Annotated in this window: 92 protein-coding genes, 1 tRNA gene and 1 pseudogene (2 of these 94 running past the window's edge); 46 read left to right on the top strand and 48 right to left on the bottom strand. The window is 67.7% G+C overall.

Annotation, left to right across the window (positions count from 1 at the left end; all coding sequences use genetic code 11):
• The 3 genes from TSB10P1A_RS10130 to TSB10P1A_RS10120 form a co-directional block, all read right to left on the bottom strand.
• A protein-coding gene (locus tag TSB10P1A_RS10130) for a non-ribosomal peptide synthetase (RefSeq protein WP_186387787.1) crosses the window boundary here: on the bottom strand, window positions 1-5,064 show its 5' portion. It extends 1,509 nt beyond the left edge of the window; the window shows 5,064 of its 6,573 coding nt (coding positions 1-5,064); its start codon is at window positions 5,062-5,064; the stop codon falls past the left edge of the window.
• An 11-nt stretch (window positions 5,065-5,075) separates the two neighbouring features.
• Complete coding sequence (locus tag TSB10P1A_RS10125; RefSeq protein ID WP_186387786.1) at window positions 5,076-9,050, bottom strand: non-ribosomal peptide synthetase; 3,975 nt, start codon at window positions 9,048-9,050, stop codon at window positions 5,076-5,078.
• A 62-nt stretch (window positions 9,051-9,112) separates the two neighbouring features.
• Window positions 9,113-14,158: a non-ribosomal peptide synthetase gene (locus TSB10P1A_RS10120; RefSeq protein ID WP_256376667.1), complete on the bottom strand. Its 5,046-nt coding sequence runs from the start codon at window positions 14,156-14,158 to the stop codon at window positions 9,113-9,115.
• Between the two features lie 441 nt (window positions 14,159-14,599).
• Here TSB10P1A_RS10120 and TSB10P1A_RS10115 point away from each other — a divergent pair, with 441 nt between their 5' ends.
• From TSB10P1A_RS10115 to TSB10P1A_RS10100, 4 genes are read left to right on the top strand one after another with little or no spacing between them, the layout of a single operon-like run.
• Window positions 14,600-16,564 carry a SidA/IucD/PvdA family monooxygenase gene (locus tag TSB10P1A_RS10115; protein ID WP_244293072.1) on the top strand — a complete coding sequence of 655 codons (1,965 nt, stop codon included), beginning with the start codon at window positions 14,600-14,602 and terminating at the stop codon, window positions 16,562-16,564.
• Entirely contained in the window at window positions 16,561-16,779 is a 219-nt protein-coding gene (locus TSB10P1A_RS10110) for an MbtH family NRPS accessory protein (RefSeq protein ID WP_186387783.1), read from the top strand. The genes TSB10P1A_RS10115 and TSB10P1A_RS10110 overlap by 4 nt, the downstream gene beginning before the upstream one ends.
• Window positions 16,780-16,821: 42 nt before the next feature.
• Window positions 16,822-17,793 carry a phytanoyl-CoA dioxygenase family protein gene (locus tag TSB10P1A_RS10105; RefSeq protein ID WP_186387782.1) on the top strand — a complete coding sequence of 324 codons (972 nt, stop codon included), beginning with the start codon at window positions 16,822-16,824 and terminating at the stop codon, window positions 17,791-17,793.
• A 25-nt stretch (window positions 17,794-17,818) separates the two neighbouring features.
• Window positions 17,819-18,679: an aspartyl/asparaginyl beta-hydroxylase domain-containing protein gene (locus TSB10P1A_RS10100; protein WP_186387781.1), complete on the top strand. Its 861-nt coding sequence runs from the start codon at window positions 17,819-17,821 to the stop codon at window positions 18,677-18,679.
• Between the two features lie 18 nt (window positions 18,680-18,697).
• Here TSB10P1A_RS10100 and TSB10P1A_RS10095 read toward each other — a convergent pair whose 3' ends face one another.
• Window positions 18,698-19,834 (bottom strand): hypothetical protein, encoded by a 1,137-nt coding sequence (locus TSB10P1A_RS10095; protein ID WP_186387780.1) that lies wholly within the window; start codon window positions 19,832-19,834, stop codon window positions 18,698-18,700.
• A 53-nt stretch (window positions 19,835-19,887) separates the two neighbouring features.
• On the bottom strand, window positions 19,888-20,421 hold the full coding sequence (locus tag TSB10P1A_RS10090) for a cupin domain-containing protein (protein ID WP_186387779.1): 534 nt from the start codon (window positions 20,419-20,421) through the stop codon (window positions 19,888-19,890).
• A gap of 378 nt (window positions 20,422-20,799) precedes the next feature.
• On the opposite strand from TSB10P1A_RS10090, the gene TSB10P1A_RS10085 reads away from it, so the two are divergent.
• Genes TSB10P1A_RS10085 through TSB10P1A_RS10060 form a run of 6 tightly spaced genes read left to right on the top strand, consistent with a single transcriptional unit; the run spans window position 20,800 to window position 30,985 of the window.
• Window positions 20,800-21,480 (top strand): HAD family phosphatase, encoded by a 681-nt coding sequence (locus TSB10P1A_RS10085; protein WP_186387778.1) that lies wholly within the window; start codon window positions 20,800-20,802, stop codon window positions 21,478-21,480.
• Entirely contained in the window at window positions 21,480-22,247 is a 768-nt protein-coding gene (locus TSB10P1A_RS10080; RefSeq protein ID WP_186387777.1) for a tryptophan synthase subunit alpha, read from the top strand. Before TSB10P1A_RS10085 ends, TSB10P1A_RS10080 begins: the two co-directional genes overlap by 1 nt.
• A complete protein-coding gene (locus TSB10P1A_RS10075) occupies window positions 22,244-24,094 on the top strand; it encodes a non-ribosomal peptide synthetase (RefSeq protein ID WP_186387776.1) in 1,851 nt (616 codons plus the stop codon). Before TSB10P1A_RS10080 ends, TSB10P1A_RS10075 begins: the two co-directional genes overlap by 4 nt.
• Entirely contained in the window at window positions 24,094-28,734 is a 4,641-nt protein-coding gene (locus TSB10P1A_RS10070) for a non-ribosomal peptide synthetase (protein ID WP_186387775.1), read from the top strand. The genes TSB10P1A_RS10075 and TSB10P1A_RS10070 overlap by 1 nt, the downstream gene beginning before the upstream one ends.
• 14 nt (window positions 28,735-28,748) lie before the next feature.
• Window positions 28,749-29,855, top strand: a complete 1,107-nt coding sequence (locus TSB10P1A_RS10065; RefSeq protein ID WP_186387774.1) for a hypothetical protein — start codon at window positions 28,749-28,751, stop codon at window positions 29,853-29,855.
• A complete protein-coding gene (locus tag TSB10P1A_RS10060; RefSeq protein ID WP_186387773.1) occupies window positions 29,852-30,985 on the top strand; it encodes a hypothetical protein in 1,134 nt (377 codons plus the stop codon). Before TSB10P1A_RS10065 ends, TSB10P1A_RS10060 begins: the two co-directional genes overlap by 4 nt.
• A 103-nt stretch (window positions 30,986-31,088) precedes the next feature.
• Here TSB10P1A_RS10060 and TSB10P1A_RS10055 read toward each other — a convergent pair whose 3' ends face one another.
• Window positions 31,089-31,853 (bottom strand): hypothetical protein, encoded by a 765-nt coding sequence (locus TSB10P1A_RS10055; RefSeq protein ID WP_186387772.1) that lies wholly within the window; start codon window positions 31,851-31,853, stop codon window positions 31,089-31,091.
• A gap of 254 nt (window positions 31,854-32,107) precedes the next feature.
• Here TSB10P1A_RS10055 and TSB10P1A_RS10050 point away from each other — a divergent pair, with 254 nt between their 5' ends.
• Together TSB10P1A_RS10050 and TSB10P1A_RS10045 are read left to right on the top strand one after the other, a co-directional pair.
• Complete coding sequence (locus TSB10P1A_RS10050; protein ID WP_186387771.1) at window positions 32,108-32,641, top strand: 2,4'-dihydroxyacetophenone dioxygenase family protein; 534 nt, start codon at window positions 32,108-32,110, stop codon at window positions 32,639-32,641.
• A gap of 51 nt (window positions 32,642-32,692) precedes the next feature.
• Window positions 32,693-33,517: an SDR family NAD(P)-dependent oxidoreductase gene (locus TSB10P1A_RS10045; protein WP_186387770.1), complete on the top strand. Its 825-nt coding sequence runs from the start codon at window positions 32,693-32,695 to the stop codon at window positions 33,515-33,517.
• Here the strand turns inward: TSB10P1A_RS10045 and TSB10P1A_RS23880 are convergent.
• A pseudogene (locus TSB10P1A_RS23880) lies at window positions 33,514-33,702 on the bottom strand (transposase); the annotation flags it as partial. The gene TSB10P1A_RS10045 and the pseudogene TSB10P1A_RS23880 overlap by 4 nt on opposite strands.
• A 666-nt stretch (window positions 33,703-34,368) precedes the next feature.
• Window positions 34,369-34,977: a TetR/AcrR family transcriptional regulator gene (locus TSB10P1A_RS10035; RefSeq protein WP_186387769.1), complete on the bottom strand. Its 609-nt coding sequence runs from the start codon at window positions 34,975-34,977 to the stop codon at window positions 34,369-34,371.
• A 116-nt stretch (window positions 34,978-35,093) separates the two neighbouring features.
• Here TSB10P1A_RS10035 and TSB10P1A_RS10030 point away from each other — a divergent pair, with 116 nt between their 5' ends.
• Together TSB10P1A_RS10030 and TSB10P1A_RS23725 are read left to right on the top strand one after the other, a co-directional pair.
• Window positions 35,094-36,107, top strand: coding sequence for an NAD(P)-dependent oxidoreductase (locus TSB10P1A_RS10030; protein ID WP_186387768.1), 1,014 nt, complete (start codon window positions 35,094-35,096; stop codon window positions 36,105-36,107).
• 169 nt (window positions 36,108-36,276) lie between these two features.
• Window positions 36,277-36,663, top strand: a complete 387-nt coding sequence (locus tag TSB10P1A_RS23725; protein WP_244293063.1) for a hypothetical protein — start codon at window positions 36,277-36,279, stop codon at window positions 36,661-36,663.
• On the opposite strand, the gene TSB10P1A_RS10020 is transcribed toward TSB10P1A_RS23725, so the two are convergent.
• The 4 genes from TSB10P1A_RS10020 to TSB10P1A_RS10005 all read right to left on the bottom strand — a co-directional run bounded on the left by TSB10P1A_RS10020 (window position 36,634) and on the right by TSB10P1A_RS10005 (window position 41,110).
• Window positions 36,634-36,710, bottom strand: a tRNA-Arg gene (locus TSB10P1A_RS10020). The genes TSB10P1A_RS23725 and TSB10P1A_RS10020 overlap by 30 nt on opposite strands.
• 199 nt (window positions 36,711-36,909) lie before the next feature.
• A complete protein-coding gene (gene trpB / locus TSB10P1A_RS10015) occupies window positions 36,910-38,124 on the bottom strand; it encodes a tryptophan synthase subunit beta (RefSeq protein ID WP_186387767.1) in 1,215 nt (404 codons plus the stop codon).
• The gene (locus TSB10P1A_RS10010; protein WP_186387766.1) at window positions 38,121-38,813 is read right to left on the bottom strand and encodes a phosphoribosylanthranilate isomerase; all 693 of its coding nucleotides are present in this window, start codon (window positions 38,811-38,813) and stop codon (window positions 38,121-38,123) included. The genes trpB and TSB10P1A_RS10010 overlap by 4 nt, the downstream gene beginning before the upstream one ends.
• A gap of 14 nt (window positions 38,814-38,827) precedes the next feature.
• Window positions 38,828-41,110, bottom strand: a complete 2,283-nt coding sequence (locus TSB10P1A_RS10005; RefSeq protein ID WP_186387765.1) for an NADP-dependent malic enzyme — start codon at window positions 41,108-41,110, stop codon at window positions 38,828-38,830.
• Window positions 41,111-41,294: 184 nt separating this feature from the next.
• Between TSB10P1A_RS10005 and mutS the strand changes: the two genes are divergently transcribed.
• Window positions 41,295-44,057: a DNA mismatch repair protein MutS gene (gene mutS, locus TSB10P1A_RS10000; protein WP_371515085.1), complete on the top strand. Its 2,763-nt coding sequence runs from the start codon at window positions 41,295-41,297 to the stop codon at window positions 44,055-44,057.
• A 7-nt stretch (window positions 44,058-44,064) separates the two neighbouring features.
• On the opposite strand, the gene TSB10P1A_RS09995 is transcribed toward mutS, so the two are convergent.
• Entirely contained in the window at window positions 44,065-44,961 is an 897-nt protein-coding gene (locus tag TSB10P1A_RS09995; RefSeq protein ID WP_186387915.1) for a methylated-DNA--[protein]-cysteine S-methyltransferase, read from the bottom strand.
• 248 nt (window positions 44,962-45,209) lie between these two features.
• Between TSB10P1A_RS09995 and TSB10P1A_RS09990 the strand changes: the two genes are divergently transcribed.
• A complete protein-coding gene (locus TSB10P1A_RS09990) occupies window positions 45,210-47,021 on the top strand; it encodes a hypothetical protein (RefSeq protein WP_186387763.1) in 1,812 nt (603 codons plus the stop codon).
• A gap of 41 nt (window positions 47,022-47,062) precedes the next feature.
• On the opposite strand, the gene TSB10P1A_RS09985 is transcribed toward TSB10P1A_RS09990, so the two are convergent.
• Window positions 47,063-47,605, bottom strand: coding sequence for a DUF2244 domain-containing protein (locus tag TSB10P1A_RS09985; protein WP_186387762.1), 543 nt, complete (start codon window positions 47,603-47,605; stop codon window positions 47,063-47,065).
• A 22-nt stretch (window positions 47,606-47,627) separates the two neighbouring features.
• Here TSB10P1A_RS09985 and nth point away from each other — a divergent pair, with 22 nt between their 5' ends.
• Window positions 47,628-48,395 (top strand): endonuclease III, encoded by a 768-nt coding sequence (gene nth, locus TSB10P1A_RS09980; RefSeq protein ID WP_186387761.1) that lies wholly within the window; start codon window positions 47,628-47,630, stop codon window positions 48,393-48,395.
• 111 nt (window positions 48,396-48,506) lie between these two features.
• Here nth and irrA read toward each other — a convergent pair whose 3' ends face one another.
• Complete coding sequence (irrA, locus tag TSB10P1A_RS09975; protein WP_371515084.1) at window positions 48,507-48,917, bottom strand: iron response transcriptional regulator IrrA; 411 nt, start codon at window positions 48,915-48,917, stop codon at window positions 48,507-48,509.
• Window positions 48,918-49,313: 396 nt separating this feature from the next.
• On the opposite strand from irrA, the gene fabA reads away from it, so the two are divergent.
• The 3 genes from fabA (at window position 49,314) to fabI (ending at window position 52,153) form a co-directional block, all read left to right on the top strand.
• Complete coding sequence (gene fabA / locus TSB10P1A_RS09970; protein WP_186387759.1) at window positions 49,314-49,817, top strand: 3-hydroxyacyl-[acyl-carrier-protein] dehydratase FabA; 504 nt, start codon at window positions 49,314-49,316, stop codon at window positions 49,815-49,817.
• Between the two features lie 190 nt (window positions 49,818-50,007).
• On the top strand, window positions 50,008-51,225 hold the full coding sequence (gene fabB / locus TSB10P1A_RS09965; protein ID WP_186387758.1) for a beta-ketoacyl-ACP synthase I: 1,218 nt from the start codon (window positions 50,008-50,010) through the stop codon (window positions 51,223-51,225).
• Between the two features lie 88 nt (window positions 51,226-51,313).
• Window positions 51,314-52,153, top strand: a complete 840-nt coding sequence (gene fabI, locus TSB10P1A_RS09960; RefSeq protein ID WP_186387757.1) for an enoyl-ACP reductase FabI — start codon at window positions 51,314-51,316, stop codon at window positions 52,151-52,153.
• A gap of 101 nt (window positions 52,154-52,254) precedes the next feature.
• Here fabI and TSB10P1A_RS09955 read toward each other — a convergent pair whose 3' ends face one another.
• Complete coding sequence (locus tag TSB10P1A_RS09955; protein ID WP_371515083.1) at window positions 52,255-52,782, bottom strand: SH3 domain-containing protein; 528 nt, start codon at window positions 52,780-52,782, stop codon at window positions 52,255-52,257.
• A gap of 402 nt (window positions 52,783-53,184) precedes the next feature.
• Here TSB10P1A_RS09955 and TSB10P1A_RS09950 point away from each other — a divergent pair, with 402 nt between their 5' ends.
• A complete protein-coding gene (locus tag TSB10P1A_RS09950; RefSeq protein ID WP_186387755.1) occupies window positions 53,185-54,171 on the top strand; it encodes a D-glycerate dehydrogenase in 987 nt (328 codons plus the stop codon).
• A gap of 37 nt (window positions 54,172-54,208) precedes the next feature.
• On the opposite strand, the gene dnaQ is transcribed toward TSB10P1A_RS09950, so the two are convergent.
• The 5 genes from dnaQ to TSB10P1A_RS09925 all read right to left on the bottom strand — a co-directional run bounded on the left by dnaQ (window position 54,209) and on the right by TSB10P1A_RS09925 (window position 58,015).
• Window positions 54,209-54,919 (bottom strand): DNA polymerase III subunit epsilon, encoded by a 711-nt coding sequence (gene dnaQ / locus TSB10P1A_RS09945; protein WP_186387754.1) that lies wholly within the window; start codon window positions 54,917-54,919, stop codon window positions 54,209-54,211.
• 187 nt (window positions 54,920-55,106) lie between these two features.
• Window positions 55,107-55,694 (bottom strand): dephospho-CoA kinase, encoded by a 588-nt coding sequence (gene coaE / locus TSB10P1A_RS09940; protein WP_186387753.1) that lies wholly within the window; start codon window positions 55,692-55,694, stop codon window positions 55,107-55,109.
• Complete coding sequence (locus TSB10P1A_RS09935; protein WP_186387752.1) at window positions 55,691-56,530, bottom strand: shikimate dehydrogenase; 840 nt, start codon at window positions 56,528-56,530, stop codon at window positions 55,691-55,693. The genes coaE and TSB10P1A_RS09935 overlap by 4 nt, the downstream gene beginning before the upstream one ends.
• The gene (locus tag TSB10P1A_RS09930) at window positions 56,527-57,123 is read right to left on the bottom strand and encodes a Maf family protein (protein WP_186387751.1); all 597 of its coding nucleotides are present in this window, start codon (window positions 57,121-57,123) and stop codon (window positions 56,527-56,529) included. The genes TSB10P1A_RS09935 and TSB10P1A_RS09930 overlap by 4 nt, the downstream gene beginning before the upstream one ends.
• 40 nt (window positions 57,124-57,163) lie before the next feature.
• Window positions 57,164-58,015, bottom strand: coding sequence for a pyruvate, water dikinase regulatory protein (locus TSB10P1A_RS09925; protein WP_186387750.1), 852 nt, complete (start codon window positions 58,013-58,015; stop codon window positions 57,164-57,166).
• Window positions 58,016-58,470: 455 nt separating this feature from the next.
• Between TSB10P1A_RS09925 and hemE the strand changes: the two genes are divergently transcribed.
• The 4 genes from hemE (at window position 58,471) to TSB10P1A_RS09905 (ending at window position 62,280) form a co-directional block, all read left to right on the top strand.
• Window positions 58,471-59,508: a uroporphyrinogen decarboxylase gene (hemE, locus tag TSB10P1A_RS09920; protein ID WP_186387749.1), complete on the top strand. Its 1,038-nt coding sequence runs from the start codon at window positions 58,471-58,473 to the stop codon at window positions 59,506-59,508.
• A gap of 3 nt (window positions 59,509-59,511) precedes the next feature.
• Window positions 59,512-59,937 (top strand): protoporphyrinogen oxidase HemJ, encoded by a 426-nt coding sequence (gene hemJ, locus TSB10P1A_RS09915; protein WP_186387748.1) that lies wholly within the window; start codon window positions 59,512-59,514, stop codon window positions 59,935-59,937.
• Between the two features lie 327 nt (window positions 59,938-60,264).
• The gene (rho, locus tag TSB10P1A_RS09910; protein ID WP_186387747.1) at window positions 60,265-61,533 is read left to right on the top strand and encodes a transcription termination factor Rho; all 1,269 of its coding nucleotides are present in this window, start codon (window positions 60,265-60,267) and stop codon (window positions 61,531-61,533) included.
• 135 nt (window positions 61,534-61,668) lie between these two features.
• Entirely contained in the window at window positions 61,669-62,280 is a 612-nt protein-coding gene (locus tag TSB10P1A_RS09905; protein WP_186387746.1) for a GNAT family N-acetyltransferase, read from the top strand.
• A 9-nt stretch (window positions 62,281-62,289) separates the two neighbouring features.
• On the opposite strand, the gene TSB10P1A_RS09900 is transcribed toward TSB10P1A_RS09905, so the two are convergent.
• Complete coding sequence (locus tag TSB10P1A_RS09900) at window positions 62,290-64,368, bottom strand: thioredoxin domain-containing protein (protein ID WP_186387745.1); 2,079 nt, start codon at window positions 64,366-64,368, stop codon at window positions 62,290-62,292.
• Between the two features lie 134 nt (window positions 64,369-64,502).
• Between TSB10P1A_RS09900 and mnmE the strand changes: the two genes are divergently transcribed.
• The 5 genes from mnmE to TSB10P1A_RS09875 all read left to right on the top strand — a co-directional run bounded on the left by mnmE (window position 64,503) and on the right by TSB10P1A_RS09875 (window position 70,455).
• On the top strand, window positions 64,503-65,843 hold the full coding sequence (gene mnmE / locus TSB10P1A_RS09895) for a tRNA uridine-5-carboxymethylaminomethyl(34) synthesis GTPase MnmE (RefSeq protein ID WP_186387914.1): 1,341 nt from the start codon (window positions 64,503-64,505) through the stop codon (window positions 65,841-65,843).
• Window positions 65,844-66,081: 238 nt separating this feature from the next.
• Window positions 66,082-68,001 carry a tRNA uridine-5-carboxymethylaminomethyl(34) synthesis enzyme MnmG gene (gene mnmG, locus TSB10P1A_RS09890; RefSeq protein ID WP_186387744.1) on the top strand — a complete coding sequence of 640 codons (1,920 nt, stop codon included), beginning with the start codon at window positions 66,082-66,084 and terminating at the stop codon, window positions 67,999-68,001.
• A complete protein-coding gene (rsmG, locus tag TSB10P1A_RS09885; RefSeq protein WP_186387743.1) occupies window positions 67,998-68,681 on the top strand; it encodes a 16S rRNA (guanine(527)-N(7))-methyltransferase RsmG in 684 nt (227 codons plus the stop codon). Before mnmG ends, rsmG begins: the two co-directional genes overlap by 4 nt.
• Window positions 68,678-69,505, top strand: coding sequence for a ParA family protein (locus TSB10P1A_RS09880; protein ID WP_186387742.1), 828 nt, complete (start codon window positions 68,678-68,680; stop codon window positions 69,503-69,505). The genes rsmG and TSB10P1A_RS09880 overlap by 4 nt, the downstream gene beginning before the upstream one ends.
• A gap of 53 nt (window positions 69,506-69,558) precedes the next feature.
• Complete coding sequence (locus TSB10P1A_RS09875) at window positions 69,559-70,455, top strand: ParB/RepB/Spo0J family partition protein (RefSeq protein WP_186387741.1); 897 nt, start codon at window positions 69,559-69,561, stop codon at window positions 70,453-70,455.
• A gap of 142 nt (window positions 70,456-70,597) precedes the next feature.
• On the opposite strand, the gene TSB10P1A_RS09870 is transcribed toward TSB10P1A_RS09875, so the two are convergent.
• On the bottom strand, window positions 70,598-71,164 hold the full coding sequence (locus tag TSB10P1A_RS09870) for a sigma-70 family RNA polymerase sigma factor (RefSeq protein ID WP_305849846.1): 567 nt from the start codon (window positions 71,162-71,164) through the stop codon (window positions 70,598-70,600).
• A gap of 449 nt (window positions 71,165-71,613) precedes the next feature.
• Here TSB10P1A_RS09870 and TSB10P1A_RS09865 point away from each other — a divergent pair, with 449 nt between their 5' ends.
• The 3 genes from TSB10P1A_RS09865 to TSB10P1A_RS09855 all read left to right on the top strand — a co-directional run bounded on the left by TSB10P1A_RS09865 (window position 71,614) and on the right by TSB10P1A_RS09855 (window position 74,145).
• Window positions 71,614-72,123 (top strand): invasion associated locus B family protein, encoded by a 510-nt coding sequence (locus tag TSB10P1A_RS09865; protein WP_186387739.1) that lies wholly within the window; start codon window positions 71,614-71,616, stop codon window positions 72,121-72,123.
• Window positions 72,124-72,492: 369 nt separating this feature from the next.
• The gene (gene rlmN / locus TSB10P1A_RS09860) at window positions 72,493-73,686 is read left to right on the top strand and encodes a 23S rRNA (adenine(2503)-C(2))-methyltransferase RlmN (protein ID WP_244293068.1); all 1,194 of its coding nucleotides are present in this window, start codon (window positions 72,493-72,495) and stop codon (window positions 73,684-73,686) included.
• Window positions 73,687-73,689: 3 nt separating this feature from the next.
• Window positions 73,690-74,145, top strand: coding sequence for a translation initiation factor IF-3 (locus tag TSB10P1A_RS09855; protein WP_186387737.1), 456 nt, complete (start codon window positions 73,690-73,692; stop codon window positions 74,143-74,145).
• Between the two features lie 64 nt (window positions 74,146-74,209).
• Here the strand turns inward: TSB10P1A_RS09855 and TSB10P1A_RS09850 are convergent, their stop codons facing one another.
• The 3 genes from TSB10P1A_RS09850 to TSB10P1A_RS09840 all read right to left on the bottom strand — a co-directional run bounded on the left by TSB10P1A_RS09850 (window position 74,210) and on the right by TSB10P1A_RS09840 (window position 76,934).
• The gene (locus tag TSB10P1A_RS09850; protein ID WP_186387736.1) at window positions 74,210-74,992 is read right to left on the bottom strand and encodes a 1-acyl-sn-glycerol-3-phosphate acyltransferase; all 783 of its coding nucleotides are present in this window, start codon (window positions 74,990-74,992) and stop codon (window positions 74,210-74,212) included.
• 104 nt (window positions 74,993-75,096) lie between these two features.
• Window positions 75,097-75,792 carry a YdcF family protein gene (locus TSB10P1A_RS09845; RefSeq protein WP_186387735.1) on the bottom strand — a complete coding sequence of 232 codons (696 nt, stop codon included), beginning with the start codon at window positions 75,790-75,792 and terminating at the stop codon, window positions 75,097-75,099.
• A 287-nt stretch (window positions 75,793-76,079) separates the two neighbouring features.
• Window positions 76,080-76,934 (bottom strand): phosphatase PAP2 family protein, encoded by an 855-nt coding sequence (locus TSB10P1A_RS09840; protein ID WP_186387734.1) that lies wholly within the window; start codon window positions 76,932-76,934, stop codon window positions 76,080-76,082.
• Between the two features lie 129 nt (window positions 76,935-77,063).
• On the opposite strand from TSB10P1A_RS09840, the gene TSB10P1A_RS09835 reads away from it, so the two are divergent.
• The 4 genes from TSB10P1A_RS09835 to TSB10P1A_RS09820 all read left to right on the top strand — a co-directional run bounded on the left by TSB10P1A_RS09835 (window position 77,064) and on the right by TSB10P1A_RS09820 (window position 80,589).
• On the top strand, window positions 77,064-77,675 hold the full coding sequence (locus TSB10P1A_RS09835; protein WP_186387733.1) for a 2-hydroxychromene-2-carboxylate isomerase: 612 nt from the start codon (window positions 77,064-77,066) through the stop codon (window positions 77,673-77,675).
• Between the two features lie 157 nt (window positions 77,676-77,832).
• Window positions 77,833-78,672, top strand: coding sequence for a thermonuclease family protein (locus TSB10P1A_RS09830; RefSeq protein WP_186387732.1), 840 nt, complete (start codon window positions 77,833-77,835; stop codon window positions 78,670-78,672).
• Complete coding sequence (locus TSB10P1A_RS09825; protein WP_208987059.1) at window positions 78,669-80,162, top strand: M48 family metalloprotease; 1,494 nt, start codon at window positions 78,669-78,671, stop codon at window positions 80,160-80,162. The genes TSB10P1A_RS09830 and TSB10P1A_RS09825 overlap by 4 nt, the downstream gene beginning before the upstream one ends.
• A gap of 31 nt (window positions 80,163-80,193) precedes the next feature.
• On the top strand, window positions 80,194-80,589 hold the full coding sequence (locus TSB10P1A_RS09820; RefSeq protein WP_186387731.1) for a GFA family protein: 396 nt from the start codon (window positions 80,194-80,196) through the stop codon (window positions 80,587-80,589).
• 27 nt (window positions 80,590-80,616) lie between these two features.
• On the opposite strand, the gene TSB10P1A_RS09815 is transcribed toward TSB10P1A_RS09820, so the two are convergent.
• The 3 genes from TSB10P1A_RS09815 to TSB10P1A_RS09805 form a co-directional block, all read right to left on the bottom strand.
• Window positions 80,617-81,567, bottom strand: coding sequence for a glycosyltransferase family 2 protein (locus TSB10P1A_RS09815; RefSeq protein WP_186387730.1), 951 nt, complete (start codon window positions 81,565-81,567; stop codon window positions 80,617-80,619).
• 65 nt (window positions 81,568-81,632) lie between these two features.
• Complete coding sequence (locus tag TSB10P1A_RS09810; RefSeq protein ID WP_186387729.1) at window positions 81,633-82,514, bottom strand: alpha-1,2-fucosyltransferase; 882 nt, start codon at window positions 82,512-82,514, stop codon at window positions 81,633-81,635.
• Window positions 82,515-82,615: 101 nt separating this feature from the next.
• Window positions 82,616-83,323, bottom strand: a complete 708-nt coding sequence (locus TSB10P1A_RS09805) for an SDR family oxidoreductase (protein ID WP_186387728.1) — start codon at window positions 83,321-83,323, stop codon at window positions 82,616-82,618.
• Between the two features lie 135 nt (window positions 83,324-83,458).
• Here TSB10P1A_RS09805 and TSB10P1A_RS09800 point away from each other — a divergent pair, with 135 nt between their 5' ends.
• Window positions 83,459-83,878 (top strand): hypothetical protein, encoded by a 420-nt coding sequence (locus TSB10P1A_RS09800; protein ID WP_186387727.1) that lies wholly within the window; start codon window positions 83,459-83,461, stop codon window positions 83,876-83,878.
• Between the two features lie 20 nt (window positions 83,879-83,898).
• Here the strand turns inward: TSB10P1A_RS09800 and TSB10P1A_RS09795 are convergent, their stop codons facing one another.
• Window positions 83,899-84,387 (bottom strand): hypothetical protein, encoded by a 489-nt coding sequence (locus TSB10P1A_RS09795; RefSeq protein ID WP_186387726.1) that lies wholly within the window; start codon window positions 84,385-84,387, stop codon window positions 83,899-83,901.
• Between the two features lie 186 nt (window positions 84,388-84,573).
• Here TSB10P1A_RS09795 and TSB10P1A_RS09790 point away from each other — a divergent pair, with 186 nt between their 5' ends.
• On the top strand, window positions 84,574-85,170 hold the full coding sequence (locus TSB10P1A_RS09790; protein ID WP_186387725.1) for a GNAT family N-acetyltransferase: 597 nt from the start codon (window positions 84,574-84,576) through the stop codon (window positions 85,168-85,170).
• Complete coding sequence (locus tag TSB10P1A_RS09785; RefSeq protein WP_186387724.1) at window positions 85,167-86,399, top strand: MFS transporter; 1,233 nt, start codon at window positions 85,167-85,169, stop codon at window positions 86,397-86,399. The genes TSB10P1A_RS09790 and TSB10P1A_RS09785 overlap by 4 nt, the downstream gene beginning before the upstream one ends.
• A gap of 9 nt (window positions 86,400-86,408) precedes the next feature.
• On the opposite strand, the gene ggt is transcribed toward TSB10P1A_RS09785, so the two are convergent.
• Window positions 86,409-88,172, bottom strand: coding sequence for a gamma-glutamyltransferase (gene ggt / locus TSB10P1A_RS09780; RefSeq protein ID WP_186387723.1), 1,764 nt, complete (start codon window positions 88,170-88,172; stop codon window positions 86,409-86,411).
• A 169-nt stretch (window positions 88,173-88,341) separates the two neighbouring features.
• On the opposite strand from ggt, the gene TSB10P1A_RS09775 reads away from it, so the two are divergent.
• Window positions 88,342-88,665 (top strand): c-type cytochrome, encoded by a 324-nt coding sequence (locus TSB10P1A_RS09775; protein WP_186387722.1) that lies wholly within the window; start codon window positions 88,342-88,344, stop codon window positions 88,663-88,665.
• A 74-nt stretch (window positions 88,666-88,739) separates the two neighbouring features.
• On the opposite strand, the gene TSB10P1A_RS09770 is transcribed toward TSB10P1A_RS09775, so the two are convergent.
• The 5 genes from TSB10P1A_RS09770 to TSB10P1A_RS09750 form a co-directional block, all read right to left on the bottom strand.
• Window positions 88,740-89,774, bottom strand: a complete 1,035-nt coding sequence (locus TSB10P1A_RS09770; RefSeq protein WP_186387721.1) for an aspartate-semialdehyde dehydrogenase — start codon at window positions 89,772-89,774, stop codon at window positions 88,740-88,742.
• Window positions 89,775-90,108: 334 nt separating this feature from the next.
• Window positions 90,109-91,170: an esterase-like activity of phytase family protein gene (locus TSB10P1A_RS09765; RefSeq protein WP_186387720.1), complete on the bottom strand. Its 1,062-nt coding sequence runs from the start codon at window positions 91,168-91,170 to the stop codon at window positions 90,109-90,111.
• A 4-nt stretch (window positions 91,171-91,174) separates the two neighbouring features.
• Entirely contained in the window at window positions 91,175-93,067 is a 1,893-nt protein-coding gene (gene cobT, locus TSB10P1A_RS09760; RefSeq protein WP_186387719.1) for a cobaltochelatase subunit CobT, read from the bottom strand.
• A gap of 11 nt (window positions 93,068-93,078) precedes the next feature.
• Window positions 93,079-94,065 carry a cobaltochelatase subunit CobS gene (cobS, locus tag TSB10P1A_RS09755; protein ID WP_186387718.1) on the bottom strand — a complete coding sequence of 329 codons (987 nt, stop codon included), beginning with the start codon at window positions 94,063-94,065 and terminating at the stop codon, window positions 93,079-93,081.
• Window positions 94,066-94,362: 297 nt separating this feature from the next.
• Window positions 94,363-94,983 carry a J domain-containing protein gene (locus TSB10P1A_RS09750; protein WP_186387717.1) on the bottom strand — a complete coding sequence of 207 codons (621 nt, stop codon included), beginning with the start codon at window positions 94,981-94,983 and terminating at the stop codon, window positions 94,363-94,365.
• A 134-nt stretch (window positions 94,984-95,117) separates the two neighbouring features.
• Between TSB10P1A_RS09750 and TSB10P1A_RS09745 the strand changes: the two genes are divergently transcribed.
• Window positions 95,118-95,420: a BolA family transcriptional regulator gene (locus tag TSB10P1A_RS09745; RefSeq protein ID WP_186387716.1), complete on the top strand. Its 303-nt coding sequence runs from the start codon at window positions 95,118-95,120 to the stop codon at window positions 95,418-95,420.
• 68 nt (window positions 95,421-95,488) lie between these two features.
• Here TSB10P1A_RS09745 and TSB10P1A_RS09740 read toward each other — a convergent pair whose 3' ends face one another.
• From TSB10P1A_RS09740 to TSB10P1A_RS09730, 3 genes are read right to left on the bottom strand one after another with little or no spacing between them, the layout of a single operon-like run.
• Window positions 95,489-96,844, bottom strand: a complete 1,356-nt coding sequence (locus TSB10P1A_RS09740) for an HlyC/CorC family transporter (RefSeq protein WP_186387715.1) — start codon at window positions 96,842-96,844, stop codon at window positions 95,489-95,491.
• A gap of 52 nt (window positions 96,845-96,896) precedes the next feature.
• Window positions 96,897-98,051, bottom strand: a complete 1,155-nt coding sequence (gene aroB, locus TSB10P1A_RS09735; protein ID WP_186387714.1) for a 3-dehydroquinate synthase — start codon at window positions 98,049-98,051, stop codon at window positions 96,897-96,899.
• Window positions 98,048-98,668 (bottom strand): shikimate kinase, encoded by a 621-nt coding sequence (locus tag TSB10P1A_RS09730; RefSeq protein ID WP_186387713.1) that lies wholly within the window; start codon window positions 98,666-98,668, stop codon window positions 98,048-98,050. The genes aroB and TSB10P1A_RS09730 overlap by 4 nt, the downstream gene beginning before the upstream one ends.
• A gap of 148 nt (window positions 98,669-98,816) precedes the next feature.
• On the opposite strand from TSB10P1A_RS09730, the gene TSB10P1A_RS09725 reads away from it, so the two are divergent.
• Entirely contained in the window at window positions 98,817-98,960 is a 144-nt protein-coding gene (locus TSB10P1A_RS09725; protein WP_186387712.1) for a hypothetical protein, read from the top strand.
• Between the two features lie 22 nt (window positions 98,961-98,982).
• Window positions 98,983-99,918 (top strand): site-specific tyrosine recombinase XerD, encoded by a 936-nt coding sequence (xerD, locus tag TSB10P1A_RS09720; protein ID WP_186387711.1) that lies wholly within the window; start codon window positions 98,983-98,985, stop codon window positions 99,916-99,918.
• A gap of 22 nt (window positions 99,919-99,940) precedes the next feature.
• Here xerD and TSB10P1A_RS09715 read toward each other — a convergent pair whose 3' ends face one another.
• Window positions 99,941-100,993, bottom strand: a complete 1,053-nt coding sequence (locus tag TSB10P1A_RS09715) for a MaoC family dehydratase (protein WP_186387710.1) — start codon at window positions 100,991-100,993, stop codon at window positions 99,941-99,943.
• Between the two features lie 176 nt (window positions 100,994-101,169).
• On the opposite strand from TSB10P1A_RS09715, the gene TSB10P1A_RS09710 reads away from it, so the two are divergent.
• Window positions 101,170-101,883, top strand: coding sequence for a carbonic anhydrase (locus tag TSB10P1A_RS09710; RefSeq protein ID WP_186387709.1), 714 nt, complete (start codon window positions 101,170-101,172; stop codon window positions 101,881-101,883).
• A 3-nt stretch (window positions 101,884-101,886) separates the two neighbouring features.
• Here the strand turns inward: TSB10P1A_RS09710 and TSB10P1A_RS09705 are convergent, their stop codons facing one another.
• The 8 genes from TSB10P1A_RS09705 to TSB10P1A_RS09670 all read right to left on the bottom strand — a co-directional run bounded on the left by TSB10P1A_RS09705 (window position 101,887) and on the right by TSB10P1A_RS09670 (window position 111,255).
• Window positions 101,887-102,435 (bottom strand): methyltransferase domain-containing protein, encoded by a 549-nt coding sequence (locus TSB10P1A_RS09705; RefSeq protein ID WP_186387708.1) that lies wholly within the window; start codon window positions 102,433-102,435, stop codon window positions 101,887-101,889.
• Window positions 102,432-103,412 (bottom strand): GDP-L-fucose synthase, encoded by a 981-nt coding sequence (locus TSB10P1A_RS09700; RefSeq protein ID WP_186387707.1) that lies wholly within the window; start codon window positions 103,410-103,412, stop codon window positions 102,432-102,434. Before TSB10P1A_RS09700 ends, TSB10P1A_RS09705 begins: the two co-directional genes overlap by 4 nt.
• Window positions 103,413-103,414: 2 nt before the next feature.
• On the bottom strand, window positions 103,415-104,494 hold the full coding sequence (gene gmd, locus TSB10P1A_RS09695) for a GDP-mannose 4,6-dehydratase (RefSeq protein ID WP_186387706.1): 1,080 nt from the start codon (window positions 104,492-104,494) through the stop codon (window positions 103,415-103,417).
• 149 nt (window positions 104,495-104,643) lie between these two features.
• Entirely contained in the window at window positions 104,644-105,513 is an 870-nt protein-coding gene (locus TSB10P1A_RS09690; protein WP_208984372.1) for an RNA polymerase factor sigma-32, read from the bottom strand.
• 356 nt (window positions 105,514-105,869) lie between these two features.
• Window positions 105,870-106,448 carry a CarD family transcriptional regulator gene (locus TSB10P1A_RS09685; protein ID WP_186387704.1) on the bottom strand — a complete coding sequence of 193 codons (579 nt, stop codon included), beginning with the start codon at window positions 106,446-106,448 and terminating at the stop codon, window positions 105,870-105,872.
• A gap of 390 nt (window positions 106,449-106,838) precedes the next feature.
• Window positions 106,839-107,177, bottom strand: a complete 339-nt coding sequence (gene fdxA, locus TSB10P1A_RS09680; RefSeq protein ID WP_186387703.1) for a ferredoxin FdxA — start codon at window positions 107,175-107,177, stop codon at window positions 106,839-106,841.
• 326 nt (window positions 107,178-107,503) lie between these two features.
• A complete protein-coding gene (locus tag TSB10P1A_RS09675; RefSeq protein WP_186387912.1) occupies window positions 107,504-107,950 on the bottom strand; it encodes an RNA-binding S4 domain-containing protein in 447 nt (148 codons plus the stop codon).
• Between the two features lie 95 nt (window positions 107,951-108,045).
• Window positions 108,046-111,255 (bottom strand): helicase-related protein, encoded by a 3,210-nt coding sequence (locus tag TSB10P1A_RS09670; protein WP_208987058.1) that lies wholly within the window; start codon window positions 111,253-111,255, stop codon window positions 108,046-108,048.
• Window positions 111,256-112,066: 811 nt separating this feature from the next.
• Between TSB10P1A_RS09670 and pyc the strand changes: the two genes are divergently transcribed.
• Window positions 112,067-114,605: the 5' portion of a pyruvate carboxylase gene (gene pyc / locus TSB10P1A_RS09665; protein WP_186387702.1), read on the top strand. The gene runs 926 nt beyond the window's last position; 2,539 of the gene's 3,465 nt are visible here — the first part of the coding sequence; the start codon lies at window positions 112,067-112,069; its stop codon lies beyond the right edge, outside the window.

The following is a 114,605-nucleotide window of genomic DNA, read 5'->3' as shown; positions in this document are numbered from 1 at the left end:
CACGATGCCGGCGTGCGAATCCTCCAGCATGTAGGACAGGCGTCTGGCCGGATAGCCGGCATCCAGCGGAACATAAGCGCCTCCGGCTTTCAGGACGGCCAGCAGGCCGATCACCAGATCCGCACCGCGTCCGAGGAGAATGCCGACCAGGCTTTCCGGCCCGACGCCCAGGCTCTGCAAATGGCGCGCGAGGCGGTTCGCCCGCTCGTTGAGGTCGCGGTAGCTGAGGGTTTCTGACCCGACCTCGACCGCAACGTCATTCGGCGTCCTGGCAACCTGGCGTTCGAACGCCTCATGCAGGCTCGCCGGCCCGCCGTCCGGCCGTGCCGTCCGGTTCCAGTCCACCAGGATCCGGTGCCGCTCCGGTTCGCTCAGCAGCGCCATGTCGCCGACCGGCCGGCCCGGATAGCGGACCAGCTCACGGCAGAGGTGGCGGACCTGGCCGGCCATCCGTTCGACCGTGGCGCGGTCGAAAAGGTCCGCCGCGTATTCGAGATCCACCTTGAGCGCATCGCCGGTCTCGGTGACGAACATCGACAGGTCGAACTTGGCCGTCCGGTCCGGCACCTCGATCACCTCCGCCTCGAGCCCCGGCAACTCGACGTCTCGGTCACATTCGGCACCGAAGCCTCCCACCCGCCCCGTTGCCGCGGCCCGGGTCCTGGCATGGCTGCACCAGACCTGGAAGATCGGATGATGGGACGGGTCCCGGACAGGCTGAAGATCCTCCACCAGTTTCTCGAAGGGGTAGTCCCGGTGCCGGTCGGCCGCCAGGACATCGTCGCGCACGGCCGTCAGCAGGTCCGCGAACGGCATATCGGCGCGGGTGGCGATCCGCATCGTCAGCGAGTTGACGAACAGGCCGATCAGGTCCTCCGTCTCCCGCCGCGTCCGGTTGCCGGAGGGATAGCCGATGCAGAAGTCGCCTTGCCGGCTGTATCGGAACAACAGGACGGCGAAGACGGCGGACATCAGCATGAACATCGTCGCGGCCTGGCTGTGCGCAAGGCTTCTCAGGTCCGCGGCCAGCGCCGCGTCGAACGTGAACGACACGCTGTCGCCGCGAAAGCTCGCCGTCGGCGGGCGCGGCCGGTCGCTGTCGAGCCGAAGCTCCTTGGGGATGTTCCGCAGGCGCTCCCTCCAGAAGCGTCTGTGGCCGTCGAGCACATCGCCGGTGAGCTGCGCGCGCTGCCACCGGGCGTAATCGCGGTACTGGATGGGCAAGGGCGGCAGGGGCGAAGGCTTGCCGGCGCGAAAAGCCATGTACAACGCGGCGAGTTCCCGCATGAGGATCTCGACGGACCAGCCGTCGAACACGATATGCGGGATCGTGACTTGCAGGACATGCTCCGTCCGCGCGACCTCGATCAGCAGCGCCCGCAAGAGCGGGCCTTCCGCGAGATCGAACGGCGTTCGCGCGTCCTCCGCCAGCAGGTCGAGGGCGGCCGAGCGGGCGTCGCCGGAGGTCGGCGGCGCCGTCACGGGAAGCTTCAACCCGCACTCCGTGGAAACGATCTGGATCGGCGGGCCGCCATCGTCGGCCGCGACGAAGCGGGTCCGCAGGCTCTCGTGCCGGCGCAGGATCTCCTTGAGCGCCAGCCGCAGGGCGTACCGATCCAGGCCTCCCTTCAAGCGCCAGGCGACAGCGATGTTGTAGAGCGACAGCCCCGGTGTGAACTGGTCGATGAACCACAGGCGTTCCTGGGCGAAGGATGCCGGAACCTCGTCGGCGGCCGGCGCCGGCCTCACGGGGGCGACGGGCGCGTCGTCCCGGCCCTCGAGACGCGCGGCGAGCTGCCGGATCGTCGGCGCTTCGAAGATGTCGCGCAGGATCAGGCCGCGCTCCGGCTCCGTCCGCAGCCGGGCGATGATCCGCGACGCCAGAAGGGAGTATCCGCCAAGCGCGAAGAAATCGTCGTCGATGCCGACCCGTTCGACCTCCAGCACCTCGGCCCAGACGTCCGCGATGTGCTGCTCCGCCGCCGTTCGCGGTTCGCCGCCCTCCCCTTGGTCGGCGGGTGCCAGCGGCGCCAGGGCCGCCAGTCGCGCCCGGTCGATCTTGCCGTTTGCCGTCAACGGCAGCCGGTCGCGGATCTCGAAGGTATCGGGGATCATGTAGCCCGGCAGGCTTGCGGCCAGCTCGGCGCGCAGGAAAGCCGCATCGACGGCCTGTCCGCCGGCTGGGGCGACATGGGCGATCAGTTTCCGCGCTCCGGAGGGGCTCGTCCGGGGCAGGACGGCCGCCTGGGCGACCCCGCCGATGCGATGCAGGCGGGCTTCGATCTCGCCGGGTTCGATCCGGTAACCGCGGATCTTGAGCTGCTGGTCGATCCGGCCGAGAAAATCCAGGCTGCCGTCCGCCCGGAACCGGCCCTTGTCGCCGGTGGCATACATGCGACTGCCCGGCGGGCCGAAGGGGTTGGGAACGAACCGTTCCGCGGTCAGGCCAGGGCGGCCCCGGTAGCCGCGGGCAAGGCCCCGGCCGGCGAGGTGGATCTGTCCCGGCACGCCCGGAGGGACCGGTTCGCCGTCATCGTCCAGCAGATAGGCTTGCGTGCCGGCGATCGGCCGGCCGATGCCGACATCGGCCAAAGGATCGGAGCGGACATGACACCAGGTGCTGTAGGTGGTGTCTTCCGTCGGACCGTAGAGATTGAGCACCCGCGCCCGGGGCGCGGCGGCATACAGCGCCTCGACCAGACCGCGCGGCAGCGGCTCGCCGGCAAGGTTGATCGTCCGCACCCCCGCCGGGATGGCGTTCCGCTCAAGCAGCGCCCGCGCCGCCGAGGGAACCGTGTTGAGCAGCGTCGGCTCCACCGCCGGCGGCGTGTCGGCGAGGGACAGGGAGTCTTCGACCAACACGATGGTGCCGCCGGCGGTCAGCGGCAGGAACAGCTCGAACACGGAGAGGTCGAAAGACAGCGAGGTCGCCGCCAGGGTGTGGCGGGTGTCCTCGCGGCCGAAAACCGTGCCGGCCCAGGCCAGCAGGGCGGCGGCGCTGCGATGCTCGACCATGACGCCCTTCGGCAGGCCGGTCGAGCCCGACGTGTACAGGACATAGGCGAGATCGGACGGGCGCGGCGGATCGCCCGGCGGATCGGGCGCGAACCGCGCGATCCGCTCGCGATCCCGGTCGAGGCAGACGGTGCGGACCCCGGCCATGCCGAGCGACAGCAGGCGCTCCCCGCGCCCCAGGACGACCCGCGCGGAGCACTCGGCGATCATGTGGTGCAACCGGTCCGCCGGGTAGTCCGGGTCGAGCGGAAGATATGCCGCCCCGGCCTTCAGGATGCCGAGGAGAGCGGCGACCATGTCCGCCGACCGGGGCATGGAGATCCCGACGACATCCTCGCGGCCGATCCCCATCGACCGCAGACAGCGGGCCACCCGGTTCGACAGGCGCTCCAGCGCGGCATGGCTCAAAACGGTGTCGCGATGGAGGACGGCCACGGCCTCGCCGGAGGCGGGCGAGGCGATCATCGCGGTCAGCGTCCCGTCGGCGGCCGCGGCCGCAGTGGCGGCGGTGTCCGCCCCGGCCGCCGGGGCGTCGCGGCGCGCGCGTCCCCCCGGCAGCGGCAGGTCGCCGATCCGAACGCCCGGCTCGTCCGCGATCGCCGCCGCGATGCGCTCGAAATCGGCCGCCGCGCGCGTGATCGTCGGGCGGTCGAAAAGCGCCGTGTCGTAGTGGAAACCGCCATGCAGCCGGCCTCCCTCCAGGGTCATGGTCAGGCCGAGATCGAACAGGGCGGTGGTCAGCTCCGTCATCTCGCGTTCGGTTTCGAGGCCAGGCAACGACAGGTGCCCGCCAGCCCCGCTCTCGAACGCGAACAGGGTCTGGAACAGGGGAGAGGCCGTGCGTCGGATGGTCGGCCCAAGCTCGGCAACGAGCCGGTCGAACGGCAGCTCGCGGTTCTGATAGGCCTCCAGCACGCGGCGCCCGGTCTTCTCAAGGAAATCGGCGACGGTGACATCGGCGCGCGGCCGCGCCCGCATGACCAGGGTGTTCAGGAAATTGCCGATCAGATGCTCCGTGCCCCGCCCGCGATAGGCGGCGACGGGCGTGCCGACGCACACCTCGGACTGTCCGCTCCAGCGGGCGAGGAAGATCTGATAGGTCGCCAGCACCAGCATGAACGGCGTCAGGTTGGCGCGGCGGGCGGTTTCCAGCATCCGGCCGGTGAGCCGCTCGGACCAGGCGAACTCGACGAGCCCGCCGGCAAGGCTCGGCAGCCCGCGTCGCGGCCGGTCCACCGGCAGGCGCAGGCCCTCGGGGGCATCCTCCAGGCGCCGCCGCCAATAGGCGAGCTGGGCGTCCAGTTCCCCTGTCTCAAGCTGCCGGCGCTGGGCGAGAGCGATGTCGGCATATTGCAGCGCCAAGGGCGGACGCCGGGGCGCCCGGCCGTCACGCCGCGCGGCGTAGAAGTCGCCAAGGTCGTCCGCCAGCACCGCGAAAGACGCCTCGTCGCCGGCGATATGGTGCAGGACGATGACCAGGACATGCTCGTCGGCGCCCCGCCGGACCAGCCGCACCCGGAACGGGCTTTTCGCCTCCAATGGGAAGGGCTGTTCCGCACTGTCCTGAACAAACCGCCTTGCGTCGGCCGGATCGGCCCTGGAGAAATCCGCAAGCGCGATATCGAGCGCGCCCGGATCGAGAATGTCCTGCCGTGGCAGGCCTTCGGCGGCGGGATAGCGCGTCCGCAGGATCTCGTGCCGGGCTTCCAGGTCGGCAAACGCGCCCATGAGCGCCGGAACGTCGAGCGCGCCGCGCAGGCGCAGAACGAGCGGCAGGTTATAGGCGGCGGTGCCGGGATGGATGTGCTCGATAAGCCACAGACCTTCCTGTGCCGAACTCAGCGGCAGGAAGGACGGGCGGCGCGCGGCGGCCGGCGGACTGTCGGCCCGGTCCAGATGCGCGATGATTTCGGACTTGCGCCGCCGGAGTTCCGCAAGCGTGTCGCCGTCCAGTCCATCGGGCGGGCGGTACCGCAACCGGCCGTCGCGCACCCAAAGCTGGATGCCGGCTGCCCGGATCTCGGCCAGAACGTCTTGCAGATCGCGCATACGGCCTCCTTTCAGATCTCCAGGCCGACAAGGCGCGTGTCGACGATCCGCTGTATGGCCGCGGCGAGCGCGGGAGCCTTATCCGCCTCGACCATGGTGAAATGCGTGCCGTCGACCGTGTGCGGGGCCAGCGAGCGGAAGACCTGTCGCCAGCCCTCGGACCTGAACTGGTGCTGGACGGAGACGGGGTCCGCATGGGCGCGGTCGAACGGCTCGGCCGCGCCGAGATAATCCGCATCAATGGCAAGCGGCCGGGGCTCATAGCGATCGAACGCCCGAAAATCGCGCTGAATGAGCTGGTCGAGCTCCGCCAGAAGGGCCGCATCCGGCGCCTGAAGCGGCTGCGCGTTGCGGCGCGGAATGTCCAGTCCGTCGAGAAGCGACCGCATCTGCAGGGCCTGCGGCGCGTCCAGCAGCTTCGGCGGCGTCCAGGTGTCGAGCAGCAGCAAGGCGGCAATGTCCACGGTCCGCGCGATCCACTCCCGCGCCATTTCCAGGGCGATGCACCCGCCCATCGACCAGCCCGCAAGGATCACCGGGCTCACCCCCCGCACGGCATCGACTTCGGCGACATAGCGCGTGGCGAGGGCCTCGATCGTGCAGGTCGCAGGGTCGGTGCCGATGCCGGGTGCCTGCAGGCCCCAGCAGGACAGATCGGTGCCCATCCGTTTCGCAACCTCGACGAACGGCATCACCGAACCGCCGGCGCCATGCACGAACACGAGCAGCGGCCGGCCCGGCCGAACGGCGAGCGGCACGAGGCACGAGACGCCGCGCGCGCCGGTTTCCAGCCGCGCGGCCAGGTCTCGAACGCTCGGGCAGGCAAAAACGTCGGCCACCGACGGCCGCAGGTTCAGCTCGGTGTCGCAGGCGTCGATCAGCTTGAAGATCAGCAGCGAATGGCCGCCGAGATCGAAGAAGCTGTCGGTCGCCCCGATGTCGGTCTGCCCGAGGAGGTCCTGGTAGATCCGCAGGAGACGCTCTTCCAGGGGCGTTTCCGGTGCCGCCCGCTCCCGGCTGTCGCACCGGGGCGCGGTCCACTCGAGAGCCGCGAGGGCCTGGGCATCGACCTTTCCGTTCACGTTGGTCGGGAGTTCGCCGAGGATGACGATGGCCGGCGGAACCATATGGCGGGGCAACAGACGGCGCGCATGGGCAAGCAGGACGTCCGGCGTCGCCTGCGCCCTCTCCCTCAGCGTCACGAAAGCCGGGATCCGGGGTCCGGTTCGCGGATCGTTGCGCACCAGGACATGGCACTGCGCCACGGCCGGGTGCTCGCACAACACCGCCTCGATCTCCGCCAGTTCGACCCGCATGCCGCGCAGCTTGACCTGCCGGTCGATGCGTCCGAGATGTTCGAGAGTGCCGTCGCCGCGCCGCCGGCACAGGTCTCCGGTGCGGTACATGCGCTGCCCCGGCGGCCCGAACGGATCGGGCAGGAACCGCTCGGCGGTCAGGCCCGGCCGGCGGTGATACCCGAGCGCAAGACCGACCTCGCCGCCGATGTAAAGCTCGCCGGGCACGCCGAGCGGGCACAGGCGCCCCGACGGATCGAGCACGTAGCAGGTGAAATTCGCCGCCGGATGACCAAGCGGCACATAGTCGGTCCCCGACGTATTGGGCAGGGGACAGTCCGTCACGGTTCCGCATTCGGTCGGCCCGAAGCAGTTGACGAGCAGGGCCTGCGGCAGTTTTTCGTAGAAGCGGTCGCGCAGACGGGGGCTGACCGGGGCGCCGCCGCACAGGACGCAGGCGAGGCTGCGGCAGGATCCGTCCGGCAGGACGTCCAGCATCAGTTCCAGCATGCCCGGCACCAGGAAGATCTGCGTGACGGCGTGTTGGTCGATCAGCGCGACCAGCCGCTTCGGGTCGCAGTTTTCGCCGGGCTTCGGAACCACCAGCCGGGCGCCGAAATAGAGCGTCCAGAAGATCTCCCAGATCGAGACGTCAAACCCGTAGGAGGTCTTGAACAGGTTCGCCCCGCCCGAGGTCAGCGGATAGCGCCCGTGCAGCCACAGGATTTCGGCCAGCGCCGCTTCGACCGAATAGACCACACCCTTCGGCCGTCCGGTGGAGCCCGAGGTGAACAGGATATGGACCGGCCGTCCCGCCGGCGCCATGCATGGCGGATCGCCGGGGGGCCAGTCGTTAGGGGACCAGTCGTTAGGGGACCGGTCGTCGGAGGCCTCGGTGCCGCCGACGACGTGAACCGCGCAGGAGGCCGAGGCGACGAGCGGTGCGGTCGCACTGTCGGCCAGCACCAGCAGCGGCGCGGTGTCCTCCAGCAGGACGCGGATCCGTTCGCCGGGCAGAGCGGGATCGAGCGGGACATAGGCGGCTCCGGTCTTTGCGACGGCCAGGAGCGCCATGACCAGATCGAAGCCGACAGTCATGCACACGGCAATGTAGCAGCCGGGGCCGGCGCCTTTGGCGAGAAGATGCCAGGCGAGCCTGTTGGCAGCGGCATTCAGCTCGCCATAGGTCTGCTGGCCGCGCTCGCCGACCAGCGCGACGGCATCCGGCGAGCGCCGGACCTGCTCTTCGAACGGTTGCGCCAGGGTGCGGTAGGGACTGCCGGGCCGCATGTAGGGCTCGAACGCGTGAAGGAGATGCGCCTCGTCCCGCGCGGACAGCAGCGGCGCGTCCAGGATGGGCAGATCGGGATCCCGCGCGAAGGCGGCCGCGAGCCGCGCGAACATCGACACGAAGCGTTCCGCCGTCGCCCTGTCGAAGAGATCGGCCGAATATTCCAGAGATCCGACCATTCCCCCGTCGCGCTCGTCCAGGAACAGCGACAGGTCCCATTTCGCGGCCTCGGAATCGGCGAAGGCCGCGGCGGTGTCCAGCCTGCCGTCAGGGGTGGCCGGCAGGCCGCCGACGCTGAACATGGTCTGGAACAGGGGGCTGATGCTTGCATCCCTCGGCAGGTTCAGCGCCGCGACAACGGACCCGAAGGGAACCGTGCCGTTATCGTGCGCTTCCAGAACGGTGGTTCGCACCTGGCGCAGGAGGCTGCGGAAACGCGGATTGCCGGCAAGATCGCTGCGCAGCACCACCGTATTGACGAACATGCCGACCATCGTCTCGACAGCGGGATGATCGCGCCCGGACAGCGCGGTTCCGACCAGCATGTCGGTCGCGCCCGACACGCGCCGCAGGAACGTCTTGTAGACCGCCGCCAGGACAACGAAGAGGGTGGTGTTTTCCGCCTCGGCCAGCGCCTTCAGCGGCCGCAGGCCCTCGGGGGCGATCCGGCAGGGAACCACATGGCCGCGTCGGCTGGGCACGGGGGGACGCGGACGGTCGGAGGGAAGATCGAGGACCGGAAGCTCGCCGCGCAGCTTGGTCCGCCAATAGGACAGTTGCTCCTTGGGATCCGCCCCGTCGGCCCGCCGGCCCGCATGGGCGGCATAGTCGATGAAGCGGACGGCCGGTGCGGGGCCGGGCGCGTCGCCGGCCAGAAGCGTCAGCAGGTCGCCATACAGCGTTTCCAGCGAATGGCCGTCGACGGCGATATGGTGAAACACCAGGAAGGCGACGGCCGCCCCGCCCGGCATGCGCACCACGTCCATGCGGTAGAGCGGCGCCGTCGCCAGGTCGAACGGTTCCCGGTAGCACCTGTTGCCGATGACCTCGATCCTGGCTTCGGCCTCGCCGGGAGACAGCATGCCGGCGTCGTGCCAGCGCAACGGGCAGGGGACGTCCTCGCACAGTTCCTGCAGCGGTTCCCCGTCCTTTTCGTAGATCCGCAGGCGCAGGGCATCGTGACGCTGCATCAGGGTGCGCAGCGCGTCCCGCACGGCCTCGTCCGACGGACAGGAGGGCAGCCGGAGGATGCCGATCTGGTTGTATTCCGGACTGTCCGGAAAAATGCGGCTCTGGAACCAGACGCCGGACTGGTTGGGCAACAGCGGAATGTCGCGAACGGTGTCGCTGCGCGGGATCTCCGCCGCCGCCGGGGGGGCGCCAATGTCCCGATGCGTCATCAAACGCTCGAGCAATTGCCGCTGCGCGGGACCCAGGTCGGCGCGTCCGGCTCCCGCTTCGCTCATAACCGCAAGCCTTCGAGCATCTGCCGTGCCTCGTCCTCGGACAGGGCGGCCACCCGATCGATCAGCCCGGCCTCCACCAGCCTCGCCAGCCCTTCGACGGTCGGCTCGGCGAAGAAATCGCGTACCGAGATGCGCACCGCGAACCGGGTTTTCAGTCGGGCGATCACCTGGATGGCGGTGAGCGAATTGCCGCCGATGGAAAAGAAGGTATCCCGCCGGCCAACGCCGGGCAGGTTCAGAACCTCGCGCCAGACGGCTGCGATCTCGCATTCCAGCGGCGATGCGGGCGGCGCCGAGCCGCCGCGGGAGGCGAAATGATCCGGACCGGGCGGCGGCAGCGACAGGCGGTCGAGCTTGCCGCTCGCCGTCAGCGGCAGCCGGTCGAGCACGACATAGGCCGCCGGCAGCATGTAGCTGGGCAACAGGAACTCGGCCTGCGCCCCGAGCCCCGCAGGGGTCAGGCCGTCGCCCTGGACATAGGCGATCAACTGATCGGATCCGGACGCGTCCTGCCGGGCGATAACAGCGCAGGCAGCGACCCCGCGCAAGCCGCGCAGCACCTGCTCCACTTCCGCGATCTCGACCCGGCAGCCGCGGATCTTGACCTGCTCGTCGAGCCGGCCGAGATACTCCAGCGCTCCTGTCGATGTGACGCGTCCCAGATCGCCGGTGCGATAAAGCCGCTCCCCCGGTTCGATCGGCCAGGGGTGGGGAACGAATTTCTCGGCGGTCAGGCCCGCGCGCGCCCGATAGCCGCGCGCCAGTCCGCCGACACCCGCGACGCAGATCTCGCCGGGCATGCCCGGTTCCACCGGCTGCAGCGACCGGTCCAGCAGGAAGACCCGGTAGAGCCCGATCTGGCGGCCGATCGGCGCCCACAGCCGGTAGCTGCGCGCGTCGTCCTGCCAGTAGGCCACTTCGGACGTTTCGGTCTGGCCATAGCAGTTGTGCAGCGGGATCGGGACCCGCGCCCGGTAGCGCGCGAGCAGGTCCGCCGACAGGCCCTCGCCGGACACCTGCACCCATTTCAGGTCGGGAGCCTCGTCCCAGCCGCCGGCGCTCAGGACCGCATCCAGCATGGACGGCACGAAATGGGCAAAGACCGTGCCGGGCCGGGCCAGCAGCGCGCGGATGTGATCGACATCGGCTTCGCCGCCCGGATCGGCGGCAAGGACGGTCGCTCCGGACATCAGGGGACCGAAGATCTCCCAGATCGCCACGTCGAACACCAGCGGCGTCTTGTGCAGGACCCGGTCGCCCTCCTGAAGCGGATAGCGGTCCCGAAGCCATGCGATGCGGCCCATGACGCATCGATGGTCGAGCAGGACGCCTTTCGGCTCGCCGGTGGAGCCGGAGGTGTAATAGGCGCAGGCAAGGTGATCAGGACGGGCGGGAACGCTGCCGCGCGCCTCCCCGACCGTGGAACGGAGCAAGTCTTCGCTCCAAAGGCGCAGGCCCGGCAGGGCCAGCCGGCCCCGGTTCGCGGCATCGACGATCAGATGCTCGACGCCCGCGTCGAGGAGGATTTTCCGCGTGCGGGCGAGCGGATAGCCGGGCGACAGCGGCACGAACCCGGCCCCGGCCTTCAGCACGCCGAGAAGGGCGACGATCAGCGCGAGCGAACGGTCGAGGCAGACGCCGACCAGGTCTTCCGGGCCGATACCGGCAGCCGCGAGGGCATTCGCCACACGGTTGGCGCGCGCCTCCAGCTCGCCATAGGTCATCCGCTCCGACAGGGTTTCCGCCGCGATGGCATCGGGCGTGCGGTCGGCCTGCTCTTCGATGTAGCGGTGGATCGGGCGCAGGTCCGGATAGACCGCATGGTCCGCGTTGATGGCGCGAAGGCGCGTGTCCCGCTCCGCACCGGTGCTCAGCGCCAGCGCGTCCAGCGGGCGGGTCGGCGCGTGCGTTGCCGCCCGCAACAGGCCGAGGAAATGCCCCCGCAGGAGATCGGCCTCCGCCGCGTCGAGGACGTCGGTCGCATATTCGAGCTCTCCGCGAACGGTGCCCTCCGTGAGGCGCAGCATGCAGGAGAGGTCGACCTTCGCCGTTCCGGTATGGACGAGCACCTCCTCCAGCCGGGCGCCGGGCGGAGCGAAGCCGAAATCCGCCGGCGTCGACTGCATGACGAACATCGCCTGGAACAGCGGATTGCGGCTCGATCGGCCGGGCAGGTCGAGAAGGTCGACGATCTCGTCGAACGGCAGGTCCTGATGCGCCAGCGCTTCCGACATGCGCCCGGCGACATGCGCCACCAGATCGCCGAACGAGCGCTGCCGGCCGGCATCGACGACGATCGGAAGCGTGTTGGCGAAATAGCCGACCGTGGCCTGGTCGGCGGGCGACATGCGGCAGGCGGCGGGGACACCGATCACGATCCGGTCCTGAAGGGTCCACCGGTGCAAGGTGGCGGCGAAGGCCGACAGCAGGACGACGGGAACCGTGGTTCCGTGGCCGGCCGCGGCGGCCTCCACCTGCGCCGCCAGGGCCTCGTCCATCGACAGGTCCGCGACGCCGCCGGCATCGGAGAGGTCGCGGCGGGTGCTCGCGCCGTGGTTCAGCGCAAGCACCGGGAGATCGCCGGCAAGCTGCCGCCTCCAGTAGTTCCGGTGGCCGTCGAAGGCGGGCGAGGCGCGCAAGGCCTCGAACCGTGCCACATGGTCCGCGAATTGCGGAGCGGCGGGTCCGGCGGTCTCCCCCGTCCACGCCGCCTGCAGGTCGCGCAGCAGCAGGCCGTGCGACCAGGCATCGCACACCGCATGGTGGATGTTGAGCACCCACAGCCACGCCTCCGGCGCGTAGCGGATGCACAGCGATCGCATGAGCGGCGGCGTTCCCAGATCGAAGGGCAGGCGGACCTCCGCCTCGGCCATCGCCATCGCCGCGTCCCAGCCGGCCGCCTCAAGCACCTTGCTCGCAATCTCCAGCGGCGGCGCGATCTCCTGCATCAGGCGGCCGTCCCGCATCGCCAGCGCCGTTCGCAAGGCCTCGTGGCGCGCCGTCAGCGCGGTGAGGGCGCGGTCGAGATCGGCGATCGCGAACGCGCCGCGCACCCGGAAGCCGAGCGGCACGGAATAGGCCGGCGAGCCCTTCGCGTAGTCCGACAGGAACCACAGGCGCCGCTGTCCGTTCGACGCCGGGGCGAGGCCGGTTCGGAGCGCCGCCGCGTCGGGCACCTCGGCGGGTCGGGTGTCCGTCGCCGCCCGCCGCGCGTCGACCGCCGCCGCAAGGCCGCGCGGCGTCGGCCGGGCGAACAGGTCGGAAAGGGAGAGGTCGACCGCAAGGTCGGCGCGCAAGCGCCCGATGAGCTGCACGGCCTTGAGCGAATCGCCGCCACTGAGGAAAAAGTCGTCGTCATCGCTCCCCGGAGGCAGGCCGAGGACGTTTGCCCATTGGCGGGCGATCACCGCATGCGGCGGTTCGTCAGCTTCAGGCCGATCCTGGAGGCTGTCCGGATGCGGCAGGCGCTTGCGGTCGAGCTTGCCGCTGACCGCCCCCCGGGGCAGGGCATCGAGCACGATCAGTTCGGCCGGGATCATGATCTGCGGCAGCCAGTCGCGCAGTTGCGCCCGCACCCTGTCCGGGTCCGGCGCCTCGCCGATCAGATATCCGACCAGCAGCGGATCGGCGGAGGTGGGGTCGTGCAGCGCCGCGGCCGCTTCGCGAACCCCGTCGCACCTGACAAGGCAGCTTTCGATGGCACCCAGCTCCACCCGGTGCCCGAGGATCTTGACCTGCTCGTCCCGGCGGCCGCGGAAATGCAGGACGCCGTCGGCGGATCGCAGCCCATGGTCGCCCGTCCGGTACATGCGGCTGCCCGGCGGTCCCCACGGATCGGGGCGGAAGGCCTCGGCCGTCAGCGCCGGCCGCTTGACATAGCCGCGCGCGGGCGGCACTCCGCCGATCCAGATCTCCCCCACCGTGTCGTCGCCGACGGGGTCCATGCGCTCGTCCAGCAGATGGATCGCCGCGCCGTCGATCGGATGGCCGATCGGCACGATGTCGTCGTCGACCATCGCAGGCGGGCGATAGGTGGCGCAGGTGATCGTCGCTTCGGTCGGACCGTAGTCGATCACCCAGTCGACATCGCGGGTCCAGCCCAGCGCCCGCCACTGGCGCAGCTTTTCGCCGAAGGCCGTCTCCCCGCCAGTGAAGACGAGGCGCAGGTCGCGCGGCTTGTCGCGCGGCCCGCACCCGTTCTCCAGTCCGGCGGTTTCGCTGTCGACCCAGCGATGCCAGAGCGAGGAGGCCATGCTGGCGACGCTGATCCGATAGGCGTCGAGCGCCTCGCGAAGCGCGGGGCCGGGCATCGGCACCTTGCCCGGCAGCACGACGGTCGCACCGGCGATCCAGGCCGGCAGCAGTTCCTCCAGCGCCGCGTCGATCGACAGCGGCGTCATGTGAAGAAACCGGTCGGCCGGCCGCAGGTGAAGATGGCCGCACATGAAACGGGCATGGCTCAGCAGCGAGCGGTGACTGACCGCGACACCTTTCGGCACCCCCGTCGTCCCGGAGGTGTAGATGCAATAGGCGAGGGCGTCGGGCCCGGCCAACGGCTCCGGATCGGCGTCCGGCCAGTCCGCAAGGGTCTCGTCGCCAACCAGCATCAGCGGCACGTCCATGTCCGAGAGCATGTCCGCGAAAGCGGCTCCTCCGGCGGCATCCGCGAGCAGCAGCAGGGCGCCGGTTTCGGCAAGAACGTGACGGGTCCGGCTGGCCGGGTGCCCCGGCTCGATCGGAACGAAGGCGCCGCCTGCTTTCCAGATGCCGAGGACGGCAAGGAGCGTCCAGGCCGACCGGCCGGCGCTGACAGCGACCACCACGTCCGGCCCGGCGCCCATGGACCGCAAACAATGAGCCAGCCGGTTGGCCGCGCGGTTCATCTCGTCGAACGTCAGACTGGCCTCGTCGGTCACGAGCGCGGTCGCGTCCGGCGTGGCTGCCGCCCTCCATTCGAACCAGCCCGCAAACGAGCCCCCCTTCGCACCTGCGGGGCCTGCGAGACGGGGGTCGGAACGAGCCTCATCTTCCAAATCGAGCACGGGGTCCCAATCGAGCACGGACGTCGCTCCAATTCGCGGCTTGCGCGCCACGCGTGTCTCAGAGCCTGCAGGACAATCATGTTAGATCGACACTCTCAAGTTGTGAACCCGAATCCGGAACCGGACGCGGACAACATGACAGGTTGCCGTTTTCCCTTGCGGCACGTTTTGCCAGAAAGGCCTCCTCTTCTCCGCTCCGCAAAAGCACAAACCTGATCCCGGCGACCGGTTTCGCACCGGGATGTCGGTGAAAACCAGCGCTTTTCATATGAAACCCGTCTTACCGAACGCCAAAACCGTCGCCGGCGCCTTCGCGGCGAGGGAACTGATTTTTGCCTGGGACTTTGTCTTGCAAGGTGATAGCGTTTCCTTGCACGCCAGTGTTTCGCAGGAGGGGTTTTCTTGACGTCTGCGAAGGTTGCCGAAGAGTTTTTTGATTTTGTGGGCCTGGGTTTCGGGCCTTCCAACCTTTCCTTTGCCGTCGCGGCCCGCGAACTCGCGCCTCATCTCGACGGAGTTTTTCTGGAGCGCAACCCAGAGTTTTGCTGGCACGCGAACATGATGTTCGACCGCTCCAACGTGCAGATTTCCTTTCTCAAGGATCTCGTCACCTTGAGGAATCCCTCGAGCCCCTTCAGTTTCCTGAACTACGTCCGCGATTGCGGCCGCCTGGAGCGGTTCGTCAATCTGCGCAGCTTTCACCCGACCCGGGAGGAGTATCAGGACTACCTGCGCTGGGCGGCCGAGCGGTGCGGGGCGGATGTGCGCTACGGGACGAGAGTCGTGTCGGTAAGGCCGGGGCCCGGCTCAGCGCCGGACCATTTCGAAATCCGCGCGCAGGCGGCCGGCAGCGGGGCGCCCAGCCGGTTCCTGGCGCGCAACATCGTCATCGCGACCGGCGGCGCGCCGCGGATCCCGGCCGGATGCGAGATCGGCGGGCGGATCCTGCATGCCGGCGAGGTGCTGTCCCGTCTCGGCGACACGGCCCCGGATCCGGAGGCGCCGCTGCGCTTCGTCGTCGTCGGCGACGGACAAAGCAGCGGCGAAGTCGTGCTCGCGCTGCTGCAGACCTATCGCAGAGCGGATGTGCAGGTATGCGTCTCGGGATACTCGCTGCGCCCGGCCGACAGTTCGGTCTTCCTGAACGAGGTCTACGGGTCGTCCGAACTCGACACATTTTACGGGGCCGACGAAGCGCGCCGGCACGCCATCCTGCAGGACGTCCGCAACGCGAATTACGGCGTCGTCGATCCCGACCTGCTGGAGGAGATCTATCGGATCGCCTATGCGTCGGAGATGCGCGGCCGGACCCGGTTGCAGATCCGCCCGTTCACGCGGCTGACGGCCGCGCGCGAGGACGGCGAGCAGGTGCGGCTGACCCTTGTCGACAGGGTGTCCGGTCAGGCCGCCGACATGACCTGCGATGTCCTCGTGCTGGCGACCGGCTTCACACGCCGTCTCGATCCGGAGGTTTTCGGCCCGGTGCTGCGTCTGCTCAAGCAGCGCGAAGACGGCGGCGTCGCGGTGTCGCGGCACTATCGCGCCCTCGCCCGCGAGGCGCTGTCCTGCGGCGTCTATCTGCAGGGATTCAACGAAGCCAGCCACGGGCCCGGCGATACGCTGCTGTCGCTGCTGCCGTTCCGCTCCGCCGAGATCGTCGAGGACATCCTCGCCCACCGGCCGGCGGAGCCGTTGCCGCGTCCGGCGGTGGCCGAGCCGGCCTATCCGCCGCGCCGTCATGTCGACCATGACGAAGACCGGCAATTCGCCCTTATCGAGCGCAATCCCTTCGCGACCCTGATATCGGCACGGGACAGGGACGATGCGCTGGTGACCCAGTTGCCGCTGATCCTCGACCGGCGGCGCGGGACCAGAGGCATTCTCTTCGGCCACATGGACCGCTCCAACCCCCAGGCCGCGCTGCTGGACGGCCGGAAGGTGCTGGCCGTCTTTCACGGCCCGGACTGCTACATCTCGCCTCACGTCTACGGGTCGCATCAACTTCCGACCTGGAACTCGATTTCGGTTCAGGTGCGGGGACGGGTCCGGCCGATCGAAGACAGAGACACGCTGGTCCAGGGCCTGCAGAGCATTTGCGAGCGGGCCGATCCGGGGGATGCAAGCTACCGGCTGGCCGCCGACGACCCGCGGATAGACCAGCTCATCGATTTCATCGTCGGCTTCGAAATCGAGATCGACCACATGATCGGCCGCTTCAAGCTGTCCCAGGACAGGGACGCGGCCGACCGACAGCGCGCGGTGTCCGAAATGCTGCGCCACGCCCGCGCCCGCGACCGCGACCTGATCGAGAAGATCGCCGGTATGGACCTGTCCTCGGCGCCCCGGTCGGCCGGCATGCAGCAACCGATGCCTTCGATGGGCCAATTTCCAGGGAGGGAGCAATGACCGCGACAGACGATGACGCCGAAAGCGACGAGCAGTACTACATCGTGCGCAACCATGAGGAGCAGTATTCCATCTGGGTTGTCGGACGCCCGGTCCCGGCTGGATGGGAAACGGTCGGAGAGCCGGGGACCAAGTCCGACTGCCTCGCGAGGATCGAGACGCTGTGGACGGACATGCGCCCGGCAAGCCTGCGCCGGGCCATGGACGGCGCCTGAGCCCGCCTGCCGACCGCGGTTCACGACAAGGAGAGCCTCGACATGCAATCCGTGAGCGCCGCACAGTTTTGCGGCCGTCCGATTGGCGGGATGTCGCGGCACTTCGAGCCGCTTCTGGAAACGCCGGCGGACGCCGGCACGGACGAGCTGCGCGCCGTCTTCGGCACCCATGGCTATGTGTTTGTGCGCGGGCTGCTGTCCCCGGATCTGGTGCGCCGCGCCAGGGAGGACATCCTGAGCGTTCACGCCATCATGGGCGAGGTCGACGACCGCTATCCGCTGGCGGAGGGCCGGGCCTCGCACCGCTCCAACAGGGCTGACATCAACGTTCGCGCGGCGCGGCGCGCGATCCTGCGCAGCGATGCCCTTCAGCAGGTCGTCCGGTCCGAGCGGATCGGCCAGGTGATCGGCGCCCTGCTGGACGGACCCGTCCGGCCCTGGGACTTCATTTGGCCCCGGGTGATGGGCAAGGGAAGCGGCAGCGGACTGCATCAGGACGCCCCCTTCCTGCGCGGACCGGCCCCGGAGGCGGTCATGTCCGTCTGGACCCCGCTCGGCGACATCGATCCGCACCAGGGCGGGCTGGTTCTGCTCGACGGTTCGCAGGACTGCCAGCTCTACAGGACCGAATACGGCGTTCTCGACGCCGATGCCGACGCGAATTTCGGCTGGTATGCCGACCGTCTCGACGGGATCCGGCAGGACGCTTGCGGACCCTGGCGGACGACGTCGTACCGGATGGGCGACGTCGTCATCTTCGGCCTGTTCATGCTGCATGGGGCGCTGGACAACACCACGGACTTCCTGCGTGTCTCGGTGGATTCCCGCTGGCAGCGATCGGACGCCGTCGTCGATCCGCGCTGGATCGGGCCCGCGGCGGTCGGCCGCCATCCGGACCGGATCTTCCTGCCGGGCGTGTTCGTCGACGACACGTTGAACGAGGGCCTGCGATCCGAATTCCACTGGATCGGCAGCGACGGTCGCCCGGTGGACGCGCCGGATCGGGACAGGTGACGCCACGCGGCGCAGGTGGGATGACATGCAAGAGACGACGACCGACACATCGATGGACAGGCTTGTGCGCCAGATCGCCCAAATCGGCGAGGTCGACCTGGGTGAGGTCGCCCGCGCCGCCCGCGAGCTGGCCGGAACCGATGCGGGCTACCGGAGCCAGTATGTCGGCTTCAACGACGGCCACTGGCACTCGGCGGTGCTGGTCAATCCGTCCGGGCGGCACGACGACCACCTCATCAGCGACGGAACCGGCCGACCCACCGAACTCGCCGCGCATCTGCCGGGCGCCATGCAGATCATCAACGACCTAGCGGCGCGGTTCGGTCTCAACGTCTGTTGGGCCCGGCTCGCCCTGATGGAGTCGGGCGCGCGCGTGTGGGAGCACCGGGACTTCCTGGAACTGCAACAGCAGGACAAGGTCCGGCTGCACGTGCCGCTGATCACCAACGACCGGGCCACGCTGCATTTCGCCGAAGGCGCCGTGCACCTGGCTCCGGGGTTCGTCTGGCATCTGGCGACCGACATTCCCCATGGCGCCAGCAACGACGGCCCGGACCGGGTGCATCTGATCATCGACTGCGACGATGCCGAGGGGTTTCACGCCCGCGTCGGCCGGCGGCGGCTCGACCCCTCGCTGGCGACGCTGTTCCCGGTGCTCGACGACATGTCGCTGGCGGCCATCGAGGCCCGCTTCCGCAAGACCGTGGCGGCGGGGGATGCGGCCGCAGCGGAGCGGGACGTCCTGTCGCTGTTCGGCAGTTGGGATCTGCGGCACCGCACCACGTTCGGGCTGCTGGCGCAGTTTTTCGACGCGCTGGGGCAGCAGGACAAGGCCGAGCACTGGCGGACCGAAGAGAAGGACAAGCTGTACGAACGGGTCTATTGACCGGGCCGGCGGCGGTCCTCAGACGGCCGCGTCGACGAGCTCCGCGAACTTGCGCATATCGACAAGCCGTTCGAGCCTGTCGAACCGCTCGCTCGCCGCATGGTGCCCGACAGCCGCCATATGCGCCCGCCAGGAAAACCGGCCGGGTTCGCCGGTGCCGAGCGCGGCGTTCACCCGCGTCTGCCGCGCTGTCAGATAGCCGGCGTACTGGACGGTGAGATCCGCGGCCCGGCGCGCCGCCGCCCTTGCCTCGGGCGTATCCGTCTTCATCAGCGGAAGGAGCCGGTCGAGCGGGATCCGGCCGGCTCCCTCGCCCGGCGGCGCGAGCCGCAAGCCCGATTGCCGGTTGAGCGATTGCAGGGACTGGTGGGACAGGTTGTCCGATCCCGGATCGGTCAATCCGAGGACATCGTCCAGATACGCATCGAACACCCATTTCGCCATTTGCGCCTGGGTCGTCAGCTCGCAGTAGTGAAGGGCCGCCTGGGGCGCTGCCCCCGCCAGTCGGCTCGCGTCCGGCGGCGCCCCGGCCCCCGTCTTGCGACCGCTGATGGCGCGGTCGACGAAAGCCCGGATCATCGCCGGCGAGCCGGCGCAGACCCTGCCCTCGTTCAGATAGATGCCGCGCTCCTCCGTCGCCTTCAGGACATCGTCCACCCGCGCCGGCTCGAAAGCGACCTCCGGCGGACCGGCGAGCATGACCGCATTGGCGGTCAGGTACAGGCCCTGCGCCACCTTGAACAGCGCGCTCAGCCGGCGCGGCACCGCGTTCCACGCAAAGGCCTTCCTGCGCGCGAGAAACCCCGGCACGGTGGTCAGGAAATTCCCGAGCCGCGACAGCAGCAGATAGTTCATCTCCATCGGAAAGGACTGCATGTAGATCGCGCGCAAGGCGTCGAAATCCTCCAGGCACTCCGCCCAGCACGACGTCACCTGCCGGAGCGCCGAGACGTTCATCGGCGCGCCGAGGCGCGAGCCCGGATAGGGGCACGTTTCGAACCGCAACTCGACGCCGTGCAGGAGGCCGGCGGACGCATTGGCTTCGGCCAGCGGCCGGCCGTCCTCGTCGATCAGATATTCGCAAAAGCCCGGCAGCGCGGTCTCCAGAAAGGGGTAGCGGAAGATCTCGCCTGCAAGCTTGCCATCGCTGTCCATCGAATCGCTCCACTGCGCGCGGGCGGAAGGGTCTGAAGCCACCTGCGCCGGCGTCAGTCCGTCCCAGTGGACTCGCCGCCCGTCATCGTCAGGATCAGGGGCGGTTCCGGCTCGCCGTCCATGAACTCCGTTTCCGCGAGCCGGCCTTTCAGTTTCAGGCCGCGGATATGGATCTTGCCGCTGTCGGGAAAGACGCAGACCTCGTTGGCGCTGTTGCGTCCGATGCCGATATAGACGAGGTCTTCCTTGCCCGTGTTCGCGATCTGGTGGGCGGTGCGGGTGCCGGCCGGGCAGGAAATCATGTCGCCGGGACGGATCGGATAGCAGTCGTCGCCATAGCGCAGCAGGCCGGTCCCCGCGACGACGAAGAACAGTTCGTCGTCCAGCATGTGATAGTGGTGCGGACAGCCCACCCGCCCCGGCGGCATCCGGCTGAGATTGGCGCAGAGCTCGCCGCCATTGTCTTCCATATAGGGCGTCAGGACCTTGTAGGTGCCGCCCCAGTGGTCGCCGCTGGCGGACTCGCACTCCTCGGCCTCGTCGATATTCAGGACAGGACCCCGGCGCGGTGCGGGTGGGTTCGACATCGGGGTTCTCCATTCTGCGCGGTCGGCCCCGGCGCCAGCACGAGGCGCCGTGCCGCAGCGCGCCGCGCGACACGTCAAGGTTTAGCAAATCGGATTATGCACCATAATCCTGTACTTTTCGGTTTTTTCGGTGATACACTTCTCTTGCGAACCTGAAGTTCGTCACAGGTCGCAGCACGCTCTCAACGAACTTCAGATTCGAGAGGGGGACTAGCAAGTTTTTGTTTCTAGTGTGGTTTTCGAAATTGAACGACGCTTCTACGGTTTCTGCCGAGAACAGGGCGTATTTCAAATTCCCCACACTAGGCCGGCCGACATTAGGCCAAAAAGAGCCCGCAAGCCATTTCTCTCAACGCGCCGATTTGATTGAGTGATCTGATGACGCAGCGTTCAAGCCTCGAAGGCATCGTCGCCGTTGTGTTTGACAAGGATGGCGTTCTTGCGGATTCAGAACCCATCAATCTGAAGTCTTTGCGACAAGTGTTCGCCAGTCATGGATACCGGTTCGGCTCCGAGATCGATCGGCAGGTCGTCGGCCGGCACCCGAAAGACTATTTTCCGGCCATCGCCCGGCAGTTCGGACTGAGCACGGCCCGTCAGGAGACCATGTATGCCGAAAAGGAGGCCCTCTACGCCCGCATGTGGGAAGAGGACGGCAGCCTGTTCGACGGTGTCCATGAGGTGCTGGCAGATGTACGGAGCCGTGTCTCGCGTCTGGGCATCGCGACCAGCGCAACCCGCGCCGAGTTGGACGCCTTCCTGGCGCGGTTCGAACTGGCGGGGTTTTTCGACCTGACGCTGAGTCGGGATGACGTCGCGCGGCCAAAGCCTGCCCCGGACATCTATCTCAGCGCCGCGCGCGCGTTCGGCACCGATCCGCGCAACATCCTGGTGGTGGAGGATTCGGAACCCGGCGTCACGTCGGCCCATGCCGCCGGCACGTTCTGCATCGCGGTCGGCGGCGCCCATCTTGCGCCGGGCACCCGGGTGCTGGCCGACAGGACGATCGCGACCCTGCGCGACCTTCCGGCGCTTCTCGGCGACCTCGGGCGGGGATGATGGTCCCCCGCTCGCCCCCCTTGCGGATGCCGGGCGCGCGCCTCGGGTTGGTGCCGTTTACCGTGCCGGGCTGGCCGAGCAATGCGGGCTATCGCGAGGCCCTCGAACGAATTGCCGACCGGCAGCCGGCCTCCTTCGAATTCGCCCTTCCCTCCGACAGGTGGTCCTTTCGCACAAACGAGGCGATCGCACGGGCTCTCGCCGGCTCCGATGCCGATCTCGGCGCCGTCCTGCAGGTGGCCGCCCGATACCGGCCGAACGTTGCCGTCGTCTACGAGGGCAGCGCCGGGACCCAGGGGCGCGCGGCGCTGCTGGCGCGGCTGGCGGGGGCGGTCGATCACATCATGCTGGAATGGGAGCCCGAGACGCAGACCTGCTGGGCGGACGAGGCCGCGCGCCACGGGATCGGCCTGGTGACCATCGCCGAGGCCGACGGCCTGTCCGCGGCAAAGGCGGGCGACATCGGCCGGACGGCGCCGCCCGGCGCCATCGTCTACCTGAAATGCGCCGACACGACCGCGGGAACCGCCGTCGGCACCGGCGTGGTGCGCGCGGCGAGCGAACGGCTCAAGGCCTGCCGGGAGGATCTCTTCGTCATGGCCGGGTTCGGGATCCGCGAGCCGGACCAGGTTCGCGCGCTGGCCGCCATCGACACGCTGGATGCCGTCGCCGTCGGCACGGCCCTGCTGGACCGCTTCACGCAAGGCGTCGATGCGGTCGCAGCCTTTTACGGCGCCTTGAGCGATGCCGCGGAGGGGACCGCATGACACAGGATGTCGGACACGCCGACAGGGCCGCCTATCCGCACCAGGCGCTCCACCGGCTGTTCGAGCAGCAGGCCGTCGCGACGCCCGATGCCCCTGCGCTGCTGCATGACGACGGGCAGACGAGCTTTCGCGACCTCGACCGGCGTGCCAACCGGCTGGCCAACCATCTTGCCGCACGCGGGGTTGGGCGGGGCTCACGGGTCGGGATCTGCCTTGCCCGCTCGCCGGACTCGATCATCGCCGCCCTCGCCGTGATGAAGGCGGGCGCTGCCTATGTGCCGCTCGACCCGACCTACCCGCCCGCGCGCCTTGCCTTCATCGCGAGCGACACTGCCATCGAGTGCGCGGTGACGGCGACCCGCTTCGCCCACCTCCTGCCCGACGGCGTCGATCGCGTTTGCCTCGACCGCGACGCCGGCGCGATCGCGGAATGCAGCGGCACGCCCCCTGCCGTCGACAATTCGCCCGACGATGGATGTTTCGTCGTCTACACGTCCGGCTCCACCGGCAAACCGAAGGGTGTCGCCTCGCCGCACCGGTCGACGGTGGTCATGCTGTCGTGGCTCTGGGCGAGCTATCCGTTCGGACCGGACGAGCGGTTCTGTCACCGCACCACGCTCAATTTCATCGTCTCGGTCTGGGAGGTGTTCGGCGCCCTTCTGCGCGGCGTGCCGGTCGCGCTCGCGCCCGAGGACGCCAGCCGCGATCCCCATGCGCTGATCGCGTTCCTTGCGCGGCAACGGGTGACGCGGCTGCTGCTCGTGCCGACCCTGCTGCGGGCGTTGCTCGATGCCGCGCCCGGCGCCGGCGGGCTTCCCGCCGCGCTGACGATGATCATCACCGTCGGCGAGCCGTTGCACACCAGCCTGGCGCAGCGCCTGCTCGACCGCTATCCGGGCATCAGCCTGCTGAACCTGTATGGCTGCTCGGAGACCCATTCCGCGCTGTGCCACGAAGCCCGGCTGCCGCTGCCCGACCTGCCGATCGTTCCGGTCGGAACGCCGCTGTCCAACCGCAGGGTCTACCTGCTCGACGCGGTGGGCGAGCCTGTCGCCGACGGCGAGACGGGCGAGATCGCGATCGCCGGCGACGGCGTCTCGACGGGGTATATCGAGCGCCCGGACCAGACCGCGAGGCAGTTTCGCGCCATGCCCCGGCTCGGCGAGGCCCTGGTCTACCGGACCGGCGACCTTGCCAGGCGCCTTGCCGACGGCTCGATCCACTTGCTCGGCCGGATCGACAATCAGGTGCAGATCCGGGGCCACCGGATCGAACCGGAAGAGGTCGAGGCGGTGCTGCTGACCCATCCGGGCGTCCGGACCTGCGCCGTCGCCCCGCGCGACATCGGCGGCGAAACGGTGCTGTCCGCCTATGTCGTCGCGAAGGGCAGCGAGGCGAGCGCGGCGGAGTTGCGGCAGCATGTCGGCACGCTGCTGCCGGCCGAGTTCATCCCCTCGACGATCAGCTTCCTCGACACGCTGCCGACGACCGCCAACGGCAAGCTGGACCGGCGCGCGCTGCCCGATCCGGTGACCGCCCGGTCGCTTGCGACGCCCTGCGTCGCGCCCGCCACGCCGACCGAGGACGCCATTCGCGCGATCTGGGAGCAGATCCTTCTCGTCAGCCCGATCGGCGTGACGGACAATTTCTTCGATCTCGGCGGCTATTCGAACCGGGCGGCGAACTGCCTCATCAAGATCCGCGATGCCTTGGGCGTCGAGTTGCCGCTGGAGCGGTTCTTCCGGTTGCAGACCATCCGCAAGATCGCGGAAGAGGTCGACGTGCTGCGCGCGATCTCGGACATGCCCGGTGACCGCGAGCAGGATACCGAACAGGGGGTCATCTGATGATCGGAGACCTTGTCAGGGACCTCAGACAGCGGAAGATCCGGATCTGGGCCGATGGCGGACGGCTCCGGTACGAAGCTCCCCGCAACGCCTTGACGCCGGAGCTGACGGAACGGCTGCGGGCCAACAAGGCCGAACTGATCGAGTGGTGCAACCGGGCGCGCTCCACCCGGCTCGAGCCGATACTGGCGGTCGACCGGAGCGCGCCGCTGCGTCTGTCGCGCGGCCAGATGCGGATGTGGTTCCTGTGGCTGCTCGATCCCGACAGCGCGGCCTATTGCGCCCCGGTGGGCTTCACGATCTCCGGTCCCTTCGACACCGCCGTCTTCGCCGCGGCGCTCGAGCGGGTGCGCGGCCGGCACGAGAGCTTGCGCACGCGGTTCGGCGAGCGCGACGGCCGGCCCGTCCAGATCATCGACGACGGCCCGCTGTCGCTGGACATTACCGACCTCTCCGACCGGCCGCCGGCGGTCGCAGGCGAGATCTCCAGGGAGCGGCGGGACGCGCTCATGCTGCGGCCCATGGACCTGCGCGCAAGGCCGCCGTTCGAGGTGCATGTGTTCAAGGTCGGCACCGAGCGGCACGACGTGCTCATCCGGCTGCACCACATCGTCTATGACGGCTGGTCCAATCACCTGTTTCTGACCGAGCTGTGGACGGCCTACAGCGCCCTTTCGCAGGGGACGGAGCCGGATCTTCCGCAGCTTGCCATCCAATATGCCGATTTCGCGGCCTGGCAGCACGAGCGGCTGACCGGCAGCCGGCGCGACGAATTGCTCGGATACTGGACCCGGCACCTGCGCGGCGCGGCAGCCACGATCCGCCTGCCGGTGCGGCGGGACGGCGCCGCCGACGGCCTGGCCGAGGTGGAGGCCGTCCCGATCGCGGTCGCCCAGGACACGCTGAGCCGGCTCGAGGCGCTGTGCCGCGAGACCGGCGCGACCATGTTCATGCTGTTGGCCGCTGCGCTGCGGGTCGTCCTGGCCCGCTATGGCGGCGACGGGGATTTCATTATCGGCACGCCGGCGATGCGGCGGGTTCATCCGGATGTCGAGAACCTGATCGGCTATTTTGGCAACACGCTCTTGCTGCGCACGCCGATTGCCTTGTCGCACAGCTACCGCGAGGTGCTCGCCCTCGAACGGGAGACCGCGCTTGCCGCCTATCAGCATCAGGAACTGCCGTTCGACATGCTGGTCGAAGCGCTGGCTCCCGACCGGTCCGACGCCGGCGCGCCGCTGTTCCAGGTCATGTTCCTGTTCGGCGAGAAGGCGCCCGCCTCCGTCTCGGTCGGGCCGCTCGAGATCGCCTATCTCGAAGACGCTCCGACCGGCGCGAAATCCGACCTCGGAGTGTGGATCAAGCATGCGCCGACCGGCGGCCTGAGCGGGCATTTCGACTTTGCGCCCAGACGCTACGAGCGGCGCATCATCGAGGGGTTGGCCCGCCGTTTTCACCTGGTCCTGGAGGCCATGGCCAGCCGTCCGGACGAGGCAATCGGCGCGACCCAGGTGCTCTCCCGGCAGGAACTGGACCAGCTCCTGCGGGACTGGAACCCGCTTTTCCAGGCTGCCGACGACAGCCTGATTCCGGAGATGGTCCGGCGCGCAGCGGCGCGCGCGCCCACAGCGACCGCGATCCTGCACGGCTCGGCCGCCGTGACCTATGGCGAGCTCGACCTGCGCGCCAGGGCGCTGGCGGAGCGGCTGCTGGCGCTGGGGGTCTCTCCGGGAGACACGGTGCTGGTATGCCTGCCGCGCGAACCGACACTGGTGGCCGCCCTGCTTGCGGTCATGGCCGTCGGCGCGGCCTATGTGCCGGTCGATCCGGCCTATCCGCAGGACCGCAGGCACATCGTGCTGGAAGACAGCGGCGCCCGGGTCATGATCTGCCTGCCGGATCGGCTTCCCGGCGACGTCCCGTCCGATGTCGCGCTGCTCGATCCCTCGGCCCTGCGCAGCGGGGCGCCGGCAGAGTGGTCGGAGCTGTCCGCCGACACGGGGCCGAACGATGTCGCCTGGGTCCTCTATACGTCGGGGTCCACCGGCAGGCCGAAAGGCGTCGAGATTCGCCATGGCGGAGCGGCCGCGCTGGTCCATTGGGCGCGTCAAGCCTATTCGGAGCGCGAACTGGCCGGCGTTCTCGCCGGAACCTCGGTGTGTTTCGATCTGTCCGTCTTCGAGCTCTTCGTTCCCCTGTGCGGCGGCCACACGGTCATTCTCGCCAACAGTCCTCTCGACCTGTTCGACCTGCCCGGCCGCGACCGAGTGACGCTGATCAACACCGTGCCCTCGGTCATGCGCACGCTGCTGGCGGTCCAGGGGGCGAGGTTTCCCGCCGGCCTGCAGACCGTCAATCTCGCCGGTGAACCGCTGAGCACCGAGCTGGTGAACGCGGTCCAGGCCCGGACCGGCGCGGCCAGGGTCTATGATCTGTACGGGCCGACCGAGGCGACCACCTATGCAACGCGCAAATTGCGGACAGGAACCGGCCCCCCGTCGATCGGCACGCCGATTGCCGGAACCCGCGCCTATGTGCTGGACCCGTCCGGCATGCCCCTGCCGCCGGGGGCGACGGGCGAACTCTTCCTTGCCGGCGAGACCCTGGCACGCGGCTATCTCGGCCGGCCGGACCTTACCGCGGAGCGGTTCGCCGCCCCGGCCGCGGACTGCATTCCGGAGGCGCGCCTGTACCGGACCGGCGATCTCGTCCATTACACAGGCGAGGGCGAACTGGTCTATGTCGGCCGGTGCGACGACCAGCTCAAGATCCGGGGCTATCGCATCGAACCCGGCGAGGTGCGGATGGCGTTGCTCGCCGTCGACGGTGTCGAAGACGCCATCGTGACCGGTTCCCGCGACGACGGCGGCAACCTTTTCCTGGTCGCCTATGTGATCGGAGCGCTAGAGGCCGTGACCGCGCGACGGCTTCGCAGCGAGCTTGCCGGGGTGCTGCCCGATTTCATGGTTCCGAGCTTTTTCACGCGGGTGGATCGGTTTCCGCTGACGCCCAACGGCAAGGTCGACCTGGCGCGCCTGTCGCCGGACACGCGCCGTCCTGAACCGATTGCCGCCGCACCGCAAACCGCGACCGAACAGGCGATCGCCGAGATCATGACAGAGCTGCTGGGCCGCGAGGTCGGCCGGCACGACCACTTCTTCGAGAGTGGCGGCACGTCGATGTCGGCCATGTTGCTGATCGGCCGTATCAATGCCCGCTTCGAAACGCAATTGCCCCTGCGCGCGCTGTTCGAGCAGCCGAGCGTGGAGGCCCTGGCACGGCTGGTGGAGCATGCACCGCGCCGCAACTCGCTGCGTCCCGACGGGTCCTTCGAGGCCGCGAACGTGCCGATGACCTTGCTGCAACGTCATCTCTGGCTCGTTCACCGGGCCGCCGTCAATCCTGCCTTCCTGAACCTCTGGCAGACGATGCCGCTGTCGGGACCGCTGGACCGCGAGGCGTTCCGGAAGGCGCTGGCAACGGTCGTCGAACGGCATCCGATATTGAGCGCCCGGTTTCCCGTCGTCGAGACCTACGTGCGCCAGTCCTACCAAGGCACGGTTCCGACGCCGAGCGAACTCGACCTGTGCGGGATTGCCGATGAGGAGACCCGCCGCAAGCGGTTCGACGATTTCTGCTACCGGCTCGGGGCGCCGTTCGACCTCGAGGCGGGGCCGTGCCTGCGTATGGGGATCGTCGAGCTGTCGCCGGACCGTCAGCTCGTTCTGATCATCGTTCATCACATCATCGTCGATGAATGGTCGCTGGCCCGCCTTGCCGGCGAGATCCGCGATCATTATCTCGCCGGCCGCGAGGGCCGCCCGGCGCCGCCGGCGAAATCCTCGGTGAGGTTCGCCGACCATGCGCTCTGGGAGAGCCGGAGCCGCGCCGAAGGCCGCTTCGAGGACGAAATGGCCGCCTGGGCCGCCTATCTCAAGCGGCCGCTCGCGCGCCTTCCCCTGGACTGGACGCAAGAGGCCGATCCGGCCCTGGGCGGAACCTACCGGTTCGCGGTGCCGGCCGAGCTCTGGCAAGACCTCAAGGATCTCGCCGCCCGCGAGCGCTGCTCGCTGTTCGTTCTGACGCTCGCCATGCTGATGCTGCTCCTGCGCAGGCGCACCGGCGAGGCGGATATCCGCGTGTGCACAAACATCTCGCGCCGGCATCAGCATGACTTCGAGGGCACGATCGGGCCGCTCACCGATTCCCTGATCGTTCGCGGTATGCTGGAGGGTTCCGAGGCGCCCGAGGCCCTGCGTCTGGTGCGTGACAGCCTGCTCGACGTCTATACGATCCTGGCCATCCCGTTCGAGGAGATGGCGACCCGGCTGGCTCGGCAGCACGGGATCGCCCGCAGCGAGTTGGCGCAGGTGTTCTTCCTGCTGCATGAGGAGGACACGCCGGTCTCCTCGATGGCCTCCTCGCCGTCCGCGGACGACACGCCCGCGCTGCGCATGAGCCCCGATTTCTTTTCCAGTGCCGACCACGCCTATGACCTGGTGCTGTATCTGTCCCGGCTCGACGACAGGGTCGAAGGACATTTGACGCTGAAGGGCGGCGGGCTGGCGGTGCACGAGGCGATCGCGGCCGACTATCTCGATCTGCTGCGCGAACTGGTTCGGACCAAGGGACCGGGATGATGTTGCGGGAGCCCTTGACCGACAACGGAGTGGCCGGCCGAGGACTGGCGGATACGGCGGTGTTCCACGAGCGCCTGATGTCGGCCAGCCAGGAGGATCGCGGCCTGCCGCAAGCGGTGGCGGAGCTCTTCGGCGTGGCACCGGACGACACGCTCGACTATCGGGACTGGCGCCGGATCTCGGCGGGCTACACGCGCGAGGCCGGCGGCGACATGGACCCCTGCCAGGCGAGCCGACATGCCGCAGCCGTGTTCGACGCCCTGCGGGCCCCGCCGGTGCCGGCGACCGTGGCGGATCTGGTGCACAAGACCGAACAGCTTTATGCCGCAGCCGCCGACGATCTGTCCGATCTGGCGATTGCCTTCGTGAAATGGGCAATGGAGACGAGCGAAAGGCAACGGGCATCGGATCTGATGTTTCTGGCCCGCGACGCCATTCCCTTCTACGTGGTCGCCTGCCAGTTGCAGGCCCGTGGCGTTGTCTGCGGCCGGCTGTCCCTGCTGGCGCTGAACCGGACCATGATGCCGCGCTCGCCTCTCGACGAGGCGTTTCCCGGCGACCTGCGCGGCACCGATGTCGAGCAGTTTCTGGCCGCCGCCTTCGCCACCCGGCACCGGCCGCTCCTCATCGACACCGGTCTCTACGGAACGCTGATCCAGCCGATCCTTGGATCGGCGGCCTTACCTGATCCGTCCGTCGTGTTCCTGGCTTCGAAAAATCCGCGTATCGCCGGCTACTTGAACCACCTTGACGCGCCCGACAAAAAGACGGGTCACGCCCCCCTCGGGCCGCTCGGCGAAGCGTGCTGCGATGTGCTGGAAAACTGGCCCAAACCCTATACCCGGCCGCGCCTGTGGGAGCGCGACGGGGGCTGGGTCGCGGCTGCGCGGCTGACGGACCCGGTCTCCGCGACAGCCGCGCTGGTGCTCTACCGCACCCTTGCCCGGCGCGCCCGGACGCGCGATCTCGAGACGCTGGATCCGCACGCAGCGCTGCGGCGGGTCGCCGCGCTGTCCGGCCCGCGATTCCTGACCGAGAGCCTGCCCCGCTGGCCCCATGCGGACAGGTGGCAGGCGGCATGGTCGCACGGGTCCGTCGCCCCCCTGGGATCACGGTCGTGACCGGCTTCGACCTTGGCGAAGCCCTTGACAGACTCGACGCAGATCTCGCCGGCGCCCCTGCCGCCGCAAGGCACCTCCTTCGCGCCCTCGGATCGGGCAGCATCGGACCGCCCGGCGCGTGCCGGCCCGACCGCGCCGAGGCGGCCCGGATCGAGGATCTCGAGGACGGTCTGCGGACACGGTATGGCGCCGAGTTCGCCGATCCGGGCTGGCACGGACCGACCTCATTTCAGCGCCTTGTCTGGCAGGACACCCAGACGGCGGCGACATTCGCCCGCTCGGGCGCGGTTCGGGCGCTGCTGCGGCGGCGCGCGGACGGTTCCGAGCCTGTCCTTGCCCCAGGCATGACCCTGAGCAGGGCACTGATCGGTGGCCTTGCGCGCAATCGCCCGTCCTATCTTCTGTCCGCCTGCCCCAATTGGCGCAGCCGCCCGGCGCTGCTCCCGTTCGATCGCCTTGAGGACATGGCCGTCGGCGACCGGCTCCAGCACGCGCCCTACATGGTCGAGGCGGAGCGGCTGGACGCGGCACGCGCCCTGGCCCGTTGCGTCGTGGCCTGCTCCTGGGGCGAAGAGGAGGGGGCGGGGGCAGGGATCGAAGACGGCGAGGCCGAGGCGGGTTTCGGGAGGGCTTTGCGGTCGGCTTCGACCGCCGCCGTGCTGTCGGCGCTGGAGCGGCTTTGCACGCCCCGGATCGCCGCAAGGCTGATGACGGGGGCGGACAACCCCAGCGTGACGCTGCCGCGCATGAACGGCCAGTGCCTGGAAGTGATGGCGGAGTATGACGCGCTTGTCGCGGCCTGCGGGGGCGACCACGCAAGAGCACTGGGCTACGGCCTCGTCTCGCACGCCCTCGACGCCAAACATCTCATCGCGGTGCTCGCGGCGGCATCGGCCGGAGCGACGGCCGCAGGCGCCACGGGCGGCACGGCCCATGCCCATGCCCGCGATAGCGTGCAGCGGCTCCTGCGTGGGGCGGCGCAAGGCACGCTCGGCGCGCAGGCCGGAGCGCTGATGCGGGCCCGCCTGCAGCAGGGCCTGTTTCTGCTGTGGCAGGACAGGAAAGACCTCGGCCTGCCGCAGGCCGATCTGGAGGACGCGCTCGCCTTGCCCGTCGGTAAGCCCCTGTGACGCGAGGCAACAGCGGCCGCCAGCAACGGCCGGGCGGCGCGAGGCACCCGCCGACCTATCCCAAGGCGCGACGGCCGTGCCTCATCATGCGCTGCGCGGTGCCTCAGGACAGCGGCGCGGCAGCGGCCATCACCCGGTCGAGATGGGCGATGGTGGCATCCGCGAAACGCTCGCAGCCCGCGACCCGGTCGGCATGGGTGCAATGGTCGCTCATGGACTCGATCAGCGCGTCCACGATCTGGATGTGCTGGTCTTCGGACTCGCCCCCCTCCGTCATCAGGTGTTCGCACAGATAGGGCCACCACAATTCGGTGAAGCTCTTTCCGGTGAGCACCGCCCATTGGGCGACGAATTCGCCGATCCAGGCGGTTGTGAGCGGAGCGATCGACTCGATCATCTCGCAATAGCCCAGCACCTGCCCGACGCCGTTCTGATCAATGCCGAGATCGTCCAGATACCTGCGCTCGACAAGTTGATCCGCGGCCACCGCCCGGCCGGTGACGGCCGCCACGGTGCGCAGATAGGACTCCGCGTGATTGACTCCGGAAAACAGTTCCACGAACGCGTGGTCGCCGTTTTCGATTTCCTCGATCTGGCCCGCAAGTTTTTTCGCGTCCATGTAACCGTGATCGCCGGCGAAGGTCGCGACCCTGCCGAACGCCATCGGAGAGGACCGCGAAATCGGATGGAAGCCGTTCACGATAGCCTCGATGAAGCGTTGCTGCCGGTCTTCCGGCCCCTCCAGAACCGTCTTGAAATAGGTGTTTCCCTTCGGGGCGATCCGCATCAAGGACCAGAAAGGATGAGACAGAATACGGCCTGCTTCGGTTCCGACGTTTGCGTCAACGATGGCGGCTGTCTGCGGCATTACAGAACTCCTCCTCAAAGCAGCAAAACTATACTCCGGCAACTTAGAGTATTTGATTTCGGCGAGCCAGAGAAAACTCCCGATTGCAGGTCGCAGGCGATACTCGCGTGCCCGCAGGGGCGGCGGCCGAACACCTGGAGGCGAAAAATTGCTCGAGAACAATCTTGCCGCGTCATTGCGGATGGTTCACGTTTGGGTAGGCGCGGGGTTCCCGATGCATCGCCAGGCCTGGATGAAGCCACGTGGAGGTTGAGATGCCCGAAGCAGCCTCAGGGGAATTCTGGAGCGACATCAAGCCGATCGAGGTCAATTTCAAGCCGGATGCCTTGCCCGCGCTGTTCCTGCGCGACCCGGCCGGCTATGACGAACGCTATGCCTTTCCGATCAGCGAAACCGTCTCAGCCATCCCCTTGTGGATCTCGCTCGACCGGAACATGTGGTCCAACATCCTGATTGCCCGATCCGCCGGCCTCGTGAACCGGCATTATCATCCGCACCCGGTCTTCGCCTATACGATTTCCGGAAAGTGGGGCTATCTCGAACATGACTGGACGGCCCAGGAAGGGGATTTCGTCTACGAGCCTCCCGGCAGCAGCCATACGCTCGTCTGCTACGAGGCCGAGGAACCCATGCGCACACTGTTCATCCTGACCGGACCGCTGATCTGGCTCGACGAGGACGGCCGGACCATCGGTCACTATGACGTCCACGACTTTGTCAGCGACGCCCGCGCGCATTACGAGGCGAACGGACTGGGGGCGAGCCATGTCGAGTCCCTGTTCCGGTGACGGGCGCGCGCCACCCCCTGGGCGCGGCCCGGTGGGGACAGGGCGCCCGCAATGAGCACGCTCGGGCAGTTCGATATCGCCGGCCGCTCGGCGCTTGTCACCGGCGCGGCGTCCGGCTTGGGACTGGCCTATGCCGAGGTCCTTGCCGAGGCCGGCGCGGCTGTCACTCTGAGCGACATCGACGGGGCGAGGGCCTTTGAGGAAGCCGAGCGGCTCCGCAGCGAGGGCCGCGAGGTGCGAGCAGCGACGCTTGACGTCGCCGACCGCCGGGCCACGCAAGCGGCAGTCGCGGCGCATGTGGCCGCCTATGGCGGCCTCGACATCGCCTTTGCCAACGCGGGCATCGATTCCGGCGACGGCTTCTGGAACCCGGATGGACATCGCAATCCGGACGCCCAGATCGACACGCTCGACCCGGCCTGGTGGGACCGCACCCTTGCGGTCAACCTGACCGGGGTCTTCAACACCCTTCGCGAGGCGGCGCGGGTCATGAAGGATGCCGGCAAGGGCGGATCCATTGTCGTCACCTCGTCGAACGCGGCGCAGATCAACGTGCCGGTCGTCGGGCTGGCCTATATGCCGGCCAAGGCCGGCCTCGCCCATCTGGTGCGTCATGCGGCGCTGGAACTCGCCGAATTCCGCATTCGCGTCAATGCGATCGCCCCCGGTCCCGTCCTCACCAATATCGGCGGCGGCAAGGTCAAGACCGATCCCGCCGCAAGGGCCTTCTGGGACCGCCAGATCCCGCTCGGCTCCATAGCCGTGACCGAACAGATAAAACCGCTCGCCCTCTTGCTGGCCTCGGACGCCTCAAGCTACATGACGGGATCTCACGTGGTCATAGACGGCGGCATGCAACTCGGCAATTTCCGCTAGGCGGCATCCTCTTGCCGGACACCGGCGAAAGGCTGCACCGGTGTCGCTTGATGAGAGTTCCGTGGCAGGTTACCCCATTTGCGCAGCACAGTCTCGCGAACGTCGAAGTCACAGGCGGCCTGGACCACCGCAACACCTCGCTCCTTGACCAACTTCACCGCCTGAAGCTTGAACTCGCGGCTGAACTAGCTTCTTCGCATTCCCCCTCTCCAGTTCCGTCAAACACTATATCTCGATGTTCACGAAACCGGCAGCAGGCCATTCCTCCCGAATCTACCAAGAAGCTTCAAGAACAAACGCCAAAATCAGTTATGAGTGGGGCGTTTGTGGCCGCTTCGCGATCTCCCATAGCGTATTGATGCTCCAGAAGGCGCTCAGTCCTTCCATTCGCTGCGGCGCGTCGCCCGGGGTGCTGAGGAGAACTGTGTCTACGCCATAGCCCACCTTCCGCCAGCTTCGCACCCAGGATTTCAGCAAACCCGCGAAGTGTCCCGCTGCATAAAGCGGCCGGCGAAGGGGGCTCCACGCAGACGGGCAAAGTTTGAAGGTCTTAGACCAGCACTCGATGAGCTTGACTGATTGAGTGCTGGTCAAGCCCGTGCGGCGCATGAGCAATTTCAAGGCGTGATGCGTCCGCATCGAAAGCCTTGGTATTGAATGGCGCCGGCTGCGGAGTGCCCGCTTCAGGACGAGACGGCACGAAAGCTGCCGCTCGAATTCCCGCCCCGCGCGCAGATGCCTGCATGGCCGCCATGAGTGAGGCCACGGAGGAATGCCCCGCCCCCTGCAAGCACCTGCCAAATCGGCAGCTCCCACTGAGGGATTGCGGGCAGTTGAACGATCTTCATTGCCTACATATCCGGCTGGCTGGTTGCCGCGAAAGCCGTGACCACTGTATCGATCACCGCCTGAAGTCGCGGCTCCAGATCCAGACCAGCCGCGACGGCCTGCTCCACATGAGCAGGATGGACGAAGACCGTAACCGCGTCGCGCACCACACCGGCAGCCATGTCGAGGTCGGGGATACGGAACTCGCCCCGCGCTATCCCGTCTTGCAATATCTGCCGCACGAGCCCGGTCATGCGTCGCGCATAGTCGCCGACGAGGTCCGGGCGCTCGGCGATGATCCGGCGGTAGAGACCGTGGATCTCCGGATCGTCACCCAGCTTGGCCCGCTTGCTGCGGTGGAGCGCCAGGACAAGGCCGCGAAGCCGCTCTGCCGCCGGACCATCGGCCATTGCAAAGCGGGCCGCCAGATCGGCCTCCTCGGCCATCGTCCGCGCCGCAAGGGCGTCGAAGATCTCCGCTTTCGACCGGAAGTGCCGATAGAGCGCCGAATGCGACAGGCCCATGGCCTTGGCGATGTCGACGACGTTTGTCTTGGCCTCGCCGAACCGGCGGACCTGTTCGGCGGCGGTGTCCAGAATGCGATCGCGATGATCGTGGGCGTCGTTCGTCATGCGCAGCTTTTAGCCGACACATCGCAGGCGCACAACATGTAACAGATTTCATATTTTGTATTGTGTAACATCTTTGGATGTGACACGTTGGGACAACCGACGTTCAGGAGACAGTCATGAGCCAGTTCCCTTCCCCGCATGCGCCCCGCCTCGCTCTCGTCACCGGAGGCTCCGGTTTCGTCGGCGGGCATCTCATCCGCCGCTTGCTGTCCGACGGCTGGCGCGTCCGCGCGCCTGGCCGCAGCGCCGAGGCGCGGGCGGAGGTTGAGGCGCTCGGCGCCGAACCGGTTGAGGGCGACCTCCTGGACTGCGCGGCCCTGGCCCGCGCGATGGACGGGGTCGAGGTGGTGTTCCACGTCGCGGCGCATTTCAAGCTCTGGGGGCCGATGTCCCTGTTCCGCCGGATCAACGTGGAGGGCACACGCAATGTCGTCGAGGCGGCGGAGCGGGCCGGCGTGCGCCGCATCGTCTATGTCAGCGCCGCCGCGGTCGTCATGGGCCGCCCCGAACCGATGCGTGGCGTGACCGAGGACATGCCCCTGCACAAGATGCCGTTTGCCCCTTACGCCGCATCCAAGGCCGAAGCGGAGGAAGTGCTGCTGGCGGCGAATGGCTGCCGTGCCGGCTTCTCCACGGTGGCCGTCCGGCCGCCTTTCATCTGGGGTCCGGACATGCCGGCGCTTGACCGCATGGTCGAGACCGTTCGCGCAGGGCAGTTTCAATGGGTTGCCGGCGGCGAACAGGCGCTTTCCACCTGCCATGTCGACAACCTGTGCCACGCGCTGATCCTCGCCGCCGATCGCGGGTCAGGCGGAGAGGCCTTCTTTGTGAGCGATGGCGAGGACACGACGCTGAAGTCGTTCCTGACGCGCCTGCTTGGCAGCCGCGGCGTGACGCCCAAGGACCGCGCCGTGCCGTTTGGCATTGCCTGGACGATGGCGGGTGTGATGGGTGCGGTCTGGCGGGTCTTCCGCCGCAAGGGCGAGCCGCCGGTCACCCGGCAGATGCTGCGGTTCATCGGCAAGGATTTCACCATCGACGTGAGCCGTGCGCGAAATCAACTCGGCTATGCTCCGGTCATCTCGACGGCTGACGGCATGCGCGCAATGCAGGCGAACAACCTTCGCTGACCTCAGCTTGCACCCTCGTCCCGAAACGGATGCTGCCTCTCCAATTCCGATGTTTCCGATCTTCCGGTACATCCCTTCGCGGATGGGCAGGGGCCCTATAGCAATTCTCGATGAGCTTGACTGATTGAGTGCTGGTCAAGCCCGTGCGGCGCCTGAGAAAATTCAAGGCGTGGTGCATCAGCAGCGACAGCCATGGCCTCACATCGTAACGAGCCGGAAGTTCGGGCCGGGCCGGTTAGCCACCTCTGTCAGCCATACATGCGAATGCGCAACACGCTGGAAGCCCCATCGCACTTGTGTCTTCTCACCAGCATGGCGAGCGGCCTTCGCCCGCTCCGCGCGCGAACGACTTCGGCTGGGAAATGACGGCTATCGCCGCGATCACCTGCGCGCCTTGGCGCAGCGCGTCGAGGTCGCCGACAAAGAGGTTCGCATCATGGGATCGAAGTCGGAACTGCTGCGAACGCTCGTCGCCGCTTCAAGCGGGCAAACGGCGGCGTTCGGCGTTCAGAGTTCTGTACTGAAATGGCGCACCCGACAGGATTCGAACCTGTGACCTCTGCCTTCGGAGGGCAGCGCTCTATCCAGCTGAGCTACGGGTGCTTCCGGGCGCAAGGCCAAGAGCGGCGCGCGCAAGGCGCGGCATCTGGCGAACCGATAGCCGATCCGCCGGCGGGAGGCAATCGTTTTGTCCCGCCCGGCGAGGCCGCCGATGACATCGCCAGCGATCGCATGGGACAGAGCAAAAGGCCCCGGCGACGGTCTCGCCGGGGCCTTTTTTTTCAAGGAACGATCAAGGGGATTACAGGTCGAAGCCGAGCAGCTTGCCGACCGTGAACACGTCCTTGTCGCCGCGCCCGCACAGGTTCATGACGATGATCTGGTCCTTGTCCATGGTCGGCGCCAGCTTCATCACCTGGGCCAGCGCATGGGCCGGCTCCAGCGCCGGGATGATGCCCTCGACGCGGGTCAGCAACTGGAAGGCCGCCATCGCCTCGTCGTCGGTCGCCGGCACATAGGTGACGCGGCCGGTGTCGCGCAGCCAGGAATGCTCCGGCCCGATGCCGGGATAGTCGAGGCCGGCGGAGATCGAGTGGCCCTCGAGGATCTGGCCGTCGTCGTCCTGCAGCAGATAGGTGCGGTTGCCATGCAGCACGCCGGGCTTGCCGGCATTGAGCGAGGCGCAGTGCTCCTCGCCGTCCAGCCCCTTGCCGCCCGCCTCGACGCCGTAGATGGCGACGGCGGACTCGTCGAGGAAGGGATGGAACAGGCCGATGGCGTTGGAGCCGCCGCCGACGGCGGCGACAAGGGCATCCGGCAGCCGGCCTTCCGCCTGCAGGATCTGCTCGCGCGTCTCCGTGCCGATCACCGACTGGAAGTCGCGCACCATCTCCGGATAGGGATGGGGCCCGGCGGCGGTGCCGATCAGGTAATAGGTGTCGGCGACATTGGTCACCCAGTCGCGCAGCGCCTCGTTCATCGCGTCCTTCAGCGTGCCGGCACCGGCGGTGACCGGCACCACTTCAGCGCCGAGCAGCTTCATGCGGAAGACGTTGGGCTTCTGCCGCTCGACATCGGTGGCGCCCATGTAGACGACGCAGGGAAGGCCGAAGCGGGCGCAGACGGTGGCAGTGGCAACGCCGTGCTGGCCGGCGCCGGTCTCGGCGATGATGCGGGTCTTGCCCATGCGCCGGGCCAGCAGGATCTGGCCGAGGCAGTTGTTGATCTTGTGGCTGCCGGTGTGGTTGAGCTCGTCGCGCTTGAAATAGACCTTGGCGCCGCCGAGCTCGGCCGTCAGCCGCTCGGCGAAATAGAGCGGCGAGGGCCGGCCGGTGTAATAGGTGTTGAGATGCTCGATCTCGGCGTGGAAGGCGGGATCGGCCTTGGCATCCTTGTAGGCCTGCTCGAGATCGAGGATCAGCGGCATCAAGGTCTCGGCGACGTAGCGGCCGCCAAAGATGCCGAAATGCCCGCGCTCGTCCGGACCGGAGCGAAAAGTGTTCTGCTGGATCGTCATGCGCTCCGTCCCTGTTCGGCGGCGGTCTCCGCCGCGCCCGGCACCGCCCGGCGCGCAGCCGCGACGAACGCCCTGATGAGTTCCGTATCCTTGACGCCGCGCCCGCGCTCCACTCCGGAAGAGACGTCGACGTCGCGGATGCCGCCGATGCGCACCGCCTCGCCGACCGTCACGGCATCCAGCCCACCGGAAAGCATGAGCGGAACGCCGAGGTCAAGACCCTTGAGCAGGCGCCAGTCGAAGCTGACGCCATTGCCGCCCGGCAGCACCGCCCCCTGCGGCGGCTTGGCATCGAACAGCAGCCGGTCGACATGGGCGATATAGGGCGCGGCGGCGGCAATGTCCTCAGCCGCCGAGACGCCCAGCGCCTTCATGATCCGAATGCCGTGCCGCGCCTTCAGCTCGGCGCAGCGCGCCGGGCTCTCGTGCCCGTGCAGTTGCAGCCAGTCCGGCCGTACGGCCGAAACGACAGCATCGAGCAGCGCATCGTCCGCATCGACCGTCAGCACGACGATCCCGGCCCGACCGCGCGCACGCTCCGCCAGCCGCGCGGCGACCTCCATCGGCACGTTGCGCGGGCTCTTGTCGAAGAAGACGAGGCCGATCATGTCGGCCCCGGCCGCAAGCGCGGCCTCGAGCGTCTCCTCGGTCGACAGACCGCAGATCTTGACGAGGCCGCGTTCGCTCATCGTCTCCCTATTCCTCACGTCACGTTGTAGGCGGCAATCGCCGCCATGTTGACGATGTCGCTGTCCTTGGCGCCGATCGGCAGGATCTGCACCGGCTTGTCGAGGCCGACCAGCAGCGGGCCGATCACCGTCGAACCGCCGAGCTCCTGCAGCATCTTGGTCGAGATCGAGGCCGAGTGGAACGCCGGCATGACCAGCACGTTGGCCGGGCCGCTGAGGCGGCAGAACGGATAGGCCGCCATCTTGTCCATGTTGAGCGCGACATCGGCGCCCATCTCGCCATCATACTCGAAATCGACGCGGCGCCGGTCGAGGATCTTCACCGCCTCGATGACCTTTTCCGAGCGCTCGCTGCGCGGATGGCCGAACGTGGAATAGGCGAGCAGGGCGATGCGCGGCTCGTAGCCGAGCCGGCGGGCGACATGGGCCGCCTCCTCGGCGATGTCGGCCAGTTCCTCGGAGGTCGGCATGTCGATCACCGCCGTGTCGGCGACCAGCACGGTGCGGCCCCGGCACAGGGCCAGCGACACGCCGATCACCCGGTGGCCGGGCTTGGTGTCGACGACATTGCGCACCGTGTCGAGGGCGACGGAATAGTTGCGGGTAAGGCCGGTGACCATGGCATCGGCATCGCCGCGCGCCACCATGATCGCGCCCCAGTAGTTGCGGTCGTTGTTGACCAGCCGCTGGCAATCGCGCAGCAGGTAGCCGCGGCGCTGCAGGCGCGAGTAGAGATACTCGGCATAGTCGGAATTGCGCGTCGACAGGCGGGCATTGAGGATGCGGATGCCGCCGCGCTCCAGGTCGACGCCGGCGCTGGCGGCGACCTCGCGCACCTCGTCCTCGCGGCCGATCAGGATCGCCTCGCCGAGCCCTTGTGCGACGAAGCTCGCCGCCGCACGGATCATCGGCTCCTCCTCGCCTTCCGCGAAGACGACGCGCTTGGGCTGCTGGCGCACCTTGGAGAAGATCCGCTGCAGGGTGCCGGCGACCGGATCGCGCCGGGCCGAAAGCTGGTGGCGATAGGCCTCCATGTCGACGATCGGCCGGCGGGCGACGCCGCTGTCCATCGCCGCCTGGGCGACCGCCGGCGGAATGGTGGAGATCAGCCGCGGGTCGAAGGGCACCGGGATGATGTATTCGGGGCCGAACTTGGGACGGTTGCCGCGATAGGCGGCGGCGACCTCGTCCGGCACCTCCTCGCGCGCCAGATCGGCCAGCGCGCGGGCGCAGGCGACCTTCATCTCGTCGTTGATCGTCGTCGCCTGCACGTCGAGCGCGCCGCGGAAAATATAGGGGAAGCCGAGGACGTTGTTGACCTGGTTGGGATAGTCGGAGCGGCCCGTCGCGACGATGGCATCCTCGCGCACCGCATGGGCCTCCTCCGGGGTCACCTCCGGGTCCGGATTGGCCATGGCGAAGATGATCGGGTTCGGGGCCATCACCCGCAGCATGTCCTCGGTCAAGGCGCCCTTGACCGACACGCCGAGGAAGACGTCGGCGCCCTTCATCGCGTCATAGAGGCTGCGCGCCTCCGTCTCCACCGCATGGGCGGACTTCCACTGGTTCATGCCTTCCGTGCGGCCCTTGTAGATCACGCCCTTGGTGTCGCAGAGGATGACGTTGTCATGCGGAACGCCGAGCGCCTTGATCAGCTCGATGCAGGCAATGCCGGCCGCGCCGGCGCCATTGCAGACGACGCGGGCGGAGGCGAGATCGCGACCCGTCAGATGCAGCGCGTTGATCAGCCCGGCGGCGGCGATGATCGCGGTGCCGTGCTGGTCGTCGTGGAAGACCGGAATGTCCATCAGCTCGCGCAGGCGCTGCTCGATGATGAAGCAATCCGGCGCCTTGATGTCCTCCAGGTTGATGCCGCCGAAGGAGGGGCCGAGATAGCGCACGGCGTTGACGAAGGCGTCGACCTCTTCCGTATCGATCTCCAGGTCGATGGAATCGACATCGGCGAAGCGCTTGAACAGCACCGCCTTGCCTTCCATCACCGGCTTGGAGGCGAGGGCGCCGAGATTGCCGAGGCCGAGGATCGCGGTTCCGTTGGAGATCACCGCCACCAGATTGCCGCGCGTGGTGTAGTCGAAGGCGCGGGACGGGTCCTCGGCAATGGCGCGCACCGGCACGGCAACGCCGGGCGAATAGGCCAGCGACAGGTCGCGCTGGGTCGCCATCGGCTTGGTCGGGTTGACCTCCAGCTTGCCGGGCCGGCCCTGCTGGTGAAACTGCAATGCTTCCTGATCGGTAAAACTGACGTTGCTCTTGCCCGATTTGTCCGTCGTCGGCATGCGGTTTCCTCCAGTTCGTTGCACCGTCGCGACGGCGGAGGCAGACCTTATCCCCGGAGAATTCAAGGCTCAAGCGGGGGTAGCGGCACAATCCGACGAAAGCGGGGAGGATCGGCGCCGGGGGGCGTGCGGCCTCTTCCGTCGCGAGCGCGGTCGCATTAGGGTCTGGCGCATGGCCGACGACATGCAGATCCCCCACGATACACCGCAGCTTCGCGAGGACGTCTTGGCGCCGGACAGCGCCGGCGCGGTCACGCCGGCACCCGACCTGTCCGCGATGACGCCGATGATGGCGCAGTATATCGAGATCAAGACGGCCAATCCCGACTGCCTGCTGTTCTACCGCATGGGCGACTTCTACGAGCTGTTCTTCCAGGATGCGGAAGAGGCCTCGCGGGCGCTGGGCATCACGCTGACCAAGCGCGGCAAGCATCTGGGCGAGGACATCCCGATGTGCGGCGTGCCGGTGCACGCGGCCGACGACTACCTGCAGAAGCTGATCTCGCTGGGCTTCCGCGTCGCGGTCTGCGAGCAGACCGAGGATCCGGCGGAGGCGAAGAAGCGCGGCTCCAAGTCGGTGGTGCGGCGGGAAGTGGTGCGGCTGGTGACGCCCGGTACGCTGACCGAGGACCGGCTGCTGGAGGCGGCGCGCAACAACTTCCTGCTGACGCTGACGCGGGCACGCAGCGGATCGCTGGAGGACGAGGCGAGCTATGGCCTGGCCTGGGCCGACATTTCCACCGGCGCCTTTCGCGTCGCCACCAGCGACGCGCGGCAATTGGCCGGCGACCTTGCCCGCATCGATCCGCGCGAGATCGTCGTTGCCGACGCGCTGCTCGACGAGCCGGAGCTGCGCCGGCAGCTTGCCGAGACGGGGGCGGCGCTGTCGCCGGTGCCGCGCAGCCTGTTCGATGGGGCCACCGCCGGCGACCGGCTGGCGCGCTATTACGGCGTTGCGACGCCGGAGGCCTTCGGCAGCTTCTCGCGGCTGGAGCTGACGGCGGCGGCGGCCGCCATCGCCTATGTGGAGCGCACGCAATATGGCGAGCGCCCGCCGCTCGACCCGCCCTCGCACGAGGCGACTTCGCGGCGGATGCTGATCGACCCGGCGACGCGGGCGAACCTGGAACTGATGCGCACGCTTTCAGGCGAGCGCGCCGGCTCGCTGCTGTCGGCGATCGACCGCACCGTGTCGGGCCCCGGATCGCGGCTGCTGGCCGCCCGGCTCTCCGGGCCACTGACCGAGGTGGAGGAGATCCGCAAGCGGCAGGACGCGGTGGCGCGGCTGGTCGGCGACACCTATCTGCGCGAGAGGCTGCGCGAGAGGCTCAAGGCCGTGCCCGACATGGCGCGGGCGCTGTCGCGCATCGCCATGCAGCGCGGCGGCCCGCGCGATCTTCTCGCCCTCGCCAGCGGTCTCGGCGCGGCGCGCGACATCGCCGGCCTGTTTCCGGACGCCGGCGGCGAGGGTGAGGAGATCGGCGCGGCGCTGGCGCGGATTGCGGCGGCACCGGCGGAGCTTGCCGGCGAGCTGGAGCGGGCGCTGGTCGACGAGCCGCCGCTGCTGGCGCGCGACGGCGGCTTCGTTGCCGAAGGCTATATCGCCGATCTCGACGAGATCCGCCGGCTGCGCGACGACAGCCGCAAGGTGATCGCGCAGTTGCAGGGCGCTCTGACCGACGAGCTGGCGATCCGGGCGCTGAAGATCAAGCACAACAACGTGCTCGGCTGGTTCATCGAAGTGCCGGCGACCCATGCGGAGAAGCTGACGGCCGATCCAGCGCGCTTCATCCACCGGCAGACGATGGCCGGGGCGATGCGCTTCACCACCACCGAGCTCGCCGATCTGGAAAGCCGCATCGCCAATGCGGCCGGACGGGCGCTGGCGCTGGAAAGCGAGGTGTTCCGCCGGCTGTGCGAGGCGGTGACCGAGGCGGGCAGCGCCATCAAGGGCGCCGCCGACGGGCTGGCCGTGCTGGACGTGGCGGCGGCGCTTGCGCATCTCGCCGAGGCGGAGAGCCAGTGCCGGCCGGTGGTCGACGACAGCCTCGCCTTCGACATTCGCGGCGGCCGGCATCCGGTCGTCGAGCAGGCATTGAAGCGCGAGAGCGGTGGCAGCTTCGTCGCCAATGACGCGGATCTGGGGCCGAGCGAGGGCGAGACGGGCGGCCGCATCTGGCTGATCACCGGCCCCAACATGGCCGGCAAGTCGACCTTCCTGCGGCAGAACGCGCTGATCGCCATTCTGGCGCAGATGGGCGCCTTCGTGCCGGCGGCCTCGGCCCATATCGGCGTGGTCGACCGGCTGTTCTCGCGCGTCGGCGCGGCGGACGACCTGGCGCGCGGACGCTCGACCTTCATGGTGGAGATGGTCGAGACGGCGGCGATCCTCAACCAGGCGCGCGCGCGGGCGCTGGTGATCCTCGACGAGATCGGCCGCGGCACCTCGACCTTCGACGGGCTGTCCATCGCCTGGGCGGCGATCGAGCACCTGCACGAGGTCAACCGTTCGCGGGCGCTGTTCGCCACCCATTACCACGAGCTGACCGCGCTCGCCGGCCGGCTGCCACGGCTCGCCAATGCCACGGTGCGGGTGCGCGAATGGCAGGGCGACGTGGTGTTCCTGCACGAGATCGTCGCCGGCGCCGCCGACCGGTCCTACGGCATCCAGGTGGCGAAGCTCGCCGGCCTGCCACCGGTGGTGATCGAGCGGGCGAGGGCGGTGCTGGCGCAACTGGAAGAGCAGGACCGGCGCGCGCCGGGCGAACAACTGATCGACGACCTGCCGCTGTTCGCCGCCGCAGCGCCGAGGGCGAGCGCGCCCGCCGCCAAGGCCGCGCCCGATCCCGTGCTCGAGGCGCTCGACGCCATCGACCCGGACGACCTGACGCCGCGCGCGGCGCTGGAAGCGCTCTACAAGCTGAAACAGGCGCGCCGCAAGGGCTGAGCGGCGTTTACAGGCTCTCCAGCACGGGGCCGGCGAGCCCGGCCTCCCAGCCGAGGATGGCGCGCTTGCGCGTCAGACCCCAGTGATAACCGCAGAGCTTGCCGGTACTGCCGAGCACCCGGTGACAGGGCACGACGAAGGAGATCGGATTGCGCCCGACCGCCCGGCCGACGGCGCGCGAGGCGGTCGGCTTGCCGAGCCGCTCGGCGATGTCGCGATAGGTGGTGGCGCGGCCGAGCGGAATGCGCAGCAGGGTCTCCCAGACGCGGATCTCGAAATCGGTGCCGATCAGCACCACCCGCAAGGGCTGCTCGGCCGACCATTGCGAGGGCGCGAAGATGCGCTGCGCCAGCGGCGCGGTGAAGGCGACATCTTCGACATAGGCGGCGCGCGGCCAGCGGCCGGTCATGTCCTCCAGCGCGGCGCGCTCCTCGCCCGGATCGGCGAAGGCAAGGCCGGCAAGGCCGTGCTCCGTCGCCATCACCAGCGCGAGGCCGAAGGGCGAGGGGTGGAAGCCGTAGCGGATCTCGACGCCCTCGCCGCGCGCCCGGTAGACGCCGGGGGTCATCGCCTCGTGGGTGACGAAGAGATCATGCAGGCGCGCCGGGCCGGACAGGCCGACCTCGTAGCTGGCGTCGAGCACGGTGGCCGACTGGCGCAGCAGGGCGCGGGCATGGTCGAGGGTGATCGCCTGGACGAACTGCTTGGGCGTGATGCCGGCCCAGCGCGAGAACACCCGCTGCAACTGGATCGGGTCGAGGCCGGCCTCGGCGGCCAGCATCTCCAGTCCCGGCTGGTCGCGCCAGGTCTGCGTGATCACCTGGAGGGTGCGGCGGACGGTGTCGTAATCCTTCGCCGCCTCGGGAAGGTTCGCCCCCGGCACGGCCGGCAGGACCTCTTCCATGTTGCGCATCACCGTCATCGCCGGATCTCCTGCCACGCTCGCTGGTCGTTGGCTCATGAAACCATCGTCATCAAGCGGCGAGCCTAGCCACGCGGGGAGGCCGCCGCCACCCGATTTGCGAGGAGCTTCAGATTCGGGTGATTTGCGGGGCGGGTGCGCCGTCTTGCTTCGGCCAAAAACGCGGGCCAGTGTGCCGCCGCCAGCGACGCCGTTGCGCCGCCCGCGACGAGACCCACAGGGACATGCCGATGCACCAGTTCCGCCCAGATGCCTACCGACCCGCGACCCGCCATCTGCCCCGGGTGGCCGTTGCCGCCGGGCTGGCGATGCTGTTCGCCGCCCTGCTGCCGCCCCCGCCCGCCGGGGCGCAAGGCAGCGGGCAAGAGGCCGGCGGCCAATCCGGCCCGCGCCTGCAGCGCCGGCTGGTGATGATCCAGACCGACGACGACACCGCGATCCGCGAGGTCGAGATGGACGGCAAGCCGATGCAGGTGCGCCGCCGGGCGCAGGCCCGGGTCTTCGTCGAGGTCGAGGGCAATCCGAAGAATGACGGGCAGATCGACTGCCGGCGGTCGCTGCGGCTGGTGCTGGCCGACGGGCGGATCCTGCGCGACACGGTCGACATCTGCGGTGACTGGAAGGTGACGATGGCAACCAGCGGGCCCGCCGCGCGGCAGGCCGACGCGAGCCGCGGGGTGCGGCAGGCGGTGCCGTCCGGCGAGGGCCCGGGCGCCCCGCCGCGCGCCGGTGGCATCCGCCGTCCCACGGTCAACGGGCAGCAGGACGGCGGGCAGCAGGACGGCGGGTTGCGCGGCAGCCGCGACGAGACCCGCCGGGAGACCGGCGGTGCGGAAGCGGCGGCACGGCCAGAGACGAGGCCAGAGACGAGGCCCGAAACGCAGCCGCAGACGCGATCCGAGGCTCCGCCCCAGGCGATGGCACGGGCGGAAGCCCGCCCCTTGCACGACCTGCCGCTGTTCGAGGGCCGCAGGTGGTATGTGGAGGAGCGCGGCGGCGACCGGCTGCATCTGGTCTACGGCCTGCGCGAGACCGACGACCGGGCTCTCAGAGCGAGCTGTCGGCGCGGCTCCGACCGGATCGAGTTGCAGCTCGCCGCGACCGGCGACCGGCTGGCCGAAAACCAGCCGGTGGTGGTCGATCTGGCGGCGCGCGACGTCCGCCGCAGCTACACCGCGCGCGGCTCCAGCACCAATACCGAGTCCGGCCAGTCCGAGCCGGTGCTGACGCTCGCCGCCGACGATCCGATCTGGACCGGCATGATCCGCGGCGACACGCTGAGCGTCGGGGTTTCCGGCAACTGGCGCTACCGCATATCGCTGTCGGGAAGCGCCCAGCCGGTGCGCGCCTTCCAGCAGGCCTGCGCCACCCCGGCGCCCGTGGCAACGCTGCCGCCCGCCGAGCCCCTGCCCGGCCCGCCGGCCGCAAGCGGCGGCCTGAGCTGCCGCGAGGAGGGCGAGATCACCTCGCTGCCGAGCAGCCAGCCGGCCCGCATGATCTTCGTCAACGAGCGCAACCGGCCGGTGGTGGTGCACTGGCTCGACTTCGCCGGCCTGCGCCAGACCCAGGCCGGCGTGCCGCCGGGCGGGCGGATGATCCAGGACACGCTCGCCGGCCATCCCTGGCTCGTCGCCACCCAGGACGGACGCTGCCTCGGCATCTACGTGGCCGGCGGCGGCACCCGCACGGTGACGATCGGCCGGGGCGGCGGACTGGCGGCCCCCGACCCGGTCTTCCCGCCGGCACCGCCGCCGCAGATCCTGCCGCAGCCCCTGCCTCCCGCGCCGCTGCCACCCTCCGGCGACCTGCTGTCGCTGTCCTATGATTGCGACAGCGGCACCTATCTCGACGTGACCATCGACAACGCGCGCGGCACCGCAACGGTGCGCGAACGCGGCCTGTCGCCGGTGACGCTGGCCGACCGCTCGGGCGGCGGCGGCGAACTGAACTATGTCGGGCGCGGTTACGCGCTGAGCGGCACCGGCAACACCGTCACCTGGCAGCGGCCGGGCGCGGCGCCGCAGTTCTGCCGGATCTTCTGATCCGGCAGAACTGCGGCGCCTTCGCGCCATGCGAAGAGGGGTCAGGCGGGTTCCGGCAGATCCGGATGCGGACCGCCGGCCTTTGCCAGCGCGAGGGCGCGCCGCAGCGCGTCGGCGAAGCTGGTGCGGTCGTCCGGATTGAGGAAGCCGCCGATGTCGACCGACATGTCGCGAGCCGTCAGGGTGATGCGCAGGACGCCCTCGTCCTCCTCCTCGCGCACATGCAGCCGCGCCCAGAACGGATTGCAGGAATAGAGCTGCTCGCGCCCGGAGGCGAGCACCTTGCGCACGCGGATCTCGGTGCGCGAGACCTGCACCTCCTCGAAGGCCCGAGCCGCCCGGTAGTTCCAGCGGAAGGCGAGGAAAATCAGCAGGATATCAAGGCCGAGAAAGCCGAAGACCGGCCAGGCGCCGAGCGACAGGAAAACCAGGCCCGCCACCAGGCAGATGGCACAGACCACCAGCATGAGAACGCGGAATCCCGCCGGCCCCAGCGACCGGTAGGGGGTCAGCAGGGCCGCGAAGAAGGGCGCGTCCGGATCCGGGAGATCGGGGGACTCGGTTTTCGGATTGCCGCTCGTCATGAGCGGTGATTATAGAGGAGGAATGACCGCGAACCAGCCTGATCCCCGCAAGACGCGCAAACCTGCCGCAAAGCCCGTTGCCAAAGGCGGCAAGGCTGCCGCCAAGCCGAAGCCGGCAAAGCCGCGCGCGCCGGTGCGCCCGCGCTACAGCAAGGACGAGCTTTACGCGATCTTCGCCCGCTTCCACGCCGCCAACCCGGAGCCGACGGGCGAACTCCACTATGTCAATCCCTACACCCTGCTGGTCGCGGTGGCATTGTCGGCGCAGGCGACCGATGTCGGCGTCAACAAGGCGACGCGGCCGCTGTTCGAGATCGTCGACACGCCGCAGAAGATGGTCGACCTCGGCGAGGAGCGGCTGCGCGAGGCGATCAAGACGATCGGCCTCTACCGCAACAAGGCGAAGAACGTCATCGCCCTGTCGCAACTGCTGATCGACCGCTTCGGCGGCGAGGTGCCGCAGGACCGCGAGGCGCTGGAGACGCTGCCCGGCGTCGGCCGCAAGACCGCCAATGTGGTGCTGAACATCGCCTTCGGCCAGCCGACCATCGCCGTCGACACGCATCTCTTCCGCCTCGGCAACCGCATCGGCGTCGCGCCGGGCAAGACGCCGCTGGAGGTGGAGAGGGCGCTGGAAAAGGCGGTGCCGCCCGAGTTCCTGCTGCACGCCCATCACTGGCTGATCCTGCATGGCCGCTACATCTGCAAGGCGCGCAAGCCGGCCTGCGAGAAATGCCTGATCGCCGACCTGTGCAAGAGCCCGGACAACACCCGGCGACAGGCGGCATAGCCAAGCGGGCGCGATGACCGCGCCCGTCACTGTCTGGATGTCGTGATCTGAAGGTGTCCGGATCTGAAAGTCCGGAACGGGAGGCGGCAGGCCAAGGGCGCCGCCCCGCGCTCAGTCCTTGCGGCGCAGGCGGATCACCACGTCGACGCGGACGATCTCCATGCCTTCCGGCGCCTGGGGAAGCCGCGCCATGGCGACGCCGGAGCCGGGAATGTCGATCACCTTGTTGTCGCCTTCGATGAAGAAGTGATGGTGGTCGTCGGTGTTGGTGTCGAAATAGGTCTTGGTGCCCTCGACCGCGACCTCGCGCAGGAGGCCGGCCTCGGTGAACTGGTGCAGCGTGTTGTAGACCGTGGCCAGCGACACCGGAACATTGGCGGCTTCCGCCTCTTCGTGCAGGAGTTCCGCCGAAACGTGCCGGTTACCCCTGGAATAGAGCAGCTCGGCCAGCGCGACACGCTGACGCGTCGGCCTCAGGCCGGCAGAGCGCAGCATTTCCTGAACTTCGATATGCCGGTGCAATTCACCCACGTGCGTGCGCTCGCTTTCCGTTTCCGTGCCTCCGCGGCACCGCCGCGGACTCTGATGTGGGGGTTCGACCCGCCGGGACGCAAGGTCCTTGGCTGTTTTCTGCCATGGATCGCGTCCGATTGGCAAGGTCGGGCCTTCCCCTACCCCTCAGCCTTGCCGGAAAAAGGGTCAAAAAAACGTCTGCCGAAGCCGCGGAAGGCGCAAAATGTCGGCCACCGACCTGAAAGCTTGCGAAAAAGCTCATTCAGAGAGCCACTTCACGGGTTTCCGCGGGCCAAGATGCTATGTTAGTAAGCGCGGCAGAACCAGATCCCGGTCCGGCAGGACGGCCAAGTCGGCTGCTTCGCGCATACGGGACACACCGACAACTGCGGGAATGGGAAGAACGTGCGGCAATCGAGCTACTCCTACGATGAATTGCTGGCCTGCGGACGCGGCGAGCTGTTTGGCCCCGGAAACGCGCAACTGCCGCTTCCGCCGATGCTGATGTTCGACCGCATCACCTCGATCTCCGAGGACGGCGGCGAGCACGGCCAGGGCCAGGTACGGGCGGAGCTCGACATCCGCGACGACCTCTGGTTCTTCCCCTGCCATTTCCAGGGCGATCCCGTCATGCCGGGCTGCCTCGGCCTCGATGCGCTGTGGCAGATGACCGGCTTCTTCCTCGGCTGGCTCGGCGAGCCGGGCCGCGGTCGGGCGATCTCCACCGGCGAGATCAAGTTCTCCAAGATGGTCACCCCCGAGACGAAGCTTGTCGAGTACGGCGTCGATCTGAAGCGCGTGCGGCGCGGCCGCCTGGTGCTCGGCATCGCCGACGGCTGGCTCAAGGCCGATGGCGAGACGATCTACCAGGCGAAGGACCTCAAGGTCGGCCTGTTCAAGGCCGAGTGAAGCCGGTCGCGCCGACCCCGCATCCGGCGAACGCGGGCGATTGATCGCCGCCGCGGTTGCGCCTATTTGGTGGGAGCAGGTCCCACCGTGCAGGCGGCGCGGGACCGCCGGACGGCGGGTGCCGCCCGCGGACAATACGCACATACCGAGCCGGCCGCAGCCGGCTCCGAAGACAGCATGGGAGACCGCGATGAGGCGGGTGGTGATAACCGGAATGGGCATCGTGTCGTCGCTGGGCGGCACCACCCAGGAAGTGACGGCGAGCCTGCGCGAGGGCAAGTCCGGCATCGTTCCGGCCGAGGACTATGCGCGGCTCGGCTTCCGCTGCCAGGTCCACGGCGCCCCGACCGTCGATCCCTTCGAGGTGCTCGACCGCCGCACGACCCGCTTCATGGGACCGGGCGCGGCCTGGACCTACATGTCGATGCAGCAGGCGATCGCCGATGCCGGTCTCGAGGAGAGCGACATCAGCAACGAGCGCACCGGCATCATCATGGGCTCCGGCGGCCCGTCGACCCGCACCATCGTCGAGGCGGCCGACATCACCCGCGACAAGGGTCCGCGCCGCATCGGACCGACCGCGGTGCCGAAGGCGATGAGCTCCACCACCTCGGCGACACTGGCGACCCCGTTCAAGATCCACGGCGTCAACTATTCGATCTCCGCCGCCTGCGCGACCACCAATATCTGCATCGGCAACGCCGCCGAGCTGATCCAGTGGGGCAAGCAGGACATCGTCTTCGCCGGCGGCGGCGAGGATCTCGACTGGACCATGTCGAACCTGTTCGATGCCATGGGCGCCATGTCCAGCAAGTACAACGACACCGCCTACAATGCCTCGCGCCCCTTCGACAAGAATCGCGACGGCTTCGTCATCGCCGGCGGCGGCGGCGTGCTGGTGCTCGAGGAGCTGGAGCACGCCAAGGCGCGCGGCGCGAAGATCTATGCCGAGATCGTCGGCTATGGCGCGACCTCGGACGGCTACGACATGGTCGCCCCCTCGGGCGAGGGCGCGGCCCGTTGCATGAAGCTCGCCATGGCCAATGTCCGCGAGCCGATCGACTACATCAACCCGCACGCGACCTCGACGCCGGTCGGCGACGAGCGCGAGGTGGAGGCGATGCGCAGCGTGTTCGGCAAGAACCTGCCGCGGATCTCGGCGACCAAGTCGATCTCCGGCCACTCGCTGGGCGCAGCCGGCGTGCATGAGGCGATCTATTCGCTGATCATGATGCAGAACGACTTCATCGCGCCCTCGGCCCATATCGAGGAGCTCGATCCGATCTTCGCCGACGTGCCGATCATGCGCGAGCGCGTCGACAATGCCGGCCTCAATGTCATCATGTCCAACGGCTTCGGCTTCGGCGGCACCAACGCCACGCTGGTCTTCCGCCGTTACGGCAACTGATTTCACGCAAACCAAATCCGGCCGCTTGCGGCAGAACCGGACGGAGCGGGGCGAAGCGCCCCCTCCGTATCTCGCACAGGAGTTGTGAATGAGCGGGCTTATGCAAGGCAAGCGCGGTCTCGTCATGGGCGTCGCGAACGATCACTCCATCGCCTGGGGGATCGCCAAGGCGCTCGCGGCGCAGGGGGCGGAGCTTGCCTTCACCTACCAGGGCGAGGCGTTCGGCCGCCGTGTCAAGCCGCTGGCCGAGAGCCTGGGCGCAGACCTGCTGATCCCCTGCGACGTCGAGGACATCGCGACGGTCGACAAGGTCTTCGAGACGCTGAAGGCCGAGTGGGGCAGCATCGACTTTCTCGTCCATGCCATCGCCTTTTCCGACAAGTCGGAGTTGCGCGGCCGCTATGCCGACACGACGCGGGAGAACTTCACCCGCACGATGCTGATCTCCTGCTTCTCCTTCACCGAGATCGCCAAGCGGGCGGCTGGCCTGATGCCGAACGGCGGCTCGATCGTGACGCTGACCTATGGCGGCTCGACCAAGGTGATGCCGAACTACAACGTCATGGGCGTCGCCAAGGCGGCGCTGGAATCCTCCGTGCGTTACCTCGCCATGGATTACGGCCTGCAGAACGTGCGGGTCAACGCGATCTCCGCCGGGCCGGTGCGCACGCTGGCCGGGTCCGGCGTCTCCGACGCGCGGGTGATGTTCAACTATCAGAAGCAGCATTCGCCGCTCGGCCGCACGGTGACCATCGACGAGGTCGGCGGCTCGGCGCTCTACCTGCTGTCGGACCTGTCGTCCGGCGTCACCGGCGAGGTGCATTTCGTCGACAGCGGCTACAACACCGTGTCGATGCCGCGCCTCGACGCGCTGAAGACGCAGGAAGCGGAGGCCCAGGCCGCGCGGCACGCGCACGAGGACGTCTGACCGGCAGGTCATACCCCCTGCACGATGCGCAATCACGGCGGTCACGCGACAGCGCGGCCGCCGTTTCTTGTGCTTTCTTCAGAGGATCGCGGCCCCGACCGCTATTCGATCGTTTCGTCCGGATAGACGCCGAACAGCCGGGTCTGGTCAATCCAGCCGGAGAAGCGGTCGCCGCTGACGCGGCACCACCCCTGCCGGCAACTCCCGACATTGACCAGCACATTCGGTCCGAGCTCGGCGGCGAGGCGGGCATCGGAGCGCGGCTCGGCGCGCAGAGGCGTGGTGCCTGACTGTTCCCACGGCGTCACCAGCGCGGTCCTGCGCCCGCTCAGCAGCGAATGGAACACCCAGCCTTCCTCGCCCTGCCAGTCGCGGATGCGGCGCCAGTTCTCGAATTCCTGGACGATCTCCACCGGCAGGCCGGCGCGGACATAGGTCCAGCCGATGCGATGCTCCAGCGTCGGGCCGACGCGAACATTGACGCGTTCCGACTTCAGGCTGACGAAGCGCGGGACCGGAAAGCCGCTGGGGCCGCGCGCGGTGTTCTGGGCAAGGGCCGTGCCCGGCCCCGCCAGGCCCTGCAGCAGCACAAGCAGCCCGGCCGCGAGCACGCCAAGGAGGCGGACCAGGCGCCGCACACGCGGCGGGTGCGCGCGCGTGTCGCAGCTCGGGTCACTGCGGTGGTCGCGGTGGGCGCCGCCAGCCGCCGGCCGTCCGCCGGGATCTCCGCACCGCCTTGCCAGTCCACGCATCGAAGCCCCGTCCTTTCCGCCACGCCCCGTTATGCCCGCCTTCGCCAGCCCCTCCGCCAGCCTGGCAGGCGGGTCCAGCGAAAGACCGAGAATCGCACATTTTCAAGGCAGGCCCGCCCTGAGCCCGTCCTCCGGCGCCGAACGGCATTCCGATCCCTTGTTTTGACCGGACCATCTGGTAATGAGAACTGACGCGTCGGATCGACCGCTGCCGCGACGACGCAATTTCTGACAGGTAGGGTTAAGGAGCCCTCAACAGAGCGCGAAAAGGCGAGGAGCATGCCCAGGAAGAAGCCGCTGGTCGTCGTGACACGCAAACTGCCGGACGTCGTCGAGACGCGGATGCGCGAACTGTTCGAGACGCGCCTCAACGAGGCCGACAGGCCGCTGAGCCAGGCCGAGCTGGTCGAGGCGGTCAAGACCGCCGACGTGGTGGTGCCCACCGTCACCGACCGGATCGATTCCGCCGTACTGTCGCAGGCCGGCCCCAATCTCCGCTTGATCGCCAATTTCGGCAATGGCGTCGACAATATCGACGTGATCACCGCCAACAATCGCGGCATCACCGTCACCAACACGCCGGGCGTGCTGACCGAGGACACAGCCGACATGACGATGGCGCTGATCCTCGGCGTGCCGCGGCGCATCGCCGAAGGCATCAAGGTGCTGGAGCATGGCGAATGGGCCGGCTGGTCGCCGACCTGGATGCTTGGCCGCCGCATCTGGGGCAAGCGGCTCGGCATCATCGGCATGGGCCGCATCGGCCAGGCGGTGGCCCGCCGCGCCAAGGCCTTCGGCATGTCGATTCACTATCACAATCGCCGAAGGGTGTCGGAAGCGGTGGAGGAGGCGCTGGAGGCGACCTACTGGGACAGCCTCGACCAGATGCTGGCCCGCATGGATGTCGTGTCCATCCACTGCCCGCACACGCCGGCGACCTATCACCTGTTGTCGGCCCGCAGGCTGAAGCTGATGAAGCCGGAGGCCTATATCGTCAACACCGCGCGCGGCGAGGTGATCGACGAGGCGGCGCTGATCCGCCAGCTCGACGCCGGCCAGCTCGCCGGTGCCGGCCTCGACGTGTTCGAGCACGAGCCGGCGGTCAACCCGAAGCTCATCGCCTCCACCAAGGTGGTGCTGCTGCCGCATATGGGATCGGCCACCGTCGAGGGCCGTATCGACATGGGCGAGAAGGTCATCATCAACATCAAGACCTTCATGGACGGTCACCGGCCGCCGGATCGCGTCCTGCCGTCGATGCTGTGACCGGGACAGCCCGCCTCAGGCTCAGCTCTCCCGGGGCTCAGGCCTCGCCCGGCTCGTAGCGTTTCCACAAAGCCTTGTCGCCGATGCCGGAAATGAAGGCGGCATGGGCTTCCCGTTCGGCCGCTGTCAGGCGCGGGGGGAGCGGCACCGGTCGCGGCTGCGCGCGCGAGCGCTCGCGCGGAACCGTGCCGACGGCCGGGCCGGCGTCTTCCTCCACGGCGAAGGCCAGACCCGCCTGCTTGCCGCCGATCAGCTCGATATAGACCTCGGCCAGGATCTCGGAATCGAGGAGGGCGCCGTGCTTGGTGCGGCGCGAATTGTCGATGCCGTAGCGCGAGCAGAGCGCATCCAGCGAGGCGGGCGAGCCGGGGTGCTTGCGCCGGGCGATCGCCAGCGTGTCGAGCACCTGGGCCGGGGGGATCGGACCCATCCCGACCCGCGACAGCTCCATGTTGATAAAGCCCATGTCGAAGGAGGCGTTGTGGATCACCAGAACCGCATCGCCGACGAACTCCAGGAACTCCTGCGCCACTTCGGCGAATTTCGGCTTGTCGGCGAGGAACTCGGTCGACAGGCCGTGCACGTTGAACGCCTCCAGCGGCACGTCGCGCTCCGGATTGAGATAGACGTGATAGGTGCGGCCGGTCGGCACATGGTTGATCAGCTCGACGCCGCCGATTTCCACCAGCCGGTCGCCGTTCCTGGGATCAAGACCGGTCGTTTCCGTGTCGAAGGCGATTTCGCGCAAGGGCAGGTCCCCGTCTTTGGTGCCCGGCAGCCTTTCGGCGGCCGGTCGTCAGTGTCTCAGATCGTCACCCGCAACGACAGCAGGGGCGGCGGCAACACCGCCTTCGCGGCCGGTTTTCCCCAGACCATCCCCGTGCGATCCCCAGGCAGCCCACCTGGTCGGTCCCAACTTGTGCCCGCGGTTTTCCTCAGCCGAGAAACGCCGCCGCCCGCAGCACCGCGCCGACGGTGCGGCGCGCCGCCTCCAGTCCCCTGCCGGTGTCGACCAGAAAATGGGCGCGGCGGCGCTTGTCCGCATCCGGCATCTGCTTCGCCAGAATGCCCTCGAGCCGCGCCTCGCTCATGCCGGGCCGGGCGAGCACCCGCTGGCGCTGAACCTCAGCCGGTGCAGTGACGACGACAGCGGCGCGGACCCGGCGCTCCCCGCCGGTTTCGAACAGCAGCGGAATGTCGAGCACGGCGACGCGGCAGCCCTGGCGCCTGGCGTCGTCAAGAAAGGCGGTTTCCGCCTCGCGCACCAAGGGATGCACGATAGCCTCCAGCCGCCGCATCTCATCCGGCTTGCCGATCACCCGCTCGCCGAGCCGGGCGCGGTCGACGGCACCACCCGTGACAGTGCCGGGAAACGCCGCCTCGATCAGCGGCGCGGCCTTGCCCGAATAGAGCCGGTGCACGGCGGCATCCGCATCATAGACCGCCGCTCCGGCTTCGGCGAACATGCGCGCCGTGGTGCTCTTGCCCATGCCGATGGAGCCGGTGAGGCCGAGAACGATCACGCCGCCACTCCGAGATCGGCCAGCAGCAGGGCCCGCAATTCGTCGGTGACCTGCGGGCGCACGCCGAACCAGCGCTCGAAGGCAGGCACCGCCTGATGCAGCAGCATGCCGAGCCCGTCGACCGTGACATTGCCGCGTGCCCTTGCGGCGGCCAGCAGCGGCGTTTCCAGCGGTGCATAGACCGCGTCGGTCACCAGCGCGGTGACAGGCAGCGGCGCAAGATCGATCTGCAGCGGCGGCTGGCCCTGCATGCCGAGGGAGGTGGTGTTGACGAGAAGGCCCGCTGTCCCCAGCAGATCCGGAATTTCTCCCCAGTCGGCAGCTTTCGAGTCGGGTCCGAAATGGGCGCAGAGTTCCTCCGCCTTCGACCGGGTCCGGTTGACGATGGTCACGGTTTTCACACCCCGCGACAATAGCGCCCAGACGACGGCGCGGGCCGCGCCGCCGGCACCCAGGACCACCGCCTCGCGCAGGCCGCTGTCCCAACCCGGCGCCATCTGGTCGAGATTGCCGAGAAAGCCGAGCCCGTCGGTGTTGGCGCCGTGTACCCGGCCGTCCTCCGCCACCCACAGGAGGTTCGCCGCGCCCATGGCCCGTGCCGACTCGTCCAGCGTTGCGCAGGCGGCGGCGGCCGCTTCCTTGTTCGGCACGGTGACGTTGCAGCCGACCAGCCCCTGGTCACCGAGCGTCCGGTAGAAGCGATCCGCCTCCTCCGGCGGCACGGCGATGCGCTCGTAGACGCCGTCGATGCCATGGCTCGCCAGCCAATGGGTGTGGATGAGCGGAGACCGCGAATGGGTGACCGGATAGCCGGTGATCGCCGCGCGCCGCGTCATGCCTCGATCGCTCCCATCTCGCGCAATTGCTGGAGAAGCGGCAACAGCGGCAGGCCGAGGACCGTAAAATAGTCGCCCTCGATCGCCTCGAAAAGCTGAACGCCGCGCCCTTCGAGCTGATAGGCGCCGACGCTGGACAGAACCACGTCGCCGGTGGCGGCAAGGTAGCGGCCGACAAATTCGGGGCCGAAGCGGCGCATCTTCATGTGCACGGTGGCCGCGCCGCACCACAGGGTCTCGCCATCGCGGGCAATCGCCGCCGCCGAATGCAATTCGTGGCTCTTTCCCGACATGGCGAGGAGCTGGCGGCGGGCCGCCTCCATGTCTTCCGGCTTGGTCAACCGCTCACCGTCGAATTCCAGCACCTGATCGGCGCCGATGACCAGCGCGCCGGGATTGCGGGTGCTGGTTTCCTGCGCCTTGGCTTCCGCAAGGATGCGGGCGATGTCGGCCGGCGGAAAGCCGCTTTCCAGCAGCGGCGCCTCGACGGCGCGCTCGTCCACCTGCGCCGGGTCGACCCGGAACGACAGGCCGGCATTGGCAAGCAGCTCGGCGCGGATCCGGCTGCCGCTGGCGAGAATGATGTCGGTCATGAACCCATCCGCAAGCTGTTGAAGGCCGCTTCAGGCGATATCAGGCCGCGCCCTCGTTTGCCAGAGCACTCTTGTGCGCGCGGTAGAGTGTCAGGATCTCCGCCGCCGTCTCCTCGATGGAGCGGCGGGTGACATCGATCAGCGGCCAGCCATGCTCGGCGCACAGCTTGCGCGTCACCGCGATCTCGCGGGCGATCACCCGGCGGTCGACATAGGTCTCGTTGCCGAAGGAACCGGCGCTCAAGGCGAGGATGCGGTTCTGCCGCACCTGCTGGATGCGCTCGACCGAGGCGATCACGGCAACGACCATGGCCCGGCGCAGTTCGGTGAGCTGACGGGGCAGGGGAATGTCCGGCACGATCGGGATGTTCGCCGCCTTGATGCCGCGATTGGCCAAATAGATGCAGGTCGGCGTCTTCGAGGTGCGGCTGACGCCGAGCAGCACCACATCCGCCTCGTCGAGGTTTTCCGGGATCTGGCCGTCGTCATGCAGCATGGTGAAATTGAGCGCCTCGATCCGGTGGAAATAGTCGGCGTCGAGCGCGTGCTGGCCACCGATCCGGCCGGTCAGGCGGACATTGAGATAGGACTGGAACACCGCAAAGACGGGCGAGAGGATGTTGACGCAGGGAACGCCATGGGCGCGCGCCGCCTGCTCCAGCCGTTCGGCAAGCTCCGGATCGACCAGCGTATAGAGGATGATGCCCGGCGCATGCTCGATCTCGTCCAGCACATGGTCGAGCTGCCGCGTCGAGCGCACCAGCGGATAGACGTGCTCGATCGCCTGGACATCCTCGTACTGGGCGCCGGCAGCGCGGGCAACGGTCATCAGCGTCTCGCCGGTCGAGTCCGAAACCATATGCAAATGGAAGAAGTTGCGAGTCTTACCCAAGCTGTTATCCCCTGCCGGCGGCGCATCTGCTGGTGAGTGTGGTCAAGTCGGCCATTTTGGCGCCTCGCCCTCGAAACCATGCCCGAAGCGCGAAAACAATCAACACTGCACAGGTGCGGGGGAACCGGCAGCGGAAGGATCGCCGATAACGGGGAAAACCGGTTTGTTCCTGAATGGTCCCCAGCCTGTTCAACCCCGCCTTAAAGGTTAACAGATGGTTAACAAACGTCCATATACCTGTTTTAATTGACGGATCCGGGTTATCACCGAAGGCGGGGAAGACACTTATGCCCGAAACCCCTCGACAGGATGGGGGCGAACAGGTCATGTGGAGCCGTGTCGACAACCGATAATCCCGGCTGTCCAGTGACAAACAAAAACAACAGAATCCTCTTTCAAGGATTCTTTTCTTTTTTAAAGGGGGTCTCGTGTCTCAGACCGCGTCGCGACGGATCATGCAAGTTCTGGCTGGCGAAAGGCTGTGGCCACCACCGATCTGGATGATGAGGCAGGCAGGCCGCTATCTCCCCGAATATCGCGAGACCCGTTCAAAAAGGGTTAACTTTCTTGAATTTTGCTACGACGTGGAGCTTGCCACGGAAGTGACATTGCAGCCGATCCGGCGCTACGGCTTCGACGCGGCGATTCTCTTCTCCGATATTTTCGTCGTTCCCGACGCGCTCGGATATCCCGTGCGCTTCGAGGAAGGGCGCGGTCCTGTGCTGGAGCCGCTGCGCGACGCGCTGGTCGGCTCCCTCGACCAGTCACGGGCCACCCGGCATCTCGACCCGGTGATCGAGATCGTCGGCCGGCTGCGGCGCGAACTGCCCGAGGAGGTGACGCTGCTGGGCTTCTGCGGGGCGCCCTGGACGGTCGCCTGCTACTCCGTGGCCGGTCACACCACCCAGGAGCAGACGGCGGCCAGGATCGGCGCCTATCGCGATCCGGAGCTGATGCAGGCCTTCATCGACCAGTTGGTCACCGCGTCCATCGGCTATCTGGTGCGCCAGCTTGAGGCCGGGGCCGACGCGGTGCAGATCTTCGACACCTGGGCCGGCGTGCTCGACGACGAGGGCTTCCGGCGCTGGTCGATCGCGCCGACCCGCGCCATCGTCGAGGGCGTGCGGGCGGCCGTGCCGGGAGCGCGGATCATCGGCTTTCCGAAAGCCTCCGCCGCCCGGCTCGCGGACTATATTGCCGGAACGGGCGTCGATGCGGTCGGGCTCGACTGGACCGTGCCGGGGGCGCTCGCCCGCGAGGTGCAAAGGCTGGTTCCGGTGCAGGGCAATCTCGATCCGATGCGGCTGGTCGCCGGCGGCCGGGCGCTGGAGGAGGGCGTCGACCAGGTGCTTGCGACACTTGGACAGGGTCCGCTGGTCTTCAACCTCGGCCATGGTGTGACGCCGGACGCCGATCCGGAGAATGTGGCGCGGATGATCGCCCGCGTGCGACAGGCGCCCGATCCCCGCGAAGGCTCTCTGGAGACCCGGTGACCCATGCTCTATCTCTGGCTGAAGGTCCTGCACATCATCTCGGTGATCGCCTGGATGGCCGCGCTGTTCTACCTGCCGCGGCTGTTCGTCTATCACGTTGAGGTGGGACCGGGCACGCCGCAGAGCGAGACCTTCAAGGTTATGGAGCGGCGGCTGCTCAAGGCGATCATGACCCCGGCGATGATCTCGTCATGGATCTTCGGGCTCTGGGTCGCCTATGAGGGCGGGTTCTTCTCGTCCGGCTGGTTCCACGCCAAGCTGACGCTGGTTCTGGCGATGAGCGCTCTGCACGGTTATCTGGCGCGCTGTGTGCGCCAATTTGCCGCGGACACCAACGTCAGGAGCTCGCGTCACTACCGTATCGTCAACGAGGTGCCGACCCTACTTATGGTGCTGATCGTGATTCTGGTGGTGATCAAGCCATTCTGACTGGTTGATCTCGGCTAACCCTGCGTCCGAATGGCGTGGCTAACCTTTCCGGGCGCATGACAATATTGCGAGCACTCGCCGAATGGCGCTTGCTCTGGTGAATTTAAAAATGTAGATTCCGGCAACCTCACATCCTGCGGGCATGGTGTTAGCGACGTTCCGGGGCGACGAGTTTGGCCGCGCATCCGGGAACCGCAAAAGCACCAGGTCGGATCGGAAGGTCCGATTGTCGATCCGCAGCCACTCCCTTCCTTCCTGATCCAGGTTGCCAAGACGGCGACGCGGGATCATACGCATCCACCCCTAGCAGAAGACCATCCATTGCCCATGCGGGAAATGAAACTCTCAGATCTCAAGATCAAGACGCCGACCGAACTCCTCGCCTTTGCGGAGGAGCATGAGGTCGAGAACGCCAGCACCATGCGCAAGCAGGAGCTGATGTTCGCCATTCTCAAGCAGCTCGCCGCCCAGGACGTCGACATTATCGGCGAGGGCGTCGTCGAAGTGCTGCAGGACGGTTTCGGTTTTCTGCGCTCGCCGGACGCCAACTACCTTCCCGGCCCGGATGACATCTACATCTCACCGTCGCAGATCCGCCGCTTCTCGCTGAGAACCGGCGACACGGTCGAAGGCGAGATTCGTAGCCCGAAGGAGGGCGAGCGCTATTTCGCGCTGCTCAAGGTCAATAAGATCAATTTCGAGGACCCGGAAAAGGCGCGGCACAAGGTTCATTTCGACAATCTCACGCCGCTCTATCCCGACGAGCGGCTGAAGATGGAAGTCGAGACGCCGACCGGGAGCAAGGACCTGTCGTCGCGGGTCATCGACCTGGTCGCTCCGCTCGGCAAGGGCCAGCGCGGCCTGATCACCGCTCCGCCGCGCACCGGCAAGACGGTGTTCCTGCAGAACATCGCCAAGTCGATCACCACCAATCATCCCGAATGCTATCTGATCGTGCTGCTGATCGACGAGCGGCCCGAGGAAGTCACCGACATGCAGCGTACGGTGAACGGCGAGGTGGTGTCCTCCACCTTCGACGAGCCGGCGGTTCGCCACGTGCAGGTGGCCGAGATGGTCATCGAGAAGGCCAAGCGCCTGGTCGAGCATGGCCGCGACGTGGTGATCCTGCTGGATTCGATCACCCGGCTGGGGCGCGCCTACAACACCGTGGTTCCGTCCTCGGGCAAGGTGCTGACCGGCGGTGTCGATGCCAACGCGCTGCAGCGGCCGAAGCGCTTCTTCGGTGCTGCCCGTAACATCGAAGAGGGCGGGTCGCTGACGATCATCGCCACGGCCCTGATCGACACCGGCAGCCGCATGGACGAGGTCATCTTCGAGGAGTTCAAGGGTACGGGCAACTCCGAGATCATTCTCGACCGCAAGATCTCCGACAAGCGCGTCTTCCCGGCCATCGATATCCAGCGATCCGGCACCCGCAAGGAAGAGCTTCTGGTCGAGCCGGTGAACCTGAAGAAGACGTTCGTGCTGCGCCGCATCCTCAACCCGATGGGGACGGTCGACGCCATCGAGTTCCTGCTCGACAAGCTGCGCCAAACCAAGTCGAACGACGATTTCTTCGACAGCATGAACACCTGACGGCGCTGCGCGGCATCGCCGCGACGCGGATACGAGATTCACGTGAAACACCCGCGGAGGTCCGAGATCTCCGCGGGTGTTGCTTTTTGCAGGACGGGTGTTTCACGTGAATCAGGTCGATTCGGAGGTGCAACGATGGCAGGCGAGGGCGAGGCGGGCCCGGTGATCGAAACCGCGAGGCTGCTGTTGCGTCCGTGGCGGGAGGAGGACAAGGCGCCCTTCGCCGCGATGAATGGCGACCCTTGCGTGATGCGCTACTTCCCCTCGGTGCTGAGCCGCGCTGAGAGCGATGCGATGGTCGACACGGCGCGGGCCCGTGCGGCGGCGGACGGGATCTGTTTCCAGCCGGTGATCGAGAAGGCGGGCGGGTCCTTCATCGGTTTCGTCGGCCTCAACCGGCCGAGGCATCCGCTGCCCTTCCTGCCCTGTATCGAGATCGGTTGGCGGCTCGCCCGTTCGGCGTGGGGACAGGGCTATGCCAGCGAGGCCGCGCGGGCATGGCTTCGATTCGGTTTCGAAACACAGGGTCTCGACGAGATCATCTCCTTCACCGCCGTGCTGAACGCTCCGTCGCGGCGGGTGATGGAGCGGATCGGCATGCGGCGGGACACGGCCGCGGATTTCGCTCATCCGGCAATCGATGGCGCAAGCCCCCTATCGCCGCATGTGCTTTATCGCCTCGGCGTGAAGGATTGGGCCTCTCACCGGGGCGGCGGATCTGGCAGCGCCGGCGACTACCCGGACTGAGGCTGGGCCTTAATGTCGGGACGCGAAGTGGGTAAGCGCTGGTCCGACATCGGCGGCGCTGGTTAGCGGCGCGCTGCAGGCTCCCCGCCGGCAGAGATAGAGGGTGGGGCGCCCGGCGCGGGCGGTCTTGCCATGCAGCGGGTGGCTGGCCGGGAAATCGTGGCCGTCCGAAACTTCCAGGCGGATGATGGCGGGATCGGCCAGGCGGGCAACGGCCCGGCGCAACGCCATCGCGCACTCGGACCGGTCTCCCTCGAGCGGCGTCACCAGCACCGCGAGCACTGCGTTTTCGGCGGTGTCTAGGGCGCTCAACAGGCTCGCCGTGCCGAAGACGTTGCCGACGATGTCGGCGGCGAAACCGGCAAGGATCGCCTCTGAGGTCTCCGCCAGCCTATCGTCGCCGAGGAGGTGCGACAGGCGCAGGAAGGCCTCAGCCGCCAGCCCGTTGGCATTGGGAACGGCCTCGTCCATTGGCGAGAACGGCCGTATGATGATGTCGTTCGCCTCGCGTGAGGCGAGGTAGTAGCCGCCACCCTCATGGGCAAAGTCCCGATCGAGCCGGCGGCCGAGGTCGAGGGCGTCGGCGAGAAATCGATTCGCCTCCGACATGGACCACGAGGTTTCGGCGAGGGTGACGGCGGCCTTCATCATTGCCGCAAGGTCGCTGGCAAATCCCGGCCGGGTGAGGCGACCTCCGCACCAGGCGTGGGCGAGGCGACCCTCGTTGTCGCGCATGTGATCCATGACGAAGCCATAGGCATCGATGGCGAGCCGGCGCCAGGATTCACGTGAAACACCTTCCAGGCGGAAGAGATACTCGGCCTCCGCCAGCGCGGCGATGGTCAAGCCGTTCCAGTCGGCGAGGACCTTGTCGTCTCGCGCCGGGGGCACCCGGTTTTGACGGGCGTTGAGCAGCGCGGCGCGGGCGGCGGGATAGGGCGCGGCGCCCGCGCCCGGGCCGGCGCGCGGTGGCGACAGGCGGTTCGGAATGCTGGCGCCCTCGAAATTGCCACAGGCGCTGATGTCATAGGCCTGGCAGAAGGCAAGGCAGGCATCGCGGTCGAGGACCCTCGCCACCTGATCCGGCGTCCAGACATAGAAGCGGCCCTCCTCGCCCTCGCTGTCGGCATCGAGGCTTGCGGCGAAGGCCGGCCCGTTCATCATCTCCCGCTGCAGCCAGCCGACGGTCTCATCGAGTCGGATCCGGAACAACTCGGTGAGCGATGGGGAAAGATCGGCGAGGGCGAGCGCGCGGGCGAGGTGAGCGATGTATTGGGCGTTGTCATAGAGCATCTTCTCGAAATGCGGCACCAGCCAGCGCTCGTCGACGGAATAGCGGGCAAGGCCGCCACCGACATGATCGTAGATGCCGCCGTTGCTCATGCGTTCCAGCGTCAGCACGCAGGCATCAAGAGCCTCGGCAGAGCCGCTGCGCAGGGCCGCGCGCCAGACGAGTTCGCTGACGCAGGCCTGGGGAAATTTGGGTGCGCCGCGGATGCCGCCATGGGTCGTGTCGTAAAGGCCGGCGAGGCGCAGGCCGGCGGTGACGGCAAGGTCCGGCGGCAGGGCGCCGGCCGCTTGGGGGCGGGCCGCCGCCAGATGGGTCATCAGAGCCTTGCGGTTGGTCTCGATTCGGCTCCGATCCATTCGATAGGCACGGTCGACCGCCTCCAGGACCTCGATGAAACCGGGTCGCCCCCAACGGGAGGTTCTGGGGAAATAGGTGCCGCCCCAGAAGGGCTCTCCCTCGCTGGTGAGGAACATCGTCAGCGGCCAGCCACCCTGCTGGCCAAGGGCATGCAGCGCGGTCATGTAGATCTGGTCGATGTCCGGGCGCTCCTCCCGGTCGACCTTGATATTGACGAAGAGGCGGTTCATGACCGCGGCGACGTCCGGATCTTCGAAGCTCTCATGGGCCATGACATGGCACCAGTGGCAGGCGGCGTAGCCGACCGAGAGGAGGATGGGCTTGTCGGCGGCGCGGGCCTCGGCCAGCGCTTCCGGTCCCCAGGGACGCCAAGCGACCGGATTGTCCTTGTGCTGCAGCAGATAGGGGCTGGTGGCGCCGGCCAGACGGTTGTCGGTCATGGGCCTCTCCGATATCAGGGCGTGGCAGGCTCCGGCCAGGGAAGCGGGCGGAGCCGATGATGGTTGTTGAGGAAAGGCTAGGTCAGTCGATGTCTGGAGCCAAGGGAAAGCGGATGGGGGGAGGCAATGAGACGCTGCCCGGGCGCGATACGATCTTTGCCCTGTCCAGTGGGGCGGTGCCCGCTGGTGTGGCGGTGATCCGCCTGTCCGGCGAGGGAACCCGATTCGCCCTCGAAACGATGTGCGGGACCTGCCCGGCGCCGCGCCGTGCCTCCGTGCGCGAGCTGCGACGGCCGGCGGATGGCTCCGTTCTCGACCGGGCGCTGATGCTGTGGTTTCCCGGCCCCGCCAGCTTTACCGGAGAGGACGTTGCCGAGTTCCATTGCCATGGCGGACGCGCGGTGGTTTCCGCGGTGCTGGAGGTGCTTGGCAGCCTACCGGGATGCCGGCCGGCCGAGGCGGGGGAGTTTACCCGCCGGGCTTTCGACAATGACCGGATGGATCTGCTTGAGGTCGAGGGCCTCGCCGATCTGATTGCGGCGGAAACGGAAGCGCAGCGGCGGCTGGCGATGAGCCAGGCCGGCGGCGCGCTGGCGGCGGTCTATGACGGCTGGCGCGGGCGGCTGACCCGCGCGCGGGCCTTGGTGGAGGCGGAGTTCGATTTCGCCGACGAGGAGGACGTGCCCGACGATGTCTCCGCCCTGGTGTGGGAGGAGGTTGCTCGCCTGCGCGAAGAGATCGCCGGGCATCTTGCCCGGTCGCGGCGGGCCGAGCGGCTGCGCAGCGGCGTCCAGGTGGTGCTGCTCGGTGCGCCGAACGCCGGCAAGTCGAGCCTTTTGAACGCGCTGGCGCGGCGGGATGTCGCCATCGTCACGGAAGAGGCGGGAACCACCCGCGACGTCATCGAGGTGCATATGGATCTCGACGGTTATCCGGTGACGTTGGTCGACACGGCGGGCCTGCGCGAGGCGGCGGGACTGGTCGAGCGGGAGGGCATCCGCCGGGCGCTTGCGCGGGCCGAGGATGCAGACCTGGTGCTGTGGCTTGTCGCGCCGGAGACGGACCCTTCCAGCGGAGAGTCATCTCCGCCGCCGCATGCAACGACTGCCCTCTGGCGGGTCGAGACCAAGGCCGATACGGGAACGGGGTGGCCGGCGGCAGCAGCGGGGGAGCGAGACTTCCGCCTGTCCGTGCGCAGCGGCGAGGGAGTCGATGCGCTGCTTGCTGCGCTGGCGACGTTTGCGGCACAACATGTCGGCGGGGTGGACGAGCCGCTGGCCGCGCGGGAGCGGCACCGGCGGCATCTGGAGGACTGCCTGGCGGCGCTTGGTGAGGCGCTGGCGGAGTGCCGATCGCTGGAAATCCGCGCCGAGGACCTGCGGCGGGCTGGGGAGTCGCTGGGGCGGATTGCTGGACGCGTCGGCGTGGAGGACCTGCTGGACGTGATTTTCCGAGAATTTTGTATCGGGAAGTAAACGAGCGTTTCACGTGAAACAGCAGGAATCGAGGATCGATTCAAACCCGTAATGAAGACTCATCCGAAACGGATGTCAGACAGAGGCCGGTAACGCTGCTTATCTTTGACCGCTGCGCCGGTTTTCGGGTATCACCGGCCGCAAGAGGTATCCACGCAAGGCGGATCGCGGACCTTTCCCGTGTCGCCTGCAGGCCCCGAGCGCGATCTTCGCCGGCGCGGGCAGAGGCTGAAAGCACATGACCAGGACAAAGGGCGGCAATGTCGCCAAGCCTGTCTTCGATGTGATCGTCATCGGCGGCGGCCATGCCGGCTGCGAGGCCGCGAGCGCCAGCGCACGGCTGGGCGCCCGCACTGCGCTGGTCACGCATAGCTTCTCCACCATCGGCGTGATGTCCTGCAACCCGGCCATCGGCGGCCTCGGCAAGGGACATTTGGTGCGCGAGGTCGATGCGCTGGACGGATTGATGGGCCGAGTGGCCGACCGGGCCGGCATCCAGTTTCGTCTGCTCAACCGGCGCAAGGGCCCTGCGGTGCGCGGGCCGAGGGCTCAGGCCGACCGCAGGCTCTATCGCAAGGCGATGCAGGAGGCGATCCGCGAGACCGCCAATCTGGAGGTCGTCGAAGGGGAGGCGGCGGAGCTGACGGTCGAGGCCGGACATGTCGGCGGGGTGGTGCTGGCCGACGGGCGGCGGCTGGTCACCGGTGCGGTGGTGCTGACCACCGGCACCTTCCTGCGCGGGGTCATTCATATCGGCGAGCGCAAGATCGCCGCCGGACGGGCCGACGAGGCGCCGTCGAACCTGTTGTCGGCCTCGCTGCTCTCGCATGGGTTCGAGCTCGGCCGGCTCAAGACCGGCACGCCGGCACGGCTGGATGGTCGCACGATCCATTGGGAACGGCTGGAGGAGCAGAAGGGCGATTCGGATCCGGAACCATTTTCGGAGCTGACGAGCGCCATCACCACGCCGCAGGTGTCCTGTCACATCACCCGTACGACGCTGCGGACCCACGAGATCATCCGCGACAACCTGCATCGCTCGGCGATGTATTCCGGCGAGATCGTCGGCCGCGGGCCGCGCTACTGTCCTTCGATCGAGGACAAGGTGGTCCGCTTCGGCGATCGCGACGGCCATCAGGTTTTCCTGGAGCCGGAAGGGCTGGACGATCCGACGGTCTATCCGAACGGCATCTCGACCTCGCTGCCGGAAGATGCGCAGCTTGCCTTCCTGCGGACCATTCCGGGGCTGGAGGATGTCGCCGTGCTGCGGCCGGGCTATGCCATCGAATACGACCACATCGATCCGCGGGAGTTGGGTCGTACGCTCGAGACGCGCCGGGTCGGGGGCCTGTTCCTGGCCGGCCAGATCAACGGCACGACAGGTTACGAGGAAGCGGCCGCGCAGGGGCTGGTCGCGGGGCTGAACGCGGCGCTGAAGGCGGGCGGCCGGGCGCCCGTCGTCTTCGGCCGCGACAGGGGCTATCTCGGGGTGATGATCGACGATCTGGTGACCTGCGGCGTCAACGAGCCCTATCGGATGTTCACCTCGCGGGCCGAGTACCGGCTGTCGTTGCGGGCGGACAATGCCGACCAGCGGCTGACGCAGATGGGCATGGAGATCGGCTGCGTCTCGGCGGAGCGTGCCTCGCGGTTCGAGGCAAAGTGCCGGGATCTGGCGCGGGCACGCGAGGTGCTCTCTGGCCTGGTGCTGACCCCGGAGGAGGGGCGGCGCGCCGGCCTGCCGATCAACCAGGACGGGGTGCGGCGCTCCGCCTTCGAGTTGCTGTCCTACCCCGATATCGACCTCGACAAGCTGGCCGTCGTGTGGCCGCAGGAGATCGGAGCGCTCGCCCCGAAGATCGCCGCGCAGGTGGCGATCGACGCGCTCTACGCGGTCTATCTGAAGCGGCAGGAGGCGGACATCGATGCGTTGCGCCGCGACGAGGATCTGCTGCTGCCGGCTGGCCTCGACTATGCGCTGGTCAAGGGCCTGTCCAACGAGGCGCGGCAGAAGCTCGAAGCCGCGCGGCCCGAGACGCTGGGCCAGGCAGCGCGGATCGACGGGGTGACGCCGGCGGCGCTGACGCTGCTTTTGTCGCATGTGCGCAAGGCGCAAAAGGCCGGGTCCCGCGCGGGCGGCCGGGAGGCCGTGGCATGAGCCGGCCGGCGCGGCTGACCGTCGATGACGGACCGGAAGTGCTTCACGGAATTTTCGAAGTTTCACGTGAAACAGTGGAGCGCTTGACCACTTACGTGAATTTGCTCCTGCATTGGCAGAAGGCGCAGAACCTCGTGGCGCCGTCGACCTTGCCCGAGGCTTGGCGACGGCATGTCGCCGACAGTCTGCAGGTGGTGGCGTTGGCGCCGGAGGCCGCCCGCTGGGTGGATCTCGGTAGCGGCGCCGGCTTTCCCGGCCTGGTGACGGCGATGGTGCAGATGGAGCGCCTGCCCGGTGCGCATGTGCATCTGATCGAGAGCAACAGCCGCAAGGTCGCCTTCCTGCGCACGGTGATCCGCGAGACGGGCTGTCCGGCGACGGTTCATGCGGCGCGTATCGAGGACGTGTCGGGGGACCTAGCCGGCGAGGTCGAGGCGGTGTCGGCGCGGGCGCTGGCCGATCTTTCCGAGCTGCTGGCCTATACGGAGCCCTTCTCGAATCACGGCGCACCTGCGATTTTCCACAAAGGAAAAAATTTCCGCGACGAGGTCGCGCGTGCCGCTCACGCTTGGGAGTTCGATCTGGTAGAAAGGGAGAGCCTCATCGATCCCGACAGCCGGCTCCTCAAGATCACGGGGATCCGGCCGCGCGGTGCGACAGGGAAAGGCCAGACCGGATGAGCATGCTTCCTCAGTCTCCGCGCGTCCTCGCGCTCGCCAACCAGAAAGGCGGCGTCGGCAAGACGACCACCGCAATCAATCTCGGGACCGCGCTCGCAGCGATCGGCGAGCGGGTGCTGGTCGTCGATCTCGACCCGCAGGGCAACGCCTCGACAGGCCTCGGCATCGACCGGCGCAGCCGCGACATCTCGACCTATGACGTACTGATCGGCGATTGTTCGCTGGCCGAAACGATCCAGGACACGGCGGTGCCGCGCCTGTGGGTGGCGCCGTCCACCATGGATCTGCTCGGCGTCGAGCTGGAGATCGCCAGCCGCCCGGATCGGGCGCACCGGCTGCGCAAGGCGATCCATGAACTGGCGGGGCAGGGGCGCCAGGCGGCGCCGGCGGACTTCACCTATGTGCTGATCGACTGCCCGCCCTCGCTGAACCTGCTGACGATCAACGCCCTGTCGGCCAGCCACTCGATTCTGGTACCGCTGCAATGCGAGTTCTTCGCGCTGGAGGGCCTCAGCCAGTTGCTCAGCACGGTCGAGCAGGTGAAGGCGGCGCTGAACCCGGAACTGTCGATCCACGGCATCGTTCTGACGATGTATGACAGCCGCAACAATCTCTCGGCCCAGGTGGTCGCCGACGTGCGCGAGACCATGGGCGATGCGGTGTACGAGACGATCATTCCGCGCAATGTGCGGGTGTCCGAGGCGCCGTCCTACGGCAAGCCGGCGCTGCTCTACGATCTGAAGTGTTCGGGCAGCCAGGCCTACCTGCGGCTGGCCTCGGAGATCATCCAGCGGGAGCGGACGCTGCGCGGCGTCGCGGCGTAACGATTCGGATGCGCAACGGTGCGCGCGGCCGACAACAAGAACAGGCAGTGACGATGGCGGATGACGACGGTGGAAAGAAAAAGCGGCTGGGCCGGGGGCTCGCCGCGCTGATCGGCGAGGTGGGGACGGAACCGCCGGCGGATCCGCGGCCACCCCGCGACACGCGGCGGGTGCCGATCGAGTTCCTGACCGCCAATCCGCGCAACCCGCGCAAGACCTTCACCGAAAAGGATCTGGAGGATCTGACCAACTCGGTGCGCGAAAAGGGCATCGTGCAGCCGCTTCTGGTGCGTCCGGTCGCCGGCCGCGACAACGCTTATGAGATCATAGCCGGCGAGCGCCGCTGGCGGGCGGCGCAGCGGGCGGGCCTGCACATGGTGCCGGTGGTGGCGCGCGAGGTCACCGATCAGGAAGCGCTGGAACTCGCCATCATCGAGAACGTGCAGCGCGCCGACCTCAACCCGATCGAGGAGGGGCTTGGCTACGATCAACTGGTGCAGGACTTCTCCTATAGCCAGAGCGAGCTGGCCAAGGTGATCGGCAAGAGCCGCAGCCATGTCGCCAACACGCTGCGCCTGCTGAAGCTGCCGAATTCGGTCAAGGACTATCTGGCGGAAGGCCTGCTGACCGCCGGTCACGCGCGAGCGCTGATCACCGCGGAAGATCCGGCGGCGCTGGCCGAATTGATCGTCGAGAAGGGGCTGAATGTTCGCGAGGCGGAAAAGCTGGCGCAGGACCCGCAGGCACTGACCCGCTCGCGCGCTGCGAAGACGGAAAGGCCGGACAAGGACGCGGATACCAAGGCGCTGGAGAAGCGGCTGACCGATACGCTGGGGCTGAAGATCGCCATCGCCCACAAGCCGGACAAGGGCGCCGGTGAGCTGAAGATCAAATACGCTTCGCTGGAGCAGCTCGACGAGATCTGCCGGTTGCTCGGCGTCCAGGGCTGAACGATCGATTCGGCTGCGGTCCGATCCCGCTGACCTGCGAAGCGAAGCCTGGCGGCGCCCCGAACGTCAGCGGGTCTTGCATTTAACTCATTGATTTTCAAATCATAATGGAGATTGTTCCACCTCCGGTGGAGGTCTTGCGTCAGTCGGTGTCGACCGCCTCGTCGGCTTCCAGGATGCGCCGCAGACGGGAGAAGGCAAGGCGGATGCGCGATTTCACCGTGCCGAGCGGCAGACCGGTTTCCTCGGCGATCTGGCTGTGCGACAGGCCGGAGAAGAAGGCACGGCGGATCAGGTCGGCCTGCTCCTGCGGCAGCGCCTGCATGGCCTCGCGGACCCGATCCTCGCGCTGACGGGCATCGAGTTCCTCGTCCTGGTCTTCCGGCGCGGGGGGGCGCAGGGTCGGGTCTTCGGCATCGATGAGGGCGGAGCGGTCGCGTCGCAGGGAATCGATGCGCCGATTGCGGGCGATGCGAAACAGCCAGGTCGCGGCGGTGGCCCGGCTTGCGTCAAAAAGTCCCGCCTTGCGCCAGAGGGTGATCATCACCTCCTGGGTCAGCTCCTCGGCAGTCGCGGCATCGGAGCCGAGCCGCATCAGATAGGACTTGATGCGCGGGGCGAAATGGTCGAACAGCGACGCGAAGGCAGTCCGGTCGCGATCTCGGGCCACCTGCAGGATCAGAAGCGAGAACCGGTCCTCAACGGCCACGATCACGCAGCTCCCGTCCGCATCGAAGGGATGCGCATCCGGTGTGTCGGGTCGGTCTGGTCCATGTGTCCTTCTTCGTTCGAAACTGCGAGGCGGTTCGGGGAGGCCCCCGGCAGGCGACGTCGGCAACTGTCCAAATAGCCCATGTCGCGCGTCCCGTCGACGTGCGCGTGCCGCTGCGACGCGCTCCTGCAACATCAGACCGGGCCGGGCGGTTTCGTCAATCCCCGGAAGGGGTAAAGACAGCTTGGCAAAAGTGTCACACTCTTGCCCGATTTGTACCGGCAGCGTGCGCCATCCAGCGATCGTAGCGGGTTTGCGAAGCCGTCTGACGGCTTTTCGAGAATATCAACCCTTTCGTAACCTGCTGGGCGATAACCTTAAGACAAGGTGACGATTGCTCAGCAAATTCGATCCATTCCGGATGGTTAGCAGTAGCGGTTTAGGAGATGATGCAAGCAAGAACGCTCTTCCCGGCTCTTCTGGCACTCGTCCTTACGGGTGTGTCGGCGCACGCCCAGACGCCGACCCTTGTCAGTCAGCACAATAACTGGGACGCCTATTCCTATGGCGGTTCCAAGGGCAAGGTTTGCTATGCCTTGTCCAAGCCGACCAAGCTCTCGCCGAGCGATCGCAATCACGGAGACGTGTTCTTCTTCGTGTCGAACCGGCCCGGCGAGAACGTCAACAACGAACCCAGCGTGATCGTCGGCTATGCCTTCAAGGAGCAGTCGTCGGTGTCCGTCGACGTGGACGGCCAGAAGTTCACGATGTTCACCAAGAACGACGGCGCCTGGATGGCCAATGCGACCGAGGAGCGTCAGCTCGTCGCCGCGATGAAGGCCGGTCGTGGCATGGTCGTTACCGGCGTTTCGGCGCGCGGCACGCAGACCACCTACGACTTTTCGCTGTCCGGCGTGACGGCGGCGATCACGGCGGCGGATCGGGCCTGCCAATAAGGCCCGCCGCCACGCGCTGATCGCACCCCGGGATCTGCTCCCGCCGAGCCTGCGCTGCGAAGCGGAGCGGCTTCGCGCGGGGCGCATGTGCTTTGGGGCTCACAAACGGCCCGGCTTGCTGTATAAGATGCCGTGATCCGAACCGTCCCGCCCCGACAAGGCGCGGGACGGTTCGGGCTTTTCGGGCGGTGGCCGCATTGGCGCCGCCTTTTCGGCGTTTCCCTTTCGGGATTCGTTCTTTCGGGGTTTGCCCTTTGGGAATTTGCGCCGGGCGGCGGTTTGAACTGTGCCCCGCAAGGCCGCGGCGCCCCTGTCTCACGGACCGACGACATGAGCCTGATGCAGCACGACTCCGCAACCAGCAGCCTGATGGCCGCTCCGGCACCGCAAGCGCGACCTGCGGCGCCGGCGGGCGAGGACAAGCCGGTTCTGGTCGGTCTCGACCGGGAGGAACTGGCCGAGGCGCTGGCCGGCATCGGCGTGCCACAGCGGCAGTTGCGCATGCGCGTTGCCCAGCTCTGGCACTGGCTCTATGTACGCGGCGCGTCCGACTTCGCCGAGATGACCAATATCGCCAAGGACCTGCGCGCACAGCTTGCCGAAGCCTTCAGCATCCGTCGCCCCGAAATGGTGTCGGAGCAGATTTCCAGTGACGGCACCCGCAAGTGGCTGTTCCGCTTTCCCCCGCGCGGGGCCGGGCGGCCGGTCGAGATCGAGACCGTTTACATTCCCGAGGAGGGACGCGGCACGCTCTGCGTCTCCTCGCAGGTCGGCTGCACGCTCACCTGCACCTTCTGCCACACCGGCACCCAGCGGCTGGTGCGCAACCTGACGGCGGAGGAGATCCTCGCGCAGATCCTGGTCGCTCGCGACCGTCTCGGCGACTTCCCCAAGGGCGAGACGCCTGCCGGGGCGGCGGTGCCGAGCGAGGGCCGGCTCGTCACCAACATCGTGATGATGGGCATGGGCGAGCCGCTCTACAATTTCGACAATGTCAAGAAGGCGCTGCTGATCGCTTCGGACGGGGAGGGGCTGTCGCTGTCGAAGCGGCGAATCACCCTGTCGACCTCGGGCGTGGTGCCGATGATCGAGCGCACGGGCGCCGAGATCGGCTGCATGCTGGCGATCTCGCTGCATGCGGTGCGCGACGACTTGCGCGACGAACTGGTGCCGATCAACAAGAAGTGGAACATCGCCGAGCTGCTCGATGCCTGCCGGGCCTATCCGGGGCTGAACAATGCCCGCCGCATCACCTTCGAATACGTGATGCTGAAGGACGTCAACGACAGTCTCGCCGACGCGCGCGAACTGGTGCGCCTGCTCAAGGGCATTCCGGCGAAGATCAACCTGATCCCGTTCAATCCCTGGCCGGGCTCGCCCTACGAATGCTCCGACTGGGAGCAGATCGAGGCCTTTGCCGAGGTGGTCAACCGGGCGGGCTATGCCTCGCCGATCCGCACGCCGCGCGGCCGCGACATCTTCGCCGCCTGCGGCCAGCTCAAGTCGGAATCCGAGCGCATGCGCGCCCGCGACCGGGCCGCTGCCGAAACCGCTGCGAGCTAGGTGATGATCGACGGCGGCAAGCTTCTTGCCCAGTGCATCCGGATCGTCGTGGGGCTGGTTCTGGCCTTCGTGGCCGCCGCCGCCTTCGTCGCGTTCGGCCTGTTGCGCGGGCTGCAGGATCCCGCCGGCGATCCGGTGGTGATCGGCCTTAGCTTCGGCTGGTCTCTGGTTGGGGCCAGCCTCATCGGTGGACTGGCCTTCGCCCCGGCGCTGGCCGCCGTGGTGCTGGCGGAGGCGTTGCGGCTGCGCGGAGTGGTCTTTCATCTGGCGGCTGGCGGCGCCATCGCGACCGTCCTGTGGTGGTCCGGCGAGGGCCCGGCCCACTTGCAGGCGGATGTCCGGCCCGGCACGATCGTCGCAGCGGCGACGGGCTTCCTGGCGGGCTTCGTCTATTGGGTGGTCGCCGGGCGCCAATCGGGATGCTGGCGGATCTCGGCGCGGGACACGCGCGAGGACTGACGCCGCAATCGGTTTTTGATCACATCGCCTTCAATCACACCGTTTTCAATCACGCCGTTCTCAATCAAACTGGCAGACCGCGCGCAGCGCGGCGCTCCCGAACCCGGTGCAGGGTCGGCAGGGCGGGCGACGTCCTCGCCGTCTCGTCGATCAGCCGGTCGGAGGTGTCTTCGATCGTCTCGACCATATGTGTGTGGAACGTCTCGATGTCGAGGCCGGGTGCGATCGGCGGCAGGAACTCGACAAGCACGGTGCCGGGATAGAGTCGCCAGCCGCGGCGCGGCCAGAACAGGCCGGAATTCAGCGCCACGGGCAGGACCGGCGCCTCCAGCGACCGATAGAGATGGGCGACGCCGTGCTTGTAGCGCGGCTCCTCGCCGGCTCCTCGCCGGGTGCCTTCCGGAAAGATCAGGATCTGCCGGCCTTCGGCCACCGCCTCGCGGGCCCGCTGGGTCATGGCGGCTAGCGCCAGGGCGCGCTTGCCCCGGTCGACCGGGATCTGGCGGAATTTCGCCGTGTACCAGCCGAAGATCGGAATGTAACGCAGCTCCCGCTTCAGCACATAGGTTGGCGAGGAGAAGAGCGGCAGAAGCGCGAAGGTCTCCCAGGCCGACTGATGCTTGGCGGCGACGATGCAGCCGCCCCGCGGAATGTTCTCCAGCCCGCGGAACTCGACCTTCATGCCGACGATCCATTTCAGCAGGAACAGCTCGACCCTGGCCCAGAATGGCACCAGCGGCCAGCCGCGCCGCCGCGGCATCAGGAAGACCGGCAGGCCGGCGATCATCAGGACCAGGGTGCTGATGTAGAATAGCGCCTGAAACAGCAGCGAGCGAAGAAGCAGCATCGATCTCAACCGGTTGCGGTGTGGAACTACCGGACGCGCCGCAAGCGGCGCCCGCCAGGATCCCGTGCGACTTGCCTCCGACGCAAGCCGCATGGACGGCACCGTTACGGCGCCGACGTTTCCATAACCGCGATCCGCAGCCAGGCAAGCAGATATTTCAGGTGCTCGCGCGCCAGCAGCAGCGCCGTGCGCGGCTCTTCATGCCAGCGCTCGGGGGCGAGATCGGCTGTCTGCACCGGCACGGGCACGAGGTCGAAGTCGCTCATGGTCGAGCGGAGCTCGAGCAGGGCGCGCGGCATGTGATAGGCGCTGGTAACGACGAGAAGACGGGCAAAGCCGTTCTCGCGAGCCCATTTCGCCGTCTCGGAAGCGTTTTCCAGGGTGTTGTTGGCGTTCCTGTCGAGGTCGACGCAACAGGAGAACAGCGACAGGTCGCTGGCGGTGGAGATGACGATCTGCTGCGGCGTGGTTTCGGGATGGACGCCGGAAATCAGCAGGCGCTCGGCATTGCCGGCCTGCAGCAGGGCCAGTGCATGCTTGACGCGCTCGCTGCCGCCGGTAAGGACGACGATGGCGTCGGCGCGGGCCGCGTCGTTGCTGTCATAGCCGGCGACGGTGGCGGCGAAGCGCAGGAAGGAGCCCGCATAGAAGCCCAGGCCGGCAACGAGAAGGCCGCTTGCCAGGATGCGCAGCAACCGTCGGCCGCGCGAGCGGGCTCGCCCGTCTGCCGGCGGCGTCGCCCCGGCCGTCCCACCGGCCGTCCCACCGGCCGTGGTCTGCTGGTCGTCCTGCGAACTCATCGGCTGAGCCTGCCCCTCGGCCTTCCTTTCACGCGGTCTGATATCCGCCCGGTCGGCGGATGCAAGAGGGCGAATCGCCTGCATGCGTCTCTCGGCTAACTAAGGCGCAAGCCGGCCGGTTTTTCCACCCCCGCGCGGTACGGTCGGACGGGGCAAAGGTGGCCGGTGGCCGGTGGCCGGTGGCCGCTGCGCTGGTTCACCCCGCATGGCAGATCTTCGCGGCAGCAAGATGTTGCAAACGCGGCACGGCGATGGGCAGGCACGGTATCGGTCTTTCCCGGGCAGCTTCAGCGCATCATTGCGGCGAAAGCACGCAGCGAGGCGGCAAGACGGCGGCGCAGGCCGGCGGCCCGGCGGCGGACGGTGGCCGAGAGCCGGTCATAGCCGCCGCGCCAGCGCCGGGCGCGGGCTTCGGCGCCCGGCAGCCGCCAGAGCAGATGGCGAACGCCGAGGATGACCAGAAGGGTCAGGCACCAGGAAATCAGCGTGTCGGACAGGAAGTGGCCGCCGAAAGCGACGCGGTTGGCGGACAGCACAAGGACCAGCGGCAGGATCACGGCGAGGACAGTGCGGCGCCAGGCCGGGGGAGCGAGAATGGCAAGGGTGATCAGCCAGAGGCTGGAGGAGGCCTCGCCAGAGACGAAGGAGCAGTTGCTGCCGCAATGGTCGCTGATCCGCCAGACGCTCACATAGGGCGCGTCCCCGCCGAACAGGTCCACCGCGTTGGGGCGCGGCCGACCCCAGTTGTCCTTGAGGAGGGCGTTGACCAGCAGGCCGGGGCCGAGCGCCAGGGTTGACAGCAGGAAGACGGGCGCCCGCAGCGGCAGGCGTTCGGGCAACGGGCCGGCGACGAAGGGCCACAGGAGGACGGCAAGACAGAGGCCGGCGATCAGCTTGACGAGGAAGGGGCCGAGCTCGCGCAGGCGCTGCAGGAACGGGTCCTGCGCCAGGATGAAGCCGGCGTCGGGATGGTGGAAGAGCCGGGAGGCGGCGATATCGAGGCCGGGGAAGGCAAGGAAAAGGCCGGTGACGATGAGGAGACAGGTGCAGACGACAAGGGCGAGGGCGCCCGTTTCGCCGGCGGCAAGGCGCGCCGGGAAGCGGAAGCCGCGCGAGGCCGTGGAGGGGGGGGTGTCGGTCATCGCGCCTGCATTAGCGGTTGTCTTGCGGGTCCGGTTGAGGGGTTATAGCGATCTGGCTCCTCCTGTCCAAGGGCGGCGCCGTGCCGATGCGGCTGCCGGTCGCAGCCGCCGCGAGGAAAGGAAGCCGTCATGTCGCGTCCGATCGTCCAGTTCTGGTACGAGTTCGCCTCCACCTACAGCTATCCGGCCGCCATGCGGATCGAGGATCTGGCGGAACGGCGCGGCGTCGAGCTGCGCTGGCGACCGTTCCTGCTCGGTCCGATCTTCGCGCAGGTCGGCTGGACCACCTCTCCCTTCAACCTGCTGCCGGCGAAGGGGGCCTATATGTGGCGCGACTTGGAGCGGATCTGCTCTGCCGCGGGACTCCCGTTCCGCCGGCCCGAGCCGTTTCCGCAGAACGGTCTCAAGGCCGCACGCATTGCCACGGCGCTGGCACCGGAGCAGGTGGCGCGGTTCTCGCGGGCGGTCTATCTGGCGCAATTCGGCGAAGGCTGGCGGATCGACAATGAGACGGTGCTCGCCACTCTGGCCGCCCATGCCGGGGCGGAGGCGGATGCGATCCTCGCGCGTGCCGCCAGCGACGACGTCAAGGCACGGCTGCGCGGCAGCGTCGAGGAGGCGAAGAGGCTCGGCATTTTCGGCGCGCCGAGCGTCACCTGTGCGGATGGCGAGCTGTTCTGGGGCAACGATCGGCTGGAACAGGCGTTGGACCATGCGCTGGACACCCATGCGGCCGGCTGAGCCCCACCTCGTGCACCCGGCGGTGCCCCGGTTGTCCGCGGCCATGGCCGCGACATCTTCCCGCCACCATTTTCGGCAAGATGACAGCATCCCGGGAACGGGAACGAGGATCGGAAGGACGTGTCCCGCAGCGATGGCGATACGCAGTGACACTGCAATGGCGGCAGGATCCGCGCCGCGCGGCGCGGACCGGCTTGCCTTTGCCCTTGGACTTGCCTGTGCCTTGGGGCTGGCTGGAACCCTTGCCGGAGCGTTTGCCGCGGGACCTGCCTTCGCCGAGGGGCGGGACGGTCTTCCGGACGCCTGCCGGAACACGGCGGGCGACGAGATTCTGGACGCGCGCGCCGAACCCGGCGAGCCGCATGTGTGGCGCAGCGCCAGTGGTGAACTGCTGCGTCAGGCCGAGCTTGTCATGGTGACGGATGAGGCTCCAGCCACCGGTCAGGCCGGCGCGCGGCTGCGCTTCGTGGCGCTTGGCGAGGGGACGGATCGGTGGGAGCGCCGCTCCGGCCATCTGGTGCTCGATCCCGGCGAGCGGTGGCTCGCCCGCGAACTGGTGCGCGCCGGACAGGCGATCGTCGGTCCCAGGCTTGCCGGGCGCGACTGTCTCGAATACCTGCTGCGCGAGGAACAGACGGCACGCCGTCGCAAGGTCGGTCTCTGGCGGCACGAAAGGGTGTGGTCGGCGCATGACCCGGACGTGCTGTTGGCCGAGCGCAACGGCCGCTATACGTTGGTGTCCGGCCGCGTGGCGTCGGTCGGGGAGACCCGTTCGATGATCTACCTGAATTTCGGCGGCCGCTGGAGCCGCGATTTCACCGCGACGATCCGCGCGGAGCGCAAGGCTGTCTTCGCCGCCGCCGGGCTTGACCTTGCGTCTCTTGGCGGGGCAGCTATTCGCTTGCGCGGGATGATGCGGCAGTCGGGTGGCCCGTCCATCGATCTGGAGCATCCCGCGCAGATCGAGCGGCTCGACAGGAATGGCGATCGGCGGTGAAGAGGCTCTTCAGAACAGCAACGCGTCCGGACCGATCCCGGCGGCCGCGCCGCCTGCGGCTCGCGGCGGCGCTGGCCTCGGCGCTGCTCCTGTCCGCGTGCCAGTTTTCCGGCACCACCCCGATCGAGATCGGTACGCCGGCGCCGGGCAGCCTGCGGCCGGGAGTTGCCTCGGATCTGGGCGCGCGGGAACACCCGCGCGTGGTGGCGACTTATGGCGGCGTTTATGAGGATCGCGGGGCGGAGCGCGCCGTGGCGCAGGTGGTCGGCCGGCTGGTCGAGGCATCCGACGACCCGTCGCAGAGCTATCGCATCACCATCCTGAATTCGCCGGCGGTCAATGCCTTCGCGCTGCCGGGCGGCTATCTCTATGTGACGCGCGGCCTGCTGGCGCTGGCGACCGATACGTCCGAGGTGGCGGCGGTGCTGGCGCATGAGATGGCCCATGTCACGGCCAATCACGCGATCAAGCGTCAGCAGCGAGCCGAGGCGACCGAACTGGCCGGGCGGGTGCTCGGCAATGTGGTGCGCGACCCCGACCAGCAGCGCGCGGCCATCGTCTCCTCGCAACTGTCCTTCGCCCGCTTCTCGCAGATCCAGGAACTGGAGGCCGATGCCGTCGGTGTCCGCACGCTGGCCAAGGCGCGCTACGATCCCTTCGCCGCCGCGCGATTCCTCACCGCCATGGGCCAGTTCGCCGCCTTCCAGTCCGCGCAAGGGGCGGGCAAGGGCGCGCCCGACTTCCTGTCCTCGCATCCGACGACGCCGGAGCGGGTGCAGACGGCGGTACGCGCGGCGCGGCAGGTCGGGGCTCCCGGTCTCGGCGAGCGCGACCGCGATGCCTATCTCACCAAGATCGACGGCATGCTCTACGGCGACGATCCGCTGGAGGGCTATATCCGCGGACGCTCGTTCCTGCACAAGGCGCTGGGCATCAGCTTCACCGCGCCGCCGGGTTATGTGCTTGAAAACTCCCCGGAAGCGGTGCTCGCCAGCAATCCGAACGGCACGGCGCTGCGCTTCGACGGCGCGGATCTGACCGATTTCCCCTCGCTCACCGCCTATATGACCAGCGGCTGGATCAACGGTCTGATCCGCGACAGCGTGCGCGAGGAAACGGTGAACGGGCTGCCGGCGGTCACGGCTTCGGCGGTGACCGAGGGCTGGTCCTTCCGCATCGCGGTGGTCCGCATCGGGCGTACCGGCTACCGCTTCATCTTCGCCTCGCGAGCCGGCGGCGAGGCGTTTACCCGCGACTACGAGGCGACGATCAGGAGCTTCCGGCAGCTCACGCCGACGGAGATCGCGCGGCTGCGGCCGCTGCGCATCAAGGTGATCCGGGCCGATGCCGGCGATACGCCCGAGCGGCTCGCGGTCGGGATGAGCGGTATCGAACCAGCGCGCCGGCTGGAGCTGTTCTCGATCCTCAACCAGACGCCGCCGGGCGAAGTCATTCCGGCCGGCACGCCGCTGAAGCTGGTGGTCGACTAGGCGGAGGCGAACCGGGCAACGGGAGACGCAGATGCAGCAGCAACATGCAGGCGGATGCCTGTGCGGCAATGTGCGGTTCGTGGCAAGGGGGCGCCCCTATCGCGTCGGCCTGTGCCATTGCCTCGACTGCCGCAAGAGCCATGGCGCGCTGTTTCATGCCTCGGCGATCTTTCCGGCCGATGCGGTGACCACCGAGGGCGAGACCGGCGACTATCAGGGCCGGTTCTTCTGCCCGCGCTGCGGATCTCCGGTCTTCGGGCGCAGCGGCGACGAGGTGATGATCAATCTCGGCGCGCTCGATGCGCCCGACCAATTCACGCCGACCTATGAATTGTGGACCGTCCGCCGCGAGGCGTGGCTCCCGGCGTTTCCGCTGAAACACCGCTACGAGCACGACCGTCCAGACGACAGCCGCACCGGGGATTAGACAGCCAAGCGCGTCATCTCCCTGCCGCTAACCGCCGTCGACCTTGGCGTAGGGCTGCTGCTGGTGGCCGGCGAGATAGGCGAGGGAGCCGAGGCCGGAGGCGATCTGCTTGGCGGCCTTGAAGGCGCGGCGGCGCCCGCCCTCCGGCGAGACGGCAAAGCTTGCGGCGGCCGGCACGAACAGGAACGTGCCGCCGACGATACGGCCTACGCCCTTCAACAGGCTGCGCAGGGCGGCTTTCTTCTTGCCGGCGCGCTTTTCGTGCAGGCGCGAGATGTTGCCGGCGACGCGGAAGGTACGGCTGAGCTGCCAGCGCAGGGTGGTGCGGTTGACCGGGACGAGTTCCTCCACCAAGGCGTCGGGGATCCAGACGATGCGCCCGCCGGCATCGTGGACGCGAGTGAAGAAATCCGTATCGCTGCCGCCGGTAAAGCGCATGGACCCGTCGAAATGCAGGCCGAGGCCGCCGGCCTCGCGCGCCCGGAACACCCGGGTGTCGACCAGCGTGTTATGGCCTTCCGCCTTGGTCAGCACCGTGCCGGAGGGGCGTTTGTTGACCTGCGTGGGCACCATCCATGAGGGCGTTTCGGGCGGCCAGGTGTAGAGGACACGGCCATAGTGGACTTCGGCAGGGAGGGCGCGGGTCGCCTCGACCATGGTCTCCAGCCAGCCGGCATGGGCGATCTCGTCGTCGTCGATATAGAGCACCCGGTCGAATCCGGCGCCTTCGGCGAAGGTGCCGCAGCGGTCGCGCGCGAAGGGAATGCCGAGCTCGCGCTCCAGCACATAGTGGATGGTCCAGCCGGTCTCGGCCGCGACCTCTTCCGCAACAGAGCGCGACGTCTCGCGGTCATGGTTCTCGACCACGACGATCTCGGCCCGGACCCAGTCCGGCACGGCCTGTGCGCAGACGGAGGCAAGGCAGGCCCGCAGCATCTTCGGCCGTTCTCTCGTGCAGATGGCAACGCAGAGTTTCATCAGCGCGCAGGTCCCCGTATCCCGGCCCGAGAAGGGCCTGTTCCCGTCAGGGGAGTACCTGTTTCTCAGAGCAGAATCCAGCCGGCGGGAAAGAGTTCGTCGACATAGACCCGGCGCAGCTCGTCGCGGGCGAACCATTTACGCGGGGCGATGACGTGGCGGTCCGGGTTGCGACTGAGCCACGCGCCCCACCAACTGAAGCTCGAATTGGCGATGACATGATGGGCGCAGCGGCTCATCAGGTGAAGATCCTGCTCGCGGCTCTGGCCTTCGATCAAGATGCGGCGGGGCAGGTCGCGCGTCAGATCGTCGGCAGCCGAAATGTCGTCGGAAAAGACCAGCCACGTCGCCTCCGGCACCAGGCGCGCCATCAGCCCGGCCGCGCGGCTGTAGTGCTCGGTGCCGAGCAGGCCATGGGTGGCCGTGGTCTTTGCGTTGGCGGCGTAGTCGCCGCGCCGCACATGCAGGCACACGCTGGTGGGCAGGTCGGCGAGCGCAAGGCGGGCAGGGTCCAGGGTCGCGGCGACGTGGTCGAGCGAGAACAGCGCGCGGATGTCATCCCGGCAGTCGGCGAAGAACTGCTCCGACTGGAAATATCCGGACAGATAGGTGCCGGGGCCGAGGCCGGAAAAGCCGTCGCCGTGGCAGAAGTCCTTCTGGACATAGCGCGGACCGGCCCACAGCTTCTGCCGCTTCTTGCCGCTGCTGCGCCCCAGTGCGCCCAGCACGCGCGCCTTCAGCGAGGTCGTGTCGGGCTGCCAGATCCGTGGCGCGAGGCCGAAAACGTTGAGACCGAAGGCGGCATGGGCCAAGTCCAGCTCCAGCGGATCGACGAGCAGTTCGACGCCGAGGCGCTTGGCCAGCGCATGGCCGGCGGCATATTGAAACATCTGGTTGCCGAGCCCGCCCCAGATCCGAACGCAGACCGGAGCGCGGTCTTGCGCCATTTCCGTCTCCGTCCGTTTCGTGCCCCCGGCCGCCATCTCTCGCCCCGCTGCTGCTGCATCGCTCTTGTTAGTCGGCATCGGGACGTCGAACAAGCGGGCTCCTACCAGGGATGTATCTCGCCGTTCCATTGCAGGAAACTGCCAGTGTCCGCCATCGACAGGCGGGTGGCGACGGAAAAGATGCCGGCGGCACTCTCCTGCGGGTCGATCTCGGCGCTGCCGCCGCCCATGCTGGTGCGCACCCAGCCCGGATGCATCACGACGACGCAGATGCCATCCGCTTCGAGATCGATGGCCAGTCCCTGCATCGCCTTGTTCACCGCCGCCTTGGAACTGCGATAGGCGTAGCTGCCGCCTCGCGGACGGGCGAGCGATCCCATCTGGCTGGAAATCGTGACGATGCGCGGATTCGCCGCCCGCCGAAGCTGCGGCCGCAACGCCACCGCCATGCGCATCGGCGCCAGCGTGTTGACCTGCAGCTCGCGCTCCCAGGCGGCGAAGTCGAGATCGTCGAGCGTCTGGTGCGGATTGAGCACGCCGGCATTGTTGATCAGCAGGTCAACGGGCGCCTCGCCAAGCGCCTCGGCAAAGGCGGCGACGGATCCGGCATCGGTCACATCGAGCGGGTGGACGGTCAGGCGATCCGGATGGCCGGCCGCGAGGTCGGCCAGTGCCATGGCGCTTTCGGGCGCACGGCAGGCGGCATGGATACGCCAGGCCCCGTCGGCGAGGAAACGGCGCACGAGCTCCAGTCCGATGCCGCGATTGGCGCCGGTGACGACGAGTGTGGAGGTGGCAGGGGAGGTCATGGGCAGGACTCCGGCTGGCGGCGCTGCGCGCGCGGGCGAGACGATGACAGGCTTGGTAAACGCGGCTACAAGGTCGCGCAAGCAGGCGTTGGCCCCAACGGTCGGCGCAGGAGGCCTTCAAGACGGATTGCAGCGATGAGCAGCGAGCGGATAGCCCCTTTCCTCGGAACCTGGATCCTTGATCTCGACGAGAGCGAATTCGATCAGAGCGAGTTGCCGCAAGCCGCTACCTGCCGCATCGAGGAGGAGTTCGGCCTGGTGAGCATCCGCATGTCGATCCTTTCGGCGAGCGGTGAGGAGATCGGCGGCGAGATCACCGGTGTGCCCGGTGCGCCGGGCGCGCGCCTGTCGGAAAGCGGGCTCGCCGACAGGCTGCTGCTCTATTTCGAGGACGAGTACACGCTCACCTCGGAAGCGAAACGCGGCGATCTCACCTTGATGACGGCCCGGAGACGGCTTTCCGATGACGGGCAGAGCCTGGAGGTGGAGCAGAGCGTGGTGGTGCCCGGCCAGGGGCCGGTGATCAATACCGGCATTTATCGCCGCGCCCAGTAGCAGCGGCAGCATCGGCGCGGTCAGATCAGGTCGGGCCAGCGCATCAGGGCGAGAATCGCACCCCAAAGCAGCAGCGACAGCAGGCCGGCAAGGCGGAAGCGGGAGATGGTGCCGCGCGAATCAACCTGATCGAGCAGCCGCCAGGCCGGAACCAGACGCAGCAGCAGCGCGTTGACGGCCAGCGCGGCCAGCATCCCGGCCTTGACCTGGAACGCAGGATCGGCAGCGACCGCGAACGGGCGTGTCGACATCAGCGCGATTCCGCTCGCCAGCGCAAGCAGAAGGCCGACGAGGGCGGTCTGGCCGAGGACGCGGGCAAGATCGGCCAGCGGCGCATTGCGCCAAAACCCGATCAGCCGCAGGTTGAGCGGCAACAGGGCGCCGACCAGCACCAGCGCGCCGAAGAGGTGTACGGCGGCGGCGGCTTCGCGCAGCTTCGCGGATCCCGCCATGGTGCGGGCAAGCTGCGACGAGCCGAGAAACTCGAGAAACGGGGCGATGTCGGGCATGTCCCTTTCCACTTTCCGCGAAACCGTCGATCCTTCGCAATAGCCTGATTCCGTGTCCGGGTCCTGTCGACGGACGGGATTTCGGCGGGCGAAGGCGATTTTTGTTGCAAGGCCGGGCAGGGCGGATACGCATCGAAGGTTGCAATAGACCTCTGGCCGGCAGTCGGACGAAGCGGAGGACTGGCGATGAACGTGCTTTCGCATGTGCGCCCGGGCGACGAGATGGCGGCAACGCGGATCTATGCGGCCGGCCTGATCCAGAAGCTGCGGCCGTTTTTCGGCGGCGTCGACGCGGCGGCGGAGTTTCTGGCGCCGCATCTGCAGCGCGACCGGGGTGTGATCGCGCTGGTCGATGGCCGGGTCGTCGGCATTGCCGGCTATCGTCTCGACGGCCACGGGCTGTTCGAGCCGAAGTGGCGGCATTTCCGCAGGCGTTTCAGCCTGCTCGGCACGGCGATCCGGATGACGGGTCTCGCCCTGCTCGACAAGGAGGAGCAGGAGGATGTACTGCCTATGGACGGGATCGCAGTGGCCGAGGAGGTGCGTGGCATGGGGGTTGGCAGCGCGTTGCTGGCGGAGATCGTCGCCATTGCCCGGCGCGCGGGCAAGCGCGCGGTGCGGCTCGACGTCGTCGACACCAATCCTCGGGCGAAGGCGCTCTATCTTCGCCGCGGCTTCGTCGTCGAGGGGCGGCGCCGGCTCGATCTGCTGCGCCCGGTCTTCGGCTTCGCCACCGTGACGGTCATGCGGTGCCATCTCGATACGGATACGGGATCCGTATGAGCGCGGCGGATGAGGAGGCGACCTGCGGACAGCCGCAAGCGGCAATCGCGAGAGCGCCCGGCCAACTGGCGCCGGAGGCGGCCGAGCGCGTGCCGCAAGCGCTGGACCGGGCGGCGATGGCGGTGGTGCTGCTGCTCGTCGCGGTCTTTGGGCTGGCGCAGGGCCTGACCTATCCGCTGCTCTCGTTCATCCTGGAGCGGCAGGGAACGCCAGCCTGGCTGATCGGCAGCAATGCCGCGATGATGGCGCTGGGCCTCATCGTCTCGGCCCCCTTGGTGCCGCAACTGGCCATCCGCTTCGGTGCCGCGCGGCTGGCGATCGCCTCAGCGCTGTTGCTGGCGGTGCTGTTCGCGCTGATCGGCGCGGTGCAGTCGCTGTGGCTGTGGTTTCCCGCCCGCTTCCTGCTCGGCGTTGGCATCAACGGGCTCTACATCTCCAGCGAGACCTGGGTGAACCAGTTGGCGCCCGACCGTATCCGGGGCCGCATGCTCGGCCTCTATGCGACGTCGCTGGCCGGTGGTTTCGCGCTGGGTCCGGCGACGCTGGCGGTGACCGGCACACAGACCCTTGCACCCTTCGTCGTCTGTATTGCCGTCTGTCTGATCTGCGCGGTGCTGATCGCCTCGATCCGCCACCGGCTGCCGCGCTTTGCCGCCGGCGAGAGCGGGTCGATCCGCATGGTCGCGCCGCTGATCCCCTTCCTGCTGGTGGTGACGGGCATCGCCGCCGCCTTCGACCAGGCGATCCTGACGCTGTTTCCGGTCTACGGTCTCGGCCATGGCCTTGACGAGACCTCTGTGGCGACGGCGCTGGCGGTGCTGATCGTCGGCAACATCGTCTTCCAGGTGCCGATCGGCACGCTCGCCGACCGCTGGGGACCGCGCCTCGTCATGGTGGTGCTGTGTCTGCTGACCATTGCCGGCGCGATGCTGCTGCCGGCGCTGATCGACACGACGTGGCCGCTGTGGGCGATGCTCTTCGTCTGGGGCTCCTCGGCCTATGGGGTCTACACGATCGCGCTGATGGAGCTCGGCCGCCGCTTCACCGGCGCGATGCTGATCGCCGGCAATGCCGGCTTCGCCGTGATGTGGGGCGTTGGTGGCTTCACCGGACCGGCGATTTCCGGTCTTGCCATCGATTTCGTCGGTCTTTCCGGCTTGCCGATGCTGCTCGGCGGCGTCTATGTGCTGCTGCTGGTCGCGACGTTGATGCGGCGGCGCCCGGCCTGAACGGTCTGCTCAGTGGCCAGCGGCCAGCGCGCCCTGCACCCGCGTGTCGGAAGCCCCGGCCAGACCGTTCTCCACCGCCATCACCGACTGGGTCGACCCCATGGTGGCGCGCTCCTCCACCGTGTGGCCGAGGCCCCGCAGGATCGCCAGCGTGTCGGGCGAGAACCCTTCCTCGATGCGGATCTCGTCGGGCAGCCACTGGTGGTGCATGCGCGGGGCGGCGGTCGCCTCGGCGATGTTCATGCCGTGATCGATGACGTTGAGGACAATCTGCAGCACGGTGGTGATGATGCGGCTGCCGCCGGGCGAACCGGTGGCCAGCACCAGCCGGCCGTCGCGAAACACCAGCGTCGGGCTCATCGAGGAGAGAGGCCGTTTGCGGGGGGCGACCGCGTTGGCGTCGCCGCCGATCAGGCCATAGGCATTCGGCACGCCGGGCTTGGCGGAGAAGTCGTCGAGCTCGTTGTTGAGCAGGATGCCAGTGTCGCCGGCCATCATGCCGACCCCGTAGGAGAAATTCAGCGTGTAGGTGTTGGACACCGCGTTGCCCTGACCGTCTACCACCGAATAGTGCGTGGTCTCCTCGCTCTCGTACGGAGCCGGCATGCCGGGGGCGAGGCGGTCGGCGGGCATGGCTCGCTCAGGGTCGAAGTCGGCCATGCGCGAGGCCGCGTAGGCCTTCGAGGTCAGGCCCTTCACGGGAATATCGACGAAATCGGGATCGCCGAGAAATTCCGAGCGATCCGCATAGGCGCGCTTCATCGCCTCGGCCATCACATGTAGCGTGGCCGCCGACCCGGCGCCGGAGGCGGCAAGGTCGAACGGCTCCAGCATGTTGAGGATCTCGATGAGATGAACCCCGCCGGAGGAAGGCGGTGGCATGGAGACCACCTTATAGCCGCGATAGGTGCCGGAGACCGGCTCGCGCCATTTCGCCTCGTAGGCGGCAAGGTCCTCCGCCGTCATCGATCCACCGGCCTCGCGGACCCGCGCGGCGATGGCCTCGGCGACGGCGCCCTTGTAGAAGCCGTCCGGCCCCTCGTCGGCAATCGTCTGCAACGTGGCCGCAAGCTGTGGCTGGCGCAGGGTCTCGCCGGGCTCATAGAAGCCGCCGTCGGCCTTGTAGAAGGTCGCGAGCGCGGCGGGGTCTTTCGACAGGCGCGAATGGACCTGCCTCAGCGAGCCGGCAAGGTCGTCGGAGACGGGAAAGCCGTCGCGGGCCAGCCGGATCGCGGGAGCGAGGAGTTCGGCGAAGGCGAAGCGGCCGCTGCCGTAGCGGGCATGGGCGGCATGCAGGCCGGCGACGGTGCCGGGTACGCCGATGGCAAGTCCGGAATAGCGGGACTTCTCGCTGTCGGCATTGCCGTCGGCGTCCAGGAACATGTCACGCTCCGCAGCGGCCGGGGCGAGCTCGCGATAGTCGAGCGCCTGCGTCTCGCCGCTTTCGGCCATATGCAACAGCATGAAGCCGCCGCCGCCGATGTTGCCGGCGCGCGGCAGGGTGACGGCAAGGGCGAAGCCGACCGCGACGGCGGCGTCGACCGCGTTGCCGCCGGCGGCGAGAATGTCGCGGCCAACGAGCGTTGCGGTCGCCTCCTGGCTGGCGACCATGCCGCTGCGGGCAAGCTCGGGGTGAAAACGGTCGGAGCCGGACAGGATCGGGGCCGGGGCCGCGTCCTGGGCGAAGGCCGGGCCGGCGGCCAGGCCGATCGCCGCGACGGCGGCAAGCGCGAAGCCGGCGAACCTGCCGGTGCGTCTGGTTACTGCGCGCATGTCAGCCTCCGGATACAGTAAGGGAAACACCAGTCTGTCGCCAAAAGCGGCGGAGAGCTACCCTTGACAGTTCCCCGGTTGGCAGTTCCGTTGGGGCAGAGTGAAGGCAGCGGAGGTGGGCAGGATGGCGAGAGACAGGTCGCGGACGCGTCGCGGCGCGATACGGGCGATGGCCCTTGCCGGGATTGCGGGCGCCGGTGTGGCAGGCTTGTGCGCGGCAGCGCAGCCCGGAGTGACCTGGGCGGCGGATGCCGGGACGGGACTCGAACTCTCCCGCACATGGTGCGCGGCGTGCCATCTGGTGGAGGAGGGCCAGGCGGGGCCGGGCAGCGACATCGCACCTTTCACGGAAGTCGCGCGCGATCCGGACTTCGATCCGGACCAGCTCGCGGCCTTTCTGGCCGCGCCGCATCCGAAAATGCCGGACATGTCGCTGACCCGGCGGGAGATCGCCGATATCGGCGCCTATATCGCGAGCCTGCGCCGGCGGTGACGGCCGTGCCCCGGTAAGGGGACGCGGCCGTTTCCGGCCGCGTCAGAGCGATGCCTCGCCCGCCTAGGGCCGCGTCAGGCGGCGACCTTCTTCGGGGTGATGAGGCCGCGATTGACAAGGACTTCCGCGATCTGCACCGCGTTCAGCGCCGCGCCCTTGCGCAGGTTGTCGGCGACCACCCACATGTTGAGGCCGTTCTCGATGGTGGCGTCCTCGCGGATGCGGCTGACATAGGTCGCGTCCTCGCCGGCACTCTCGTAAGGCGTGACGTAGCCGCCGTCCTCATGCTTGTCGACGACCAGCACGCCCGGCGCCTCGCGCAGGATGTCGCGCGCCTCCTCGGCGGTGATCGGACGCTCGAACTCGATGTTGACGCTCTCCGAATGGCCGATGAACACCGGCACGCGCACGGCGGTGCAGGTGACCTTGATCTTCGGGTCGAGCATCTTCTTGGTCTCGGCCAGCACCTTCCACTCTTCCTTGGTGTAGCCGTCCTCCATGAAGACATCGATATGTGGGATGACGTTGAAGGCGATGCGCTTGGTGAACTTCTCCGGGGTGATCGGATCGTTCACGAAGACCGAGCGGGTCTGGTTGAACAGCTCGTCCATGCCGTCCTTGCCGGCGCCGGAGACCGACTGGTAGGTGGAGACGACGACGCGGCGGATGGTCGCCGCATCATGCAACGGCTTCAGCGCGACGACGAGCTGGGCGGTCGAGCAGTTCGGATTGGCGATGATGTTCTTGCGGGTGAAGCCGGTGATGGCATCGGCGTTCACTTCCGGAACGATCAGCGGCACATCGGCGTCGTAGCGCCAGGCCGAGGAGTTGTCGATGACGACGCAGCCCTTGGCGGCGATCCTCGGCGACCACTCCTTGGAGACGGCGCCGCCCGCCGACATCAGGCAGATGTCGACATCGGAGAAGTCGAAATGGTCGATGGCCTGGCAGGTCAGCGTGCGGTCGCCGAAGGAGACGTCGACACCCTGCGACCGACGGGAGGCGACAGGCACGACCTCGCGGGCCGGGAAGCCGCGCTCGTCCAGAATGTCGAGCATCTCGCGGCCGACATTGCCGGTCGCGCCGACCACTGCGATCTTGTAAGCCATTGGTATTCAGTCCTCTCTTGCCGCTCCCCGCCAACCCGAAGCCGCCATCCCTGCGGGAGCCTCAGGTCCGTTCGGTCCCCCGTCAGACCCGGGGGAGCGCGGGTCGAGAGGGCCGTCAGACGGTCGTTTTGCGGGTCGTCGTCGTGGTCGTGCCGGCGCACGCGACACCGTTCGCGGCTTTCGTCGCGGTGAACGGGGCGTTGGAAAGGGCGCGCGGCTTCGGCATGGGATCCCTCGCGGATCCGGACGGGAACTGTCCGAACCTCGACGGCGACTAGATGCCGTCATGCGCGACCATTGTCAACATGGCCGTGCGGCATCGGCGTTCGAAGGATCAGCCGTCCATGCGGAAGCGCAGCAGCAGAGTGCGCTGCAGGATCGAGCGGTTGTCGTCGGAAATGATGGTCAGGATCGTCTCGCCGGCGGCGTTGCGATGAACGGCGATGCCTTCCATGTTGTCGATCTGATCAGAAAACCCGGCCTCCAGCAGCACGCGGCCAACCACCAGGGCGCCGGGCTTCAGCTCGCTTGCCGGGAGCAGGCGCACGCGCATGCCGATGCCGTGGCGCAGGGTGAAGCGCCGCTCCAGCAGCAGCAGGTCGCCGGTGTCAAGAAAGACCGCGTCGGTGGCGTCGTAGGAGTCCTGGCGCAACACGGTGAAGGTGCCGGGCGTCGGACCGCCGAGCAGGAAGCCGGGCAGGTTCGCGTTGAATGTCTGGCCGCGTTCGGAGATTACCACCAGCGTGCCGGCGAGCGGGCCGTCATTGGCATAGGCGACCGCCTCCATGCCCTTGTTGTGGCGCAGGGTCTGCAGGGCCGGCGGCAGGTCCAGCGCCCGGCCCGGGGTCCGCAGGTCGCCGAGCGGATAGGGATAGGCGTAGATGGCGTGATAGCGTTCGGTCGCCATGTAGAGTTCGCCGCTGCCGTCCGGATTGCGGCGCAGGGTCAGGGCCTCGGCATCGCCGCGGCCGCTGTCGATGAGCGGCCGCCCGTCCGGCCCGATGATGGCGCTGAGGCGTGCGTCGCGCAGGGCCAGCGGCCGCCCGTCCGGATCGCTGTCGATCGTGGCAACCAGCCACAGGCCATTGTCCGAAACCGCGATCATGTCGCGGCCGTCCGGGCTCAGGACCAGGCCGGAGAGGCCGCCCATGTGGCGGTTGCCCGAGAACAGTTCCAGTCCGCCGATGAAGGTGAGCTCGCCGAAGTGCGGCTCGTCGGCGCGGCCGACCCGGAAGGCGTCGATCGGCTGGGCGCGGATCACCACGTCCTGGAGGGGAACGTCGATGATGGCCGCCGCCGGGCCTGGCGCCAGCGTCCACGCGCAAGCGCAGAGGGCGGCGGCGAAGGCCGCGGCAAGGCGCGACGGGCGCGGGCGGGCGGGCAGCGCGGTGGCCATCGTCTCAGCGCGCCGCGCGGCGGCGTCCGCGACCACCGCGCGACGGTGCCTGCGTCTGCTCGTCGAACAGATCGGCGAGCTGGTCGGTCATGGCGCCGGCCAGTTCCTCCGCATCGACGATGGTGACGGCGCGGCGGTAGTAGCGGGTGACGTCGTGGCCGATGCCGATGGCGATCAGTTCCACCGGCGAGCGGGTCTCGATCTCCTCGATGATGTAGCGCAGATGCCGCTCGAGATAGTTGCCGGGGTTGACCGACAAGGTGCAATCGTCGACCGGGGCGCCGTCCGAGATCATCATCAGGATCTTGCGGGCCTCGGGGCGGCCGAGCAGGCGCTTGTGGGCCCAGTCCAGCGCCTCGCCGTCGATGTTCTCCTTCAGCAGGCCCTCGCGCATCATCAGGCCGAGATTGCGGCGGGCGCGGCGCCAGGGTGCGTCGGCGGACTTGTAGATGATGTGGCGCAGGTCGTTGAGGCGGCCGGGCTGGGCCGGCTTGCCGGCGGCAAGCCACGCCTCGCGCGACTGCCCGCCCTTCCAGGCGCGGGTGGTGAAGCCGAGGATCTCGACCTTCACGCCGCAGCGCTCCAGCGTGCGGGCCAGAATGTCGGCGCAGGTCGCGGCAACGGTGATCGGCCGGCCGCGCATGGAACCGGAATTGTCGAGCAGCAGCGTCACCACGGTGTCGCGGAAATTGGTGTCGCTCTCCTGCTTGAAGGCGAGCGGCTGCATCGGGTCGGTGACGACGCGGGTCAGGCGCGCCGTGTCCAGCATGCCCTCCTCCAGGTCGAAGGACCAGGAGCGGTTCTGCTGGGCGAGCAGCTTGCGCTGCAGGCGGTTGGCCAGCCGGGCGACGGCACCCTGCAGGTTGACCAATTGCTTGTCGAGATGGCTGCGCAGGCGGTCGAGTTCGGCGGTGTCGCAGAGTTCCTCGGCCGGCACCGTCTCGTCGAAGCGGTTGGTGAAGACCTTGTAGTCCGACGTCGGCGGCAGGTTGGAGAGCGGCAGCTCACGGCGCCGGCTTTCGCCGGGCTCCTCGGCCTGGTCCGCCTGGTCGTCCTGGGTCAGCTCCTGCAGGTCGCCGTCGAGGCCTTCGGTCTCGCCCGCCTCGGTCTCCTCGCCGGAGAGTTCCATCTCCTGCGGCGCGCCCTCGTCCTCGCCGCTTTCCTCCTCGCCGTCGGCGGAGGTCTCGCCGCGCTCGTTGCGCCCCTCGGCGTCTTCGCTCTCGCCGTCCTCGTCCTCGCTCTCCTGGCCGATATCCTCGTCCATCTCGAGAGAGGTCAGCACCTTGCGCAGGCGCTTGGCGAAGTCCTGCTGGTCCTCGATCCGGTCGGCGAGCAGGTCGAGCGCCTCGCCCGCCTTTTCCTCGATCCAGCCGCGCCACTGGGCGATCATCGGCTCGGCGCTTTTGGGTGCCGGCCGGCCGGTCAGGCGCTCGCGCACCATATAGGCGATCGCCTCCTCCAGCGGCGCGTCCTCGCGGCTGGCGACGTCGGCATAGGCGGCCTTGCGGCTGCGGTCCTCCAGCATGGCGGAGAGATTGTCGGACACCCCCGGCATACGGTTGGCGCCGACCGCCTCGCAGCGCGCCTGCTCGACCGCGTCGAAGATGGCGCGGGCCGTCTCGCCCTGCGGCACCAGCCTGCGGTGCAGGCCGGGGTCATGACAGGCGAGCTTGAGCGCCATGGCGTCGCCGAGGCCGCGCGTGACGGCGATCTCGTCGGCTGTGAGGCGCCGCGAGGGCTCCGGCAGGCGGGCCGTGTGGCCCGACAGCGACGGCTTGTCGGAGGAGAACAGCACCTCAAGCTCGGCGTCGGCGGCGATGGCGCGCATGGTGTCGCCGATCGCCCGCTTCAACGGCTCGCTCGTGGGCCTGCTCTTCTCGGAGGGCGGATTGCGCATGGGACTGCCGGTCAGCTCATCACCACGTTGGCGGCGGACTCGGGCAGTTCCTCGCCGAAGCAGCGCTGGTAGAACTCGGCGACCAGCGTGCGCTCCATCTCGTCGCACTTATTGAGGAAGGTGACGCGGAAGGCAAAGCCGACATCCTTGAAGATGCTCGCGTTCTCGGCCCAGGTGATGACCGTGCGCGGGCTCATCACGGTCGACAGGTCGCCGTTGATGAAGGCGTTGCGGGTCATGTCGGCGAGGCGAACCATGCGCGAGACGATCTTGCGGCCCTCGTCGTTCTGGTAGTGCTTCGACTTGGCCAGGACGATCTCGACCTCGTTGTCATGCGGCAGATAGTTCAGCGTGGTGACGATCGACCAGCGGTCCATCTGACCCTGGTTGATCTGCTGAGTGCCGTGATAGAGGCCCGACGTGTCGCCGAGGCCGACCGTGTTGGCTGTCGCGAACAGGCGGAAGGCAGGATGCGGGCGAATCACCCGGTTCTGGTCGAGCAGAGTGAGGCGGCCGGACACTTCCAGCACGCGCTGGATGACGAACATCACGTCGGGGCGACCGGCGTCGTACTCGTCGAAGACCAGCGCGATGTTGTTCTGCAGCGCCCAAGGCAGGATGCCGTCCCGGAATTCGGTGACCTGACGGCCGTCCTTGACGACGATGGCGTCCTTGCCGACCAGGTCGATGCGCGAGATGTGGCTGTCGAGGTTGACGCGCACGCAGGGCCAGTTGAGCCGCGCGGCGACCTGTTCGATATGGGTCGACTTGCCGGTGCCGTGATAGCCGGTGACCATGACGCGGCGGTTGTGGGCAAAGCCGGCGAGGATCGCCAGGGTGGTCTGCCGGTCGAAGAGATAGTCCGGGTCGAGATCGGGCGTGTGCGCCGACGGCTCGCTGTAGGCGGGAACCGTCAGGTCGCTGTCGATGCCGAAGGTCTCGCGCACGGACACCGTGGTATCCGGCAGGTGTTCGACGGGCAGGGTCTTGTCAGTCATCTTTCCTCCGCTGGCCCGCTGCCTGGCGGGATCCGCGATGTCGTGCACAGCGCTCCGCGAGATGCGGCGGCGCAAAATTCGAACCAGACCCTATTGCCAGAGCCCCGTTCGGCCAAGTGAAAACGCCTCGTCGCAGGCGGCGCTGGCGCGAATTGCGCCGGGAAAGGGATCTCCCCGCGACGGGAGACCGCTCGGCGTCAGCAGCCTGAGGCGATCCGGAGATCCGGGAGATCTCCGATTTCATAGCCGATCCGGACCAACTGGCAAGCCCGCTTCGGCGCGCGGCGGCGGATCGGCTCAGCAGAAGCCGGCCTTCTTCAGCAGCGAGTAGGCATTGATGATCTCGCGCAGACGGTCCTCCAGCGAGCGGTCGCCGCCATTGGCATCCGGGTGCAACTGCTTCACAAGGTCCTTGTAGCGGGTCTTGATCTCGGCATCGCGGGCATGGTGCGGCAGGCCGAGCGTGTCGAAGGCACGGGCCTCCAGCTGCTTGAGTTTCGGAGCCCGTGCGCCGCTGCCGGTGGTCTTGCCCGATCCCGTGCGCCGGCGGGCTTCGGCGCGTGTCCGGGCCGCCTGACGGGGATCGACATCGGACCAGGCGCGCGCGCCTTCGTCTGCCGTCTTGGCGTTGACGCCCATCTTCCAGGTGGGGCGGTGACCGGTGAGCGCGTCGCGCTGGTAGGCCCGCGTCTCGTCGTCGTCCATGCCGGCGAAATAGTTGTAGGACTTGTTGTAGTCCCGCACATGGGCAAGGCAGAAATGGTAGTATTCGCCGTCCGCATGCCGTCCCTTGGGCGCGCGGTGGGTGCCCGGCTCGTCGCAGCCCTCCCACTCGCAGATCCGCTCGCACGCGAACTCTTCCTCGGCGCGAAGGCGCTTTGGGCTGATGCGGATGCGGTCGAAAATGTCCGAAGCCACCGGTCCTGGTCCAGTTTCCGTGATCTGCGGGGCGGGAATATACGGCTGTGGCCGCGACGATCCGCATAAATAGGGGGAGTGTGGCTCGTTCGGCAAGGTCTTGACGGCGCCGAAAAGTCTGTCACATGGAAGGCATGAGCATCCGGGACCTGATCGAACAACGCCTGCGCGACGCCTTTGCCCCGCAGAGCCTCGAGGTGATCGACGAATCCGAGCGGCACCGCGGACATGGTGGCTGGCGCGAGGGCGGCGAGACCCATTTCCGTATCCGCATGGTCGCCGCGTCGCTGGCCGGCCAGAGCAGAGTGGCGCGCCACCGGGCGATCAACGACTGCGTCAAACCGGCCTTCGATGCCGGATTGCATGCCCTTGCGATCGAGGCACGTGCGCCCGATGAGCGCGACCCGCGGGGCGGCGGCCCGGCCTCTTTGGCCTGAACCGGCGGGAAGACAAGGGTCGAGCGACCGGCTTATGGAGCCGGTTCGCGGACTGCTTTTCGTCGAAATCAGCCCGATTGCGTCGTCGGAGCCGCAGCCTGCGGCGACGTTGCCGCCTGTCCAGCGAAGACCGCCTTCACCGAGCCTGCCACGGACTTGGACAGCGGCGTGATCTTCAGCCGGGTGACGCGGTTCTTTTCCCGCTTGAGCACGGTGAAGCGGTAGCCGTGGAAGGTGAAGGCCTGCCGCTCTTCCGGGATCATCCGCGCCTCGTGGATCACCAGCCCGGCGATCGTCGTGGCCTCGTCATCGGGCAGGCGCCAGTCAAGCGCGCGGTTGAGATCGCGGATCGGCACGCCGCCGTCGACGATGATCGAGCCGTCGGGCTGCGGGCGGACGCCGGCGAGCTCCACGTCGTGTTCGTCGGAAATCTCGCCGACGATCTCCTCCAGGATGTCTTCCAGCGTCACCAGACCCATCACCTCGCCATACTCGTCGATGACGAGGGCGAAATGCGCCTTGCGCTTGAGGAAGGCGTTGAGCTGGTCCTGCAGGCTGGTCGTGTCGGGCACGAACCAGGGCGGGGAGACGATCTGCTCGATCTCGATGCGCGAGGCATCGCCGCCGGCTGCCGCCAGCGCTCTGAGCAGGTCCTTGGCATGCAGCACGCCGATATAGTTGTCCGTCTGCCCGCGCCATAGCGGCAGGCGGGTGTGCGGGCTCGCCAGCGCGTCCTGGATCAGCCTGTCGACCGGCTCGTCGGCGTTCAGCGTGTTCATCTTGGTGCGGTGGACCATCACGTCCGACACTTCCAGGTCGGCAAGGTCGAGAAGGCCGCCGATGCGGTCGCGTTCGGCCTTCACCAGGCCGCCCTCCAGATGCTGCAGATCGACGGTGCCGCGCAATTCCTCGTGTGCGGAGAGCACCATACGGTTTTCCGACACATCGACGCCGAACAGGCGCAGCAAGGCGCGCACGATCATCTCTACCGCGCTGACGACCGGTCCGAAGACGATCACCACGACGCGGACCACCGGCGAGACGGCAATGGCGAAGCGGTCGGGATTTGAGATCGCCCAAGTCTTTGGCAGCACCTCGGAGAAGATCAGGACGAGGGCGGTCATCACCAGGGTAGCGTAGACGACGCCGGCATCGCCGAACAGGCTGAGCAACACGCTGGTGGCCAGCGCGGAGGCAAGGATGTTGACCAGGTTGTTGCCCAGCAGCAGCGCGCCGATCAGCCGTTCTCGAACCATGATCAGGCGGCTGACGACGGCCGCGCGTCGGTCGCCGTTCTTCTCGAGTTGCAGCATGCGGGCGCGCGAGGCGGCGGTCAGTGCCGTTTCCGAACCGGAGAAGAAGCCGGACATGACCAGCAGGACAAGGATCGCGAGGATGGAGAGCCAGAGGCTTGCGTCGCTCATCGGTTGCGTCTCCCTCGTGTTGGGATCCAGGTTCGGGTGGTGCCGACCCGGCTCAGGATCGCGCGGCCAGTTCGTCCGTCAGGAAGTCGCGCAAGGTGGCGATATCGACCCCGCGCTCGATGAAGGCGTCGCCGATGCCTCGGACCAGGATGAAGGTCAGGGCGCCGCGGCTCACCTTCTTGTCCTGTGCCATGATGTCGAGAAAGCTGTCGGCGGGCGGCATCTGCCCGGGTATGTCGCTGATATGGGTGGGCAGGCCGACGGCGGCAAGGTGCGCGGCCACGCGGTCGCGGTCGGCCTGCGGACACAGGCCGAGCCGGACCGAGAAGTCGAAGGCGAGCCGCATGCCGATGGCGACGCCCTCGCCATGGACGAGGCGCGTGCCGTCATAGGCGACGATCGCCTCCAGCGCATGGCCGAACGTGTGGCCGAGGTTGAGCAGCGCCCGTGCCCCTGTCTCGAATTCGTCCTCGGCGACGATGGCGGCCTTGGCGCGGCAGGAAACGGCGATCGCCTCCTCGCGCTCCGCCCCGCCGGCGAAGACGGCAGTGTGATTTTCCTCCAGCCAGGCAAAGAAGCCGGCATCGCCGAGCAAGCCGTATTTGATGGTTTCGGCGTAGCCGGCGCGGAACTCGCGCAAGGGCAGGGTGTCCAGCGTCGCGGTGTCGGCCAGCACCAGCGAGGGCTGATGGAAGGCGCCGATCAGGTTCTTGCCATGGCGTACGTTGATGCCCGTCTTGCCGCCGACGGAGGAATCCACCTGGGCCAGCAGCGTCGTCGGGACCTGGACGAACGGCATGCCGCGGCGGACGCTGGCAGCGACGAAGCCGGCAAGATCGCCGACCACCCCGCCGCCGAGCGCGACGACGGCATCGTTGCGCTCCAGCCGGGCCTCCAGCACCCGGTCGCAGACCGTCTCGTAGACCGCGAAGCGCTTGCTGGCCTCGCCCGGTGGCAACAGGATGGTGGCAAAACCGATCCCGGCCGCCTCGAGCGAGGTCTGCAGCCGCTCGAGGTGGTGGGTGGCGACGGTCTCGTCGCTGACGATGGCCACCTTCGAACGGGGCAGGCGGGCGGCAAGGCGCGCTCCGGCCTCGTCCACCAGTCCCCGGCCGATCAGAATGTCGTAGGAGCGCTCGCCGAGATCGACCGGAACACGAAGCGGGTCCGTGGCTGAGGTTTCGGCCGCGGCGGATTGGCGGGTCATCGGCGTTCGGCTCCTTGCGTCTGTTCGCTGAGCGCCGGCGCAAGGCCGAAATGATCCTCGAGCGCGGCGATGATATCGACGACGACGGCTTCGTGCGGCACATCGCGCGACTGGACGGTGAGGGCGGCCTGCGCGTAGACCGGCTCGCGCTCGGCCAGCAGCCGGCGCATGACCGCTTCCGGGTCGGGGTCGTTGAGCAGCGGCCGGTTCGGCTTGCGGCGCACCCGGTTCATCACCAGCGAAAAATCCGCCTTGAGCCAGATCGACAGGCCGTTTTCGCGGATCGCAGCACGGGTCTCCGCGTTCATATAGGCGCCGCCGCCGGTGGCAAGGATCTGCGGCCCGTTCTTCAGCAGGCGGGAGATGACGCGCTGTTCGCCGGCCCGGAAATAGGCCTCGCCATGCTGGGCGAAGATCTCCGGAATGGTCAGGTTGGCGGCCGCCTCGATCTCCGTGTCGGCGTCGACGAAGGGCAGCGTCAGCGTCTGGGCGAGGCGCCGGCCGACGCTCGACTTGCCGCAGCCCATGATGCCGACAAGCACGATCGAGCGCGTTCCAAGCGCGTTGACAAGCCGGGCGGCACGCTCTTCCTCGACGAGATACGGCAGGACGGACATCTGACGGCGCTCTCCCTTTTGACCCATCGCTTTGCCCTTGTCCTGCCCGCATAGTCAAGCCTGCATGCAGATGGCGACTTGCATCACGGCCGGCGACTGGCCGATAAGGGATGCGTCCACTGGCGGTTCCGGAGCCCTTTCGACACCCATGCCCACGATCGCCCGACTGCTGTTCGTTCTCCTGGTTCTCACCGGCGCGGTCGCCGGTACGGTCTTCGCGCTGGGCACGTTTGTCGAACCGGAACCGCGCGAGATCACGGTGCGGCTGCGGATGGACGGGTTCGGGCGCTAGCGAGGCCGAAGCGGGAGGCGGGATGGCGAGCGACGCGCTGCTGATCGAGGGCTTCCTGGAGATGCTGTCGGCCGAACGGGGCGCGGCGGCCAACACGCTGGAAAGCTATCGCCGCGACCTTGAGGATTTCTCGGGGTTTCTCGGTGCGCGCCGCTCGGCGGCCGCTACGGCCTCGCGCGAGGACGTCACCGCCTATCTCTCCGATCTCACCCGGCGCGGCTTTGCCGCCAGTTCGCAGGCGCGACGGCTGTCGGCCCTGCGCCAGTTCTACCGGCATCTGTTTTCCGACGGCTTGCGCACAGACGACCCGACCCGCACCGTGGCGACGCCCAAGCGCCGCGCCGCCCTGCCCAAGGTGCTCGGCGAGGAGGAGGTCGACCGGTTGCTGGCCGCCGCGCGGGAGGCGAGCGAGGTCGAGGGCCTGTCCTCGGCAGCACGGCTGCGGACACTGCGCCTGCATGCGCTGCTCGAGGTGCTCTATGCCACAGGCCTGCGCGTGTCCGAGCTGGTGTCGCTGCCGCTGTCGGCGGCCCTGCGCGACGAGCGATTGATCGCGGTGACCGGCAAGGGCAACAAGGAGCGGCTGGTGCCGCTCGGCCCGGCTGCGCGCGCGGCGATGCGCGCCTATGTGGCCTGCCGGCGGGCGGAAGGGGTCTATCCGGCCAGCCGCTGGCTGTTTCCCTCGCATGGGGAGAGCGGGCATTTCACCCGCCAAGCCTTCGCCCGCGACCTGAAGGACCTTGCGGTGTCGGCAGGACTCGATCCTTTGGCGCTCTCACCGCATGTGCTGCGGCATGCCTTCGCCTCGCATCTTTTGCAGAACGGCGCGGACCTGCGCGTCGTGCAGCAGTTGCTTGGCCATGCCGACATCTCGACGACGCAGATCTACACGCATGTGCTCGACGAGCGGTTGGCGGCCCTGGTCGAAGGCCATCACCCGCTGGCGAGGAAACGCTGAGTGTGGTGCCGCCGGCCAAGGCTCAGCGCGGCATCAGCACCCAGATGTCGAAGTCGAGGATGACGGCAGGGTCATAGGCGCCGTCCGGCCCGGTCAACGGGAAGTCGTGGCACGGCCGGTCCTTGGTCGCGATCATCCGCAGGCGCAGGGCGCCGACATCGTGGCGGCCGGGAATGTCGGCCTTCTCAAGGACTTGCGACCAGGCGAAGACCGTGTTGCCGGCAAACAGCGGCGCAACATGGCGCCCGGCATTGATACCGGCGATGTGGAAGGCATTTCCCAGCCCGTTGAAGGACAGGGCGCGGGCGAGCGAGATCACATGGCCGCCATAGACCAGTCGTCGGCCGAAGCGGCCCTGGCCTTCGGTGAACTGGTTGAAATGGACGCGGGCGGTGTTCTGGTAGAGGCGGGGGGGGATCTGGTGCTCGGCCTCCTCGACGGTCATGCCGTCCACATGGTCGATGCGCTCGCCGACCGCATAGTCGCCGAAGCGATGCGGTGAGCCCGCCAGGTCGTCGTCCCAGGCCTCGACGTCGATCAGCGGGCAGGCATCGCCGAGGGCTTCCGGCGCGATGGCGTCCGGCAGGCTCGGCACGATGGTCTCGGGCGCGAGACTGGCGGGATCGCGCTTGTTCACCATGACCCAGCGAACATAATCGAGCACCTCGGTGCCGTCCTGATTGTAGCCGGTGGAGCGGACATAGACGACGCCGGTGCGCCCGTTCGAGTTCTCCTTGAGGCCGATCACCTCGGAGACGGCGGACAGGGTGTCGCCGGCGAAGACGGGCGCAAGGAACCGGCCACCGGCATAGCCGAGATTGGCGACCGCGTTGAGCGAGATGTCCGGCACGGTCTTGCCGAAGACGATGTGGAAGACCAGCAGGTCGTCGACCGGTGCCTCTGGATAGCGGACGCGCTGGGCGAAATCGTCCGAGGATTGCACGGCAAAGCGCGTGCCGTAGAGGGCGTTGTAGAGCGAGATATCCCCTTGTGTCAGCGTGCGCGGGGTTGCGTGGCGCAGGACCTGGCCGACGCGGAAATCCTCGAAAAAGTTGCCCGGACTGGTCTTGCTCATGACGCGGCCTCCCTGATCGTCTTTTGCGCTGCAATAAGACAGGCTGGCAGGCCGGTGTGCAAGTCCGACCTTGGGCGCTAGCCTGCCACGAGCAGGTTGCCGGCGCGGCCACAAGGGCTTAACTAGACAAACGCTCCGGGGCGGCTTTCGGAGGCCGCGAAGCAGAGGAACAGACCATGGCGGATGAGCAGACCGGTGCCGGCAACGGCGCGCCGGAGACCCCTTCCACCTTTCCGCGGGGACTGCTGGCGGGCTATCGCGCCTATCGGGAGCACTCCCACAAGCCGCATCGCACCGATTACGAGCGCCTTGCGATCTACGGGCAGCAGCCGGAAGTGATGGTGATTTCCTGCTGCGACAGCCGGGTGGCGCCCGAAGGCATTTTCGCTGCCGGACCGGGCGAGCTTTTCGTGGTGCGCAACGTCGCCAATCTGGTGCCGCCCTATGAGCCGGACAACGATTACCACTCGACCAGCGCGGCGCTTGAATTCGCCGTGCAGGCGCTGAAGGTGCGCCATATCGTGGTGCTCGGCCACTGCCAGTGCGGCGGCGTCAAGGCGTTCCTCAACCAGGATGCCACGCCGCTGTCGCCGGGCGATTTCATCGGCAAGTGGATGACGCTGCTCGAGCCGGCGGCGGAGTTCCGCTGCCTCAAGGTGGAGCGCGACGAGGATCCGCAACTCGCCATGGAATATGCCGGCATCCGGCAGTCGCTGGTCAACCTGCGCAGCTTTCCCTGCGTACGGATCCTCGAGGAAAAGGGGCGCCTGTCCCTGCACGGGGCCTGGTTCGATATCGGATCGGGCGAGTTGCGCATCCTCGATCCGGCGAGCGAGCGTTTCGTCGCCGCCCCGGCCTTCCTGGCCGCCGGCTTTGTGCCCGGCGGTTGAGGGCTACTTCACGCCTTCCAGGTTGAGGCTGACGAGGCGACCGGTGTCTTTCTCCATATGCGGCAGATAGGCCTGGGAGTAGTCGTCGAGGCCGCTATGCTCGGTCGTGCGCCAGTCCCAGCGGCGCACGGAGGTAAAGCCGACCTCGATCAGCGCGGCCGACAGGGTTTCCTCGTCGAAGACCATCTTGTGATAATCGTACTGATCGCGCTGGCCGCCGACCAGCAAGCCCAGCACCTGCGGCAGGGCGATGCCGTTCGAGGGGTCGAGATAGAGTTCGGCGGCGGCACGGAAATCCGGGACGGCGATCCGCAGCACGCCGCCCGGCGCCAGCACCCGGCACCATTCGGCGAGGACGTCGCGATACTCCTTGCGGCCGAAATGCTCCAGCACGTGGCAGGCATAGATCAGCCCGACGGTGCCGTCGGCGATGAAGGCAAGATCCTCGACCGGGCCGATGCGGTCGACATGCGGATAGTCGAGCGCATCGACATGGTAGAAGCCGGGAATGTGCTTCACGCCGCAGCCGAGGTGGAGTTTCTCGATTTTCATTGGGTGCTGCCCGTTCTGCCATCGGCGCCGAGAACGGCGCGGTTGTCCAAATACCAGCGGATCGTCTGCCGGATACCGTCCTCCAGCGCCACGCGCGGGCGCCAGCCGAGCGCGTGCAACCGGCTGGACTCCATCAGCTTGCGCGGCGTGCCGTCCGGCTTGCTTGCATCGAAGCGCAGGGCGCCGGTGAAGCCGGCCTCGCGGGCGATCAGCGTCGCGAGATCGCGAATTGAGATTTCCTGGCCCGAGCCGATATTGATTGGCTCGTCGCCGTCATAGGCATCGAGCAGGAAGACGATCGCGTCGGCGAGATCGTCGACATGCATGAACTCGCGCAGCGGCGTGCCGCTGCCCCAAATCTCCACCGCTTCGGCGCCGGCCGCCCGCGCCTCGACGACCTTGCGGATCAGCGCCGGCAAGACGTGGCTGGTGGCGAGGTCGAAATTGTCGTTCGGACCATAGAGATTGGTCGGCATCGCCGAGACATAGGAAAGCCCGTGCTGGCGGCGATAGGCCTGGCACAGATAGACGCCGGCGATCTTGGCGATGGCGTACCACTGGTTGGTCGGCTCCAGCGGCCCTGTCATCAGCGCATTCTCGCGGATCGGCTGCTCCGCGAATTTCGGATAGATGCAGGACGAGCCGAGGAATACGAGACGGCGGACGCCGTGATCGGCCGCTGCGGCGATCACGTTTGTCTGGATCTGCAGGTTGTCCTGCAGGAAATCCACCGGTTGGCGGTCATTGGCGAGAATGCCGCCGACACGCGCGGCCGCCAGGATCACTGCATCCGGTCGTTCGCTGGCGAAGAACTCCGCGACGGCGTGCTGGTCGGTCAGGTCCAGTTGCGCCCGTGTGCGGGTGATGATCTCGGCCTTTTCCTGCGCAAGGCGGCGGCAGATCGCCGAGCCGACCATGCCGCGATGGCCGGCGACGAAGATCCGGCGCGCTGGGCCGGCGCTGCTCTCAGCGGTCATCGTCAGTCCTCGCGGCCATAGGCGCGGCGCGCATGGCGCTCGACGCGCAGCAGCTCAAGATCCGCATCCACCATCTCGTCGACCAGTTCGGCAAAGCCGGTCGTGTGGGTCCAGCCGAGCCGTTCGCGCGCCTTGGTCGGGTCGCCGAGCAGAAGGTCGACCTCGGTCGGGCGGAAATAGGCGGGATCGATGGCGACCAGCGTCTCGCCGCTCGCCCGGTCGCGGCCCGTCTCTTCCACGCCCTCGCCCGACCAGACGATCTCGCGGCCGACGCGGGCGAAGGCGCGCTCGACGAATTCGCGGACCGTATGGGTCTCGCCGGTTGCCAGGACGTAGTCGTCGGGCTCGGGCTGCTGCAGGATGCGCCACATGCCTTCGGCATAGTCCCGGGCATGGCCCCAGTCGCGGCGGGCATCGAGATTGCCGAGATAGAGCTGCTTCTGCAGTCCGAGCTTGATGGCGGCGACCGCGCGGGTGATCTTGCGGGTGACGAAGGTCTCGCCGCGCAGCGGGCTCTCATGGTTGAAGAGGATGCCGTTGCTCGCGTGGATGCCATAGGCCTCGCGGTAGTTCACCGTGATCCAGTAGCCATAGAGCTTCGCTACCGCATAGGGCGAGCGCGGGTAGAAGGGCGTCGTTTCGCTCTGGGGGGTCTCTCGGACCTTGCCGTAAAGCTCCGAGGTCGAAGCCTGGTAGAAGCGGCAGGATTTTTCCATGCCGAGGATGCGCAAGGCCTCCAGCAGGCGCAAAACGCCGGTCGCGTCGGCATTCGCCGTGTATTCCGGCGTCTCGAAGCTCACCATGACATGACTCTGGGCCGCGAGATTGTAGATCTCGACCGGCTGGATCTCGGAGACGAGGCGGATCAGCGAGGAACTGTCGGTCAGGTCGCCGTAATGGAGAAAGAAACGGCCGCCTTCTTCATGGCGATCCTGGATCAGGGGGTCGATCCGGCCGGTATTGAACGAGGAGGAGCGGCGCTTCAGCCCATGCACCTCGTAGCCCTTTTCGAGCAGGATACGGGCGAGATAGGCGCCGTCCTGGCCGGTCACGCCGGTGATGAGCGCGCGGGGTGCAGTCATGTTTGTCCCTGTCGGATGCCGGAAGAACGGCCTTGTCGGTCGTTCCTCCTACTGCACGCGACGGACAAGGGCAACCGCCGCCATGTTTCCCGAGAGGATGGGCGACGGCGGGTGCGCTCGGCTGGGGCGTCGCGTCGGACGCGGGGACTTCAACTGCAATAGGCGAGCTTGTCCGGCTGGACCTTGAGCAGCGCGTCGCGGAGCTTGTCGAGTGCGCGGCTCTCGATCTGGCGTACGCGCTCCTTGGAGATGCCGAGCTTCTGCCCGAGCGCCTCCAGCGTCTCGCCTTCCTCGCTCAGACGCCGCTCGCGGACGATGCGCAGCTCCCGCTCGCTCAGCACGCCGAGCGCGGTTTCCAGCCAGCGCGTGCGCCGCTCGGTGTCGATGACGCCGCCGACGGTTTCCTCCGGCAGGGGATCCTCGCTGACGAGGAAGTCCTGCCGATCGGCGCCCGAACCGTCCGATTCCAGAACGGGCGCGTTCAGCGAGGTGTCCGGCCCGGACAGGCGGGCGCTCATCGCCGCCACGTCCTGCACCTTCACGCCCATCGTCTCGGCGATCTTCTCGACCAGCTCGTTCTCGCTGATCTGGGTCGTGCCGCTGGACAGTTTCGCCCGCAGACGGCGCAGGTTGAAGAACAGCGCCTTCTGGGTCGACGAGGTACCGCCACGGACGATAGACCAGTTGCGCAGGATATAGTCCTGGATCGAGGCGCGGATCCACCAGGTGGCATAGGTGGAGAAGCGCACCTCCCGCTCCGGCTCGAAGCGCGAGGCGGCCTCCAGCAGGCCGATATGGCCCTCCTGGATCAGGTCGCTCATCGACAGTCCGAAGTTGCGGTATTTCGCCGCCACTGCGATGACAAGGCGCATATGCGCCAGGCTCAGGCGGTCGAGCGCAGCCTGGTCGCTCTTCTCGCGCCATGCGATTGCGAGTTGCTGTTCTTCCTCGCGGCTGAGATAGGGCGCGTTCATCGCGGCCCTGACAATCTGACGCCGGTTGCCCGAAAGATAGCTCACGGTGTGTCCCTCCGCGTCCCGGCCCCCCCTCGGGAGGCCCGGCACCGGGTGGGCGGCTGCCGCCACGACCGGTGCCTTCGTCTGCATTCGTTTTCGATACGCTGCCAGGGTGTTTTCGGTTCAGTCCGAGGGACCGCGCGTGTCGCGTCCCGTGTCGGCCGGATGGCAGCACTGCTCAAGGTCGAGCATGACTCCTCCATACGATCAGGACCAATAGGAGTTCATCCAGATCGCAATAAGTTTACCTGATTGATCGGGCGGCACTGTGGCATTCCGTTCAAATCGTTGAGCGAAAAGAAAAACGCCCGGCGCTGGTGGCGCCGGGCGTTGAAGGTCCTGACGGGCCGATGCCGCGTTCATGCGGCTTCGGTCTGTTCCCCGTCCTCGTCTTCGGTCGCGGCGGCCGCCTTTCGGCTGGTCGACTTGGCGAGATTCTGTTCGATCTGGCGGATCGCCTCGGTGTCGGAGCACTTGTTGACGGCGGCGATTTCACGCGACATGCGGTCGAGAGCCGCCTCGTAGAGCTGCCGCTCCGAGTAGGACTGCTCCGGCTGACTCTCGGACCGGTAGAGATCGCGGACCACCTCGGCGATGGCAATCAGGTCGCCGGAATTGATCTTCGCTTCGTATTCCTGCGCGCGGCGGCTCCACATGGTGCGCTTGACACGCGGACGGCCGCGCACGGTCTCCAGCGCCTTCTTTACCGCTGTGGCATCCGCCAGCTTGCGCATGCCGACGGTCGCGATCTTGGCGACCGGAACACGCAGCGTCATCTTATCCTGTTCGAAGTTGATCACCAGAAGCTCAAGCGCATATCCCGCGACGTTCTGTTCCTCGATGGCGGTGATCTGTCCAACGCCATGGGCGGGATAGACAATGAATTCGCCAGTCTTGAAACCTTGTCTCTGCGCGGTTTTCTTCATCGTTGTTGCCATACGCCTATGCTACTCCTGCGCAGTTGCGGCCAGAAGCCGGGGGCGTCGCGCACGGCGGCGCCCGTCCATGGAGAAAACGCACAACCACCGGCTTGTGGCGCACCACAATCCGTCGGAGTTCGTTATTCGATGATCAGCCGACCGAACTTTGGCCTCGATCAGATCTAGGAGGGATGCCGCCCCCCTCCGCATATGGCGAAGGGTTCGCAACCATAAAAAAACCTCCGCGTGGAGGGGGAGACCACTGGTTCGGTTACTGAGGAAAAGACTATAGCACAAAACTTGTGGATTTCAAAACGTGACGCTTCGCCCCTTGAATTTCGCTACAGGGCATCACTGCCGCGCCGCCAACAACGGCGCGGCCGGTAGCTGTGGTCGATCGCGTCGGGCTCAGTCTCCAGAGCCCGGTTCCGGGGAGAAATAGGCGTCGAACTTGTTCGGCTTGCCGTCGAAGTCCTCGGCCTCGGGAAGCGGGTCCTTCTTGACCGTCAGGTTCGGCCACTTGGCGGCATATTCGGTGTTGAGCTCCAGCCACTTCTCCAGGCCCGGCTCGGTATCCGGCTTGATCGCATCCGCCGGGCATTCCGGCTCGCAGACGCCGCAGTCGATGCATTCGTCGGGGTGGATGACGAGCATGTTCTCGCCTTCGTAGAAGCAGTCGACCGGACAGACTTCAACACAATCGGTGTACTTGCACTTGATGCAATTGTCCGTGACGATATAGGTCATCGCAATCCTCTCGCGGCGCCAGTCATGCCGTCGCCATGTCGCGGCTCTTCGATCGAGGCCCGATCTCCGTTCCGCAGTTGCGGTTCGAAGGTGCAGTCCGATACGGGGTTCCGGGTCCGGCCAGGCCGGGAGACCAGAGCGTGCCGGCCAGTATGCGGGCGGGTCTTGCTGCCTGCGTACCGGGTTTGGCGATGGGCTTCAAGTTCGGAATATGTTGCCGATGATAGCTGGCGGGAAAGATTTTTCTCCGCTTCGCCGGCCTCGCGCGAGCGGGCGATATGTCGCAGCCTTGCCGGCGCAAGATCACCGCAGTTCAGCCCCGTCGTTCAATTCGTGTCGGTGAGACGATCGATCTGGCGTCGCTGGCGCTTGGTCGGCCGGCCGCTGCCCCGGTCGCGCCGTCCGGGTGCCGGGCCGTCCTGGCCGAAAACGCTCGGTTTGCCGGCGGCGGCAGCGTTCTCGCCCTCGCCAGCGTCCTGCGCATCCTCCTCGGAAAGCGATGGGGCGCCGGGAGCCGGCGCCAGATCCTCGTAAAGAAGGCGGGCTTCCGGCGCCGGCCCCCTGCGAGCGCCAGGTGCCAGCACCTTCAGCACCAGCACCCGGTTCGCGACCGCGATCGTCAGGACATCGCCGTGGCGGATCGCCTTTGCCGGGGCCGAGGCCTTGTCACGATTGACCCTGACGTGGCCGCCGGTCACCAGCTTCTGGGCGAGGCTGCGCGACTTGACGATGCGGGCGAACCACAGCCACTTGTCGAGCCGCTGCGGCGTCATGTCCGCGGGCGGCGCGGCTGGTCCGGTGGAGGTGGTCTCGCTCACCTGTGCGGCAACCCTGCATCATCCCGGCCCGCTGCCCGTGTCGCGACGGGTCAGGAGCGCGGCTTCTTCTCCAGATCGGCCTTGAGCGCGGCCAGTTTCGCGAAGGGCGAGTCGGGATCGATCTCGCGCGCAGGGCGTTCCGGTCGGCCGCCACGCGGACGTTGGCCTTCCGCGCGCGCGCCCTCGGGCCGGCCCTTGCCGCCGGCCCTTGCCTGGTCAGATCGGGCCTGGTCTGAGCGGGCCTGGTCTGGGCGGGGCCCGTCGGGCCGCCCTTGCTGGCGGTTGCCGCCCTTGCCGAAGCCGCGCCCCTTGGTCCGCTGCTTGTGATCCTGTCCGTCCGCGCTCTGCTGGCCGTCCTGTTCGTGGCGGCGGCCTCCGCGTTGGCCCTCGCGCTGGCCTTCCCGCTGGCCGCCGGCGCGCTGACCGCCCTGCGGCCGACGGTCGCGGCGGCCGGGGCGCCAGACCTCGATGGTGACCGTTTCCTTTGCGCCATCGGCCGCGTCTGTGGCGGCAGAGGCGTCCTGTGCCGGTTCGGTCGTTGCCGTCGCGGTTTCGGTTGCGCTCGGCTCTGCCGGTGCGGCGACCGGGGCGTCTTCCGGCAGGCGTGCCGACTCGTCTGCTTCGGCGGGCGCCGGCGTCGGCTGGTTCTCCGCCCGCTCTTCCGACTGAGTTTCCGTCGGAGCGTCGGTTGCGACCGCCTCGGCGGCGGGAGGCGACGCGGCTTCCGGCTTCTGCGTCGCTGGCCGGGCGATTTCTCGGCTCTCGGAGCGATAGCCGAGAGATTTCAGGACGGCGGCAAAGTCCTCGCCAGCGCAGCCGAGCAGCGACGTCATCGCCACGGTCACGGTGAAGCCGCCGCCTTCGGCAACGGCACCGTCCGGTGGCGACACCTCCGCATTGAGCGGCTTCCAGGCCAGAAGCGGACGGATCAGGTCGGCGAGGCGCTCGAGAATGTCGATGCGCACGGCGCGGGGTCCGCAGACGCGGAAGCCGACGACCTTGTACAGAGCCTTCGAGATCTGTGGGTCGACGGCAATCGACGTGCGGCCCGAGGCCGAGAGCTGAGGCAGTTCGGCAAGACCCGGCATGTCGGGCTCGCCATGTTTCAACGCCCAAAGCTGGGCAATCAGCCGGCTCGGGGCCGGCTTCAGCAGGGCTGGCACGAAAATATGATAGGCGCCGAAGCGCACACCGAGGCGGCGCAGGCCCGCGCGCATGGACTGGTCGAGCTGGCGGACGTCTTCGGCGATCTCCGAGCGGTCGAGAATGCCGAGCGCTTCGACGAGGCGGAAGGCGATGCCGCGGCCGAGACCCTCCAGGCCCTCACCGATCTCGAGATCGCGCAAGGGCTTGAGCACCGTGTCGATATGCGCACGCAGCCACAGGACGAGGCGTGCCTCGACCTTGTCGCGGTCGGCCGCCTCCAGGGTCTCCTCGCACAGGACGATCAGGCCCGGGGTGAGCACCGTTTCGCCGGAGATGACCCGGGCGACGATCTCGCCCTGCCAGCGCAGGATGCCATCGGAGGCGAGCGCGAAATCCTCGTTGGCGCCGCGCGACAGGCGGTCGGCGCGCTGGGTGAGTTCGCTGGCCAGCGCCTTCTGGGCCGCAGCGCGCAGCGCCTTGACGTCCGGCCCATCGGCGGAGGGGTCTGGCGCAAAGCGGAAGCCCTGCAGTTGTCCGACGTGCTGTCCCTCGACAAGCACATCCCCTGCCGATGTAATTTCCGCTTCAAGCATGGCGTTCTCTCTCAGCCGTCGCATCAATACGCTCGTCCGCCGATCGACGAAGCGCTGGGTAAGCCTCTCGTGCAAGGCGTCGGACAGACGGTCTTCTACGCCGCGCGTCACGCCTTGCCAATGGGCGGGATCCGCAAGCCAGTCACCACGGTTGGCGACAAAGGTCCAGGTGCGGATGTGGGCAATGCGGTTTGCCAGTGTGTCGATGTCGCCGTCGACGCGATCGGCGAAGGCGACCTGGCGGGCGAACCAGTCGTCGGGAACCACCCCGTCGCGGGTCAGATGGGCATAGAGCCCGGCGATCAGGTCGGCGTGGTTGGCCGGCGCGATCTTGCGGTAATCCGGCACCTGGCACACGTCCCAGAGCAGGCGCACCCGCTCCGGCGACGAGGCGACACGGCGGATCGCCTCGTCGCGCAGGGCATGATCGAAGGCGGTCTCGTCGGCCGACGGCGGCGCGCGGGTCAGACCCTGTTCCCGCGGCGGCTCGTCGAGCGTGCGGCGCAGGCTCTCGACACTGTCGTAGTCGAGCGCGCGGTTGCGCCACTGAAAGACCTTGAGGGCGTCGAAACGGTGGCTCTCGAGGGCTGCGACCAGTTCCTCGTCGAAGGGATCGACCCGGCCGGTGACGCCGAAGGTGCCGTCGCGGGTGTGGCGACCGGCGCGCCCGCCGATCTGGCCCATCTCGGCGGGCGTCAGCATCCGGTACTGGTAGCCGTCGAACTTGCGGATGCCGGCAAAGGCGATGTGATCGACGTCGAGATTGAGGCCCATGCCGATCGCGTCGGTGGCGATCAAGTGCTGCACGTCGCCGTTCTGGAACAGCTCCACCTGAGCGTTGCGGGTGCGCGGGCTGAGCGAGCCGAGCACCACGGCCGCGCCGCCGTGCTGGCGACGAATCAGCTCGGCGATCGCGTAGACCTCGGAGGAGGAGAACGCGACCGCGGCGGAGCGTGGCGGCAGGCGGGTGATCTTCTTCTGGCCCGAATAGGCCAGCACTGACATGCGCGGCCGGGTGATGACGTTCAGGCCGGGCAGCAAACGCTCCAGCAGCGGGCGCGCCGTGGCCGACCCGAGCAGCAAAGTCTCCAGCGTGCCGCGCATGTTGAGGATGCGGTCGGTGAAGACGTGGCCCCGCTCGAGATCCCCTGCGAGCTGCACCTCGTCGATGGCGACGAAGTCGGCGACAAGATCGAGCGGCATTGCTTCCACGGTCGATACCCAGTAGCGGGTCCCGGCGGGGATGATCTTCTCCTCGCCGGTGACCAGAGCCACCTTGTCCTCGCCGACCCTCTGAGCGATGCGGCCATAGACCTCCCGCGCCAGCAGGCGCAGCGGCAGGCCGATGATTCCGCTTTCGCGGGCGATCATCCGTTCGATGGCGAGATGGGTCTTGCCGGTGTTGGTGGGGCCGAGGACGGCGGTCACGGTACGCGCGCGGGCGACCGGCGGCAGCGTTGTCCATGTGGGGCCTGTGGTGCCCCCGGCCGAAGACGGCCTCGATTGTCCGGAATGAAGCATTGGCTGGAGCTGTGCTGTGCGATCCGTGCCACGGCGGAGCCCGCCACGATCCGTTGCGAAATAGAACCGCGCGACGGGATGGCGCCGGGGTCCGGATAGGTTTGTCGGCGGAAGCGTCAGGCAACCGCAAACCCGTTGGCTCGACAGGTAGCACAGACGGTCGCGGGCTGTCGCCTGCTGTTTTCCACAAGCGGGGAGGGGCGACGACCGCCGGGCGGGACGCCCCGCTTCGGTCCGTTCCGGCAGCGCGAAAACCGACCTGCGTCAGGGTGAACAGAACGAGTCCGGAACAAAGCCGGACCGAATCGATGACTCGCACGGATTCAGGTTTCGTTCTCTACGACATGTTGTGGAGGCAGAGGATCACGGGGCGAAATCGTGAATCTGCTCAAGGATTTGAGTCGACCGATTCGGATCCGGTCGAATTTCTCGGCGCTGCGAAACAGATTTCCATCCCGTTAACCAGCTCGATAAAATTCGAACTGCAAAATTCACGTTTGTCGAAACCGCGAACGAAGCCTGTCCGAATCGCTGACAGATAGTTGTTCCTGATATGTTCATTCGATATGTTGTGCCCCGCCCGAGTGGGCATAGCGGATGATGAGGATGGGGTCGCGGGCGTTCGGTGGGTCTCGCGAAACGGGTTTACCCGATCGTTTCATTCCGGGACGATTTGCCGGCAGACATTTGCGGGGCCTATCGGTCCTCTCGTGCCTGCCATCTTCCCTTGTTGCGGTGCAACAGCTAGAACGCGGTGACGCTAAGGCACCGGCGCCCCCTTGCGGGGTGCTTGTCAGGAGGAGGGGCTGACTTGGCAATTCGGAAGATTCTCGTCGCCAACCGTTCGGAGATCGCAATCCGCATCTTCCGCGCGGCCACCGAACTCGGCATGCGCACCGTGGCTGTCTATGCGGAGCAGGACAAGCTGGCGCTGCACCGGTTCAAGGCCGACGAAGCCTATCAGATCGGCCGAGGCGCGCATCTGGCGGAGCCGCTCGGACCGATCGAGGCCTATCTGTCGATCCCCGAGATCCTGAGAGTGGCGAAGGCGGCGGGCGTCGACGCGATCCATCCCGGCTACGGGTTCCTGTCGGAAAGCCCCGAATTCGCGGAAGCCTGCGCGGCGGCGGGCATCGTCTTCATCGGTCCTTCGCCGGAGACCATGCGCCGGCTCGGCAACAAGGTGGCGGCTCGCAATTTGGCCGTGGAAGCAGGTGTTCCGGTGATGCCGGCGACCGATCCGCTGCCCGACGACATGGACGAGATCCGCAGGCTCGCCGCGGAGATCGGCTATCCGGTGATGCTCAAGGCGTCCTGGGGCGGGGGCGGGCGCGGCATGCGCGTCATCCGCGACGAGGAAGCGCTGTTGCGCGATGTGGCGGCGGCCAAGCGCGAGGCCAAGGCAGCCTTTGGCAAGGACGAGATCTATCTGGAGAAGCTGGTCGAGCGGGCGCGGCACGTGGAAGTGCAGATTCTCGGCGATGGGCATGGCAACCTGGTGCATCTGTTCGAGCGCGACTGCTCGATCCAGCGCCGCCACCAGAAGGTCGTCGAGCGAGCGCCTGCTCCCTATCTCGGCGCCGACCAGCGCGCGGAACTATGCGAGTACGGCCTCAGGATCGGCCGCGCCGCGGACTATCGTGGCGCGGGAACCGTCGAGTTCCTGATGGATGCGGACAGCGGTCGCTTCTACTTCATCGAGGTCAACCCGCGCGTCCAGGTCGAGCATACGGTGACGGAGGAGGTCACCGGCATCGACATCGTCAAGGCGCAGATCCGCATCGCAGCCGGTGCGATGATCGGCGAGCCGGCCTCCGGCGTGCCGGCCCAGGAGGCGATCCGGCTGAACGGCCATGCCCTGCAATGCCGCATCACCACCGAGGATCCCGAGCAGAACTTCATTCCCGATTATGGCCGGATCACCGCCTATCGCGGCGCCACCGGATTCGGCATCCGGCTCGATGGCGGCACGGCCTATTCAGGCGCGGTGATCACCCGCTACTATGACCCGCTGCTGGAGAAGGTGACGGCCTGGGCGCCGACGGCGGAAGAAGCGGCGCAGCGCATGGACCGGGCCTTGCGCGAGTTCCGCATCCGCGGCGTTGCCACCAACCTGGTGTTCCTGGAGAATGTCATCGGCCACCCGGATTTCCGGGCCAACGCCTACACGACCCGCTTCATCGACGAGACGCCGGCGCTGTTCCGCCAGGTCACCCGGCGCGACCGGGCGACCAAGCTGCTGACCTATATCGCTGACGTCACCGTCAACGGCCATCCGGAGACCCGAAACCGGCCGCGCCCGTCCGGCGATGCGCCCGCGCCGGTCGCCCCGCTCTATAACGGCGAGATCCGCATGGGGACGCGGCAGCTTCTCGACGACCTGGGGCCGGAGGGCTTTGCCGACTGGATGAAGGCGGAGCGGCGGGCACTGATCACCGACACGACCATGCGCGATGCCCACCAGTCGCTGCTGGCGACGCGGATGCGCAGCTTCGACATCGTCGCGGTGGCCGATGCCTATGCCCGCGGCCTGCCGCAGTTGTTCTCGCTGGAATGCTGGGGCGGCGCCACATTCGACGTCGCCATGCGCTTCCTGACGGAAGATCCCTGGGAGCGGCTGCGGGCGGTACGTCAGCGCGTTCCCAACATTCTGCTGCAGATGCTGCTGCGCGGGGCCAACGGCGTCGGCTACGCCAATTATCCCGACAATGTGGTTCGCGACTTCGTTGCCCGCGCGGCGGAAACCGGCATCGACCTGTTCCGCGTCTTCGACTGCCTCAACTGGGTCGAGAACATGCGTGTCTCGCTCGATGCGGTGATCGAGGCGGAGAAGCTGTGCGAGGGTACGATCTGCTACACCGGCGACCTGCTGGATGCGGCGCGGCCGAAATACGACCTTGCCTACTACGTCAAGCTGGCGAAGGAGTTGGAGCGTGCCGGCTGCCATATCCTGGGCGTCAAGGACATGGCCGGGCTGATGAAGCCGGAGGCGGCGCGGCGACTGTTCGCTGCGCTGAAGCAGGAAGTCGGCCTGCCGATCCACTTTCACACCCACGACACCTCCGGCATTTCCGCCGCCACCGTGCTGGCCGCGGTCGAGGCGGGCGTTGACGCGGTCGATGCCGCGATGGACGCCTTTTCCGGGCTGACCTCGCAGCCGGCGCTGGGCTCGCTGGTCGCGGCCCTGCGCGACGGGCCGCGCGACACCGGGCTCGACGCGAAGGCGATTCGCGAGATCTCCTTCTACTGGGAGGCGGTGCGGGCCCAGTACCGCGCTTTCGAGAGCGATCTCAAGGCGCCGGCCTCCGAGGTCTATCTGCACGAGATGCCTGGCGGCCAGTTCACCAACC

The sequence above is a fragment of the Stappia sp. TSB10P1A genome (genome assembly GCF_900185725.1).
Classification (GTDB): domain Bacteria; phylum Pseudomonadota; class Alphaproteobacteria; order Rhizobiales; family Stappiaceae; genus Stappia.
This window is presented reverse-complemented; position numbering and strand designations above follow the sequence as displayed.

Bases quoted from the DNA above. Each gene is read 5' to 3' on its own strand.
- TSB10P1A_RS10125 (WP_186387786.1), bottom strand. From the start codon at position 9,050: ATGACGCATCGGGACATTGGCGCCCCCCCGGCGGCGGCGGAGATCCCG.
- TSB10P1A_RS10110 (WP_186387783.1), top strand. From the start codon at position 16,561: ATGACCGCGACAGACGATGACGCCGAAAGCGACGAGCAGTACTACATC.
- TSB10P1A_RS10105 (WP_186387782.1), top strand. From the start codon at position 16,822: ATGCAATCCGTGAGCGCCGCACAGTTTTGCGGCCGTCCGATTGGCGGG.
- TSB10P1A_RS10100 (WP_186387781.1), top strand. From the start codon at position 17,819: ATGCAAGAGACGACGACCGACACATCGATGGACAGGCTTGTGCGCCAG.
- TSB10P1A_RS10095 (WP_186387780.1), bottom strand. From the start codon at position 19,834: ATGGACAGCGATGGCAAGCTTGCAGGCGAGATCTTCCGCTACCCCTTT.
- TSB10P1A_RS10090 (WP_186387779.1), bottom strand. From the start codon at position 20,421: ATGTCGAACCCACCCGCACCGCGCCGGGGTCCTGTCCTGAATATCGAC.
- TSB10P1A_RS10085 (WP_186387778.1), top strand. From the start codon at position 20,800: ATGACGCAGCGTTCAAGCCTCGAAGGCATCGTCGCCGTTGTGTTTGAC.
- TSB10P1A_RS10080 (WP_186387777.1), top strand. From the start codon at position 21,480: ATGGTCCCCCGCTCGCCCCCCTTGCGGATGCCGGGCGCGCGCCTCGGG.
- TSB10P1A_RS10075 (WP_186387776.1), top strand. From the start codon at position 22,244: ATGACACAGGATGTCGGACACGCCGACAGGGCCGCCTATCCGCACCAG.
- TSB10P1A_RS10070 (WP_186387775.1), top strand. From the start codon at position 24,094: ATGATCGGAGACCTTGTCAGGGACCTCAGACAGCGGAAGATCCGGATC.
- TSB10P1A_RS10055 (WP_186387772.1), bottom strand. From the start codon at position 31,853: ATGCCGCAGACAGCCGCCATCGTTGACGCAAACGTCGGAACCGAAGCA.
- TSB10P1A_RS10050 (WP_186387771.1), top strand. From the start codon at position 32,108: ATGCCCGAAGCAGCCTCAGGGGAATTCTGGAGCGACATCAAGCCGATC.
- TSB10P1A_RS10045 (WP_186387770.1), top strand. From the start codon at position 32,693: ATGAGCACGCTCGGGCAGTTCGATATCGCCGGCCGCTCGGCGCTTGTC.
- TSB10P1A_RS10035 (WP_186387769.1), bottom strand. From the start codon at position 34,977: ATGACGAACGACGCCCACGATCATCGCGATCGCATTCTGGACACCGCC.
- TSB10P1A_RS10030 (WP_186387768.1), top strand. From the start codon at position 35,094: ATGAGCCAGTTCCCTTCCCCGCATGCGCCCCGCCTCGCTCTCGTCACC.
- trpB (WP_186387767.1), bottom strand. From the start codon at position 38,124: ATGACGATCCAGCAGAACACTTTTCGCTCCGGTCCGGACGAGCGCGGG.
- TSB10P1A_RS10010 (WP_186387766.1), bottom strand. From the start codon at position 38,813: ATGAGCGAACGCGGCCTCGTCAAGATCTGCGGTCTGTCGACCGAGGAG.
- TSB10P1A_RS10005 (WP_186387765.1), bottom strand. From the start codon at position 41,110: ATGCCGACGACGGACAAATCGGGCAAGAGCAACGTCAGTTTTACCGAT.
- mutS (WP_371515085.1), top strand. From the start codon at position 41,295: ATGCAGATCCCCCACGATACACCGCAGCTTCGCGAGGACGTCTTGGCG.
- TSB10P1A_RS09995 (WP_186387915.1), bottom strand. From the start codon at position 44,961: ATGGAAGAGGTCCTGCCGGCCGTGCCGGGGGCGAACCTTCCCGAGGCG.
- TSB10P1A_RS09990 (WP_186387763.1), top strand. From the start codon at position 45,210: ATGCACCAGTTCCGCCCAGATGCCTACCGACCCGCGACCCGCCATCTG.
- TSB10P1A_RS09985 (WP_186387762.1), bottom strand. From the start codon at position 47,605: ATGACGAGCGGCAATCCGAAAACCGAGTCCCCCGATCTCCCGGATCCG.
- nth (WP_186387761.1), top strand. From the start codon at position 47,628: ATGACCGCGAACCAGCCTGATCCCCGCAAGACGCGCAAACCTGCCGCA.
- fabB (WP_186387758.1), top strand. From the start codon at position 50,008: ATGAGGCGGGTGGTGATAACCGGAATGGGCATCGTGTCGTCGCTGGGC.
- fabI (WP_186387757.1), top strand. From the start codon at position 51,314: ATGAGCGGGCTTATGCAAGGCAAGCGCGGTCTCGTCATGGGCGTCGCG.
- TSB10P1A_RS09950 (WP_186387755.1), top strand. From the start codon at position 53,185: ATGCCCAGGAAGAAGCCGCTGGTCGTCGTGACACGCAAACTGCCGGAC.
- TSB10P1A_RS09935 (WP_186387752.1), bottom strand. From the start codon at position 56,530: ATGACGCGGCGCGCGGCGATCACCGGCTATCCGGTCACCCATTCGCGG.
- TSB10P1A_RS09930 (WP_186387751.1), bottom strand. From the start codon at position 57,123: ATGACCGACATCATTCTCGCCAGCGGCAGCCGGATCCGCGCCGAGCTG.
- hemE (WP_186387749.1), top strand. From the start codon at position 58,471: ATGCAAGTTCTGGCTGGCGAAAGGCTGTGGCCACCACCGATCTGGATG.
- hemJ (WP_186387748.1), top strand. From the start codon at position 59,512: ATGCTCTATCTCTGGCTGAAGGTCCTGCACATCATCTCGGTGATCGCC.
- rho (WP_186387747.1), top strand. From the start codon at position 60,265: ATGCGGGAAATGAAACTCTCAGATCTCAAGATCAAGACGCCGACCGAA.
- TSB10P1A_RS09905 (WP_186387746.1), top strand. From the start codon at position 61,669: ATGGCAGGCGAGGGCGAGGCGGGCCCGGTGATCGAAACCGCGAGGCTG.
- TSB10P1A_RS09900 (WP_186387745.1), bottom strand. From the start codon at position 64,368: ATGACCGACAACCGTCTGGCCGGCGCCACCAGCCCCTATCTGCTGCAG.
- mnmG (WP_186387744.1), top strand. From the start codon at position 66,082: ATGACCAGGACAAAGGGCGGCAATGTCGCCAAGCCTGTCTTCGATGTG.
- rsmG (WP_186387743.1), top strand. From the start codon at position 67,998: ATGAGCCGGCCGGCGCGGCTGACCGTCGATGACGGACCGGAAGTGCTT.
- TSB10P1A_RS09880 (WP_186387742.1), top strand. From the start codon at position 68,678: ATGAGCATGCTTCCTCAGTCTCCGCGCGTCCTCGCGCTCGCCAACCAG.
- TSB10P1A_RS09875 (WP_186387741.1), top strand. From the start codon at position 69,559: ATGGCGGATGACGACGGTGGAAAGAAAAAGCGGCTGGGCCGGGGGCTC.
- TSB10P1A_RS09865 (WP_186387739.1), top strand. From the start codon at position 71,614: ATGATGCAAGCAAGAACGCTCTTCCCGGCTCTTCTGGCACTCGTCCTT.
- rlmN (WP_244293068.1), top strand. From the start codon at position 72,493: ATGGCCGCTCCGGCACCGCAAGCGCGACCTGCGGCGCCGGCGGGCGAG.
- TSB10P1A_RS09855 (WP_186387737.1), top strand. From the start codon at position 73,690: ATGATCGACGGCGGCAAGCTTCTTGCCCAGTGCATCCGGATCGTCGTG.
- TSB10P1A_RS09850 (WP_186387736.1), bottom strand. From the start codon at position 74,992: ATGCTGCTTCTTCGCTCGCTGCTGTTTCAGGCGCTATTCTACATCAGC.
- TSB10P1A_RS09845 (WP_186387735.1), bottom strand. From the start codon at position 75,792: ATGAGTTCGCAGGACGACCAGCAGACCACGGCCGGTGGGACGGCCGGT.
- TSB10P1A_RS09840 (WP_186387734.1), bottom strand. From the start codon at position 76,934: ATGACCGACACCCCCCCCTCCACGGCCTCGCGCGGCTTCCGCTTCCCG.
- TSB10P1A_RS09835 (WP_186387733.1), top strand. From the start codon at position 77,064: ATGTCGCGTCCGATCGTCCAGTTCTGGTACGAGTTCGCCTCCACCTAC.
- TSB10P1A_RS09830 (WP_186387732.1), top strand. From the start codon at position 77,833: ATGGCGGCAGGATCCGCGCCGCGCGGCGCGGACCGGCTTGCCTTTGCC.
- TSB10P1A_RS09820 (WP_186387731.1), top strand. From the start codon at position 80,194: ATGCAGCAGCAACATGCAGGCGGATGCCTGTGCGGCAATGTGCGGTTC.
- TSB10P1A_RS09815 (WP_186387730.1), bottom strand. From the start codon at position 81,567: ATGAAACTCTGCGTTGCCATCTGCACGAGAGAACGGCCGAAGATGCTG.
- TSB10P1A_RS09810 (WP_186387729.1), bottom strand. From the start codon at position 82,514: ATGGCGCAAGACCGCGCTCCGGTCTGCGTTCGGATCTGGGGCGGGCTC.
- TSB10P1A_RS09805 (WP_186387728.1), bottom strand. From the start codon at position 83,323: ATGACCTCCCCTGCCACCTCCACACTCGTCGTCACCGGCGCCAATCGC.
- TSB10P1A_RS09800 (WP_186387727.1), top strand. From the start codon at position 83,459: ATGAGCAGCGAGCGGATAGCCCCTTTCCTCGGAACCTGGATCCTTGAT.
- TSB10P1A_RS09795 (WP_186387726.1), bottom strand. From the start codon at position 84,387: ATGCCCGACATCGCCCCGTTTCTCGAGTTTCTCGGCTCGTCGCAGCTT.
- TSB10P1A_RS09790 (WP_186387725.1), top strand. From the start codon at position 84,574: ATGAACGTGCTTTCGCATGTGCGCCCGGGCGACGAGATGGCGGCAACG.
- TSB10P1A_RS09785 (WP_186387724.1), top strand. From the start codon at position 85,167: ATGAGCGCGGCGGATGAGGAGGCGACCTGCGGACAGCCGCAAGCGGCA.
- ggt (WP_186387723.1), bottom strand. From the start codon at position 88,172: ATGCGCGCAGTAACCAGACGCACCGGCAGGTTCGCCGGCTTCGCGCTT.
- TSB10P1A_RS09775 (WP_186387722.1), top strand. From the start codon at position 88,342: ATGGCCCTTGCCGGGATTGCGGGCGCCGGTGTGGCAGGCTTGTGCGCG.
- TSB10P1A_RS09770 (WP_186387721.1), bottom strand. From the start codon at position 89,774: ATGGCTTACAAGATCGCAGTGGTCGGCGCGACCGGCAATGTCGGCCGC.
- TSB10P1A_RS09765 (WP_186387720.1), bottom strand. From the start codon at position 91,170: ATGGCCACCGCGCTGCCCGCCCGCCCGCGCCCGTCGCGCCTTGCCGCG.
- cobT (WP_186387719.1), bottom strand. From the start codon at position 93,067: ATGCGCAATCCGCCCTCCGAGAAGAGCAGGCCCACGAGCGAGCCGTTG.
- cobS (WP_186387718.1), bottom strand. From the start codon at position 94,065: ATGACTGACAAGACCCTGCCCGTCGAACACCTGCCGGATACCACGGTG.
- TSB10P1A_RS09745 (WP_186387716.1), top strand. From the start codon at position 95,118: ATGAGCATCCGGGACCTGATCGAACAACGCCTGCGCGACGCCTTTGCC.
- TSB10P1A_RS09740 (WP_186387715.1), bottom strand. From the start codon at position 96,844: ATGAGCGACGCAAGCCTCTGGCTCTCCATCCTCGCGATCCTTGTCCTG.
- aroB (WP_186387714.1), bottom strand. From the start codon at position 98,051: ATGACCCGCCAATCCGCCGCGGCCGAAACCTCAGCCACGGACCCGCTT.
- TSB10P1A_RS09730 (WP_186387713.1), bottom strand. From the start codon at position 98,668: ATGTCCGTCCTGCCGTATCTCGTCGAGGAAGAGCGTGCCGCCCGGCTT.
- TSB10P1A_RS09725 (WP_186387712.1), top strand. From the start codon at position 98,817: ATGCCCACGATCGCCCGACTGCTGTTCGTTCTCCTGGTTCTCACCGGC.
- xerD (WP_186387711.1), top strand. From the start codon at position 98,983: ATGGCGAGCGACGCGCTGCTGATCGAGGGCTTCCTGGAGATGCTGTCG.
- TSB10P1A_RS09715 (WP_186387710.1), bottom strand. From the start codon at position 100,993: ATGAGCAAGACCAGTCCGGGCAACTTTTTCGAGGATTTCCGCGTCGGC.
- TSB10P1A_RS09710 (WP_186387709.1), top strand. From the start codon at position 101,170: ATGGCGGATGAGCAGACCGGTGCCGGCAACGGCGCGCCGGAGACCCCT.
- TSB10P1A_RS09705 (WP_186387708.1), bottom strand. From the start codon at position 102,435: ATGAAAATCGAGAAACTCCACCTCGGCTGCGGCGTGAAGCACATTCCC.
- TSB10P1A_RS09700 (WP_186387707.1), bottom strand. From the start codon at position 103,412: ATGACCGCTGAGAGCAGCGCCGGCCCAGCGCGCCGGATCTTCGTCGCC.
- gmd (WP_186387706.1), bottom strand. From the start codon at position 104,494: ATGACTGCACCCCGCGCGCTCATCACCGGCGTGACCGGCCAGGACGGC.
- TSB10P1A_RS09685 (WP_186387704.1), bottom strand. From the start codon at position 106,448: ATGGCAACAACGATGAAGAAAACCGCGCAGAGACAAGGTTTCAAGACT.
- fdxA (WP_186387703.1), bottom strand. From the start codon at position 107,177: ATGACCTATATCGTCACGGACAATTGCATCAAGTGCAAGTACACCGAT.
- TSB10P1A_RS09675 (WP_186387912.1), bottom strand. From the start codon at position 107,950: ATGACGCCGCAGCGGCTCGACAAGTGGCTGTGGTTCGCCCGCATCGTC.
- TSB10P1A_RS09670 (WP_208987058.1), bottom strand. From the start codon at position 111,255: ATGCTTCATTCCGGACAATCGAGGCCGTCTTCGGCCGGGGGCACCACA.